Genomic DNA, 115343 nt, shown 5'->3' with positions numbered 1-115343 from the left:
GGTTTCTACGATAGCGTTAACCGCTTTTGCAGCTTGAGCTTTACTTAATTCAGCTTGGTCTGCCACAGCAGCAATCAATTCTGGTTTTTTCAAGGTGATTTCTCCCTGTTGTATAAAGGCTTCCTGCCCGGTTTCGCCGGGTCAAACAACCCGTCTGCTGTAAAGATAGATCGAACAAAATGAAATGCCAGAATATTTATAAGTAACATTGTCCTAATGAGCCGCTTGCATTGGACTTTTGCCAGTCTCTTTCAAAGTCATATCTCATTCTTTGCGCCATGGCAGGGCTCTCTGTAGTAATCCAATGTCCCGGTCTAATCATGGTTGCAAAGCCATTTTCACCAGTTATAAAAAAGCTTTCAGCACAGAATGGCCTTGATAGTCGGCGGACTCGAACCAAACTAGGTGCCTTGCGGCTTAATCGTGCCAAGTCTTTGCAGTTATGGACAAACATAGGCCCGTCACAAACCAAGATAGAAACGCGGCATTGATTTTTAATCAAGCGGGCTACGATATGCTCGTTGAGTGCTTTTTTGAGGCTTTGATCAGCTAGTTCGGGCCGGTAAATTTTTAATGAATTGCCGCAACGACCTAATAGGCTGTCTAGATAGTCCAGGCTACTGCGAAAATCTTCACTTTTATTAATTGGCTCGGAGCTGTATGTGGCTAGTTTAAATCTACTCATGACGCGCAACCTTTTTGCTGGCGTCCCTGTCCTGAAAATCCCTGTTTATTACGTTGAGGATAGACGGATTAGTGAGATTACGTTTATAGCGTTTGAGGTAGAGATGGTGCCGTTGAGCAGTGAGACGGCTAGTTGACTAGCCGTCTGTACTGGTTGAGCATTGAATGTTTTAAATTTTGGATGCTTGGTCGGACGCATTGCCGGTATAGGTGGCTGGTGTCATATCGATTAAACCTTGCTTAGCAGACTCTGGCATATTCAAAGTTGCAACAAATTCAGCAATGGTTTGTTTGTCGATATTTTTTCCGCGGGTGAGTGCCTTAAGTTTTTCGTAAGGCTTCTCGATACCATAACGGCGCATCACGGTTTGTATCGGTTCCGCTAATACTTCCCAACTGCTATCTAGATCATCAGCTAGTGCTTGGCTGTTGAGCTTCAGTTTGGAGATGCCTTTAAGCGTTGATTCAAAAGCAATCAAGCTATAAGCAAAACCACTGCCCAGATTTCTTAAAACAGTTGAATCAGTCAAGTCACGCTGCCAGCGGGAAATAGGTAACTTGGCAGACAGATGCCCCATGACGGCATTAGCCATGCCCAAGTTACCTTCTGAGTTTTCAAAGTCAATTGGATTGACCTTGTGCGGCATAGTAGACGAGCCTACTTCGCCTTCAATGGTTCTTTGCTTGAAATATCCCAGCGAAATATAACCCCAAATATCGCGGTTAAAATCGATCAGGATGGTATTAAAGCGCGCCATTGCATCAAACAATTCAGCAATATAATCGTGTGGCTCTATCTGAGTGGTGTAAGGATTAAACTGCAGCCCTAAGCCTTCGATAAATTGCTTGGCATGATTTTGCCAGTCAATCTCTGGGTAGCTTGCCAGGTGAGCGTTGTAGTTACCTACTGCGCCATTGGTTTTGCCCAGAAATTCAACTCGAATTAATTGTGCATGCTGACGCTTTAAACGATAAGCAACATTTGCCATTTCCTTACCCATGGTGGTGGGTGAGGCTGTTTGGCCATGGGTCCGTGACAACATGGGCGCGTTAGCAAATTCTTTGGCTAATTGCTCAATAGCACCAATTAGGCGCTCAATCAAAGGAAGTACGACCTGGTCCATCGCTTCTTTAAGCATTAAGCCATGTGACAGATTGTTAATATCTTCCGATGTGCAAGCGAAGTGAACAAATTCACTGACCGCATTGAGCTCTTGGCAATCAGCAATGTGTTCCTTGATCAAATACTCCACTGCTTTCACGTCGTGATTGGTGGTGCGTTCGATCTCTTTAACCCTTTGGGCCATCGACTCAGAAAATTCATTTTCCAATTGGTCGAGAACCTCTAAAGCATCCTGACTAAATGCAGGTACTTCTTCGATTGCAGGATTTTCTGCGAGAGACTTCAACCAGCGAGATTCGACTTTTACCCGATTACGTATCAGGCCAAATTCGCTCAGCATGGTTCTGAGTGCACTTGTTTTGCCGCCATAGCGACCATCGATTGGGGAAATTGCGGTGAGACTGGAGAGTTCCATCGGGTCCTGCCCTCGTACTGCCTGATAGGAGTTTTGGGGCGCCATACTACCCCAAGCTGTTGTTTAACGGCAGTCGTTTATGGTTTTATCTGAAAAAATTCTCAAGGCTCAGAGAACTGTCAAGTCGGTTGATCAAGCTTTTCATTAACTTTCACGCTCAATAAGGGTAAAATAGTCGCCCCCGGGTCGATATCAGTCAGTTTTTTGCTGCCAAACAAGAACAAACTACTGAATCGAGCCATTTTGGTTTCATGATCGACAGACAGCTGCCTAGTAGTGTGTCAATCATGTCTTTTGCTTGCTGGACGGGTCTCAAGACCCTGTAGATGAGGGGATAAAAGTCGTGCTAGAACAATATCGTCAACATGTAGAGGAACGTGCAGCGCAAGGTGTGCCACCAAAGCCACTGGATGCTGAACAAACAGCTGGCCTAGTTGAGTTACTGAATAATGCCCCGGCTGGCGAAGCGCCATTTTTGCTAGATCTTTTGGAAAATCGTATTCCTCCTGGGGTTGATGAAGCTGCTTATGTAAAAGCAGTCTTTTTATCCGCGATTGCAAAAAGTGAGCAAAGCTGCGCCCTAGTAAGCAAACAGAAAGCTGTTCAATTATTGGGAATGATGCAGGGTGGCTATAACGTTGCCACCATGGTTGAGTTGCTAGATGACGCTGAATTGTCTGAATTGGCTGCTAAAGAGCTCAAGCACACCTTATTAGTGTTTGATGCGTTCCATGACGTTAAAGAAAAAGCAGATGCCGGAAATGCCAATGCCCAAGCGGTATTGCAGTCATGGGCTGATGCGGAATGGTTCCTTAACAAATCTGAAGTACCAGAAAGCCTGAAAGTTGCGGTATTTAAAGTCACCGGTGAGACCAATACCGATGATCTTTCTCCTGCGCCTGATGCTTGGTCTCGTCCAGATATTCCTTTGCACGCTCGTGCTGCATATAAAATGGAGCGCGATGGCCTGACCCCGCAAGAGCAGGGTGTTACTGGACCGATGGCTCAGATAGAAGAGATTAAAGCCAAGGGTATCCAAGTTGCCTTTGTGGGAGATGTTGTTGGTACTGGCTCTTCGCGGAAATCTGCAACCAATTCTGTTTTGTGGTTCTTTGGCGAAGACTTACCTGGCGTGCCTAACAAGCGCGGTGGCGGTATTTGTATCGGTAACAAAGTTGCACCAATTTTCTTCAATACCATGGAAGATGCTGGAGCGCTGGTTTTTGAAGCGCCAGTTGATGATTTGAATATGGGCGACGTGATTGAAGTTCGCCCATATGACGGCAAAATTCTTTCAGAATCAGGTGCTGTGTTATCTGAATTTTCTCTGAAAACAGATGTGCTGTTAGATGAAGTTCGCGCCGGTGGCCGTATTCCGCTGATCATTGGTCGTGGTTTGACCGATCGTGCACGTGAAGCTTTAGGTCTGGGTACTTCTGAAGTGTTCCGTCGCCCAGCTGCAGTAGAAGCAAGCGATAAAGGCTTCTCACTGGCGCAAAAAATGGTGGGTAAGGCTTGCGGCGTAGAAGGTGTTCGTCCAGGTCAATACTGCGAACCAAAAATGACTACGGTTGGCTCGCAAGATACCACTGGTCCTATGACCCGTGATGAGCTGAAAGATTTGGCTTGCTTGGGCTTTAGTGCTGATTTAGTGATGCAGTCTTTCTGTCACACAGCAGCTTATCCAAAGCCAGTTGATGTACAGATGCAGCACACCTTGCCTGATTTCATCATGAACCGTAGCGGTGTTGCGCTACGTCCGGGTGATGGTGTTATTCACTCGTGGCTCAACCGCATGTTGTTGCCAGATACAGTGGGTACTGGTGGCGACTCGCACACCCGTTTCCCAATGGGTATCTCTTTCCCCGCAGGCTCTGGTTTAGTGGCGTTTGCTGCCGCTACCGGCGTTATGCCATTGGATATGCCAGAGTCAATTCTGGTTAAATTCAAAGGCGAAATGCAACCAGGTATTACCCTGCGTGACTTGGTTCATGCCATTCCTTACTACGGCATCAAGCAAGGTCTGCTGACAGTAGAGAAGAAAGGTAAGATCAACGAATTCTCAGGTCGAGTACTGGAAATCGAAGGTCTGAATAGCTTGAGCGTTGAACAAGCATTTGAATTGTCTGACGCCTCTGCAGAACGTTCTGCAGCAGGTTGTACCATCACGTTGTCTGAAGATTCAGTTGCTGAATACCTTAAATCAAACATCATCATGTTGCGTTGGATGATTGCTGAAGGTTACGGCGATGTCCGTACTCTGGAGCGTCGTGCCAAAGCAATGGAAGATTGGTTAGCTGATCCTAAATTGATGCGCAGCGATGCAGATGCAGAATATGCGCATGTGATTGAGATCGATCTGGCGGACATCAAAGAGCCAATCGTATGCTGCCCGAATGACCCGGATGACGCTCGCTTGTTATCTGATGTATCTGGTAACAAGGTTGATGAAGTATTCATCGGTTCTTGTATGACCAATATTGGCCACTTCCGTGCAGCAGGTAAAATGCTGGAGCAACATAGTGGTGGTTTGAGTACTCGTTTCTGGGTGGCACCGCCAACCAAGATGGACCAAGCGCAGCTGATGGAAGAGGGCTATTACAACATCTTCGGTCGTGCCGGTGTTCGTACTGAAATGCCAGGTTGTTCATTGTGCATGGGTAACCAGGCGCGAGTTGGTGACAATACCACGGTAATGTCGACTTCCACGCGTAACTTCCCTAACCGTTTAGGAACAGGTGCCAATGTTTACCTAGCATCTGCTGAGCTAGCTTCAGTCGGTGGTATTTTAGGTCGCATACCTACCCCTGCTGAATATCAGGAATATGCGGCTAGTCTGAACGGCATGGCCAGTGAGATTTACCAATACCTGAACTTCGATAAAATGGATCAATATACTTCCAAGGCTGCAAAAGCTGAAGAAATCACCCTGAAGAATCTGCCAGCATAGGCAGCTTTCTTTAGCGTTTTAATCAAGAGCATTTTGATTGAACGTATTTTGATCGAAAAAACCCGCAATGAGAATTGCGGGTTTTTTTTGCGCTAAATAATAATTAAGCAATAGCTTAATTATTATTTACTGATAGATGTTTTGAATTAGCGGCTTGAATTTTTTTGAGTTAATTTGTGTTGTCGAAATCTTTTCCAATTAGAGAATGGATCTTGACTGTGTTAGCTGCGATAGACAACTAGAAGTGCACATGGAGGTGCTCTAGATTTTACTCCTAACGAAAGCAGAGAAATAATTATGAAAAGCTTTTTATTATTGTGCACTGCAGCATTATTTATCGTGGCTTGCGGGCAGGCCGATCATTCTGTAGATCCCGACGAAATATCTGCCATTGATGACGCTGCGGAAATGCAGGAATCTGTTAACGCTTACCAAGCCAGTGGATTGTCATCTGATGGCACTGGTGGGTCGTCGTTTTATGGAGATTGGCGAGATGGAGCAATCGCCGTATCGTCTAGAGATGGATGGGGGACGCCGTGGAACATTCAAAGGTGGATGAGCGGTTACGGACTCCATTACAGGAATAACCCTTTTAATATCATTGCTCGCTATGGTCCGCTGGGAAGATCTGAGCATGTACTCAGACAACGGGCTTATTTGTTTGAGGAAGAAAATGGCGTGCGTTATGCGATCATCCCGCATGGCACCAAGAGATACCTTGTATATCCTTCAGGCCTGGAATACAGAGCTGGCGTGCAATATCTAGCCATGGTTGAAATTCCATATAGAGTGCTAGACGATACCAAACTGAAGAAGCTAATGACGTTCGGTTGGGAAACTGATTTAGCTGTGCCTGCCGACATTGAAGATTCGTTTATTTATAACGGAGAAGTTTATACCGTCACACAAAATGGCAACATTTATAAAATTAAAAAGTTTAACCCTCAAGGGCCCAGTGAAGATAAATATGTTGGCCTGGAATTAGACGAATCAGCAGGTGTAGTTCAGTTAACTTTATATAGAGATGCTTACAATTCTAGGTCTGTAGTTTTTGCTGATGATGAAATAATTGGTCGATTTAACCCTGTAGATGTGATGCTAGAAGTATTTGAAAATACTCGCAGAGAGATTAGTGCAGATTGGAATGTGAGTGATAACGGAACGCAAATGGAAAAAGAAGGGTTAACTTCAGCAGAAATAGCTAAAGAAGGCACTTTGTTTGGGCCCATTCGCAATCCTACCAGCACATTTGTATTTGCTAGTGCACCGGACGTTGAACTTACTATTATTGGCGGATCTCAAGCGTATGTATCGGGTGCGTATAACCTGACTCTGAATTCAGGGTGGGGGATTAATTTAGGGCATGCTGGTCAGACTGAAGATATTATAATTACATATCAACTTCCTCTTGCCCCTGCTCCTGAGTCTGTTCCAGAACCTGCAATCATATGTACAGAAAGCATAAATATATGGCAGGGAGATACTCGGCTTGGAATAACGTCTTTTTTCAGATACTACGATGAAGAAGATGAAGCTAACTTAATCGCATCGAAAATAAATTCTGTAAGAATTTTAAGATCATCTCCTGACTTAAGCAGAATCCACTTCGGTGCTGAAGCGGAAGTTTTTTATGATAACGCAGCTGACATATATGAAGTTCGCATTTTATTGAGACCTCATATTTATGAGTATGACGGAACCTACGAATTACATGTAGGAGTACTTTGCGGTTCAGATACTTACCTAGAGGTTGATGAAGAAGGAATAAAATCTATCTTAACTCAAGGGTTATATGCTTCAGCAGTATACAGGGCGTACCAAGGCAAGTTTATATTTAACGGGGTGAAGTACGCTCAAACAGATGGAAGTATCCATAAAGTTGCTGCTAATGGTATTTACGATCCTGCAGGACCAAGAATCGAATTGTACAACTACTCAAGCTATCGTACCCCCCTGGCTGGTGGCCTGTTCTATAGTCCAGGTTTTATTATCCCTTATGTCGTTCAATATGATGAGACGCATGGGTGGTACAAACAATTCACCTATTACGCCGCAGAATATCTTACGCTCAATGACGGCGATCTGACGGAACTTTTTAACGATACATTTAATTAATCGAGTGTTTGGCCGAGAATAATGCATTTTTAATACTGTTGTTCTCGGTCATCACTTACTAGTTTTTTAAAATTGTACCACTCAAAGCTTTAGTGGTACTCGCTACAATTAATTTCGATGAATTAACTATTTAACTTCAAGTTATCATATTCTTATCAATCATGGGTATATCAAAGATCTTTACCATGTTGATAAGGGAAACCTTTCTAAAAATAGGTGTCTCTCTAGAGATTAAATTCACTCATGCATCTGTAAGTGTTGGTGTTTTTTTTATTTAGTATTTAATTTATTAAACAATGGCTTAGTTCGTATTTACTGGTAGGTGTTTTGAGTCGGTGGATTGAATTTTTAGTTGATTTATGTTGTTGAAATCTTTTCCAATAGAGAATAGATCCTGACCGTGTTAGCTTCGATGGATAACTAGCGGTATACGTGGAGGGGTTCTAGGTTTTACTTCTGACGAAAGCAGAGAAATAATTATGAAAAGCTTTTTATTATTATGCACTGCAGCATTATTTATCGTGGCTTGCGGGCAGGCCGATCATTCTGTAGATCCCGACGAAATATCTGCCATTGATGACGCTGCGGAAATGCAGGAATCTGTTAACGCTTACCAAGCCAGTGGATTGTCATCTGATGGCACTGGTGGGTCGTCGTTTTATGGAGATTGGCGAGATGGAGCAATCGCCGTATCGTCTAGAGATGGATGGGGGACGCCGTGGAACATTCAAAGGTGGATGAGCGGTTACGGACTCCATTACAGGAATAACCCTTTTAATATCATTGCTCGCCATGGTCCGCTGGGAAGATCTGAGCATGTACTCAGACAACGGGCTTATTTGTTTGAGGAAGAAAATGGCGTGCGTTATGCGATCATCCCGCATGGCACCAAGAGATACCTTGTATATCCTTCAGGCCTGGAATACAGAGCTGGCGTGCAATATCTAGCCATGGTTGAAATTCCATATAGAGTGCTAGACGATACCAAACTGAAGAAGCTAATGACGTTCGGTTGGGAAACTGATTTAGCTGTGCCTGCCGACATTGAAGATTCGTTTATTTATAACGGAGAAGTTTATACCGTCACACAAAATGGCAACATTTATAAAATTAAAAAGTTTAACCCTCAAGGGCCCAGTGAAGATAAATATGTTGGCTTAGAATTAGACGAATCAGCAGGTGAAGTTCAAATAACTTTGCATAGGGGTATTTACAACTCTAGATCTGTAGTTTTTGCTGATGATGAAATAATTGGTCGATTAAACCCTGCAGATGTAATGCTAGAAGTATTTGAAAATATTCGCAGAGAGATTAGTGCTGGTTGGAGAATAACTTATTACGGAACGCAAATGGAAAAAAGCGGATTAACTTTGGCGCAATCTGGCCATGTGTTTGATTTGTTTGGAGAAAATCGCAACCGTACTAATGCCTTCGCTTTGGCTAGTTCACCCGAAGTTGAAATTGATATTGCTTACAATGGATCATCCTTTTTTTCATCAGGCGGGTATTATAGATCAACCCTGAGCTTAGGGAGTGGTGGTTTAGATCTTAATGGACGTACTGAAGATATTATCGTTACCTACGAGATTCCTCTCAATACTGGACCTGAAGAACTTAAATGTAGAGAGTCTTTAGGGATATGGGGTGTAGATTTCGGAAATTTCGGAAACGGACCTGATATAAGGGGATTCAGGTATTTCGACACTATAGAAAAAGCTAACATGGTGGCGGAGCAGGTGAATCGTCTTGGAAATATCGCCGTATATTCAGGAAGTGCATTTTTTCCAGCTAGCGCTATTGTTATTCCTCTAGGAGTAGCAAGTTATAAGATTGAGATTATTCCTTTAGGATTTAATCCTTTTATTTACAACCTTCCTGCCGAGGTAGATGCAATTGGTGCTTGCGAATTTTACTTGGAAGTTGATGAAGATGGGATAAAATCCATCTTAGCTCAAGGACTTTACAATCCAGAAGTACATAGTACTTACAACGGTAAGTTTATGTTCAACGGAGTACGATACGTTCAAACAGATGGAATCATCTACAAAGTTAATGCTAGTGGTGTTTACGATTCAGCAGGGCCAAGAATCGAATTATACAGCTACCCAAATCATCGCATTCCTTTTGCTGGTGGTCGGTTCTTCAGCCCAGACTTTGAAACTACCGCCAGCCTTCTTGATGGAAGCGATTATAACGTTCAATATGACGAGACATATGGATGGTACGATCAATACGTTAGCGAGTATATCAGGATCAATAGTGGTGATATGACTGAAATTTTTAACGACATATTTAACTAACTAAAATAGTGGTTGACCGAGAATAGCAATTTGTTCCGGTGCTATTCTCGGTCACAATTTATTCATCAATCCTTTCAAATATCAATCGCACTAAACTGAAGTTGGGGTTCTTGTGAGTTTTTCATGGGAATTTTGCGCTGAGCGTTTGCCAGGAACAAGCTGTATAAGGGCCTTGGAATTAAATAATACACCGGTTGCTAATTATTCAGCTTTACCTGTGAACATATGAGGGAATTCTATAGTTTTGCTCTCCCTGCCTATGGATACCCGCCTTCCATGGCGAGCATGACGGAGTGGCTAATGAAGCGCTGTAGTTTACAACATACTCCGAGCCGTCATTCCGGAATCTATGTGCCAGGGATGGTAGCTCCGCTCCAGAAAAATCATTTCAAAAACTGAAACCGTTTAGGGTAATTTAAAATTTCTGCGGCCCTAAATACGATTTTATCGATTCAAAGAAGAATCAAAAAAAACATCTGTTTAAAGTGTCTGTCGATTTTTTTATTGCAAGTGAACGAAGTATTTTGGCTTGATTCTTTTTAGATAGAATGTTTTGTCAAATATAGTGCAGAAAATTATTTTTTAGAGTAGTTAAAGAATGGAAATAAATCATAGGCTCGTGTCGAAATAGCATTGCTGCCCAATCTCTCAGGCAGCAATAATAATCAACTATTAAGAAAACACTCGATTCTCTTGTTCCATCACTCGAATAAATGTGGTTCGACGTGATAGCTCTTTTAATTTCGCTGCACCAACATAGGTGCAGGTTGAGCGAACGCCGCCGAGAATATCTTTAATGGTTTCTTCAACTGGCCCGCGGTAGGGCACCTTGACGGTTTTACCTTCTGAGGCCCGATAATTAGCAACGCCGCCAGCGTGTTTGCTCATCGCAGTGGTTGAGCTCATGCCATAAAACAGTTTGAATTGCTTGCCATCTTGCTCGACCAGTTCGCCATCGGATTCATCGTGGCCGGCTAACATGCCGCCGAGCATTACGAAGTCTGCACCGGCGCCAAAGGCTTTTGCCACATCACCCGGGCAAGAGCAGCCGCCATCAGAAATAATCTGTCCGCCTAAGCCGTGGGCTGCATCGGCACATTCGATAACGGCTGATAACTGCGGATAGCCAACACCGGTTTTCATCCGTGTGGTACAAACCGAGCCAGGGCCAATACCCACTTTTACAATATCAGCACCAGACAAAATGAGTTCTTCAACCATTTCTCCGGTGACAACATTGCCAGCAACAATGATTTTGTCGGGAAAGTGTTGCCTGGCTTTACGAACGTAATCGACAAAGTGCTGGGAGTAGCCGTTAGCGACATCGATGCAGATGAAGCGCAGCTTGGGCAAGGCAGTGAGGACTTGTTGCAGTTTTTCAAAGTCGCTGTCAGAAGTGCCAGAACTGACCATCAAATAGTTATAGATCTCAGGTGATAAGCCCTTGGCAAAACTCTGCCACTGCTCAAGAGAATAGTGTTTGTGAACGGCGGTAAGCATTTGTTCGCTGGCCAGCGCTAGGGCCATTTCGAAGGTGCCAACGGTATCCATATTGGCAGCGACTACCGGCACGCCGGTCCAGTCTCCGCCTGCATGGCGCAGTAAGAAGGTTCGTTCTAGCGAGACTTGTGAGCGGCTCTTGAGAGTGGAGCGCTTAGGGCGAATTAAAACGTCTTTAAAGCCGAGTTTGATTTCAGTTTCTACGTGCATGCCAGTTTCCATTTTAAACAGAAGAAAAAAATAGGTAGCACGTATAGAGGTGATTTCGTGGAGGTAAGCTGGCAGCTAAGACTATGGATAATAAAGTGCCATTAACAACCTGTTTTTTAGTTATCAGTAAATATACCAATAACTAAGCCGCAGAACCGCTTCTATACGGCATCATTATAGGGAGAAAGTCCTTTGATGCAACAGAAAAAAGTTACAGTTGAAGGGTTTTTATTTAGGGCTGATTTTAGTTGAGTGATCCATTGGTTGCATTGCAGTTTGTAATGTTTGATCGCAATTCGAGCCAGTGGTAGGTGCTCGCTAGCGGCTAATAGATCATGGGCCGCTGGGGCTAAATAGTGGTGAATTGAAAACTGATTGTGATTCTTTTGTCCCGAGCGGTTTTTTATCTTGGCAGGTAACCGTTAAAATGGCCGCCTTTTGCAGTTGATCGCGGCACAGCTTGTTTGCTAGGTGATTCGCCGGGTCCAATCCGTCTGGAGTAATGGTATGAGTGATAGGCAAGATGATATCTACGCCCATCAGCATGATGTAGTCGAAGCTTTTCGGTTTGATGAGCAAGTTGTTAATGTCTTTCCGGATATGATTCGTCGTTCGGTGCCCGGTTATCCCACCATTATTTCGATGATTGGTTATCTGGCAGAGCGGTATGCTCAGCCGGGTAGTCACTGTTATGACTTAGGGTGTTCTCTAGGTGCTGCCAGTTTGTCGATGCGAGATAATATTCCCCATGCCGATTGTAAAATTATTGCGCTAGATAATTCCCAAGCAATGGTCGAAAAGTGTCGAGTGCTATTGCTTGATCAAGCAGGGAAATCGAAAGTTGACGTAAAACTGGGTGATATTCGCCAGCAGGAAATCAAAAATGCATCAGTGGTGGTGCTGAACTTCACGCTGCAATTTATTGACCGAATTGATCGTGATCTATTAATTCAGAAAATTTATGATGGATTGAAACCCGGTGGCATTTTAATTCTGTCAGAAAAATTAGCATTTTCTGATGGCCGTGTGCACGACATGCAAACCGATATGTATTACAACTTCAAACGTTTGAATGGTTATTCTGAAATGGAAATTAGCCAAAAGAGAAATGCGCTAGAAAATGTATTAACGCCAGATACATTAGAAGTGCATCAACAACGGTTGCGCCAATCTGGTTTTGCCAGTTGTGATGTGTGGTTCCAATGTTTTAACTTTTGTTCGATGGTCGCTATTAAAGTTTAATCTGCGTTTGCCATTGCTGTTAAATAAAACCTTTTATTGAGAAAATTTGATGATCGTAGATTATAGCGAGTTGTATCGTCAGTTTGATGGGCCATTAGAAGCCTGGAAAGAAATTTTACCTGCCCAGTTAGCTGACGCTTGGGATGAAAAGAAGAACGGTAATTTAAAGCGTTGGTTGCCCGTATTCGATACGATCCCGCAAATAGTGGCTAAAAATGTCGATTTGAATGCGGATTGGTTAAAGGTAGGCGATGAGTCTGAAGTTTCAGCAGAGCAACGACAGCAGTTATTTGATGGTTTAAAGCAGCTTATGCCTTGGCGGAAAGGCCCATACGAATTGTTTGGCGTGCCGTTAGACACTGAATGGCGTTCTGACTGGAAATGGCAGCGGGTATTGCCACACCTTGACGATCTGCAGGGGCGGAGGATTCTTGATGTAGGTTGCGGTAGTGGTTATCACTGCTGGCGAATGCGTGGTGCTGGTGCTTCGATGGTTGTGGGCATCGATCCGAGTATGTTGTTTGCTTGTCAGTTTGAATTATTTAAAAAATATATTGATGATTCGTCGGTGCATTTTTTACCTTTAGGTATCGAAGCAGTACCTCAAAGCTTGCAAGCATTTGATACTGTATTTTCGATGGGGGTTTTATATCATCGGCGCGCTCCAATTGATCATATTTTGGAATTAAAAAGCTGCTTGCGCCCGGGTGGTCAATTAGTCTTAGAAACCTTGGTTGTTGATGGAGATCAGTGTCAAATTCTGATGCCAGAAGATCGTTACGGAAAGATGAGAAATGTTTGGTTTATCCCTTCAGTAGATATGTTGATTTTGTGGCTTAATCGGTGTGGTTTTTCTAATGTCCGTGCTGTCGATCTTTCACAGACAAGTATTCAAGAGCAGCGCGCTACAGAATGGATGCAATACGAGTCGTTATCTGATTATTTGGATCCTGAAGATCCAAGTAAAACAGTTGAAGGTTATCCTGCACCATTACGTGTAGTTATACTGGCTGATAAAAAATAGAAACATCGTTTGAAAACTCATCATTTAATGGTTGATCCTTGTCAAGGTTGTAAGGCAGGTGACAGGGTATTGTTAATTCAACGCTGCTGCCGTCATATATTTTTTGTTGCAGTCAATCAGTTATGTTTAGGTCAGCCTGCTGACCGCACCAGTTGCTCTCCGGTGTAAACCTTTGCCCAGCTTTGCTGGGCTTTTTTTATTCCAATATTTAATATTCCTCATATTTAGATTTTCATATATTTGTTTTCCCATATATTCGTCATTGGAAATAATAAATTCCTCAGGCGACTGACTGGTATTTAATATTTGAAAATTTATTGTCGACATAAAAAAAGCCCTGAATTAAACAAGGCTTTTAGTGGTTTTGTTTGGTCTGAATTTAGTGGCTAAACTGGCCAAGCAATTTTTGCTGTTGCTGGGATTGATCTAGTAGCGACTGGCTGATTCGATCAACGTCTGAAGCGCTTTGTGTGAATGCTGAAGAAGCATCGCGAATTGCAACCGCATTTTGATTAATCTCTTCTGTTACCGACGATTGCTGTTCAGCAGCGCTAGCGATTTGTATATTCATGCCGGAGATTTGCTCAATAGTGCCACTAATTTGTTCCAGCGCATTCCTAGCTTGTTCGGCTTTTTTGACGCTTTCATAGGCGCTAGTACCACTGGATTCAATTACTAGAACGGTCTGTTCGGTTTTTTCGCGCAGCTCACCAATCATGGTTTTAATTTCACGAGTAGCATCCTGGGTTCTGGAGGCCAGGCTGCGAACTTCATCGGCAACGACTGCAAAACCACGTCCTTGCTCACCGGCTCTGGCAGCTTCAATAGCAGCATTCAATGCCAGTAAATTGGTTTGTTCGGCAATCGAGCTAATTACGCTGGTAATCGACTCGATACCTTCGCTGTGTTCAGCCAGTAAATTAACCGAATGATGCGCCTGTTCCAGTTGCTTAGCGAGTTGATCGATTGTTGCTGAAGTATCTGCGACTACTTCACGACCAACAACGGTGTTTTGACTTGCTTCAGCTGTATGCTGCGCGGCCAGTTGTGCATTTTGAGCAACTTCTGCCGCAGAGGCGGCCATTTCATTCATCGCCGTTGCTAGCTGATCGGTTTCCTGTTGCTGCTGATTAATATGGCCAGCGGCATCGCCAGCGATTTGCTGTGCCTGGCTGCTACTGGTTAATAATGAGCCGCCCATATCTTGTATTTGATGCACGAGATTTTGTAGTGAACTCATAAAATGATTAAAGTCTTCAGCCAGTTCTTGAAATTCATCGCCGCTATTGGCTGGAATTCTTTGGCTCAAATCAGCTTGTCCGCTACCAATTTGTTTCATTGCGTTGCCAATGGTTTTCATTGGAAGCAGTAGGCGGCTAATAATTAACTGGTAAATAAACAGGCAAGTCAGCGCAGTACCAATGGTAAAGAAAATTGCCATGTTACGAAGCTGGTAGACACCTGCGTAAGCCTTGTCATGGTTAATGACGACACCCACTTTCCAATCAATTCCTTCAACCGAAACTGAAGAAAAGGTCAGTGCCTGTTCTTCGGTTGTTGTCATGGTTTTTTGAATTGTACTGGAAAGAGTTGGGCGATTAGTAAATAGATCTGCAACCGTTTTACCATTAAAAGAGGTATCTGGGTGGCTGATTATCTTTCCTTGACCAGTAATTAAAAATGCATACCCGGCATCACCTAATGGGTGCTTATCAAGGATGTCTAATAGCGAATCTAGTTCGATTTTTCCATTTACCACGCCATTAATGCCTCGGCTATCAGTTAATGGTGTGCCAATTGCTAGCATCAGCTTGCCAGTTTTGGTATCGAGATATGGATTTTTAACATTAATGCCGCCTTTTGCTCTGGCTTCTTTGTACCAAGAGCGTTTCCTGGCGTCATAGCCTTTTTTATTAAAGGGGTAATTAATAATCAGGTTTGGTCGATCTTCTAATCCTAGGTAAGCAACAGAAAATTCTTGTTTTAAAATAGGTAAGTCGATTAGTTTTTGTATTTGTTGGTCATTAGTGGATTGGCTAATGCCTTGCTGAAGGGTCAGAATCAGTGTTTCTTTCCCTGATACCCATGTGCCAATATGATCGGCCATGCTAGTTGCTGTGCTTTGTAGTCTTTTTTCAACAGTAGTGGTGGTTTCGTTATAACTGTTGATATAGAGAACGGTAGATAATGCCGCAATAGCACCGGTTGCGATTAACGTGCTGGTTAATACCAGTTTGTGAGAGAATTTCATCGCACGAAGTCCAGAGGTTGATTTCTTGCTGGTTGTATCGGCGGGTAACAGAAAAGCTTTAGTGTTTTAGATAAAGAAACAAAGAAATGTCATGTTGCTAACAAGCCTTTGCTTACCAACATAAATCGACCGTACCAGCTGCCGCTGTTTTAACGCCTAGATAGTTATAAGTCAAAGCGCCACATTCAGCGTCACCATTAGCAGGTGTTGCGGTGATAGTGTATTCAGTAGCATTAGTTGTGGCGGTGGCATTGGTTGAAACTGTAATTTTATGTTGGCCACTTGGGGATATGCCTTCTTTAGGGCCGTTGGGAAGAGCAGTATCGACAGGACGAATAGCATTATGTAACGCAGTGATATCATCGGTGTAGCTTTGTTGCTTGAGCAATCGCGCTTCTTGTTTTTGAGCAACAATGGACAGAATGCTAACTGCTTCCTTGCGATAGCTCTTTCGTAATGATTGTTGGTATGAGGGCCAAGCGATACTGGCTAAAATACCCACCACAGCAACAACTATCATCAGCTCGATTAAAGTAAATCCATTTTTTTTCATGTCAGCTGATTCCGGGTTTGTATGATTTACGAGCACGAACTAGAGCTAGGGGTAGTGATAATAATTAGCCCGCTATTTTCTATAGTGATCTGTCGTATTTGATCGTTGTTCTTGAGGCAAAACCAATTGGTGCCAGTATTGGCAACATAACCATCAGGATGAAAGCTAATGATGTTAGCTGAATTTGGGCTCAAACTTGATGTGATTATAAGGTTGTCAAATTCCGATTGCTGGCGAATTAATTCGTGAGTAGATGCAACATAAGAAGAGCCATCTCGGGTGGTATCTTGATAGACACGAGTGCCATCGACCCAATCGGTTGAACTACCTGACTTTCCTAGGGTGACGGTAGTGTTGCGCCGCACTGCTTCATTTCTGGCCAGTCGAAGTTGAGCTACAAAAAGGTCAACGCCACCATCAACAGAGTTTCGCTGGATCAGATTGTTATAAGAAGGGGCTGCAATCGTAGTCAGAATCGCTAATAGAGCGATCACGATCATCAGCTCTATTAGAGTGACCCCTTTCTGAGAAAAATGTAAGTAACGAATCATCATAAAATTTACTTATATATTTGTTATATGAATTAATTAATGCAATAGCAGTGCTTTGGCAAGCCAATGCAATATGACCGCCAAACATACCGTGATCGGCGGTCAGGCAATTGCTAATTTAGAATAAACGCAGCCAATTTTGCCGACCGGTTCTATTGCCAGGAAAACCAATCAACATAGTGGCAATATCATCAGTTTGATTAAGATACGCAATGTCACCAATCAAAGTAATTAATGCTGGAGTGGTTAATTGCAAAGCAGTAATCGATTTTGATAGGTACTTATCTTTTTCATCAATTTTTTGATCATTATTCAGGTCAAAAACAGATTGTTGCGATCTACCGCCAGTGGCGGCATTGATCACGTATAAGTAACGAGTCAAACCAGAGGCCTGGCATGGATCTGCATTGGGCGTACTGACAGGGAAAAAGGCAAGTTCGGTTCGATAAACCGGATCATGTGCCATTAAATCACCCGCAGGAAGGTGCATATACCAACCGAGGTTTGCTTCAGTGCCATACCAAGTTGGTTTTTTTTGGCTAGATTGATAAACATTATGCTGTGTTTGCTGACTATTTTGGCCACTGAATGTTGCTGACGTTTTACTAAGGAGTTCTTGTTTAAGCAACTGAATGAAGTTGATCGTGGCAAGTTCAGTTTTGCCATCGGTTGTCTGGTCCCAAATCCCGTATAAGGTGTTTTCGTTTTGATCCTTTTTGGCGGCATCAGAGGTTTCAAAGTATTTGCCGGTACCGAAAATAATCAAATGGCCTTTGGTTGTTGGGTGGCGCATTAACCGTGGTGGGGTAGTGATTGGCTGTGGTACAGCGTTTTTAGAGGCAGCAAACAAAGGTTCGCCCAAATTACTTCCTGCGACCTTCCATTGGTTTTTATTGCTAATGTTTTTTAGTGGCTCGCTTGAATCATGGTTGATCAAATCAAAACGCCATAAATTACCCTTTAAATCACCGGCATATAAAAAGTCGGTAATCAAATCGCCATTAATATCAGCTGCGACCGGTGAAGATAGTCCATTGTCGGTTTCATTTCCGATGCTGAAGGTTTTTTCAATAGCACCAGTTTCAATATTCAATAAAAACAAGTGGGCTGATTGGTTTGAGCTTGCAGTGCTTTCATAACCATTGGCTAGTGCAACATACCAGTTGCCATCGTGTGCCCGAATAACCCTTGGTTGTGCCAGTGTGTATCCAAGTCGAGAGTCATCTTTGGCGGTAAGCTCCCATAACAGTTTTGGCGTTTCGGGAGTGGTAATATCTAACGCATAAATACCCTTGCCACCAGCACCTAATCCGCCGATTAAAACACTATGCCATTTATCATCAAACCAGACATCGGCAGCAACCGGCGTCGCATCGACATAATATTGGTGGCTGTAATTTTGCTCCGGCAGCAGATGGATCTTTTTTAATGCGGGTGTTGGAATAAATGCAAACACTTCGTTGCCATTTTCGGCATCAAGCCCATGCAGCATTCCATCATTAGCGCCGAAATAAACCATATGCTTTCGGTTGGCATTTAATGCAGCAAAATCGGCGTAGCTAGCACTATGTAAATTTTGATAGCCGTACCGATCAGGTTTGCCGACATAAACCGGTGAAGAGTGAACGATATCGCCAAGCACTGAAATATTCCCGCTTGGCAGTGTTTTTCTTATCCGCAACTGGTCAGCTGCTGTACCTTCATCTTTGTGATTTCCCTTAACCCATTGCAGCCGTTTTTTACCATAAACTTTCTTTTTTGAATCACCGTTGCCGAAATTGCTTTGAATGTTTTCTGGTAAAAAATTCCACTTAAATTCTTCTAAATTATTAGTTGCACCTTTTTTTGCAAATAAATATTTTCTATCGCCAATTTTCATTGCAGCAATTGTTTCTGCGGCACTCCATACCGTAGCTCCTGGTGTGGCATTGGCTGTTAAATCTCTCTTTCGGACGTCGCCGCTCCAGAATTCACTTTCAAACTGAACATGAAACAAGCTACTTAATACATCGCTAGTAAAACCGTTAACGCCAGTCGCAGCTGCGGATGCAGAGTCTTGTTTGATAGCACTAACGAATTCTTTAAATGCTGCAGTTAATGATGCTGAATTTTCAGCACTAAAAAACAGCCCTCTTGAATTGATTGCGGCCTGCCATAAATCATAGGCAGCATTTGTGCCATTTTTAATAATAGTTGGCCACTGGATCTGCTCATCGCCGTTTCCAATATTTAAAAAACCACCACCAAACGTAGTGCCGTCGTATTGGGGGTTTGTTAAATAGTTTTTCATCGCCAATCCAACCGTAAAATTCACCATATGTTGCCAGCTGGCAGGATTGTTCCTAGGATTCCAATACTCCTGATTCTCGGTATTCCACTGTGCTGAAAGATTATTGTCAATCGCATCGTCATCGGTATCTTTCAGGTCATTAGACCAAAAATGAAAGGCAATATCTGCTAGAGAGGTAATTTGATCTCCGTTGGCAGATGCTCGAGTATCTGAAGAAAAAATTGTACTGGGAGCGTATGAAGTTCCATCGGGTAAAATTGTTGAAGTGTCGCTGGCATCGGTATGACTTTCAGCAGGGCTACCGCTCCAAAACCCATCAGTCATTGCAATATGATAATTTCTTCGGCAGCTATAGCTAGTACTGTCTGAAGCGAGAGGATCTTCCTGATAAGAGGATGCTTGTGAGAATAGATTGCCAGCACGAATAAAAGCATTTCTTAACGGTGTGCCTGCGGATCTTACTGGTGCTTTAGCTAGCCAATTAAAAAAATTATCTCTATGGGTAGATGAAAAAGTTTGTAGCCGACTATCTATAAGGTCACCAAAGTTGTTTGCGCAATTTCCTTCGCCTTCATTATTGTCACTAAAGCTATTGCAAGTATTTAATGCTTGCCAGGAAAATCGAGTATTTTTGGGTAGCTCCCGAAATGAAAGGGTTGCGGCGGACATGGTTAATAGTGCACGTGTTCGATAAAAAGAATACCAAATAGCAAAGTTTTGTTTTTCTTCTGCTGTTGTTGGATATATTAAAGTAAAGCAGTCGCTATCACCCAAAGAATTATTGCAAGCAGCATTGTTTTGATTATATTGGTGGTAGTAACCTTTACTTGCACCCTTGTGCTCTTCTATGTGGCGTGGGCGGGCTACAGGGTGATCACCGGACCCACCATTACGCCACTTTTTAGCATCACCTTTGTTAAAATAATAAATAGTGGGGTTGAAACCAGTGGTTAGGTCAACCCAGCCTTCATTTTCCTGAATAAATCCATTTAGCCACGCTTTTTCCCAACTAGTGCTATAGGTCGTGCCATCATTTTTTAATGGTAATTGATAGCTGGTTTCAGGGTTGTAATAATATGGATTGCTAGTAGGCGAAGTGTATCTTGGTTCGGCAATAGCATAATCATTAGCACTTCCAGATGGGTTGTAATAAGTCAGACCAACGCTGCTAGGCCAATACGCATCACCGCCATGAGCAAAACCCATGCTACCCGAATCGTCCAATGAAAAAACAATATTAGGCGCAGCGCCTTGCGTCAAAAACAGTGGTGATTGGCTAACACTGTCAGCTGCTGCAGAAACAGTCATTAATAAGCTGGTTAAACCCAGTATTATTATTTTATTATTTTTCATGACTACTTCCTTTTAATCATAGTGGTTCGAACAACACTTAATGATTGCCCGCTATTGCCAGTGCTGGCTGTATTTATTTGATAATAATGCGGGCCGATGTGGCGGCTTCTTTCTTCTGGGTCGGTAATCTCGCCGCGGCCACGGCTATCAGCTAAATCGTATCCCATGTAACCGGTAACCGATCGGGGTGATTCTGAATAGGAAGAAAAACTATTGGTAGTGTTAATAACGCCAGTGGCTGGCATTTGGTCAATTGCCAGTCCTTTGGTTTCCCAAAACTGTGCCCAATTAGTGATGGTTTGCATGTCTCGCGCCATAGGTTTAACAATGCCGATACACGGAATTGGGCATGAGGCAATGGTGTAATTCAACGGGGTCAGAGCAGTGTTGGTAGTTTCTAGCCAGCGTTCAATCTGTCTAGCTGCGGCATTGGCTGCTCGAGTGGCTGCGGCCTGGTCTTTGATGTTGCTGATTTCACGGCTGCTGATCAGGTTGTCTTGCTGAACCCCATTAATAATAAATGCAATTACTAATAGCAGAACCATGGCTAAAACCAGCGTGAAGCCTTGTTGTTTTTTTATGTTATTCATTTTTTTCCATCACAAGCTGACATTATTCAGGCTAAATGTTGTCGAGGTTGAGCTGTAGTAGTGTTTATCAGGCGGCGTGATTTTAGTTTCTGTATCAGGAGGGAAATTATAATCTGGTGCAGAAGGATGGGAGTTAGCACTTCGTCCTAGCAATGCGATTTCGATTGCTTTAATTCGGGAGTAATCGGCGCTAGCTATATTACTAATGGATATTTTTTGAGTGATATGCTTATTAGAAGTGTCGGATAGTAAAAATAAAAAATTTAAATCACTAATGTTTTCTGCAATAACACCCGTTTGATCTTGGCTAGTGCATTTTATTTGAAAATTAGCCGGATCCAAAAATAGTCGATTGACTACTGAGGCAGTTGTTATGCTGCTTCCCAAGCAATCTCGTTGTTCGTTGAAGGTCCGTTGAAAGCGAATGCAAATGCCTGGTGTTGCTGCGGATTTTGCTAAATCTGCGGTGATAACAACCCCTGCGGGCATTGCAGGGCAATTCGTGGTGGCAGCTAATGCAGGAAATGCCAAGGCGCGACTGTTCTGTGGTAATGCAGAATAACCGATTAACGAAAGCCAGCGTTTTAACTCTTGATTAGCAAAACGTAATTCCTGATTTAATCGATTTTCGCGAGATAATTCTGTTGCGGTAACTTTTTGCTTGGCATATAGCTGAACCAATGCAATGCCGAGAATGGTGCTCAGTGCAAGGGCAATCATGAGCTCAACCAGAGTGACGCCTTTTGTATTGTTCATGGGATTAGCACCAATTGAGCGCTGAAATGATTTTTTACTTGTGTAGCAGGATCTGTTCCTGGAGCAAGTTCAGGTGTTACAGCTGAGGTATCTTGCCAGGATAAAAAAATATGAAAGCTATCGCCTAACCCATCGCAGTTAATATTGTCGGTTGGGTCGCTATCGCGGCATATAAAAGTGTCGTCCTTTAAGATACCGCCAGTCACTGGCAGCTTTGATTTAATCCGTGTTTGCCAAGTTGCCAGCGACGCTTTTGAAAATTCAAGCTTGCTACAAGGCTCGCTGTGACAGGTCTGCTTATAGGGTTGGTTGTTAGCGTCGTCTAAAATGGTATAAGCAGGGAAGTCATCGCCTGGCTTTTTTTGAAACAAATCATCGTTGCCGAGTAGGCTACGGTTGGCGACCAAAGTATTTGCAATTTCTTCCATTAATAATTCAGCTTCAGAAAACTGCTTGCTTTGATAGCTGATAGTCATTGATTCCAGTTGTACATAGCCAAGAGATAAAGACCCAAGTGAAAGCAATACCAAAGTAATCATCACTTCTAATAGAGAAAATCCAGCCGGTTGTTTTGAGTAAATTTGTTTCACCGAATAATCCTTCAGGCAATAGGGTTTATCTAGCAGCTGGAAAGCTTTCCGCTATTAACTAGTCCGCTACGAGATACGTTGAGTTGACGGTGTTTTTCTTTACCACACACTTTGAATACCAATGCTTGTTGGCTGTTTACCAGCATTCCACTGGGTGCAAAACTGATAATTAAATTGTTGTTATTGGTAGTGATTGATACATCGGAGATTCGATCGGCTGCGTGTTGACGAAGAATGGTTTGGCCGTTGCTATATAAGCCAGCGCCAGTTCGATCATCATTTACAAATACCACTAATTCTTTTTCCCAGTCAGCGCTGGTGGCTGTGGCACTAATAGGTTGGACTGAGACAGCTTCATTACGTCGAACCGCTTCAGTGCGTGCATAATTTAATAGGCGAACCAGTTCTCGTGTTTGCTCTTCACTGGCGGAAGAATCGAGAATGCTGCTAAAGGAAGGAATAGCGATGGCTGATAATATTGATAGAACGGCAATCGTCACCATCAGTTCCACCAGTGTGACCCCAGTCTGCTTTTTATCTCTGTAATAAAAAGACAGCGATGATCTAACCATTTCAAATCCTTTGTTTTCTTTTTATATCCAGAATATATAGCTGTTATAAGGCAATTCTGGAAAGTGCTTAATCCTATGCAATTATCGGGGTTTGTTACTTGCTTTCCCGAGACTGCTCCGTGGATTGCTTATTGCGGATTATTTTATATTGGTTATACCATTGCTGTACATAGACTTTCGTCGAATGTTGTAACGAAAATGCAAACAGAAGTTAGCTTGAGTGAAGCTTTGGCTGGAGGTTGTTTAAATATTCTTATTAAATATCAAGCTGATATGTGGCGAGAGATACAAAGATAGAAGTCGGTCTGCGAGGATTTTCAGGCAATCAGAGCAGCGCTACTCGTAGATTTTAATGAAATTAGCTACCGATTCTTTCATTTAATTGCCGATGTTGCGCTATATCGCCAATGCTCAACACTGGGTAATTATACTGCTTAGCGAAAATGATAACTTTTGCCAGTTTCGCCATAGTACCGTCCTCATTGGTGAGTTTGTAGCGCACTCTGATCGTTAATGTTCAAAGCAAAAGCTAATTACCGCCGGTGTTTTTTCTTGCACTCCGCCCTTAGAATATAAAAAAACGCCGGACCCATTATGGGTCCGGCGTTTTCTATTTCTAGCAAAGAATGCATTTCACAACAAAGCAGACAATGTTGTTACGTTTTAAAATGCCCGATTTCGTTGCAACGCGACCAACCTACAAATTAAGCATCAATTCGCTTGTATTTAACACGATGTGGCTGTGTTGCTTTCTCACCTAAGCGCCGCTTTCTATCTTCTTCATATTCGCTGTAGTTGCCGGGGAAGAATTCAACATGACTGTCGTCTTCGTAGGCCAGAATATGCGTTGCGATGCGGTCAAGGAACCAGCGATCGTGGGAGATACACATGACGCAGCCCGGGAAAGCCAAAATGGCTTCTTCCAGTGCTCGCAAGGTTTCAATATCCAAGTCGTTTGAAGGTTCGTCCAGCAGCAACATATTGCCGCCTTGCTTCAAGGTAGATGCCAATTGCAAACGACCGCGCTCACCACCCGATAATTCACCAACGCGCTTTTGCTGATCGCCACCGCGGAAGTTGAATCGACTGACATAAGCACGCGATGACGTTTCAAAGCCGCCAATGGTTAACATGTCATGGCCATCAGACACTGCTTCCCATACCGTCTTTTTGTCGTCTAGCTCGTCACGCAGCTGTTCAACATAAGCGATTTTTACCGTTTCACCGATGGCAACCGAGCCAGAATCAGGCTGTTCCATACCGGAAATCATTCTAAATAGTGTTGATTTACCAGCGCCGTTACCACCGATAATCCCCACCACTGAGCCGCGAGGAATACTAATGCTTAGGTCGTCAATCAATACCCGGCCATCGTAACTTTTGTTGACGTTTTGCAAGTCGACTACGTTATCACCCAGACGCTGTCCTGGTGGAATGTAAATCTCATTGGTTTCGTTACGTTTCTGGAATTCGCGGCTGCTTAATTCTTCAAAGCGATTTAAACGAGCCTTGCCTTTGGACTGGCGGCCCTTGGCACCTTTACGAACCCATTCCAGTTCCGCCTGCATGCTCTTGCAGTGAGCCGCTTCTTCGCGGGCTTCTTGAGCAAGACGGTTTGATTTCTGTTCCAGCCATGAGGAATAGTTGCCTTCCCATGGAATGCCGTGGCCACGGTCTAATTCAAGAATCCAGCCCGCAACGTTATCAAGGAAATAACGATCGTGGGTGATCGCCACAACGGTACCGGCGAAATCGTGCAGGAATCTTTCCAACCAAGCGACAGAATCTGCATCCAAATGGTTGGTAGGTTCATCAAGCAGCAACATATCTGGCTTAGATAACAGCAGACGACACAGCGCGACTCGGCGACGTTCACCACCGGAAAGCTTGCTGACGTCGGCATCCCATGCTGGCAGGCGCAGTGCATCGGCGGCAACTTCTAACTGACGGTCCAAATTATGACCATCAGCAGCGTTAATCAGGTTTTCCAACTCTGCTTGTTCAGCGGCCAGTGCATCGAAATCAGCTTCTGGCTCGGCGTAGGCAGTGTAAACCTGATCTAAGCGAGTCAGTGCGTCTTTGATTTCACGCACGCCATCTTCAACATTGCCGCGAACATCTTTTGCCGGATCCAGTTGTGGTTCCTGTGACAAATAGCCAATGCGAATGCCAGCTTGTGGGCGGGCTTCACCTTCGAAGTCCTTATCAACGCCTGCCATGATTTTCAGCAGGGTCGACTTACCGGCACCGTTCAGGCCCAAAACACCAATTTTGGCGCCCGGGAAGAAGGAAAGTGAGATGTCTTTTAAAATTTGACGCTTCGGTGGAACAATCTTGCCCACTCGATGCATGGTAAAAACGTATTCAGCCATTACCGAATCCATAGTTCAGGAGATGGCGGCATCTTAGCAGAAGTGTCCCGCTTGTTAGAAATTCCCGACCAATGAATTTTCCCGGTCAGACCAATTGAGCTCTAATGACTAACGGCGTATGATCCCGGCCAAATTCAAACCGGTGGAGAGTGGGCGAATGTTTGATAAAACAATGACTATTGCGGGTTATGACGATGAATTGTTTCAGTCGATGGAAGCGGAAGCAAGGCGTCAAGAAGAGCATATTGAACTGATCGCCTCTGAAAACTATGCCAGTCCTCGGGTGATGGAAGCGCAAGGTAGTGTGCTGACCAATAAATATGCCGAGGGATATCCGGGAAAACGTTACTACGGCGGCTGTGAATTTGTCGATATTGCAGAAGCACTGGCCATCGACCGGGCAAAAACGCTGTTTGATGCCGACTATGCCAATGTGCAACCGCATTCTGGCTCGCAAGCTAACGGTGCGGTCTATCAGGCACTCATGCTGCCGGGCGAAACGGTGCTGGGAATGTCTTTATCTGAAGGCGGCCATTTAACCCATGGTTCCCATGTAAATTTCTCCGGCAAAATCTACAACGCGGTTCAGTATGGCCTGAACAGTGAAACCGGTTTGATCGATTATGATCAGGTAGAAGCTTTGGCAGTCGAGCATCAACCAAAAATGATTGTGGCGGGCTTTTCGGCCTACTCACAAATCATCGACTGGCAAAAATTCCGCGATATCGCCGATAAAGTCGGTGCTTATTTATTTGCCGACATGGCGCATGTTGCCGGTTTAGTTGCTGCAGGCATTTATCCGAGCCCGGTCAATATTGCCGATGTCACCACGACCACTACCCATAAAACCTTACGCGGCCCACGCGGTGGTTTGATTCTGGCCAAGCCAAACCCAGAAATTCAAAAAAAACTTAATTCTGTAGTTTTCCCCGGCATTCAGGGCGGCCCTTTAATGCATGTGATTGCCGCAAAAGCGGTCGCATTTAAAGAAGCCATGCAGCCAGATTTTGTTGATTACCAAAAGCAGGTGGTGGTTAACGCTCAGGCAATGGCCGAAGTAATGATTCAACGCGGTTATGACATTGTGTCTGGCGGAACTAAAGACCATTTGTTTTTGGTGTCATTAATCAGCAAAAACATGACCGGTAAAGATGCCGATGCCTCGCTGGGCCGCTCTAATATTACGGTGAATAAAAACTCAGTGCCGAATGACCCACGCTCGCCATTTGTAACCTCGGGCTTGCGACTGGGAACCCCAGCAATTACTACCCGTGGTTTCAAACAAGAAGAATGTCGCCAATTAACCGGTTGGATCTGTGATGTATTGGATTCTCTAGTGGATAACGGTGAAGGTAATTCAGAAGTTGAAGCGCAGGTGCGTGGCAAGGTGCTGGAGTTATGTAACAGATTTCCGGTTTATGCCTGATTTCAGGTATTAGCACGGCGCGTTAAAACAGAGCGCTAATACTCAGCGTTTAAACGCATTACAAAAAAATGCCGGCCAGTGTAATTGGTCGGCATTTTTTGTGGTTGTGCTGGGCTGAGTGTGCTGGGCTGGGCTGGGTTGTTAAGGGTTAAGGGTTAAGGGTTAAGGGTTAAGGGTTAAGGGTTAAGGGTTAAGGGTTATGGATTAGGCGTAGCAGGCCTGCTCTGTATTTTTATCAATAGCCAACGCCGCATATGTCGTTTGATCGCCTCAAATTAGAAGCTAAAAATCAATTGGTTATAGACACTATGAAATGGGTGTTACTTATAAGGAATTTTGCCGTTAGATCAGTCAATTGACATGTGCGGATTCAGATTATAGGCTCGCTTGCTCAAGTGAAAGCGGGGCAAAGCTAGTTAGCTAGCGGGTTTCGGTAACTTTAAAGTGGAATCCTGTTTTCATATTTATATCAACCTTTAAGGAATTAGATCCGGGTAGGTTGCTGTTAGGGCTCAAGTGTCAACCCACAAATTGCCTGTAAACTTAAAGGATTAAATTGAAAGATCCACTCAAAGACATTCGAGACTCGCTAGAATTACTCTCAAATCCTCTTATTGAGCATCAAAAAATGATGGCTGCTCTTACTGATCCTATGAAGCAACATCGAGAAATGATGGCTTCTCTTGTTGATCCTATGAAACAGCACCGAGAAATGCTTACTTCCATCACTGACCCTATGAAGGGTTTGAGGGCTTCACTGACTTTTGACCCATTAAAAGAACTTAGAGCAACACTTGCACACATATCCGAGCCATTTTCTGAAGTACAGAAAATGATAAACCATAATATGTCCCTAAAATACATAAGAGACATAGCGTTAGAAGTAGAAGATGACATACAAGTAAGTGCTGATGGGTTGGTATCTCTTTCTTCTAAGCAAATAGCAGCTTCGGAATTAGAAGGGTTAGCTGAAACGATATTTCAGAGTCAATTTTTTGGAAATACCAATTCATTAGAAAACTCAATAAATGAGTTGGCTAATGAAATTAAGTTACTAAAAGATCCTTTAACGCAGAAAATATTCATCAGTTATATTTATCCATTACTCATGGTGATTTTGGCTGCACTGATAACTCCAGTAGTGAATAATAAAATCAATTCGTATATAAAAACAGAAAAAATAGTAATCACAAAAGAACTCAAGATGACTGTTAATTCTGAAGTTGAGAATAAGCAACTATTATCTTCTTTTAGATATGTTTCAGCTGATATCCTAAATGTTAGATCTTCAGCATCAACCAAATCAGAAGTAATCGGCTATTTGCATTTCTCATATACAGTGATGATTATAGAAAAACAAAAGAATTGGTCACTAATTGAATGGCGTAATCTAGAAACAGGCGCCCGGATTACTGGTTGGGTTTTTACAGAAAAATAATGCCACCAAAAAAAATGGCTATGCAAGGTAAAAAATAATTTATGAGTAAACTGGTTGGATGTTGTATTGGTTTGCTATTTATAAAAATATCTTATTCTTGGCCAAGTGCGATTGTGGGTGGCAAGTGTTCGTTCGTATTCGTTCTCTCGTAGAAAAAAATAGAACTTGGAGGTTTCTGTGTATAGATTGTTGATATGTTTTCTTTGCTTATTTTTAGCTCAAAATGTTTATGCAAAAGATTGTTCTGAAGAGTGGGCTGGTCTACGTTCACAATATTCTAAGAAAGAGTTGTCTTTGGAAGAAGCTGGACAAAAATGGGAGGGTACTAGCCAATGCAAGAATGCTAGTATTTATTATGAAAAGCTTATAGCTATTTATATTGAATCAGGCCAGCATAAGTTGGCTGAAAATGTTTTGAAAGAGTTTCTTTTAAGATTTCCAAAAAAAAGAGTCTTATCAAAAAAAATGGGCTTAGATATACAATATAGTTTGTTGGTTGAATCTGATTCAAAAGAGTGGGAAGCATACCGAGAAGTTGCATTAGGTTATAAAAAAATTTGGAATGAATATGATGACGGCAGATCGTATGTAAAATATATATCTGTTCTGTACTCTGCAAATCTGAAAGGGTTGATAGATGATAGTTTTATTCGCCCGGCAATAAGCAGTTTGGAAATGTTAAAGTCCAATGGTTATTTAGAGTTTGAAGTGTTCTACAATTTGGTGTTTTTATATGCTGATATTGGTGACTATAACTCGGCAAAAAAAAATATTGATTATTTGTACGGGTTTGATGAGTCTGTTTTTTTGATTTATGGTTTGCTAGCAAAAAAATCTGCGCATGTTTATCGTAAACTTGGCAATGAAAAGATTGCGAATTATCTAGAATCCTTGTAGGAAAAAAACAGAGCGGGTTGGCGGCGTTAAATTTCTCCGGGACAAGTTTCATGGATTTAAATAAAAAAGAAAAAGCTTTAATGGCTATTAAAGCATCCTCCGGAACAGGCATTGGCGAATGTGGTGTAGATTTATTTATTCAGCACCATCTTGAGGAATTAAATGATTCTGACTGGGTAAAGGCTATTGGGTTTAAAAAGCCTACAAATAACCAAGTGCTTGAATCTTTAGTATTCAAATCATGCTGGGATGAAGGGCTAGCTTATGATTTTTCATTACCACATGAAATCACTGATTATGTTGTCAGTGTAAGGTTCGATGAAAGTGGTGGCATTGAAGAAATCTCAATGGAAGGCTAGATCAAAATTTAACAAGGCATTCGTGATCTTACCTACGGCACTGGGATGCTTACGCGCCCCACAATATTGGCGTTATCATCTAAATGGAAGCTGCCATGCAGATACACCTCATAGAAAAAGAGCTGCGGTTTACTCGTACAGACAAAACGTCTCAAAATTGGGAAAGTGGTTATTGGAAGGTTTCAATCGAAGTGGCAGAAGGTCTTATTGGTGGTGACATATTTCTCCACAAAGCTCAAATAAAGCCTTCATATTTTGGTGGTAAAATTACTGGTTACCATATTCAAACAACTGGAGAGTGGCAAGGTCGGGTAATATTTCATTTTACTGCAACTAGCGAGCATAAAGGCGTAAAAACCTCTCAGCCTGGCTGGGGCATGGAGAAAAAAATCGTAAGGTAGGTGCGTGAAAAAAAACAGAAAAACAGTGCCACCCAAAGGAATGGCTATGCAAGGTAAAAAATAATTTATGAGTAAACTGGTTGGATGTTGTATTGGTTTGCTCTTTATAAAAATATCTTGTTTTTAACCAGATTCTGTTATGGGTGGCAAGTGTTTCTTTAGCAAGTGTTTCTTTTGCAAATGTTTCTTTTTTTTCTGCCTGTAAATATCATTATATCTATGATCAAGAGCGCATGTAATTTCGCGTTGCGTTAGGTGAGGGCGGTTGTGTGGTGAAGATCTAGTCTTGCTCAAAAGGCGCCGTAAAGAAAAATAGTGCCACCCAAAAGAATGGCTATGCAAGGTAAAAAATAATTTATGAGTAAACTGGTTGGATGTTGTATTGGTTTGCTCTTTATAAAAATATCTTGTTTTTAACCAGATTCTGTTATGGGTGCAAGTGTTTCTTAAGGCAAATATACTAGTGGCCGGTGAATTAATCAGGATGTAAAGATGAAGTGGTTTATATGGATATTGTTGTTCGTGATGCCCGTAGCGCATGCGGCTGATCTGGATTGCGCTAAAGATGATGTGAAGTGCATCCTTGAGCCATTGGCTGAACAAGGAGATGCCAGCGCTCAATACAACCTTGGGATCGATTATGCTACCGGTAAAGGCGTTAAACAGGATGGTTTTAAGGCAGCACAGTGGTTCAGAAAAGCGGCCAAGCAAGGGCATTCCGACGCTCAATATTTCACAGGACTGATGTACAACGAAGGCATAGGAGTTAAGCAGGATCGTTTTGAGGCAGCACAGTGGTTCAGAAAAGCGGCCGAACAAGGGCATACCAACGCTCAATACAACCTCGGGATCGCTTATGCCAACGGTGAAGGCGTTAAGCAGGATGATTTTAAGGCAGCACAGTGGTTCAGAAAAGCGGCCAAGCAAGGGGATGCCGACGCTCAATACACTCTCGGGATCGCTTATGCCAACGGTGAAGGCGTTAAGCAGGATGATTTTAAGGCAGCACAGTGGTTCAGAAAAGCGGCCGAACAAGGGCATGTCGAAGCTCAGACCCTCCTCGGAGCTTTGTACGATTCAGGTGAAGGTGTCAAACAGGATCGCTTTGAGGCAGTACAGTGGTTCAGAAAAGCGGCCGAACAAGGATACGCAGAAGCTCAGTTTTTTATTGGGACGGCGTACGATTCAGGTGAAGGCGTTAAACAGGATCGCTTTGAGGCAGTACAGTGGTTCAGAAAAGCGGCCGAACAAGGGCATGCTGGAGCTCAGTTTTTTATTGGGTTGGCGTACGACTCAGGTGAAGGCGTTAAACAGGATCGCTTTGAAGCCGTAAAATGGTTTCAGAAAGCAGCCAAGCAAGGATATGCCGATGCCCAATACAATCTCGGAGTCTCGGAGTGATGGACAGCTTCGGCAGAGGCGTTAAGCAAGATAAAAAAATAACAAAACAGAAGAAAAACCACAAAAAACCATGCCACCCAAAGGGATAGCGATACAAAGTGAAAAATAATTTATGAGTAAACTAGTCGATCGATTTATTGGTTTGCTCTTTATAAAAATAACTTGTTTTTGGCTAAGTACGATTATGGGTGGCAAGTGTTCGTTTTGATTTCCGGTATTAGCACGGCGGGTTAAAACGGAGCGCTAACACTCAGCTTTTAAACGCATTACAAAAAATGCCGACCAGTTAAACTGATCGGCATTTTTTGTGGTTGTGCTGGGCTGAGTGTGCTGGGCTGGGTTGTTAAGGGTTAAGGGTTATGGATTAGGCGTAGCAGACCTACTTTGTATTTTTATCAATAGTCAACGCCGCATATGTCATTTGAGAACATCAAATTAGAAGCTAAAAATCAATTGGTTACTGGCATTATGCGATGGGCGCTACTTATAAGGAATTTTGCTGTTAGATCAGTCAATTGACATATACGGATTCAGATTATAGGCTCGCTTGCATCAAGTGAAAGCGGGGCAAAGCCAGTCAGCTAGCGGGTTTCGGTAACTTTAAAGTGGAATCCTGTTTTCATATTTATAGGTTGTTGTTAGGTTTACAGGAAGTATCGAGAACATGCCCAAGTTTGGCCGAAGTATTAAAATATTTTTAGCGGATGGAAGTCCTGCAGGACTGCGCCATGTTGAAATTGCAAATTGGTCAGGTCAAGCGCTTGCCTGTCCCCGCAGTAGATTTTCTGAATTAGGTTCGTGGGATGAATGTAGAAGACCTGGAATTTATTTTTTATTTGAAAATTCAAATGGAGACGACAACGTCGCATATATTGGCGAGTCTGAAGATGTTTTCAAGCGTCTAGCAGACCACGATAGAAAGAAAGAGTTCTGGAATGAAGTTATCATTTTTACAAGTAAAGACGAAAGCTTAACAAAAGGACATATCAAATATCTCGAGGCGCGACTGGTAGAAATCAGCAAGCATGCAGATAGGTATGAATTAGAAAATAGTAATATTCCTACGAAATCAAGTTTGCCGCGAGCAGAAGCTGCGGCAATGGAAGAGTTTATTGATAATATCCGAATTGTACTGGGCAGTTTAAGCCATAGGATTTTAGAATCAATATCCTCTAGTGTGACGTTAGAAAGCGCCAGCCAAAATGATTTAATCATGAATTATGAATTTAGTTTTCAAACAAATGGCTTAATCGCCAACGGAAGAGTTACTGACGATGGTTTTATTCTTTTAAGTAATTCACAATTAAGTCGTGCAGCATCAACGAGCCTATCAAACAAAAATTTAATTATTAAAACTCAAATGCTTGATGACGGGATGCTTGAAGATAAAGGAGGCTACTATCTTTTGTTAAAAGATAAGCTTTTTAGTTCATCATCTTCTGCCGCTGATTTAGTTGCTGGTAATAGCCGGAGCGGGCCGCAAAGTTGGAAAACCACTGATGGTGAACTTTTGAAAACTATAGAAAATCGACTGGTTAACAAAACCTAACAAGCACTTGAGCCAGGCAGCTAACACTGTCACATTTTTAGCACAAGAAACAGTGCCACCAAAAAAAATGACTATGCAAGGTGAAAAATAACTTATGAGTAAGCTGGTTGAATGATTTATTGGTTTTCTTTTTATAAAAATATCTTATTCTTGGTCAGATATAATTGTGGGTGGCAAGTGTTTCTGTGACCAGATCCTGTTATGGGTGGCAAGTGTTCGTAAGTATTCGTTGCCAAGTGTGGTTGTGGGTGGCAAGTTTTTGTGTATTTGAAGCAGAGAAGCCACATAAGTTATCTTCTTAAATTCACCCCCCCATAATATAGAATTTAATCTACTAGAACAGCAAGGAAATAAAATGGAATGCGATACATTAGTAAAAACATATCAGGGCACTGAGGCCAACGCAACAATCACCTTTGAAAATGACTCCAAAGAATTGAAAAGAAAAGGGTATTCAGTCATATCTCAAAATTATCAGCAAGGGCAGTGGGGTGCGGTAGCTTTCATCATCGCACTTCTATTATGTTTTATATTAGTAGGGATCGCCGCTCTTATATACATGACGGTTGTTAAACCAGATGGCACTCTAACAGTAAGATATAAAATAATTAATAAAGAAGAGCTTGATGAGTTTGTATCTCTTTATCTTGAAAATGAAAAAGTTGTCGGAAATAAAAAGAATTTAAAAAAACTATTTGAAAAAACAGCGCATAATAATTTAGATGTTTCTAGTGAAGATATAGCAGAAGGGATCAAAAAAATTAATCAATTGATTAAAATAAATTCAGTAAGAGAGGTTGAGATTTTAGTACGAAAGCAAGATTTACAAAACAATCCTGTAGATATGTTAGTAAAAACATATCAAGGCACTGAGGCTAGTGCAATAATCGCCTTTGAAAATGATTCCAAAGAATTGAAAAGAAAAGGGTATTCAGTCATATCTCAAAATTATCAGCAAGGGCAGTGGGGTGCGATAGCTTTTGTCGTCGCACTTCTGTTATGTTTTATATTAATAGGCATTGTTGCTCTTATATACATGATGGTTGTTAAGCCAGCTGGTACTCTAACAGTAAGATATGAAATGATTGACAAAGATGAGCTTAATGAGTTTTCATCTCTTTATCTTGAAAATGAAAAAGTTGCCAGCAACGAAAGAAATTTAAAAAAAATATTTGAAAAAATAGCGAGCAACAACTTAGATATTTCTAGTGAAGATGTAACGAGAGGAATCGAAAAAATTGATCAATTAATTAAAATTAATTCAGCGGGAGAGGTAGGGGTTTTCGCACCAAGACAAAGTTTACAAAAGAATTCTACTAATGATGTTGCAGATCGAATCAGGCAATTGAATATATTAAAAAATGAAGGGTTGATTGATGATGGTGAATTTGGTTTAAAGAAAAAAGAAATGCTAGATTTACTTTAATTTAACCTAATCGAGTAGCCGAAAACGAGAAAAGCCATGCCACCCAAAAGAATGACTATGCAAGGTAAAAAATAATTTATGAGTAAACTGGTTAGGTGTTTTATTGGTTTGCTCTTTATAAAAATATCTTGTTTTTAACCAGATTCTGTTATGGGTGGCAAGTGTTCGTTCCAAAAGCTAGCTTGAAAATTGAGATGGGATTCGATGTTGCCCCCTTTATACCGATAAGAAAAAAAACAGTGCCACCCAAAAGAATGACTATGCAAGGTAAGAAATAATTTATGAGTAAACTGGTTGTGAAAAAATAGTGCCACCCAAAAAAATGACTATGTAAGATGAAAAATAATTTATGGGTAAACTGGTTGAATAATTTATTGGTTTGCTTTTTATAAAAATATCTTGTTTTTAACCAGATTCTGTTATGGGTGGCAAGTGTTTCTCCACAACCTACCGCCGTGTGAATCGGGACGCCCAATCGAATCAGACTTCTTACTTTGGTTCGTGGTTTACGCCACTGTCGCCAATAAGCCATTCGTACACGTCGTCGGATCCAGTGATCCAACTCCACACACTTTTGATAGCCGCTGGCAATTCCATAGTAATTAATCCAGCCTCGTAAATACTGACTGATTTTAAACAGTTGGTATTTCATTGAGACACCCCAATTTCGGTTAGTTAATTTTCTGACTTGTCGCTTGAATTTAATCAAAGATTTATCATGCCAATTAATTCGGCCAGCTTTAAGAAAGACAGTGCCACCCAAAAGAATGGCTATGCAAGGTAAAAAATAATTTTTGAGTAAACTGGTTGGATGTTGTATTGGTTTGCTCTTTATAAAAATATCTTGTTTTTAACCAGATTCTGTTATGGGTGGCAAGTGTTTCTTTTGCAAATGTTTCTTTTTTTTCTGCCTGTAAATATCATTATATCTATGATCAAGAACGCATGTAATTTCGCGTTGCGTTAGGTGAGGGCGGTTGTGTGGTGAAGATCTAGTCTTGCTCAAAAGGCGCCGTAAAAATTACGATCATCGCCGCCAGTGGAATGTCAGTCATTGATTTGTTGGCTCGTGAATTTTGAATGGTGCGGCAGTTTTGTTGATTATCAGTTGGCCAGAGAGCGATGCTCTCTGGCCAACAAGATTAAAACAACAAGAAAGTCTTATGTCTTGAGATAAACGTTTATTCTGTTATTGGCAATAAAGGCTTGCATCGACTCCCGAACGATTGCCGAGTCGAGTAATTGCAGAAACGGCTTTCGGCGTTAAATCATTACTGCGTAATAACGCAAGCTCATTAAAACTATAGTTTATGCCTTTATATTCAATGCGATGACATAAAAGCGGCACCCAGTCTTGGTGGGTGATGTAGCCGTTATGGCTGATGCTAATTGGCTCATAAGAATAGGCTTTACCAATCCAGTCAATGTATTCAACGTGTTGATCGCTGATAGAGTCTTGGTTGAGCAGTTTATCGAGGCTATTGTCACCTTGGGCATCGTCAATAAAGATATCGCTACTTGCATCGGTAAACAATAACTTAAAGATTGATAAATCAACGCCTTGGTTGATCGCAACATGCAATGGTGTGTCTCCAGCACTATTAATCATTGTGCGGCTGATCGATTCAAAATCAAAATCAGTAGTATTTAACCAAAGCGCTTCTATTATTTTAACGTTATTGGTTCTAACTGCATAATGGAGCACGCTATCGCCTGCTTTTATGTTCATATTTTTGGTTGGTTTGCTAACCGTTAGGCGCGGATCAGCACCACCAAGCATTAATGTTTTGATGGCATTTACGTGTGCTTCATAGCGTTGCTGATTGTCGTGATTATTGCGTCTTAATAGTTTGTTGTGAGCAGCAACTGCAAAATCAATGGCTCGAGCCAATAACCAGCCATCTTTTTCTCCATCAGCGTTTAAATTAATATTAACGCCTGAATCAATGATGTTGGTTAAATGTTGATTATCTGCTTTCGCTAATGCCCGACGCAGATCGCGATAATTAAACATATCGCCGTTATTGCTGGCGTTATCGAGACGACGTTGTAAGCCTTTTGCACGCGAGTGCGCTAAAGCTTGACGGGTGACGCGGCCGTGATTCCAAACGGATGACCATGAACCGCCGCCGCGAACGGCACCAATAACACCGTAAGTATCGAGGTTAGCATCGTAAGCCCATAAGGCTGAACCCGATTCGCCACCGACGGTATCGACAACAACGTACTGAACGGCATTGCCACCAGGAGGTAAGTGAGTATGAATGGCTCCGCCTCGCCAGCCAGACATTGGGGAGTTTTCATGTGAGCCGTGGCCTCGAAATTCTCCAGGTGTTAAATGGATATCGCTGGGGTAGGTGTACACGAGTGGCTGAGCGTAGTTTAGGGTCGTGGTATCTCCGTTATACGGAGTTGCCATGTCGCGTAATGCGAAATCAGAAAAGGTTCGCTCTGCTGTATCTCTAGGACCGAAATAAGGGCTGATGTAGGTTCTAAAATCGCTGACTACATATTTAGAGTATAAATCAATTGTTTGCTTGAGGTCTGCTCTTAATTGCTCGCGTTGAGCTGCTTTTGCATCAGCATCTTCTTCGATATTATCAAGGTAGTTAGTAATTAAATCAGCTCTTGTTGTTTCGTAAATACTATTGGCTTGTTCATCTTGCGCGAGTATGTACGAAGTACGGCGAACTGATTGCCCCCAAGTACCATTGGTTGGATGAAAAAATGGTGCCTGGCAGTGGCCTGCGGTTAATGCTAGATCTGTTGACAGTAAAACACCCCGACAGCCGATATTATTTAATGTCGAGTTTTGCAGTTTTTCAGGAATTGAAAGGTTGGTCGGGTAAGGTGTTGATGGGTAGCGTGCTTGTGTATTGTGTACGACTTCAATGCCGTCACGAAGATTTATCTTATGATCACTGAGCCAAGCGGTGACTCCGCCTTTGCCATTATTAGCGGTCAAGCACACGTAATGATCGTGCAATGATGGTTCTGATAAAACAAAATCAAAACCGTCGGTATTTAATGGAATACCGCTATCGATTGTTTGGCATTTTTCTAAGATTCTTTCTCGAGTCAAATAACCTTCATCGCTGATATAATTTAATGCTAGCGTTTCAGTGCCGATGGAATAACCACTGAATTGATCAAAATATTGCTCAGTAACAGCAATGTCATCACTAATGATGATTTCAGCTGCAGCTTGCTTTCTTACCCAACCAATATCCGTTGTGAATAAATGACCATCTTTATCTTCTAATTGCAGGCAGGCGTATTTTCCATGCGTCGCTGGATTGGTTAAAAAGTCATAATTGTCGCGCTCAATGACAATGCTCAATTCAGCCGTTGGATTATTGCTTTGACATTGATTAGCTTCTGATAACAGTAATATGCGCTGCTTTACAATGTCGACTGGTGTTCTAATACTCCAGCGCGATGTTGCTGAGGCGCTAACGGCTTCATTGATGGGGTCTTGGGGTTTTTGATACACATCGATATTTAAGTTACGACCTATCAGTGTTAAAGGTTGGCTGAACAATACGGCATCTGGCGCAAGCGGATGTGTTCCGCTGATAGTAAATCGATGATCGGTAAATCGACTGTCAGCAGACACGCTAATGGGAATATCGTTCAACTGCCAATGACCATTGCGGCTAGTTACCTTAAAAGAGTCAGCGCTGGCGCTTGATCCGTTGGCGGGCGTTAGAGTTAATTCAACATCGCTATTAAGCTGACCCGATAAGTCGAATAATATTGGAGCGTTGGCATTATTCGGCTGATAAATATACTCTACTTTAAAGCTGGTCAGTGACTGACTACCACTGGTGTTGAGATCGCTCACGACGCTTTCTGTTATTACCTGATTCAGGCTAAAATCAGGCTTCGCCAATGAAATCGAATCTTGGCTAGCGAAAGCGTATTGTTTGCCATTCTCGTCTTCAATGCGTACACAAAGGTTGCTGCCATTGGCCCATTTGTGGTTTTTATAGTTGTATATTTTTTGAAATGAGAAGTGCTTGTCGTTAACTGTTTCAGGTGAGAATAAAAAGAAATATTGATTGCAAAATTCAACCGAATCTTCGAGTGCTTCAACGTACTTCAATGGAACATCAGAATTGATCGATACATTGAATTGTTGAACCGGACTTGATTCCGAATTCGCTGATGTTGTGATACTAACATCAACTGCGGCGTAACTGGTTAATGAGTAACAGGAAAGAAATAGAGCAAGAGCGGTCTTTTTTCTTGATGGCATTTTTTACCTCTTTATATATTAAATAAATAGGTAGGTGGTTTTGTAATGCTAAATAATAGTTCGGTAAGAGAAGGTGTTCTTATTAATAACTTGTATAAGTTCATCTTATCAAACATGCATTAATTACCTAGCATATTAATTGCTGGTAGATGTACCTATGAAAAATAAATATTCCATCAGGCCCCAGTAGCTCCGCTGTCGTAGTGATACATTACCTTAGACCGGTAGCTTTGCGTCCCTATCTTTCGAAAGGTTTGCCTTTATTTACCTACATATTATATCGTCATTAAGTTTAGTGTAATTTTTTCTATGTAATAATTCGCACAATAAATGTAAATGTATCATTAGTGTTTTTCAAGATAATTATTCTTTTTGTTTGTTTGTTTATTTATGATCAATGCTGCAGTTTTTTGTTTTGACACTAGGAAAACAAATCAGAACAGTTCAAGCTGCTGATGCAATACAGCTTCGAATCATTCTAAAGCCGCTGCTTTTGACTTGCGGCCAGAGTGAGTAGAAGAAAATAAAGTAAATAGTAGCTAGCGCTACCCATAAATTTATTTGTACTAGTTCTGGGTTAATCTAGCGCTGCTCTTGAAAAAAGAAAAAGTTACCGGCTTTTATTGGCTGTGATTAGGTACTCAAAAAATAGATAGCCCTTGAAAAACATCGACACCCTGCTATCTAGCAAGAGCCAAAGCGTTTTTAACCCGTTTCGAATGGTTTTTGATGCATTCACAACTGGATAAGCAGTTATCGACAGCCAAAAGATTCACCGAAGCAAGCTTATAAACGATTCAAGTTGCTAGTGCATTGATTGCCAGCCTGTAAGCTCATTTTCATCTGGTGCACCTTTAACGATATTATACTGATCATAAAACACGCGACCGGGCATATATTCAATAATCGCACTCGCTAAAATTCCGCCCAGTTTGGCCCACTCTCGCTGCGTTGCATAAGGTCGATGCAATCCTGACTTGTCAAAATGGCTATTTACATCCTGAAATGGTCCAGTGACTAGCGCCTGCTGTGTATTAACTCGATATAAATAGCTATTAAATATCTGCTGTGCAAACGTCGGGTCAATCTTCTTTAACATACCGTAGGTGCCTGTGGACACCCACTGGCTATCATGTTGAGTGATCTGTCGTGCACGCGGATGATTAAAACCATATGAATTCTTGACATGCTCTACCAATGTCACATTTCCCTCAATATTCCAAGGGAAAAAACCTTCTGAGCTAATTACTTCCGGCAGCCGTTTATCCCAGCGATAGGTATACTCGGGGAGGTGCTTGCGCTGGATAACTCTAGCTATAATACGCTTTTTTCTTGAAATAAATTCAAACATTTAACCGCTCTTGCGACCTGAATATCGTATAAGGAAAAATAAAAAATAAAGGCAGCAGATTCAGGCCATTTGAAAATACGAGCACGCCTCGTCAAAACAGGGCGAATGCTACTTCAAATCAATAGCTCTTATTTATTTATTTATCATTTGGTATTGTTTCTGTGCAGCTCAGCACACTTTATTCAACAAAGCATCACGAACCAATAAGCCACGCGACACAAAAACAGTAGGTTAGCGTGAATTTAATTCAAAAAATATATTGCAGAAAGAGGGGTTAGTAGAAAATTAGATAACTTCAATATAAACAATCATGCACATATTGATTAGATCATGTCTACTGTCCGAAGTTACCATTAGTTGACAAGAAAAAGCTGATGTAGAAAAAAACTAGTGCCAGCCAAGAGAATGACTGTGCAAGGTGAAAAATAATTTATGATCGAGTGAGTAAACTAGTTGAATGTTGTATTGGTTTGTTTTTTATAAAAGTATCTTGTTCTTGGTTAAGTAAGATTGTGTGTGGGGGAGGTAAGTGTTCCGTTAGCTGCTGCTACGATGGGGTTTTTCGTCATTCTAAAGCTGCTGTTTTTGACTTGCAGTGAGAGTAAGTAGGAGAAAATAAAGTAAATGATGCTAAAGTAAATGGCGCTAAAGTAAATGGCGCTAAAGTAAATGGCGCTAAAGTAAATGGCAGCTAGCGCTACCCATAAATTTATTTGTACTAGTTCTGGATTAATCTGGCGCTGCTCTTGAAAAAGAAAAAGTTACCGACTTTTATTGGCTGTGATTAAATATTCAAAAAAGAGGTGGCTTTCATGGCTTAAAAAGAAGACGGTGTCAGCCAAAGAAATGAATATGCAAAGTTAAGAATAGTAAACTAGTTGAGTGTTGTATTGGTTTTATTTTTATAAAAATATCTTGTTGTTAGCCAAGTGTGATTGTGGATGGCAAGTCTTCGATTTTTTTTTCGAGGGTTGCTTGATGATATTGAACGATCGTTTAGAGAAGTCTATGGGTAAGGTAAGAAGAAATAGGTACTGCTGATGAAAATAAGTATGTGGATAAGAAATGCTTTATTTTCTGAGTTGTTTTGTTTGTCTGGTTGCGCCGTAGGCTTGCCAAACCTACAGCGCAGAAAATTGAGCTAGCTTACAAAATACTGCTTCCGATACTCAGCAATACACAGCTGACCACCACCCATAATGCTGAACGTTTTAATACGCTTAAAATCACCAGCCCAATCAGTACTGTTGCCATGTCGATGGGTGATTGAACGCCAGAAATGAAAATCGGGTCATAAAGGGCTGCGGCAAGTAGCCCAACTACCACTGCGTTCACGCCAGCGACTGCACTGGCGGCATACTTAAGTGTGGTGAAACTTTTCCAGAAGGGCAGTATTGCACTGACCAGCAAAAAACCCGGTAGAAACATAAAAATAACTGCGATGAATGCGGCGAAAAGGTTAGAGTGTTCTCCTGGAATTAATGCACCGAGATAAGCTGAAAAGGCAAACATCGGCCCGGGAATTGCCTGAGATGCGCCGTAGCCTGCGAGGAATTGTGATTGATCCAGCCATTGGTTTCCAACGACGGATTCTTCCAGCAGCGGCAATACAACATGGCCGCCACCAAATACCAGTGCACCTGCGCGATAAAATGCATCGGCTATGGCAAGCAGGCTGTTGTTGTCGGCAAATAACGGCAGTGCAATAAATATTCCAGCGAAAATGATAATAAAAATGCTCGCCAGCTTTTTGCTGTAATTTATCTGAATTTTTTCTGAGCCAGTGGTTAATGCCTGTTGGCAATAGCGAGCGCCTAATACCGCACCAGCCAAAACCAGCCCAATTTGTAGCCAGACGTTACCCGAGACAATTAAAATAGCGGCACTGAAAATAGCCATTAATTTGCGAGGTGTGTCTGGGCAAAGTTTTTGGCTCATGCCAAGTAATGCATCAATGACCACTACACATGCCACTAGTTTTAGACCGTGAATGGCAGCGTTGGCAAAATCGCCAGTAACTGCGGGCAGTAAAAGTGCAAAGCCGATTAACAGTAATACCGAAGGTAGAGTGAAAGCGATAAATGCCGCCAATGCGCCTAACCAACCTGCGCGTAGCAGGCCGATGCTAAAGCCCAGCTGACTGCTAGCCGGGCCGGGCAGAAACTGGCAAATCGCTAATAGTTGTGAAAATTGACTGTCGCTGAGCCATTGTTGTTTTTTCACAAATTCTTTATGGAAATAACCAATGTGTGCCACTGGCCCGCCAAAAGCGCTTAACCCTAATTTTAAGAAGGTAATGAAAACTGAAAAAACCGAATGCCTTTGATCGGGTTGGCTGGCCGAGTGATTGGTCATGCTGATAGTGCTCTAGGTTATTATGAGAATGTTTTTGGCAGGATATTAATAGAAATAGATGACAAAGCAATGTCTAGCGCCCCAGTTTTGTTCTACTTGGCTTATCATTGCTCAATTACAATATTTTTAGCATCAAGATCTTCTAGGTAATTTTGTTGCTATTACTGTTATATGAATGAAACAGTAAGGACGCCTACCCATGAAAGCCAACTCCCGATTATTCTTGCTGTTAATTTTATTGTTTCTTTTCGGTTGCACCGCCTTGCCAAAGGGTATTGCTCCAGTGCAGCCTTTTCAAATCGAAAGTTATCTTGGCACTTGGTATGAAATCGCTCGGCTCGATCATTCGTTTGAGCGTGGCCTTGAGCAAGTCTCGGCTAATTATTCAATGCGTGATGACGGTGGCGTTCGGGTGGTTAATCGAGGCTATTCATCTGCGTCGGGTGAATGGAGTCAAGCTGAAGGTAAGGCTTACTTTGTAAAGTCCGACAACCAAGGGCATCTTAAAGTGTCGTTCTTCGGCCCATTTTACGGTGCGTATGTGGTGTTTGAATTGGGCTCGGACTATCAGTATGCATTTGTCAGTGGACCGAACCGAAATTACCTCTGGTTGTTGGCACGCCAGCCTGAAGTTTCCGATAATTTGAAGTCGAAATTTATTCGTAGTATTCAACAATTAGGTTTTGATGATAAAGCGTTAATTTTTCCTCGGCAGGTATCTCATGAATAAACATAAACATCGTCAGCTAATATTCTGGCTGCTGTTCGTTAATGGCTTTGCGTTTGTTGCTACGGCGATGATGGCTTTTGTTCAACCTTTGTATTTAGCAGAAATCGCAGGATTAATACTACAAAAAGGTATTGGCACTAGTGAATTTCTTGCCAATTACGGCGGGCTATATTTATTGATTGGTATTGCGTTATCGCTGTCGGCATTCAAAGCTTCATGGCAAGTACAAGGCCTGTTGCTGTTGGTTTTAGTCTGTGGTGGTTTGTTTATTGGAAGGGCCGTTGCGGTGTTTCAGTTTGGTTTTCCGGCGCTGGCGCAAATGAGTTTTGCGGTTTGGGAGGGTTTGAGCGCTGCTTTGGCTGTTTGGTTGTGGTCAGAAAGATAAAAACAACTTTTATTCTATCTAGAATACTCCGTTGTTTTAATATTTCTGATGATTTACGACGGTTTTTTCGTGGTGGATTGTTGATGAGTGAATGCGCTAATTAAACCGCCACATGAGAATGTTTGCTTATCCTAAAGTCGAATAGACCTTTTTCGCCTGAACTTGCAGTCTTTGACCGATAGACGTCTCACTGCATCCAAGAAAACACAGGGGAAGGTTATGGCTGACCAGAAAGTATCCAATAGTAAATCTGGACAAGGTCTCGATTATCAAACAGTTCATCAGCAATCGCTGGATAATCCCGCAGAATTTTGGTCGGAACAAGCTAAAAACCTTCCTTGGTACACCGCTCCGAAGACTACCTTAGAAAAAGATGAACAAGGCAGCTGGCGCTGGTTTCCTGACGGTGAAATGAACACCTGCTACATGGCGGTTGATCACCATGTGGAGCAAGGGCGAGGTGATCAGGTTGCGATCTATTACGACTCTCCTGTCACCATGACCAAGCGCTCGATTACTTATAAAGAACTGCAAAATGATGTAGCAACTTTTGCTGGTGTGTTAGCGGACCATGGCGTGGTGAAGGGCGATACCGTAGTCATTTATATGCCGATGTCACCGCAATCAGTGATTGCTATGTTGGCTTGTGCTCGGTTAGGTGCAGTGCATTCGGTAGTGTTTGGTGGTTTTGCACCCCGTGAGTTAGCGGTGCGAATTGATGATGCTAAACCAAAAGTGATTTTAACTGCGTCCTGCGGCATCGAATTACATAATATTCTTCCCTACAAGCCATTGCTCGATGAAGCGTTATTCCAAGCGAATCACCAACCAGATTATTGCATTGTTTTCCAGCGTTCCCATTTCAATGCGGCGGATATGAAAGAGGGGCGTGATGTTGACTGGAAAGAGGCTTTGCTGCGGACGACGCCAGCACCTTGTACGCCGGTAAAAGCAACCGACCCTTTATATATTCTTTACACTTCTGGCACCACAGGCACACCAAAAGGTGTTGTTCGAGATAACGGCGGCCATGCCGTGGCGATGAAATATTCGATGGATGCGATTTATGACCAGCAACCAGGCGATGTTTTTTGGGCTGCTTCAGATGTTGGTTGGGTAGTCGGCCATTCTTATATTGTTTATGCGCCGCTTATTGCAGGTTTAAGCACGATTCTTTATGAAGGAAAGCCAGTAAAAACGCCTGATGCAGGTGCGTTTTGGCGAGTGTGTAGTGAGTATGGGGTAAAGGCTTTATTTGCTGCGCCCACTGCATTTCGTGCGATTCGTAAGGAAGATCCAGAATGCGAAATGGCACAAAAATATGATTTAAGTAAATTGCAGTATTTATTTGCTGCCGGTGAGCGGCTCGATCCTGCGACTTGGGATTGGCTCAATCATAGCTTGGGCTTACCAGTGATTGATCATTGGTGGCAGACTGAAACCGGTTGGGCGATCGCGGCGAACCCGATGGGTATTGAACCGATGACGACTAAGCCCGGTTCATCTAGTAAGCCATCAGCCGGATTTAATGTGAAAATTTTTGATGCCGATGGCAATCAACAGCCAGCGGGTGAGCAAGGCTCAATCGTCATTCAAGAACCGCTACCGCCAGGGTGTTTGTATTCCATTTGGGGTAATCATCAGCGCTTCCGTGCTGGTTATATGGATCCTTTCCCAGGTTACTACTTGTCTGGTGATGGCGGTTATATCGATGAAGAAGGTTATTTGTTTGTAATGGGCCGAACCGACGACATTATCAATATTGCTGGCCATCGATTGTCGACGGGTGAAATGGAAGAGGTGGTGGCGTCTCATCCTGCGGTGGCCGAATGTGCAGTCATTGGCATTCATGACGAGTTACGCGGGCAGTTGCCGGTGGGCTTTGTATTGCTAAAAGATGGACATTTGTTGGATCCTACGGTGATGGAAGAGGCCATGGTAAGGCTCGTTCGCAAAAAAATTGGCCCAGTTGCGTGTTTTAAGAAGGTGATGGTGGTCAACCGATTGCCGAAAACCCGCTCGGGGAAAATCCTGAGAAAACTGCTGCGACAAATTGCCGATGGCGAGAGCTACACTATTCCTTCAACCATCGATGATCCTGAATGTATTGATGAAATTTCAATGATTATGGCGGAACGCGGTTTAATTGAACGCCAGCCAGTCAAAGAAGATGACGCACCACTTCAATAGCCTTCATTATTAAGAACACCCTATTGGCCGCATAGGTATTACCTTTGCGGCCAGAGTCTATAGTTCAAACCCATGCAAAGCGCTGGCCATGGTGTTAATATGCCGACCCTGTTTATTGAATGTACCCCTAAGGGTTAACGGCTAGCGAGCTCTATGCATTGTCCTTTTTGCCATGCCGATGACACCAAGGTCATCGACTCTCGACTGGTAGGGGGTGGATCCCAGATTCGCCGACGCCGCCAGTGTCAAACCTGTCAGGAACGCTTCACTACCTATGAAGTTGCCGAATTAGTGATGCCACGCATTATTAAGCGTGACGGCAATCGGGTGCCTTTTGACGAAGAAAAACTTCGCAGCGGAATTTTACGTGCGCTAGAAAAGCGTCCAGTCGCGGCAGAAGAAGTCGAAAAATCCATTACCCGCATCATGCATTCTTTGCGTGCCACCGGTGAGCGGGAAGTCCATTCTGATAAGCTCGGCGAGAAAGTAATGATCGAATTACGAGCACTCGATGAAGTAGCCTATGTTCGATTTGCTTCGGTTTACCGCAGCTTTCAAGATATCGAAGAATTCCGTGATGAACTAGACCGCATGGCCAGTGAAAAAACAGTCGATTAAGCCGGTTTTTTAATCGACTCATGACGATTGATATCTGCAGCTGGTTATTTTTAAAGCGTAGTGATGAGAGAAGTAAATGATCGCTGATGATCGCTGGATGAGCCTAGCTTTACAGCTGGCTGAAAAAGGCCGCTTTACCACACACCCTAACCCTCGGGTGGGCTGTGTATTGGTGAAAGATGATCAAGTGATTGGCCAGGGCTGGCATCATCAGGCAGGCCAACCCCACGCCGAAATCAATGCGCTGGCCGATGCCAAAGCACAAGGCAATGCAACTGAAGGTGCCACCGCCTATGTAACACTTGAGCCGTGTTCTCACCATGGGCGAACAGGCCCTTGTTGCCAAGCATTGGCTAAGGCCAAAGTGGTTCGAGTGGTTGCAGCGATGCAAGATCCTAACCCACAGGTTGCAGGTAAAGGCCTTGGCTACTTGCAAAATCAAGGCATCATCACCACATCTGGCGTGCAACAAGCAGCGGCGCGCGCCTTGAATGTTGGATTTCTATCTCGAATGGAAAAAGGTCGGCCGTGGATTCGCCTGAAATTGGCAATGAGTCTAGATGGTCGTACCGCCATGGATAATGGCCAAAGCAAGTGGATTACCTCCGCTGCCGCTAGGGCCGATGTGCAGCGAATGCGCGCTGAAGCTGACGCTATTTTAACCGCAACCGGCACTTTGCTGGCAGATGATCCAAAGCTGGATGTTCGAGATGAAGGCGCATTTCAGCTGCCTGAATTACACCGCCAACCTTTGCGAGTGATTGTTGATTCTAAATTGCAAACGCCGCATCAGGCACGCATTTTTGAATCGAATGGTCAGGTATTAATCGCTTCAGCAATTAAAGGCGAACATCCGCAGGCTGAAGTGGTTCAGTTGCCACAGCAAAATTCACAACGGGTCGATTTAATTCGATTGATGGATTTGCTGGGGCAGCGAGAAATTAACCAGATTCATGTTGAAGCAGGTCCGGTTTTAGCTGCGAGTTTGCTTAAAGCAGGATTGGTTGATGAGCTGGTGGTTTATATGGCAGCCAAATTAATGGGAAATACTGCCAGAGGTTTATTTGATTTACCTGAATTACAGCAAATGGCCGATGCTATTGATCTGCAAATTCAGGATATTCGCGCCATCGGCAAAGATTGGCGAATTACTGCAACGGTTTTATAGCCGAGCTTAAAGTTGAATCAGGATAGAAGATGTTTACCGGAATTGTTGAAGCGATAGGTAAAATCCGCGCAGTTACCCCAAAGGGTGAAGATTTTGTTGTCTCAGTAGATTCAGCCAGTCTTGATCTGTCCGATGTTCAATTGGGTGATTCGATTGCAGTCAATGGCGTTTGTTTAACCGCCACAAAATTACCCTCACAAGGGAAAGGTTTCGAAGCCGATGTTTCAGGCGAAACCTTGAGTTTGACTACATTAGGCAAACTCAACTCTGGTGATTCGGTTAATCTGGAAAAAGCGCTAACACCAACCACCCGCTTGGGCGGTCACTTGGTGAGTGGCCATGTCGACGGCATCGGCCAATTACTTAAGCGTTATACTTCCGGGCGCAGCGAAAGATTTTTAATCCGTCCTCCAAAAAGTTTGGCGCACTACATTGCCCGCAAAGGCTCAATCACGATTGATGGTGTCAGTTTGACGGTCAATAAATTGATCGGTGATGACTTTGAGCTCAATCTGGTGCCGCACACGCTTCAAAGAACAACCCTTCAGTGGTTAAAAGCCGGTGACAGCATCAACCTAGAAGTTGATTTGTTGGCGCGTTATCTGGAGCGATTGCTTCAGCGCAATACAACCACTGATGATAATGACGAGAATGGCGACACATCAGCAGCCACTGGTTTATCACTGGAACATTTGGCCAAATGCGGTTTTCTCGGCTAATCCGAGCAAACCAGTAATAGTGAGTAGGTTAGATAGGGTTTAGCACCATCTGATTTACTCAATTTGGTTAAGTGATGTGTTTGGGTAAGCGTTCTATCCAACACAGCTTTTAGTAAAACCAGTTTGAAGATAACAGTCCAAGACGAGTAGATATGATGGCAGAGCAGCAAGGTCTGAACACCACAGAAGAAATAATCGAGGACATTCGCCAGGGGAAAATGGTCATCGTAATGGATGACGAAGATCGGGAGAACGAAGGTGACCTGTTAATGGCCGCCGAATCCGTTCGTCCTGAAGACATTAACTTTATGGCGACCCATGGCCGAGGTCTGATCTGTCTGACCTTGACCCGCGAACACTGTAAAAAGCTGCAACTGCCACTAATGGTGCAGGACAATTACTCTCAATATTCGACCAACTTCACCGTTTCTATTGAAGCAGCTGAAGGGGTGACAACCGGTATTTCAGCAGCGGACCGTGCGGTAACTGTGCAAGCAGCGGTTAAACCCGATGCAGTGGCCAGCGATATTGTTCAGCCTGGACATATCTTTCCATTAAGTGCTCAGCCAGGTGGTGTTTTGTCCCGCGCAGGGCACACAGAAGCCGGTTGTGATCTGGCTCGTCTGGCAGGAAGAACGCCTGCGGCTGTGATCGTTGAAATTCTCAACGAAGATGGCACTATGGCGCGCCGGCCGGATCTGGAAATATTTGCCAAAAAGCATGGTTTGAAAATTGGTACTATTGCCGATCTGATTCATTATCGTAATCGCCATGAGCAAACTATTGAGCGCCAACCAACGCGCAAAATGGAAACTCGCTGGGGCGATTTTGATCTGATTCCATACCGCGACAGCATCGATGACCACGTGCACTTTGCATTGGTTAAAGGTCAGCTGGATCCGGAAAAAGCTGTGCCAGTTCGGGTGCACGTACCGGAAGTGATTGAAGATTTACTCGGTGGCGAGCGTGTTAATGGCGGTTGGCCATTGCAAGAAGCAATTCGCTATGTGGGCGAACAAGGCGAAGGCGTGGTGGTGGTGCTGGGCAAGCAAGAGTCAGCAGATGAGTTGATGGAAAAAGTCGCTCAGCTAGACTTGGCAGCCAAGCCACATGATGCCAACAATAAAAAAATCCAGGGTTATAAAACCGTGGGTGCAGGATCGCAAATCTTGGCCGATTTGGGGGTTCACAGAATGAAGCTGTTAAGTGCGCCGAAAAAATTCAGTGCCTTATCAGGTTTTGATCTGCAGATTGAAGAATATATTGCCTACGAAGGATCGTCTGATAAGTAACCTTCAAGGCTGGACGGAGATATAACCGGTAGCGGTAGGCGTACCGCGCTGGTTTTATCTCGGCAACCAGACGCAGTAAAAATGCGTTAATCAGAATACGTTAACCAGGAATAGATAATGAGCAATATCCAAGTAATTGAGGGCGACTTCATTCAGCCTACAGGTAAAAAAATTGCCTTGCTGGTTGCCCGTTTTAATAGCTTCATCGTTGACAGTCTGCAGTCGGGTGCTATTGATGCGCTGCGTCGTCAAGGCGTTAAAGATGAGCAAATCGTTGTTATAAAAGTACCAGGCGCATATGAAATGCCTCTGGCGGCGCAAAAATTGGCAGAAAGCGGCGAATACGCTGCGGTAGTCACTTTAGGCGCAGTAATTCGTGGTGGTACCGCGCACTTTGATTTCGTAGCAGGTGAAGCTGCTAAAGGTATGGGCCAGGTTAGCTTGAAAACTGGCGTACCGGTAATCTTCGGTGTGTTAACTACTGATTCTATCGAGCAGGCGATTGAGCGTGCCGGTACTAAAGCTGGTAACAAGGGTGCGGAAGCAGCCATGACCGCTTTGGAAATGATTAATTTGTTAGAAAGAGTTTAAGATGAATCCTGCAGCAAGACGTAAAGCCCGTAAATTGGCTGTACAAGCGCTTTACCAATGGCAAATGACCGGTCATAGCATTGTTGGCATTGAAGGCCAGTTTTTGGCAGACAATGATTTCAAACGCACCGACTCGGATTATTTTAAAGAGTTGTTTTGCCGTGCCGCCAGTACTGCTGAACAGTTAGACGCTATTTTTAGTGAATTCTCCAGCCGTCCGCTGAAAGAAATCACCCCCGTTGAGCTGTCTATCTTACGTTTGGCAACTTATGAGTTGTCAGTACGGGTTGATGTGCCAGTAGCCGTTGCGATTAACGAAGCTTTGGATTTAACTAACGCTTTTGGCGCTGATGACTCCAATAAGTTTGTTAACAGCATTTTAGATAAAACTGCTGCCAAACTTCGTCCAAACGAGGCTCGGCCTGCTGAATAAGCATTAATCCGCTTGGTTTAGCTGCAGTGTTCGATTTGCTTTAAAAACAAATCAAAAAAAATCCCCGATCAGAAATGGTTGGGGATTTTTTTTGTTCTGATTTTTTGTTGTTTTGTGACTAGAGCGAGCGGAGGTATAGCCATCGTGATATTTAAAACAATAAAATTAAAACTGTATTGTCATTAAATTCATTTTAAAAACTGATATTGGTCAGGGTCGGCTGCACGCCTATATCCATGTAACTACAAAGGTTATGGTAAAGTCCCAGCTGCGTGCCGAGCAGAACATATAACAAAAAGTGATTAAACGTTGGTGATGTGTTGTCGCTTTTCTTGGTGTGATGTCTTTATAAAAATGGGTGCTTACATTCGATGTTGAAAAAAGAAATTAAAAAGTTCGATATATTATCTTTGGCTGTCGGAGCAATTATTGGTACAGGTGCATTTGTCTTGCCCGGAAGTATGTTTTTGAGTGCCGGTATGTTGAATTCGATTATTGCCATTTTGATTGGTGGTGTGATTATTGTTGGTGTGGAAAAAAACTACGGCTATTTATTGAAAAAGTTTCCAGTGGCCGGTGGTGAATATGCATTTACCTACGATGCATTTGGCTGGAAGCATGCGCTAGTGTGTGGCTGGTTTTTGACCTTGGCCTATGTCAGTTTAATTCCGTTTAACGCCACAGGGCTGGCTTTTGTTGCCAAATTTGTTATGCCTAGTCTATTGAAAGTTGGCTATTTGTATACGATAGCGGGCTCGAGTATTTATTTGGGCGAAGTTGCGCTGGCGATCTTTGCACTATGCCTTTTTGCCTGGATCAATATAAAAGGGATAAAGCTAGCGTCCAACTTTCAAAATATCATGGTTCTGATGTTGGTCGGCATAGTCTTTCTGTTTTTAAGCTTGATCATTGCAAAAACGGGTCTAGATAATCCATTTACTGCGACTTTCCTTGATGGGCAAAATATTGAGCTGTCGAATATTTTAAGAGTGCTGGCCATCGCGCCGATGCTTTATGTCGGCTTTGACTGTATTCCACAAGTTGCCGAAGAACTGGATTTTGACGCGAAGGAAGCTTCTAGGCTAGCGATATTCTCAATTTTCATTGGTGCAATGATTTATTGTTCGATTCTGTTTTTTACCAGTTTCGGGGTGACGCTGGAAGAAATTACTAGTGGCAAAATTGCATGGGCAACCGGCCATACCGTTGAATATTATTTCGGAAAAATTGGTTTGTGGGCGCTGGTACTTGCACTGCTGTCGGCAATTGTTGGTGGAATTAACGGTTTTTACATGGCAGCCAGCAGACTGTTGTTTGCAATGTCTCGTGGAAAAATCCTGCCGGAATTCTTCGGTGTATTAGATTCGAAATATCAAACACCTAAAAATGCGATCTTATTTATTTTAGGCATCTCATTAATTGCGCCGTGGTTTGGTAGAAACGTATTGGGCTGGATTGTTGGTACTTCCAGCGTTGGCGCCTCTGTCGGCTATTTATATGCAAGCTTGTCGGCTTATAAGCTGTATAAGGCTGAACATAGCAAGGTCTTCTTGCCAGCAGTATTTGGTTCAATCGCCTCGATGATGTTTTTAGTTCTGCTATTGGTGCCGGGGCTGAGCAGTACATTGTCGATGCCGTCAGCGATTATTGTATTGCTGTGGGCTGTTATGGGTTACTGCTTTTACCGGTTTTATGATTTGCAGGTAGTTCACCACACCAAACAAGAATTGAATCGATTGATTTTGAATCAAGGTGCTGTTTCTATAGGAAAATAACAGAATAGTTGCCAAGCTTCGCAGAAGTTCGGGTTGCTGAATAAGCGCGGACTGACTGAATTTAGCTGCAATTATCGGTGGGATTTAAAAAAACCTCGATCAGAAATGGTCGAGGTTTTTTATGTTTAATTTATAGTGTTTTTCTTAATAAGTAGGTAATGACACCTCTGTCAATTGACATGTTTGGTAGTGAGTTATAACTTGTTTTCGAACGGTGAAGAAATTGTTGCTTGCTAGTCAAAGTGGGGTTTGGATGTCATGTTTTTGTGGTGCTATGAAATAATAGTTTTGCATAAGCTGTTGTATCGCATAATACGATGCAATAAGCCGACATACTTGATGATTTAAGCTAATTGGGTTAGATGATGTTGTAGATATAGATATTACATAAAATAAATTGACTTCTGTTATATCTAAAATAAAGGTGAGAGCTGTTCTAGTTGCTATTGAATTAATGGAGAAAATATGGCTAGAGGAAGTGGGTTTAGAACGGTAATAAAAGTCGTCAAAGCCATTGATAGAGCACAAAAGCAAGCGGCTAGGGAGGCAGAGCGGAGGCATAAGCAAGGGGAGAGAGAAAGAGCTAAGAAGCAACGTGAGCATGATAAGCAAACTCGTCAGAAAGATAAGGAGGTGGCTGCTAAAGAAAAAGCCAAAATTCTTGCACATGAAAAAGAACAAACGGCTAGAGAGAAGGCGCGAATTGCTAATGAAAAAGCTCAGGTTGCTAGAGAAAAATCCCAAATTATAGAGGAAAGAAAAAGGTTTAAGAAAACGATTGAAAATGCCAAGGCTGCTTATGAAAAAAGGTGTGAGGGTAGAGAGAGCCTTCGAAATGAGTTCGTAAATTTGGAGTTAAGGTAAACCTATGGATGTTAATATAATACTGGTAGTTGCAGCTGCAATCGTTGTTTCGATTACCCTAACTTATTTTTTAACAAAAAGAAAGTTTGATCGCCAGCTAGAAAGTTATAAATCCATATCTGATGCAATTTCTGAATCAAAGACAACCTTGTCTAAAATAGAACATTCCATTAATCAAGAAAAAAATTATTTTCTGAATTAAGTGATGAAGTCAAGGGGCGTCAAGAGACACTTAAATCTGAATTGTCTAAAATAAGATCTGAAGTAATCAATTCCAAAGAGGAATTGTCAAAAACAAATATCGAAACAAGATCGCTGCAATTATTAAAGTCTAATGCAGAGGAGTTGCTTTCCAAGGTAAAAGAAAACGAGACGATTCTAAAATCTATTGAAGGTGAAATACGACGTAGAAGTGAAGATATAGCAAATAAAGACAATCAATTGCATAAGCTTGTTGGGAGTATTGACCTTTATTCAAGAATGAATGAGTACGTCGCGAATGGTTTTTTCGAAATGCCAGAGTATTTGCATGAAACATCAGCTAGATTCTCGGAAGAAATAAAAAGGGTTCGTCAAAAACAGAAAAATCTTATTAAAGACAAAGAAGCCATTAAATACCCAATATCAACTATTGTAATGTCTGATAAGTCGTACAATAAAAAAATCCTTGATGGTCAAGTTAAGCTGATGCTTAATTCATTCAATATAGAATGTGACTTTTTGATTGGGAAGGTGAGTCCAGGTAGCTTTGCAAGAACTCTTGAGCGAATTGAAAAAATAGCAAATTCTTTAGAAAGTTCGGCAGTAACGCTCCATTGCGGTTTTAATATTGAATATGTAAAGCTGAAATATGAAGAATGTAAGCTCCAATATCAATACACGCTGAAAAAACAAGAAGAGCAAGATGAGCAGCGTCTTATTAGAGAGCAAATTAGAGAGGAACAAAAAGCGATAAAAGAATATGAAAGAGCAATCCTTCAAGCAGAAAAAGAAGAAAAAATGTATCGCCATATGCTTGAGAAAGCACGAGAAGAACTAAGCAAAGTATCTGATGAAGGAAGGATTGTTGCAGAGCAACGTATTGCAGATCTAGAGCAGCAGCTAGCTGACGCAGAAGCGAAGGAAGAAAGAGCGAAAAGCATGGCAGAACAGACTAGAAAAGGTCATGTCTATGTAATTAGTAATGTAGGGTCCTTTGGTGATGATGTTTACAAAATCGGGTTAACTCGGCGACTAGAACCAATGGATCGGGTTAAGGAGCTAGGTGGTGCCAGTGTACCTTTTTCATTTGATGTTCATGCAATGATTTATGTTGAAGATGCGCCAGCATTAGAATCTGCATTGCATAGAGAATTTACGCAATCACGAGTAAATGCGGTTAACTTGAGGAAAGAATTTTTTAGAACAGACCTGCATTCAATTAAAAAAGCAGTGGAGCGTATAGCAGGGGTAGACACTGAATTTAAAATGACAGCTCTTGCTGAAGATTATTACGAATCTCGTTGTTTGCAAGGCATAAAAACTTCAGTTGCGTAACAGAAAAATAGGTCGTCAATCGAATTTTTTTCAAGTTTATCGTAACTTTAGAATTCTTAGTCAAAGAATTCGTGCCATACAAAAGATAGATTGAGAGTAAGCTGGTGTTTGTTTATGCCAGTTTACTTAATATGAATGTTTTTGGCTGGTATGTAGCATGGGATAGTTAGAAGGGCGCCAAGCAGCAAAGCCGAGCAAGATAAGTCTTTCTTATTCAATGTAACATTTTGTATCGGATGAACAAATGAAAAACATACTATTTCTTTGCAGCAAAAATAAATTGAGAAGTCCAACTGCGGAATCAGTTTTTTGCGATGTGGAAGGTTGGGATGTTCGATCTGCGGGATTGAATTCGGGTGCGGAAATTTATGTTAGTACAGAAGATATTGACTGGGCAGACTACATTTTTGTGATGGAGCAAGCACACAAGAATAAACTAAAGGTAACCATTCAGCATGTCACACCAACCGATCCAATTTCTTCTGAATAAAGTCCGGCCATTTACCCGCAAATAATAACGACAAAGCCTCCCCAACACCGACCCCATGTTTTTGGCAGGTCGATATATAGCTCCGGATTCTGCAATACGCTTTCACGCCATCCCATGAGCGGAAGCAGCCTGATATCTTCTGCTGAACCTTGCTCATACGGAAGTCCCGTTCACCCTGATTATTGGTAAACGGTGCTCGGGTATTACTCATAAACCGCAGCACGTCTGCTTCAAAATCCCGCAGCCGTTCTAATAAATTTCTCGATTTACTTCGTGCTAATTTCCCTCGTTTTAATTGACCTTTTTTATCCGCTTTTTTTGGCTCAGGTGCCGGACATTCCCGATCACCTGCTTTTAATATTTTTCGATATCGCTTCACCCATTTTTGACACTGCTTTTCATCCAACTCACCCCCCGCCTCATTGACTGCTGTATTCATTTCATAAAGCAGATCTTCCATTGCCTTGGCCCACTGCTGGCCATCTTGCTCATGGGCTCGCGCCAATTCACGTACATGATGGGCGTTACACAATACATGCAAGCACAGCACAAATCGGTAGTAGCTTTTCCAGTGATCGTGTACCAATAAACCGGTAAATTTAGGCAAGATGTCGATCGCTTCCATTGCCTCGATACCTCTTGATTCATGCGCTTCAATCCACGTCCAGCGGTCATTGCTCGCGACATGTAGCCACTTTCGTTTACCATTGATATTGACGCCGGTTTCATCGGCATGAATCAAATCTCCAGCACGCAAAATAGCCGGTACTAACTGAGCAAATGGCTTCAGTCGATGAAAAGCTTCCTGATTAAAATTGGCAAGGCTACCGGTGCTGATTGGCGCATCCAATATCTCAGCGAAGTGCTTTTGAGTCCGTTCATAAGGAATCAGCTGGTAGCTCGACATATAAACCGCGTTGGCTTTAAACTCATTGCCATATTGTATTGGCCGAGTGACCCCTTGCGGAAACTCAGCAACAAACTGGTTACCCTGCTCGTCTTGTAGAATCTGCGCCCGATATTCGGTGACATATCGGGTAATACGAACATCAACTACTTGGCGGCTTTCACTGCCAACAACACGGTATTTTCCTTTCGGCAATTGGCTACGATCAATCGTAATATCCAGCACTTCATCTGGGTCTTTCACCGGTGATAAATTACTGCCTTTATGGCCAGGCTGCCCGCCTGGGTTTTTATTGCTTTTGGCGCGCGATTTCTTTTCTCGATTAGGATCTGCCGATGGCGGAATGCTGGAGTTTTTGCTGTTTAGCCCTTTGCTATCAAGCAATATCTTAACGACGAGCATCAGCATACGAACCATCGCCACCAGTTCGGGCGGTAAGCTTTTGCTTTTGGCTAACAATCGCTCGGTTTCAGCGATGGTTTTATTAATTTCGATTGAGTCCATGCGGTTATTATCGCACAGGTTTTCAGGGTGGTTTTTTTGTCTCTGAGGCTTACTGTGGCGACTTTTTAGAAGCGGAATGCTGATGCGCTATTCTGAGCAAAAAACATTGATAATCAGGTGTGTTAATAGCAGTTTAATGCGGCGTTTAAGTGGTATTCTGAAAGAGGTGCTTAAATTCGGGAAAATATCAAAAAAACCTGTCAAGCGATTTTTATATTAAATTGTGCTGAATGGTTACAACTAAAGAAAAAATTCCGAGATCAAATAAAAAATCAATGCGTAGTTTGTCTTGATATTCCTGATAATTATGATTATATGGACAATGGGCTTATAAATATTTTAAAAAGCAAGATTCCTCGATTTGTTAGGTAGGTAATCAAGATACAGCGTTCTGAAAACTTCCCATTTAAATTCAAATTAAACTAAACATCATTTGATCGGTGTATCTAGTTCCACATCTTAAATAGAACCTTGTGGCCGGTATGCTGAGCACGTAAAGTGGCCATCAGCATTGCTGATGGCTAGTAGAGCGGTCAATGCCTGTAGGTGCGCCGGCAGTAAGATCGGCCCAAAGCGAGCTGACAAAGCAAGTGCTTTTGTCATGTTTCTCTCAGCTTTGCATCCGTCATCAACCAATGACTATTTGAATGCCATTGTTGTAAATAGACCAATATGAAATTTATCAGAATTGAGTGTGAGTAAGATGGAACTACTGAATATAGAGTGTTTAGGTAAAAAACTAAGATTAGAAGCCTCAATGGCAGGGTGGCAGCAGCTTTTTTGGGACAATCAATGTGTCTCACAACGAACCGCCAGTACTGAATATGAAGGTGAGTTTAGCCATGAGTTCGAGCTGTCTGTGGCGAATGAGCCGCTGCAAAGTGAGCTTGAAGCAGAACCATCTTCTGGCAAAAATACTGCAACGCCTCAAACCATCCAGGTAAAACTAAACATTAATTTGCAGTGGCAGCCATTTACCGTGAGCTACCAATTGCTGGTTGATGGCCAAGAGCAATTGCAAGGCGAAAGAAACACTCAAGATATTGAAAAACAGCAGCCGGTAGAGACAGTGAAGGAAGTGCGTAAGCCCGGCTTGATGGGGTTGGCTTCTTTAGGTTTTAAGCTATTAAAAAGTGCCAAAGTAATTAAGGTGGTGCTGGCGGGCGCAAGTTTAGCTGCTTATTCATGGCTGTTTTCATTCCAATTTGCTTTAGCTCTAATTGCTTGTTTGGTGGTGCATGAGTATGGCCATGTCAGGGCAATGAAATATTTTGGTATGAAAACCAAGGGCTTTTATTTGATTCCATTCGTTGGTGGCGCGGCGCTGACCGATGAAAAAATTAATACTCGCTGGCAAGATATTGTTATTTCAATTATGGGGCCAACCTTTGGTTTGATCATGTCTTTAGCATGCTTAATTGGATACTGGGTGACAGGCAACGTATTTTTTGCTGCGTTAGCTTCATTAAGTGCGCTGCTTAATTTATTTAACATGCTGCCAATTCTGCCCCTTGATGGTGGCCATGTAATTAAAAGTATTAGCTTTTCTATGAATAGCTTGGCTGGCTTGCTGTTTTGTATCGGCGGGGCAGCACTGGGTGTTGTGATTTGTTATTACTTTGGCCTCACGCTATTCGGTTTTTTGTTGGCAATTGGCTCAATCGAAATTGTCATGGAATGGAAGCGCCGTCATCAAAGTCATTTATTGCCATTGGATACTTACGGCCAAATTTTTTCAGCAGTTTGGTATGTGCTAACCGTGGCAGGGTTTATGGCGATCATTTGGTTGACCGCTGACAGTGGTGATCAGCTGCTGTCGTTGCCGCTGAAAATATTACAAAGTTAGAATGCTTGGCATGCATTAGAAAAACAATATAGATCAGGGTTCGTATCCATAATAAATTCATGAAAAATCCGATGACTTTTCAGTCATCGGCTTTTGTGTATATTGCTTTTTTATAACCTACCAGTTCCAACCGGTTTCTAACCAGCCCCAATAAACGGGGGGCCATGGTGCTTTCAGGAGTCTTTTATCTGCCAGGCATAATTTTCTTTATTCTTAGCAGAACTTATCAATTACATGATGCTCGAAAAGTCTTTAAAGGCGTTCGTATATATTTCATTCAAGAATAGGCTTTTAGTAAAAAAAGCAAGCGGTCAAGAAACATTTTCAAGTCAAAAAACTGAAATTTGTATCATAAAAACATAAGTTTGAAGAGAAATTAAAAGAAAAAAATAAACTAAATATGATTTTTTTTGTAGTTTGCTACTAGAGGTATGATCAGCATTTAGCTAGTTAGCTCTTTGAGCTTTTCAATTATTTAAATAGCGGGTGATCTCCAGGGCCATTAACCCAAAACTGTTTAATAAGCTCAGCATACCTATTTAAGGAACTTTGAGTTCCAACTACACAGTGGAACTTGTTGCCACCACGGCACATGGTTTGTACCCAGCCATGTTTATCAATGTCAAGCCGGTCAATAATTGGCGGTAGCGTTGGATCGATTGACGCTTTGCCTTGACGGATAATACGAGCTGTTCGATCAACTAGATCGAGATAATCTTTATAAGAAAATGGGATTTTTTCTTGTAGGGGATCTTTGCTATGAAATGGCTTTAATTTTGGTTTGATGCAAGCTTTATAATTTGATTTGTTTTTCGATTTACATTGCCGCTGGATTCGTTGATGAATCGAAGTATATTCAGACTGCTCAGGTGTTTTTGCGATACCAGCCCGTAGCGGGTTTAAATCGACATAGGCCATGCAGGTTAAAATAGCTTGTTGGTCTAGCAGTGCTTGCGCTTTAAAACGACCTTCCCAGAAGTGCCCTGTACATTCATCTTCGGCATTGGCCATTCTTGCCAAAGGTTCATTTAGGCTGCGCATAAACCAGCTAAGATCGATTAGTCTCGTTCGATATTCTTCAACAAAACTTTCGACATATTTCATTTCAGATGGCATTAAATTATCGCCAGCTAAATAGCGCTGGACAATTTCTGGGCCTTTATACACCTTGCACCAACGGTGAAGTACTTCATCGCCTTGCCAGCTGTTGGCTTTTTCCAGATTGACACATAATACCAGATGGTAGTGATTACTCATGACGGCATAACTGGCAATTTCAATTGAAAATGCATCGGCTAATAATGCCAGTCGTTTTACAACCCAGTCACGGCGGTGTTCAAAGCTTTCACCGGTATCCGGGTCTACGCCACATAACCACGCTTTACGACATACCCTGCTAAGGCAGTGAAACCAATGGCAGTGCTTGGTATTCATATTTGCACGCCGTGGGCCAACCCGAGCAATTTCGACGGTATCGCTTTTGGAGTGGGCAGAAGAAGATTGGAAGCTAAAGTTATGACCGGTCATAGCACTGCAAACCTACGCTATTGGATTTAAATACAATAATCCCGTTAAGCACTTGTGTGAAATGAAAAGAATTAATGGAAGAGCCCAGGCATAACTTAAATTATGCCTGGCAGGTTTTGTAGTGTGAAATGAAAAGAATTAATGGAAGAGCCCAAGCATAACTTAAATTATGCCTGGCAGGTTTTGTATGGCATGGCAGGTTTTGTATATGGCAAGTTTTGTATGGCAGGTTTTGTAGGCAGGCTTTGTATGTTAAGCATACAAGCAGTTGTCAGTTGATGTATGACGCTTTGGTTGTATACTATCCGGCAGAAAAATCACAGCGGACCAATTGGCTTGCTGTGTGTGAGATTGCCGTAATGAATGTTCTTCGGCAGAGAAAATAAGATGAAATAGGTATGCATAATGAAAAAGACAGTCCTAGTTTTACTTTTGATGACACTTAGCGCATGTGCGTCATCAACTCATTACAACATAAAGAATACAGCGGTTGCCCAAGCGAATGATAATGCGCTCGGTACATATTCTGATTACGATAATAAGATTGAATATAATAAGGACTTAGATCTACATCAACTGAGAGTTTATGTTGGTGGTACAGCAAACTGTGATGGTGGTGTACTAGTATATGCAAGGGAGAAGATGAATAAATTCATGGAAAATAATGAATTTAAATCTTATGTTGTCACGCGGGGAGAGTATTCAATGCTTCCATTCAGCAAGTGTGATCTGTATATCAAATATAAATAATGCTATTCATTGCTGTGATTGAGCTTACCTGGAAATGGATTTTCAGCTCGATCTTGCGGTATATATGCAACTTATTTGCTATTTAAAAAGCCGATGACTTTTCAGTCATCGGCTTTTGTGTATATTGCTTTTTTATAACCTACCAGTTCCAACCGGTTTCTAACCAGCCCCAATAAACCGGTGGCCATGGTGCTTTCAGTGGTGGTGGGCCAACCAGTGCAAATGACAGTACTAGGTTGGCAACAACCAGCAGTAGCGTCAGCCAGAGTGCGCTTTTTTGTAGCCAGTTAAGTGCTCGGCCTGCAGCTGGTACTAGTGCGCAAAAATCAAATACTTTTGGCAAGGCAGTCAGTAATACACCGATCATGGTGATGACGCCCATCTGCATAAAAATGCCCCAAACATACATATGAATGCCCATGATGCGACCTTCAGTGCCTTCGTAGGCGAACCAGTGGAAGGTTGAGTGGCGCAAGCCAACATACATATCGATTACTGCAATAATTAATAGCAGGCCGACAAACTTCGGCTGAGGGCCGTAGCGCAATACCATGCAAGCAACCATGGTAACCAATAAAATTAATTGGCGAGTAATTAGGCAGCTGGCACAAGGCATGTCGCCTAAAAACAGTTGCTCGACAAATGTTGCGGTAAATACACCGCCGCCTAACACCAAAATGGCAAGGGCGATGACATTGTAAAAATGGTTTTCAGAAATTTTAATCATGATAATCGCCTCCTTAAAGTGGGCCATACAGCATTGGGTGCTTCCAGAAGTAAGCAACGATGTAGCCAACCAAAGTAATTAAAGAGATCAGCATCCAGCGCCAAGAGCGCTCCTGCTTTTGTGGTTGACGAATCAGCCACCAACAAACCAGTGTCATAAACGCATAGACCAGCGTATTCATACAGGCCTCCAGATCGATTGAAAATGAGTGGGTCGAGAATCTGGAAACCATTTGACACCTAAAAAGAGGTATCTCGAATGATGCAAGGCAGAAAGAAAGAGTTAGATATTAAATTCAAACAACTAACGCCGAAAATCAATTATTTATGGTCGTTGTTTGGTTTTTGTAGGCGAAGGTTTAGATTAAAAAGTTCGCCGCCAGCGCTCTTTTTTAGGGCGGAGAAGCGATGGTAGTAGTATTCAGCACCGCGGGGATTATTTGATTGTTGGTCGGCAACACTCAGCAGGTAAAAGTTTAGTGGGTTGGGTGAGCTTTCTGCGGCATAAAACAAATGGGGATAGGCTTGTTCGCTTCGATGGTCTAGTAATAAAGCCAGGCCGAGCGTTGCATTGGCAATGGTGCAACGAGGATTTTTTTCAAAGGCGCTGGCAGCCTGATCGAGCGCTTGCTGTTGATCTTGTGGATTACCAGAATCCAGAAAGCGCATGGATGCCAAATAGGAGTCCATTGCATCGAGCAGATAATAGTCGCGGCCTTGCTGCTTAAGCCCTTGCAGCTCGGCAGCATAATTACCCAAAGCTTGTTGGCCTTTTCCCTGGTAAAAATTAGAAATGCCACGTGCCAAAATATTCCAATCTTGCAGTTTGTTAATTGAGGTAATTTTATGCCGGGCAATATCATAATCGTCGCTGGCGACATTGAGCCGAGTTTTGACTTCAAGAATTAAATCACCAATCGCATCAAAAAAATCATCTTCAGAAAAGTGGCTGGTTAGCTCGATCGGTGGTTTGCTTTTGTCTGGTTGCTGCAATATTAATTTGACTAGGTACCCGTGGTCATCACGCTTGATCCAACTTCTTAGTTGCACCGCGGTTGGCTCAAGTTCAGGAACCGATTTAGGGTCCAGCTGTGAATGGCGATAATTAATCAGCTGCTTTGAAGAATTTAAACCAAAGAACAAGTATTCGTAGACGCTTCGAGCGACCTGAAAATCTTCTGCTCGATCTAGAACAACATCATGTAGTACCAAGGGGACTTGTCGTTGTTCAGAATTGCCATATTCAGCCTGCTCTGTTGGTCGCGAGATTTCATAGCCAAACAAGGCGACTGCGACGATCATTAAGCTAATCAACAATAGCAACAGCCCCGTGTTTAAGCGGTTAGCTGGGGTAGTCGTTGTAGTAATCTCAGGCTTTTCAGATTGAGTAGTGGCTGGTGTAGATTGCACTACTAGTGGTTGCTGTTGGTTGCTATCCAGCGAATGTTCAGTCACTGGTAGATCAAATAGATAACCCTGTTTGGGAATGGTTTTAATGATTGAGAAGGGGCGTTTTTGATCATTCAAGCTGGCTCTAAGATGGCTAATTGCTTGGCGAACTAGATTTTCAGAGACTTGGTTGCGTTGCCAAACTTCATCAGCAATTTGCTCGGCACTAATCACTTGGCCATTGTGTTGAATAAAAAACAATAGTAAGCGGGATTGCAAAGGCTCTAGATGATGTTGTTCACCAGACACTTGTAGCTGATGCTGCTGTGGGAAAAACAAGCAGTCAGTATTTTCACCAATCTGGAAGTGCTGTGTCATAAGATATCTGGCAACGGATAAGTTCTGGCATTTGCAAGGCTAATGGCTTTGCTTTAAAGCAGCAAGTATCTGTCATCTTTATCATGCTAGAACTTAACAGGGGTCAACGATTGAACGGAGTAACGGTCAAATGAAAATTACGATATGGCGATTTGTTTCTTCTCTGTGACAATTTGATTAGAGAATGCTAATGGCAGCTTTAGCGCAGCCTCTCGTTGATTCATTGTGCCAGCTGGCATTCTGGCACGTCGAATCTAACACCTTGAAAAAGAGTCGTGACAGAATTTATGAGCAGGAAGAACTATCTTCCGAAATCAAAGATGATATTCATGAAATGGAGGGGGGGGTTCGATTGCAGCAGCTATTTGTTTTATTAATGAAGTAATTTCACCTTTGTTATACCCCTTTTTAAGAAAGCATTCGGGGGTCGGCTCGATTTCCTGACAGAAAATGATAACTATTCTTCGCATGTTTTTTTATGAAGACTCAGTTGATGTGGCCTTCCGTTTTGGTGATCTAAAGGATTTTTCGCGGATAGCAAAAAGGCCTAAGGGTGTCGATATGATATTTTCTACAACGCCTGAATATATCGAACAAAAAGGAATGCCAAGGTACTCTGAAGATTTGATCAAGCACGATATGTTGGGCTATCGGGGTTGAAATGATCTGGAGTTGCACCACGAGAGTGGGGTGCAGACGAGGTTGATTACGATCGAACCAAAAATCTAGGGCTTTGATCCGGACATTCTTTTTCGCGCTGCAGCGGCGGGTTTTGGTATTTTTCTTATGCCTGACTAATGGTTTAATAAGGAGCTGACTTCGGGTGAGTTAGTGCGCATTTTGCCAGATATGGAAGCGACCTGTGTGTGACATCTATATGGTGTATACCAGTAATAATTATTTACCCGTCTATGTTAAGCGATGATTGATTATATTGGTGAACAGTGGGATCTACAGACCATGGCTCGGAATTCTGACAACAATCTGGCAACCCTGTTAAAGTAGCGCCTGTTGCAGAATTTGTGTCTGGTAGCTATGGCAGAGTTTTCATTAATTGAGAAATATTTAAGTCGGGTAACCGGCCAATGTGAAGGACTTGAACTGGGAATCGGTGATGATTGCGCGTTATGGCAGCCACCCGCTGGTAAGCAATTGGCCCTTTCGATGGACACCCTGAACCTTGATGTTCACTTTCTAGCTTGTAGTCCTGCACACTCGATTGGTCATAAAGCGCTAGCAGTAAATCTATCAGATCTCGCCGCGATGGGCGCTCAACCGGTTTGGTGTTCACTGGCGTTGAGTCTTCCCGACGCTGATGAGTTATGGTTAGCTGAGTTTTGCCGAGGCTTTGCTGAGCTGGCCAAGCAAAGCGGTATTGCCTTGATTGGCGGAGATACTACTTCTGGCCCGTTAAGTATTACGGTGCAAGTCGCAGGCTTAATTGAACCAGGAAAAGCTTTGCGTCGTAGCAATGCGTTGGCGGGCGATTTAATTTGTATTAGTGATCGCTTGGGTGAAGCGGCTTGTGGTTTGGATATGCTGCTGAAACCACTAGTGACTGATATCAAGCAAGCCAAACCATTTATTAAATGCCTAGAATATCCTAACCCTCAATTGCAGCTTGGTCAGTATTTGTCAGAACGTGCTGCAGGGCATGCTTGCTTGGATCTTTCGGATGGTTTGGCGAGTGATCTTGCCCATATTTGCCGTGCTAGTAAAGTAGTCGCGGAAGTCGATTTAGAGCATTTTTCTGGTGAACATTTGCCGAAAAATCTGACCCAACAGCAAGCATATCAAAAGCAATTGGCTGGCGGTGATGACTACCAACTGTGTTTCACTTTGAATGCGTCAGAGCTAGCAGCTGTACAGCGGCAGTTTCCTCAAGTGCAGGTGATAGGAAAAATGCGGCAATTAGCCAGCCATGAGGTTACCCCTCATATCGAGTGGTTGAAAAATGGCCAAGCTGTGGCGTTACAATTAAAAGGTTTTGAGCATTTTTCAAAATAAAATATTTGGTTTTTTATTTTAATAATGACTCGAAATATAATGTTTTAATAAAGGAATGGCGAATACCGGTATGCAAGATCAAAACATGTCACAACCGACTAAACCAGAAACAACATCAAACGATAAACCGAATAAAAAAACCAATAAGCAAACGCCAGATTCAATCTGGAAAAACCCGGTTCACTTTTTAGCATTTGGTTTTGGTTCTGGTGCAGCGCCGGTAGCGCCAGGAACTTTTGGCACGCTAGCAGCGGTGCCATTGTTCTTGTTGATGAGCCCGCTTTCGCTATGGGCATACGCAGTAATCACTTTGCTGATATGTCTGGTGGGTGTTTGGATTTGCGGTAAAACATCAAGTGACATTGGTGTTCATGACCATGGTGGTATTGTATGGGATGAGTTTGCCGGTTACTTGATTACTATGTTTGCCTTGCCGTTTTCTTGGCAATCGATTGTCGGCGGTTTTATTGTTTTTAGAATATTCGATATTTTCAAACCATGGCCAATTAAATGGTTAGATCAAAAGGTTCATGGTGGCTTGGGGATTATGCTGGATGATATTCTAGCGGGCGTGTTTTCCTGCTTAGTAATGCATTTGCTATTTTGGTTGATCTAGGGGGTATTATTAATTTATGGATTAGTAATTATTGCTAATCCAGATCAACAAGATTGTTCTCGATTGCGTATCGAGTTAAGCCTGCAGCAGTTTGAATGCCAAGTTTGGATTTTATATTTTGCCGATGGGTTTCAACTGTGCGCACGCTAATATTCAATTTTCGTGCAATTTCTTTATTGGTTTTCCCTTCGGATAAATTAGCTAAAACAGTTTTCTCTCGCGGCGTTAGAAGTTCTGCGTTCTGATTAGAAGAAGGGTCGAAGTGATTAAATAAGCTATCTGATGCACCTGGACTAAAATAACTACCGCCGCGGCAAACAGTTTCAATCGCTTGAATCATTTCAGTGGAAGAGACTTCTTTCAATAAATAGCCAGAAGCGCCGGCCTGTAAAATTTTGAGAATATATTCTTTGTGGTCGTGCATGCTTAGTATCAGTACTTTGATATCAGGAAATCTTTGACGAAATTCCTTTGTTGCTTCTAAGCCATTCATTACCGGCATACTAATATCCATCAGTACTAAATCTGGGCGAATTTCTTCAGCTAGTTCGAGTGCTTTTAGTCCATTTTCTGCTTCACCAATAACTTCCAGTCCAGGATTGGCTTCAAGGCGAGCTCGTATTCCATCGCGAACTAGTGGGTGATCATCAACCAATAATATTTTAGTCATAGGGTTGTCAGAATAAGTAGTTGTTGTAGCTTAGCAAACTATTTCTGTTGCCGTAGCCCATTCAATCGGGCTTTGTCTATAAATGCGACGGGGTTCTTGTCATAAAGTGAACTTGTTATGATTGCGCTCTACAGACATCATCAATAGATATTCATCATGACTGAAGAGTTTCACCAAGCAGTGTTGTTAACAATTAGCGACATCCCCCATGGAAGAGTCTCAAGCTATGGCGTGATTGCTGGTTTGGCAGGCTTTCCTGGATATGCAAGGCAAGTTGGTCGACTGCTGGCGCAACTCCCCCAAGGAAGTAGTATTCCTTGGCATCGAGTGATTAACGGTCAAGGGAAAATTTCCCGTCCATTGGACAGTGAAGCTTTTTTACGGCAAAAGAAACGCCTCCAAGATGAAGGTATTTCAGTTAATAATGGTCGTATTTCACTCAAGCAATATGGCTGGGGGCGCTAGCTGGATCGATTTAAAATTATCAAGCAGCTGATCTTTGAATGCTTAACATGTTCTAGGCTTTTTAAGAGATATTATCTTTTAGGCTGAGAGGCAGCGTGGCTATTATCAAAGTGCCAGCATTAGGAGAAGACTGTAAGCTAAACTGACCGCCTAGCAACTCAACACGCTCTTTCATATTGCGCAAGCCAATGCCGTTTTGTTTCTTTTCTAGGGTAAAACCACAGCCATTATCTCGCAATTTAAGTGTTGCCATGTCATCTTGTATAATCAGGCTCATTTTTACATGGCTGGCATCGGCATGGTTTGAAATATTGCCTAGCGCCTCCTGAACTACGCGATAAATGGTAATTTCCAACTCTTCATAAAGTTTTTTCCCGGCGAGCTCGATTGATAGTTCTGTATGAGCACCGGTACGTTCAGAAAACTCTTCCACCAAGTTTTTGACTGCCGGTGCTAGCCCTAAATCGTCAAGTACGATGGGCCGAAGATCGTGAGATATTTTTCTTACATCGCGAATCACCGAAGTCAGCCGCTCTAAAGGCTTTTCAATTTCATTTTTTTGTTTTTGATTGGCTTCACTTTGTATTTTTTCTAATTGATAGCGAATCGAAACCATTGTTTGGTTAATGCCGTCATGTAATTCTCGAGCAAATCGGCGTCGCTCAGTAATTTGAAATTGAATTGATTTGTAAGCTAAGCGTTGTAATTTTTTATCTGCTAAATGATGCTCATGTAAATTCACTGCTAACCCCAGTAGAAATACAACCATCATGGCTGCCAAGCTCATGGCCAACATAGTGAAAAAAGTATTTCGGATGTTTTTTTTCACAACACTACGAATTTTAGTCAGTTCTCGACTGACATCGTCAAGATATAAACCAGTACCGAACGTCCAGCCCCAAGGCTCAAAAAGCTCAACGTAGCTGAGCTTATCTTCAATTTCTAAGCTAGATGGTTTCTCCCATAAATATCGATGATAGCCACCGCCAGTTTTGGCTAGTTGCATGAGCCTGCTAATGATGTCGGCTGCTTTAGGATTTATTTGATCTATTTGTTGATTGTTATCAGAATTTACGGGTGCTGTTAGAAGTTTTTTGGAGTCGCTTTCAGCGTAAGCAAAGAAGTAGCCATCGTCTCCGTAACTTAAGCTATTTAATAGATAAATAGCGCGTTGCTGAGAAAGTGAGTCAGGGGTACTGTCTTTAGCTAGTGGTAGTAGGAGCGCCCGTGCTATTTCGGTGTAATGGCGGAGCTCACGCTCTCGTGACCGGAGTAGGCTTTCTTCAATTGTTTGAATTTCTATTTGGGATAGTTGGTTCGATTGATCGCGACTAAATAATGTAATGCTTAAAGAAAACAAAAGCATAGGTAATAGTGTAAGTAGCAGTATTTTAGATTTTAAAGACATGGTGATAGCCAATCAGGGCAGCTGATTAATTAAAAATAGTTGCTGTTCAGCAAAAAGTGGATATTCGTTCAACTATTGCTGATTGTATTTGCGCGAATGGCCGGAAAAAAACTGACAGAGAAGAGGGTTTGGAGGAAAGGATGCGAGCATAAATTGTGGCACCACTAACTAAGTTAGTGATGCCAATGGTTATTAGAAAATTTTATCTAAGCCATAAAAAGCAGGAAACAATAATATGGATATTAGTACGCCAGCTTGAATTGCAATAAATGGCATGACACCTTTATAGATATCGACTGTTCTAACGCCAGGCGGTGCAACACCTTTGAGATAAAACAACGAAAACCCAAACGGTGGTGTCAAGAACGATGTTTGTAAGTTCATGGCAATCAAAATAGCAAACCAGACCATTGGAATACCAAGCGCTTCTGCAACCGGCGCTATCATTGGCACGATGATAAATGATATTTCAACAAAATCGATGAAGAAACCTAGTACCATAATGACGAGCATCGACAGAATCAAAAATCCCCATTTTTCACCAGGTAATTGAAGCAATATTTCTTCTACAACTGCATCGCCACCCGTATAGGTAAATGCCATTGAAAAGGCGGTTGCGCCCAATAAAATACCAAAAACCATTGCAGTTACGCGCACTGTTTCAGTGGCACTGTCAAATACCATTTTCCAGCTAAATTGTCGGTAAGCTGCTGCTAATGCAATCGCACCAGCACCACCTAAAGCGGAAGATTCAGTGGGTGTTGCGATACCCTCAAAGATAGAGCCCAATACGATGAGTATCAGAGCTAATGGAGGGATAATTGCTTTTATTGCGATCCAATATTCTTGTTTTTTCGTGCCAGCATCCATGTCTACTGGCATCGCTGGAGCAGATTCTGGGTTGAGAAAGGTGTAAATCAGGATATAGGCAACGTAGAGTCCTACTAGCATCAACCCTGGGCCAATAGCGCCTTTAAATAAATCGCCAACGGGTATGCCTAATACATCGCCTAAAATAATTAAAACGATCGACGGAGGGATAATCTGCCCCAATGTTCCCGCTGCACAGATAGTGCCGCAACTCATTGGAACGTCATATTTATATTTCATCATGACTGGCAGAGAAATTAATCCCATCGCTACCACGCTAGCGCCAACTACGCCAGTGGATGCTGCAAGTAATGCGCCGACTAAAATAGTTGAAATAGCCAAGCCACCTCGAACTGAGCCAAAAAGTTTAGCCATTGATTCAAGGAGTTGCTCTGCTAGTTTGGTCTTTTGTAAAACGATACCCATAAAAACAAATAACGGAATTGCCATCAAAACTGTATTTTGCATGATGCTTTCTATGCGATATGGCATAAAAGCAAATAACTCTGGCCCTTCTACTATCAAGCCAAAAAAGACAGCGACGCCGCCGAAGGTGAATGCAACGGGAAAACCGAATAGCAACATCACCAAAGCGACAAAAAACATTATGATTCCAGCCATATTAATTCTCCTGGATCAACTATTCGGGTGATTGTATTCAATAAGTTCATCGGTGATACCGAGTAACACATTGATTGATTTTAACAACATACCTAACCCGCAAATTGCGATGCAGAAAAACGAAAAAGGAATCATTGATTTAATAATCCAGCGATGAGGTAAGCCTCCTGGGTCGCCGCTACTTTCACCTAGCTCATAAGATTCACGGGCAAAGTCAATTCCGTAATAAGCCACTAGGTAGGCAAAAGGCATTATAAAAAACATCACGCCAAGTAAATCAACCCATGCTCGTTTTTTATCAGAGAAACGTTCGTAAAATAAATCAACGCGGACGTGATCTCCCGATTTTAATGCATAGGGTACGCCTAATAAAAAGACTGCTGAATAGAGGTGCCACTCCAATTCTTGAAATCCGATAGACACATCGTTAAACAAATAACGAGTAACAACATCATAGAAAATGTTGATTAACATCAGAAGAAATAGCAGGGCGGAAACTTTGCCCAAGTATTCAGCGAAACGGTCAATAACGCGCTGAAGGCTGACCATAAAGCTCATATTATGCTCCGGGGAAAGGCAGATGTATTGCTACATCTGCCAATTACTACTACGAAAAGGGTCGATTAGAGGCTATCTAGATAAGCCTTATCTGAGATATTGGTCCAGACACGAACCTTATTTAGATACTCTTGTTGAGATTGGATAATCTCTTTAGCAAGAGGGCTCTTGCGAGCGTTGTCTTTCAAGAGCTCGTCGTTTGCACGACGAAGTGCTTGTAAAACTTCTTTAGGGAAAGTTCTGATTTTGATGTGAGGGAAATCGCTCTTCATTTTCTCCCAGTTCACTGCGCTGTCATTGTATGACTGGATGTACATGTCATATGCAGCAGTCTTCATTGCAACTTTCAGAATTTGCTGAAGATCTTTTGGTAAACGATCAAACTTACGTTTGTTGACCAAAAACTGAAGTTCGGTCGCTGGCTCATGCCAACCTGTGTAGTAGTAAGGCGCAATTTTGTGGAAACCCATCCGCAAGTCTAGCGAAGGACCAACCCATTCTAATGCATCGATGGTGCGACGCTCTAGAGCGGTATATAACTCACCAGGAGGAATGTTAGTTGGCTTGGCACCTAGTTTGGCCATAACTTCACCAGCAAAACCTGGGATACGCATTTTCAGACCTTTAAGATCATCCAATGAATTGATTTCTTTTTGGAACCAGCCACCCATTTGGTTACCGGTGTTACCACCAGGAAAGGACATCAAGCCATGCTTGCTGTAGACCTTGTCCATTAGTTCTTGGCCGCCACCGTGGTTGAACCAACCATATTGCTCAGGCGCTATCATGCCAAATGGCATGGTAGTGAAGTAGAGTGTTTCTGGAACCTTACCTTTCCAGTAATAAGAAGCAGAATGGCCCATGTCATATTGGCCACCTTTGACTAGATCAAAAATTCCTAATGGTGCTTTGTGCTTATTTTTTGAATCGATGCGGATTTTTAATCGACCATCGGACATTTCTTCAGCCATCTTGGCCATGTTGCGAACAGCATCGCCAAATACCGGAAAGTTGGATGGCCATGTTTCGGCCAGCTTTAAGCGATAAACTTTAGCGGCTTGAATGGGGGTACTGGCAACCATTAGCAAAGTTGCTATGGCTAGAGTTCGGGTAACAAATCCTGACTTGCTCATACGGCTTTTAACCTCTTGCAGCAGAGAATATTATTAATTTGTAGTGCTGGGTCACTTTTTTAACCCAGTCTGCAGAGCATGGCAACTACTGTTGAATGGTTAAATTGGTATAAATGCCCAAGATGTGATCAGAGAATGCTTACAAGTACTGGTAATTGCTACTTAGTTGCATCCGGTTAATTACTTAGGTAGAAGTAATGATTTACAGTAATTGTGGTGAAAGTGAACTGGTTGGAAAAATCGATCGATATCACTTGATATGTCGTTGGTAGTGAGAACCAATAGCTAAAAACAAATCTGATGCCCCCCCCCACTTGTCTAGCAATTAAGGGTTAAGGCAAGCTGAGCATGATGGCTAGGAATCCAGTTTCAGCAACAATACATGTATGGTTATCTTATGATCCATTCGGTAAAGGGCATAGTCTTTTGGGTAATATTGGCGCATATGGTCATGCTGCCATGCAGTTATCCGATAGTAGTTGTAAAGCATTTACCAACAATTATCTTAGCTGGTGGCCCGAAGGTTCAGCAGGACGCAGTAGTATTTTGCCAGGTAAAAAATTTTCTGCACAAAAAATTACTAGCATATGAATGATAATGCTGGCGAGAGAGTTGTGCTCGGACAAATGAGTTAATCAAAGTCATGGATGGCGATGGATCTGAATCAAAATAGACCTGATTTGATAGAAGGTATGATCCATGGTCAATATATTCATCGGTTTTTTGGCATTAGTGAATCTAAATAGCCTTACGAAGATAATAATGACGGTTTTACCGTGCATTCTTAAAGCTTCACGATCATCTTGCTGAGCTTGGCTTTGCCCAAATAAAGTGCCTGCATTGGTTCGCATATGTCGTAATATCAAAGCAAAAAGAATTTTTCATTAATTTAGGTAATAAATTTTTGTGCTGATTTTTTAAAATCAGGACTCAGTTTGCTGTCTGGCGCGATTTTTATAGAGGGGTATATTGATATTTTTACAGGGTGTGAACTTTATTAATTGAATAGATTGTATCGAAAAATGTCATTGAAATAGCTTGATCGTATGTTTTCGAATAACATCTTCAATTGCATTGTCTGTAGTTTCAATGGAATAACTTTACGTCCATAATTTACTGCCCTAGAAAAAATACTTTTCAACTTCCGGGTGAAGACGGGAAACTCTCTCGCCGGGATGCTTTTCACTATCTGCATGACATTTTCGGACAGTTTTTTAGGTTCTGTTCGAACAATCATGTGAATACGGTCTGATGGTATTTCTACGCACTGCGATAAACTGAACACCCCCACAATGGCTGTGTCATTGTGGGTTATTTGGTTCGGGGGGGCGACCCTCAAGATTTCCGCTTCGCTAGTTGAAAGGCATTAATTTTGAGAGTGCTAAGAAAGAGGCGCGAAAGAAGTAAGCAGAACGGAATAATACATTTCTATCAGCTAGGCTACAGATTGATTAGCATGTGCTTCTTTTTGAATTCTTGAACAAAATCATATTGCTACCTGTTTGAAATAAAAATAACTCAAATATGTCAACAAGTCCCGGTCAATGAAATTTATAACTAAGGCTTGCAATAAATTTAACAAATGAGCGTATGCCACTAACTCTATAATTTTAACCGAGTAAAATAAAAACACTCTACAGCTAAGAATCTCAGCTAGGGTTTACTTGATTTAAATGTTAAACGACTATTGTAAACAGATGCGAACTATCAAAATAGGCGCACTTAGGGTAGGTATTAATGAACAATAAACCATCTTCTGATAACAATAACCAAATAAAAAGAAGAGATTTTCTTCATATTTTGACAACAGCAACGGTTGGCTGTATTGCAGTACCAAAGGTTGCTGTGGCTCGGGCTTTTTCTATAGGTGAAAAAATTCTTGACAAAGAAGTTGTATCTTATGAAATTTATCCTCCTATCGGTGTAAGTAGGCTCGGCAATAGCCATGAATGGTTTTATGCACCAGAAGTACCAGGGATTCCTCAGGCGCAAGGTCGATTTAAAGAAGATGAGAATTCAATTAAAAAGCAAGTTCAGCGCTATCGAATATATGGTTTTAATGTTCACGGTGAAGCGGTTAGTGAATTTAATCTCTCTAATTGTAAAGACATCGATTGGCAAGTTAGAGTTGCTAATACAAAAGCGGCTTGGTATGGATTTTCTAATCCATTGGACTTAGGTGAGTTGGATCCGGGGATTGAGACTAAAAAACGCAATTCTTTTATCGAAAATAATAATGAGCGTAAAGAAAAACTGATTATTGACTCAGGTGAAGTTTCGATATCAGCCCGTAAAGCTGAAATAGCACAGCTCACAGGTAATTTTTGGGATAAAAAATTAGTAAAGCTCGGCGCCCTAGATACCGACTCTCACGGACGTTTATTAATTGTACCCGGTGATGGGGTTTCAGAGTCAATTCAGAAAAACGGTTCTATTGATAACTTCACTGATAATGATTATTGGCATGATGATTTATTTGATGGCTCGGTTCAAGCAACCATCACGCTAAATTCTGGAGAAATAGTTCAAGCAACTCCTGCCTGGGCCGTGAGTGTTGGTCCTGATTATTCTCCATACACTCAAACTTTTACCACGCTCTACGATACGATTCGTGAAGTGATGGTCAATAAGAATTTAGAGCAACCAATATTACCTCCACTCTCCTTTAGAGCCGATATTTATCCATTATTTCAACGACTAGGTCAGATGAAATGGTTGTCGCTTGCTGCATTGCAACGCAAAGCATGGCTTGATGTTGGTGATTTTAGTGATCCAGAGTTTATTGAAAAACTGGCTGATAATAGCAATTCATCAGAAGTTCGAGCGTTCCGATCTAAAGTTTTTGATTTGTTTCGCGAGCCAGGACAAGAGCAAGCCGACCCTTATAAGATGCCGTATATGCTTGGTGGTGGCGTCAATTATCCGGGGACGGGCAAGCATTGGTTTCAAATGCTAGATACTCAGTACCAAGTTCTTAAATACTGGGATGCTGGGTTATTTATTAATGATTTTAATGACCCAGAAATGGACCAGAGGCAAGCTATCGATGAATTCCCAATCGCCGATCAGCCAGAGATTCTAACCCGTGCGGCCTTAAATTCATGTTCTGGCGGCGCTTTCCATCCCGGGGTCGAATTAACTTGGGTTTTGCGGCATCCAGGCCTCTACAATGGGAAGTATCGCATTCAACTCGGTACTCGTGATAGTTTGCTGCAGGATTTTGGGAGCAAATTATCAGCTGCTGAAGCATTAGGTACAGTGAATCCATCAGACAAACATGTCGAATCTGCAGTCGGCCCTCAAATGCCTGGAGATCTTACTCGTTGGATGGGAGTGCCATGGCAGTCAGACGCATTTAGCTGCCAGACAGTTCGTTATGAAAATGATTTCCCTATCGTTTCTTGGTGGCCAGCCAAGATTCCAATTGATGTGCTGCCCCATAGTTATTATGAACAGTTACTTCGTTCCGATTTATCGGAAGCAGAGAGAATTGCTTTTGCCAACGCAAGGCAATCATGGTCACGAGGTGTGGCAGGAATTGGTTATCATGCTGAGGCAAGTTATACAGATGGTTTGAATAACATGGTCAAACTATGGAGCAAGATGGGCGTTCTTACACGAATTGAAGTACCGCACTCGATCCCTGGTATTAGTGATGAGCTGTATGTTGAAATGGCCAGAGGCTCAATGAGCTTGGGCGATAACAAAAAAAATAGTCGGTAAGCGGCTATGTCTCAAATTTACGATGTCATTATTCTTGGTCGAGGTGTAGCAGGTCTAGCAAGTGCTATCCATTTATTGTGTTCACAATCAGGGCTGACTATTGCTTTGATAGGTGCGCAACCAAAATTCCGCCAACCTCAAGGTGAAACATTGGCAGCGAGTGCTGAACAAGAGTTAAAGATGTTAGGTGTTTGGTCTGATTTCTGCAAAAAAAAATTCCCAATAATTAGCCAGACTTTTTCTAATTGGGGTACAAAGAAACTGATACCTACAACATATAACGCACTGTCAAAACTTGGCTGGCAAGTTGATCGAGATGTTTTCTATCATTGCTTTGAAAAAAAAATTAAAAAAATATCTGGTCAGTATTTATGTTCTATCATGGAGCCTATATTGCAATTAAAAAAAGATAATTCTTATTGGAATGTTATAACCAAAAACACTGCTGTTATGGGGCGAATTCTGATTGATTGTAGCGGGCGAAGACATGTTTCTTTTCGACAAACAAGTAAAAAAAATAATATAGACAAATTGTGCTGTTCATATGCGTATTTGTCACTCAACTCTGGGATTGTTACGCCAACTCCAGGTGTGCTGATTGAGCCAGTAAAAAATGGCTGGTGGTATTCTACGCTCTTACCAAATCAAACAATGGCATTGAGTTATTTTACTGATTCCAATCTTTTACCTAAAAAAATTGGCAGCGACATCCAAAGCATACAGAAAATCTTAGCCGCCTCTAATTATACGCGGCGGCGAATTGAGAGCGGCGGATTTGACTGGCTTAGTACACCTAAAATTTGTCAAGCATCAACAAGTCGTCTGCAACGTTTTGCTGGAAACAATTGGTTGGCTGTAGGGGATAGCGCCATGACGCTTGACCCACTATCGTCGCATGGCATTACAACTGCGCTGTGGAGTGCCAGAAAAGCTGCAGAAACAATCTTAAAGCAGAATATTCATCTCACACCTTTCTGTTCTGATTCATACCATCAGGAGATGGAATTAGCGTTTGAAAATTTTTTACTGCAAAAAAATGCTATCTATCAAATGGAAAATGAGTTTCCTGAAAATATTTTTTGGAAAAATAGACGGTTGTAATTTATTTTTAAGAGTTTTTTTATTTCGAGTTCAATGAGTATTAATAAAGTGTGTCGTATAAAAATACTTTTTATTAAATAAAATGTTAAGAATTTAATTGATATCTAAAAACAACAATGTCAGACGTGCCTACAGGTTTACCCAGCTTACGCTAGATGGTTTTGTTCACCGTGCAGGGCGAGGCTTAGGCGCATACGCACTCGGGTTGTGTGGGGTGTATATTCTAAGGCCCTAAAGCCCCATTGCTGGGGCTTTTTTTGTTCAAGCGGCATGTGTTTCTAATTTGGAACTGGATTCTTCTGGTTTGACATATTGATCGCTACCCTTGTCGCACTCAGGGTTATATAACTCTTTTTTCCATTTATCGATCAAATGCTGGTTGGCGTGTTGCCAAGGATGGAAGCCCGGTTGGAAATAATCTTTGTAAGGCTTTTTCAATGCCGTCATAAAGCCTTCTTCTTTACTAAAGAGAAATGAATAAAAGCTTTTTGCTTCAGACCAAGTGGGCCATTTTTTAGCCCACCACATCATCGCCATCATATAAATACTGATGCGCAAAGCAAAAAGGAAAAAGCCAATTCTTAGCGCTCTCCGCAAGTACTTTTGATCGCCTTCACACTGCATGTATACGTCAAAAGCAACAGCTTTGTGTTCAATTTCTTCTACTGAATGCCAGTAGAGCAGCTGTCGTGCAGCTGGCTCCATAGGTTCGATTTTGTATGGATTTTCAAGTACATGCTCTGCAAGTATTGCTGTGAGGTGTTCCATGCCAACTGTCATCGCCAAGCGAAAGCGGTTGCTGCGTCTATGAAAGTACTTCTCAATTTCTGCTTGGAGAGACACTTCGAGTCTTTTAGCATCCCAGCCTAACTTTGATATGGCGATATTTGCTTGCTTGTGCTGATGGCTATGGTGAGCTTCTTGTGTCACAAAACCACGAATCTGTTCTTTGAGCTTTGGATCGGTAATTTGATCTTGGTAATTTCGAACAGAGTTAATAAATTCACCTTCACCTGGAGGAAAGGTGGCAGACAACGCTGCTACAAAAGAAGATTTCAGCGAGTTGTCGTCAAAAAAATTGTGAGCCTTCATTTGTTGGAATGGAAAAGACATCCTGCGTGGTTTAATTGCAGGATCTTGGGTATGACCATCATTGTTATTATTGACCATATATTTGCCTCGTCACTCATGTAGAGAATATTAACGGTGACAAAAAGCATCATTCACCGGTGGTTCTTTAAATTATGGTCAGTTGCTGGCAATACAAACAGGTGATACGGTCTCATTATGATGGTGCTAAGAGGTCAAGCCATGCCCTTTAAGAGAGGCCAAGAAACAATAGTTGTTACGGATGATCATTCGCTGTCTGCAGATTATTTGGTAGCGAGTCGAGATTTTGCGCTATCTCGTGGTGTAAGTGCTGCAGCATTACTAAATGGGAGTGATCTTTCTCTGGGAGTGTTACTTAATCCTCCACCACGTATTAGCTATGAAAGCCTTCAGTGCATTAATGCCAACATGATGAATGCACTGGGCTCATATTATGAAACGGCGGTTGATTTTGGCCGATTTATGGAAGTGAGCACTCATGGATTACTCGGTATGGCAGTTCAGAGTACCGGGACATTGCTTGAGGCAAGTGGACTGATGCTGCAATACATGAAAATACGCACCAGTGTTAAATTTGCTGATATTTTACCCAGTGATGATATGTACTGGCTGCGTTTCACTCATGACCCTGCTATTCGTGAAAAATCTATAACTTGTTTGAAGGTGCTTTTTGAAGTGGCTATTTTAGTTAGTTTTGACGCCATTATTAAAAAGCTACTGGTGGGGCGAAATCTCTCAGGTTCTACTGAAATGAGAATGACGGTAGCTGCGCCAGAGCAACTCCCGGTTTATCTTAAAGAAGTCGATAGTTTGCTTTATTTTGATCAGCCTTTTGTAGAGCTTGGTGTTCCAGCAGCATGGATGGCCTTGCCGCTTGGAAAGGTAGATGAAGAGTTGGGGCTAGCCGCTACAGAATTATGTGAAAGTGCGCTTAGAGATTTAGAGCCGAAAGATATCGTAGCTCGACTGCGAGATAACATTCAGCACATCGAAGGCCAAAAGCCCTCGCTGAAAGAGATTTCCAGTCAGATGCATATGTCAGTTAGCACTTTGCAGCGGCGACTAAAAGAGCAAGGTGTCACTTTTCAGCAATTAAAAGCAGAAGCGCAGTTGCTTCAAGCTAAAGAGCTATTAATTAACGATGTTTGCTCTTTAGATGACATTTCATCACGACTAGGATTTAGTGATTCTTCTAATTTTTCCAAGTCATTTAAATCCTGGACAGGGCAAACGCCGACAGCGTTTCGCAATGCACATAGTAGTTTTGTCAAAAGCGATGAGCAGTAATGACGTCTAAGCACCGATTAGTTGACATCTGAGCACCTATAACTGCATTGTAATCTGAGCGAAAGTATTGAACCGGATAACAATAATAAGGGCCTGTCACGCACATCCGTAATATCGCTAATATCGTTCTTTTGCGGAGAATGTACACAGGTAAAACAGGCTGCTCATGTCCAAAAATCTAAAAAAATCAGTGGTTGCAATTACCGGTGCTGGCTCAGGTATCGGTCGTGCGCTTGCATTGCAGTGTGCACGAGAGGGGGCTTTTCTGGCACTAGCTGATGTTAATGAACAACAGCTGAAAGAAACCTCCGAGCAGTGCCAAAGTTTAGCTGCTGGTGTGATGTATGATCGTGTTGATGTCGCGCAGCGTGACGAAATTTACGCTTGGGCAAATAAAGTTTCAGAAAAATTTGGTTCGGCAAACGTCATTATTAATAATGCCGGTGTCAACCTAAGTGGAAGTGTTGGTGCCATGACGGATCAGGATTTTCAGTGGCAGATGGATATTAACTTTTGGGGTGTGACCCATGGCACTCGCGCATTTTTACCGCTACTGAAAAAGGCTGACTGGGGCCATGTAATTAACATATCTAGCCTTTTTGGTTTGATCAGCATGCCTAATCAGTCCGCTTATAATGCTTCAAAATATGCGGTGCGTGGTTTCAGTGAAAGCTTACGAATGGAGTTGGCTCTGGAAAACAGTTCGGTCAGTATCAGTTGCGTTCATCCGGGTGGTATTAAAACAAATATTGCTAATAGTTCCCGTATTTTGGAACAAGTCGGTCCCAAACTAACCGAAGAACAGCAAAAAAATGAATTTAATAACAAGCTAGCCAAAACCACGCCAGAGCAAGCGGCGGCAATTATTCTAAGTGGCATGAAAAAGAATAAATCTCGGATTTTGGTCGGTACTGATGCAAAAATAATCGATTTATTACAAAGATTACTGCCTGCTAAATATCAGGCGATCATTGTTCGTGTTCTGGGGTTACGTAGGGCGCAGCTAGAGCGAATGCAAACAGCGGAATAATTTAAAGCATTGTATTCGCTAAAATTGGCATCACAAATAAAAACAATAAAGGTGGGTGAAACAAGTGGCTAATCAACCTAAAGCAAGCTCGGAAAGTGTTGAACGTCTCGATGTTGTAATTATTGGGGCAGGTTTGTCGGGTATCGGTGCCGCTTGCCATCTGCAGAAAAAATGCCCCAATAAAAAATTCGCAATTCTGGAAGGGCGTGAAAAGCTCGGTGGCACGTGGGATTTGTTTCGTTATCCTGGTGTTCGATCTGATTCTGACATGTATACACTGGGCTACAATTTCAAGCCTTGGACTAATGCCAAAGGCATAGCCGATGCAAAGGATATTCGTAGCTACATTACCGAAGCATCGGTCGAGAACAATGTTGCGAAAAATATTCGTTATGGCCAAAAAGTTGTAGCGGCGAATTGGTGTTCCGATAGTGCACTTTGGATGCTGACAATCTCCGATTCGGCTACCGGTGGTATAAAAGAAATAGCGTGCAATTTCTTGTTGTGCTGCACCGGATATTACAGTTATGAAGCTGGCTATCGGCCAACTTTCACTGGTGAAGAAGACTTTTCTGGCGATATCATCCATCCACAGAAGTGGCCAGAGAATTATGATTACAGCGATAAAAAAGTAGTTGTAATTGGCAGTGGCGCAACAGCGGTTACTCTCGTTCCTGCGATGACTGACAAAGCCGCGCATGTGACCATGTTGCAGCGTTCGCCGACTTATGTGATGTCTTTGCCTCAGGATGACCCATTAGTAAACGGTTTGCGTAAAGTTTTGCCAGAATCTTGGGTTTACCGAATTACCCGCACCCGAAATATCAGCATTTCCTGGTTAATGTATAAATATTGTCGTGCTTTCCCTGAATCGGCGCGAAGACTAATAGTCGGTCTGGCGAAAAAACAGTTGCCTGAAGACTTCGACATGAAGCATTTTTCACCCAGCTATGCACCTTGGGATGAGCGATTATGTGCGGTGCCAGATGGCGACTTATTCGCATCTATTCGTAACGGCAAAGCATCTGTTGAGACTGATGTTATCGATACGTTCACTGAAAGCGGCATCAAGCTTAAATCTGGTAAAGAGTTAGCTGCAGATATTGTTATTTCAGCGACTGGCTTGAATGTTCAGCTATTTGGCAATATGAAACTGACTATCGATGGTGAAGCTGTCAATGTTGCAGACAAAATGTGTTATCGCGGCTTGATGTTTGAAGGCGTGCCAAATATGGGAATGGTATTCGGTTACACCAATGCTTCCTGGACATTAAAAGCGGATTTAATCCTTGAGCATACTTGCCGTTTGCTGAACTACATGAGCGATAACAGTTTGAGAATTTGCGAGCCTAAAAACGTCAATGGCGCCACCCACGAACCGTTTGTTGATATGAGTTCTGGCTATGTTCAGCGAGCTAAGGGGATTGTTCCTCATCAAGGCTCAAAGAAGCCGTGGAAACTGTATCAAAATTATTTAATGGATATGATTAGCTTACGGTTGGGCAAGGTAAATGATCCATCGCTGTCATTTTCATCGCCACCCTTGCAGCCAAGTGCTAGCGTTGAAGAAAAGGCTAAGTCAGAAGTAGAAACAGTAAATTAAGCTGAAGGTATTGAGATGATGCTCGATCTGGGATCTTTAGGTTAATTCCGACCAAAATTTTTTCAGGAAAAATACCCGGATTTATCCGGGTATTTTTTTGTTGGTTTCGGAATCAAATTATTTAATCAGAATCGACTGATTACCTTGTGAATCTGTAATTATTTTGCGCGCTTGTTCTTCAGCACTAACCGAATCGGTTTGTTTCGCTTTTCCCTGAACGATGACAATTTCGACTCGGCGATTGATTGCCCTATTCTCGCCATTGTCATTTGCAACTAGCGGGCGAGTATCGGCAAAGCCTTGCACGGCGATACGCTTTTTATCGATTAGATTATCTTTCATGAGTTGATGCGCAACCGACACTGCTCGGGCAGTCGATAAATCCCAATTGGAGCGAATTCGAAACGCTTCAATGGGTAAATCGTCAGTATGTCCGGCAACAGTGATTTCACCTTCAGTGCTGATCAAAACACTACGAATCGTTCGCAAAACAGGTAAGAAATTTTTGTTCAATTCATAAGCGCCAGAGCGAAAAGATCCTTTTTCCTTGATCCGGATAATGATTTGCCTGCCGGAAATGGATACTTGGATCTGCCCCTTTTTAATCTGAAAATCCAGTTTTTGCTTAAGCTCTTGAGCTTTTTCTTTGGCAGCTTTTTCTATGGCATCCTCTATTAACTTCTTTATTTTCTCTACTGCTTGTTGATCCGTTTTTTCGCCGCCAGAAGATTCGTCGGTATTATCTTCCTGCTTGAATTCTAATGTTTGCTCATTGGTATTGACCGTGAATTGACGAACTGTATTAATCGCTGTTGGGTCGGGTCGGCCTGGCGAAAATTCCTGGGCAATAATGCTGGTACCTTTCGGGATTTGTTTAACTTCAATCTCGCTTTGAACGCCAAACGCATTGCGCATAGATCCAGCTAACTGTTTGTATTTAAGGACATCCATTTCTGAAAAAGACAATAACAATATGAAAAAACACATAAGCAAAGACATTAAGTCAGCAAAGGTTGCCAACCAGCCACCGCCGCCAGCATCTTTTTTAGGGGGAGGTAATTCTTCTTCCATATGCGCCTCTTAGTTGCTGCTAGCGCGTTTGGAATTAGGAAGGTAATTTTTCAGACCCTCCTCAAGAACCCTAGGATTCATTCCCGCTTGAATGCCGACTAACGCATCGATAATTAATGCTTTACTTTGTCTTTCTTCATTTGCTCTTAACTCAAGCTTGTCTGCCAACGGCAGGGCAAACATGTTGGCCAGTACGGCACCATAAAGTGTTGTGAGCAGTGCCACTGCCATTGACGGGCCAATCGATTTAGGATCGTCCATTGCCGAAAGCATTTGCACCAAGCCCACTAGCGTGCCGATCATCCCCATTGCAGGTCCTACATCGCCCAGGGCGCGTAAAAGACCTTGACCGATTTCATGACGCTCAATATTTAAATTCATATCTTTAGCAAGTAGGGACCGGATTTCGTCAGCCTCCCGGCCATCGACTAGCATTTGGACTCCACGAGCCATAAATGGATTTTCAACTGTGGCATTTTCTAACGCCAATACGCCTTCCTTGCGTGATAAATCAGCTAGTTCTATTGCTTGAGTGATGAGTTCTAATGGTGCTTGTTGTTTATTGCTGAATGCTTTGCCGATCACCTTTGCAGTATTTACAAATTGACCGATGCTGTATTTCATCAGTACCACCATTAAACTACCGAGCAGTACGATCAGTATTGATGGGACATTGATAAAAATAGTGGCGCTTCCGCCAACAACAATTGCTGCGCCAACGATGCCAAATGCACCGATAAGACCGATGAGTGTAGCTAGATCCACCCGATACTCCTTTCTACTTCTTGTTTCTGAAATGAATTTAATGGTTCGCCAAGCCTTCGTTAGTTCATTGGCGCTTATTAATCACAGTGGACGAAGTTAGGGTTTGGTCTACTGGTTAACTAGTTCAATCAAAATTTGCTTAAAGCACCAAGCTGACCATTGAATTAGGAATTGGCGCTACAGCAGTAAACTCCAGCGTTAATCCTTTAAACTTTGACAAAATCGGTGCGGTATCTATTTTTTTATGCTGCCAATGCACTTGAAATTGTCAGTTGCACAGAACTTGATTCTGACAAAAACAGCGATCCATTAATGCGTTGGTACGTTATATGAGTGTCTGCTGCATTTTAAACACTTGTGAAAATTAGATCCTGACCTCAGACAAGCTGTTAAAAAAACCTTGCGCCGTTATAATTCATCGCAATCTGCCTATTAATGGCGCAAATGACGGAGAGCAGGATGGCTCGGCGCAAAAAATTTCATTATGAAGAATCGGTCCAAGAGCTGGAAACATTGGTTCAACAGCTTGAGCAGGGTGACCTAGAGCTGGAAGATGCGTTAAAGCAGTTTGAGCGAGGAGTAGAGCTAACTCGCTTGTGTCAGCAAGCACTGGATGAAGCAGAGCAAAAAGTCAGCGTGCTATCCACTCAAGGCCAGCAACAAGAAGAGCAGTTGATTCCATTTGATGCTGAAGATTAATCTGATCCAACTCCTAGGCTGATTAATTTGCTGCTTACGCAGCGTGAGCAAGAAGATCAGCTGATTCCGTTTGATGCTGAAGATGAGTGTCGAAGATCTTTATCTGGCATATGTGCTGGCAACCGGTGAAACAATTTAACTGTGTCTATTAAACAATACCTCGGCCAATCAGCTGATCAGGTTGATCAATTGATGAAGCAATATCTAAAATCTGCCAGCTGTGATGCGCAGCTTGAACAAGCAATGCATTACGCGTTGTTTAATGGTGGCAAGCGTATTCGACCAATGTTGGTTTATGCCGCGGCCCAAGCGTGTGGCTTATCGAAGATTAAAGTTGGTTTTGCCGCAGCTGCTTTGGAAATGATTCATTCCTATTCACTGGTTCATGATGATTTGCCAGCGATGGATGATGACGATTTGCGTCGAGGTAAGCCGACTTGCCATATTGCTTTTAACGAAGCGACCGCAATTTTGGTTGGCGATGCATTGCAGGCGTTAGCCTTTGATGTGTTGTCACAACCTCAGCTGGATATTTCTGGTTCGGCACAGTTGCAAATGATCAATGCCTTAGCGCGTGCAGCTGGTGGAATGGGAATGTGCGGCGGACAAGCATTAGATATAGCAGCCACAGGGCAATCACTGGATTTACTAGGTTTAGAGCAAGTGCATCAGCATAAAACCGGTGATTTAATTCGAGCGAGTGTTCGCGTTGGTGCCTTGGCTGCCCAAGCCAGCCAGCAACAGTTAGATGCACTCGATCAATATGCCAGCTGTATTGGACTGTCATTTCAGATTCAGGATGACATTTTAGATGTTGAGGGTGATACCGAAGTCATCGGTAAACCACAAGGTGCTGATCAGGCGCTGAACAAATCTACCTATCCTGCGCTGATGGGCCTTGATGCGGCGAAAAGTAAAGCACTCGATCTTCATAATCAGGCACTTGAAGCGTTGTCTGGCTTTGCCGATGAAGCTGAACCTTTGCGACAGCTGTCTGAATATATTATTGCGCGTGACCGTTAAACGGTTTTTAGTTACTCTGACGCTCTGGCAAGCCGATGATAGGTGTATTTGAAAGACTGAAGACACCTTGAATTCATCCGCTGTCATCGCCTGATTAGAACTGTGATCAGATGAAAACCGTCCCTAAGTTACCAACGATAATTGTTTGGTAGCTGGCAGCCACCATGCAGGAAAACAACTTGGCTAGCGAATACCCACTTCTTGAACAGATAGATTCACCCAGCGATCTTCGTAAATTGTCGATGGAACAGCTGCCGACTTTATGTAGTGAGCTGCGCCGTTTTTTACTGCACAGTCTGGATGAAACTGGCGGACATTTTGGTTCCAACCTCGGTGTTGTTGAGCTTACTGTGGCACTTCATTACGCATTCAATACGCCAGATGACCGTTTGGTGTGGGATGTGGGGCACCAATGTTATCCGCATAAAATACTGACTGGCCGCCGACAGCAAATGGCAGGTTTAAGGCAGGCTGCTGGTATTGCTGGCTTTCCTAAGCGTAGTGAAAGCGAGCATGACACCTTCGGCGTTGGCCACTCTTCAACGTCGATTAGTGCTGCATTAGGTATGTCGGTTGCGGCAAAAGCACAAGGCTTAACACGCAGGGTTGCTGCAATTATTGGCGACGGTGCATTGACCGCTGGAATGGCGTTTGAAGCATTAAACCATGCAGGTCATCTTAAGGCCGATATGATGGTGGTTTTGAATGACAACGACATGTCGATTTCAGAAAACGTCGGTGGTTTGAATAGTTATTTAGCGCGTTTACTTAATTCGACGCTTTATAGCTCGGTTCGTGAAGGTGGTAAAAAAGTATTGGAAGTCGCGCCGCCAATTCGTGAGCTAGTCAAGCGCACCGAAGAGCATATGAAAGGTATGCTGACACCTGGCACTTTGTTTGAAGAGTTAGGCTTTTATTACGTAGGGCCAGTTGATGGGCATGATGTCATCGAACTGGTTAAACATATTAAGCAGCTAGAAAAGCGCCACGGCCCGAGCTTTTTGCATATTGTGACTAAAAAAGGCAAAGGTTTTCAGCCAGCAGAAAAAAATCCAACCAAATACCATGCAGTCTCGCCCGGTTACTTAACCCAAAGTACTGTTGCGGTAGAGCCAGTAAAAAAATCGCCAGCCAAAAAAAGTTTTTCTAATATTTTTGGTGATTGGTTGTGCGACATGGCTGAGCAAGAGCCGCAATTATTTGCGGTAACCCCAGCGATGTGTGAAGGCTCTGGAATGGTTGAGTTTTCCCAGAAATTCTCTGATCGATATATCGACGTAGCAATCGCTGAACAGCATGCGGTTACTTTGGCCGCTGGCATGGCTTGTGATGGATTAAAGCCGGTGGTGGCAATTTATTCGACATTTTTGCAGCGCGGTTATGATCAATTAGTGCATGACGTTGCCTTGCAAAACCTCGATGTATTGTTTGCGATTGACCGAGCTGGTTTAGTGGGTGCCGATGGGCCAACTCATGCCGGTGCTTATGATGTCAGCTTTATGCGCTGTATTCCGAAAATGGTCATTATGTGCCCATCCAATGAAGACCAATGCCGCAAAATGTTATCTACTGGTTACCATTATCCCGGTCCAGCCGCGGTTCGTTACCCCCGGGGTAGCGGGAGTGGTATTACGGTTGATCTGGCGTTAAATACTTTGGAAGTCGGTAAAGGGCATATTTGCCGCCAGCATTCTGCTGCGGCCAATCAAAAAATTGCGATTCTCGCTTTTGGCCCTTTATTACATCAAGCGCTGATAGTTGCTGAAAACCTCGATGCCACAGTAGTGGATATGCGATTTGCCAAACCATTGGACAGTCAATTGTTGGCGGAAGTTGCAACCGATCATCAATTGATCGTTACATTGGAAGACAGTTGTATCGCAGGTGGAGCGGGCAGTGCGGTTAACGAAACCTTGCAACAATTAAAGCTGTTGAAGCCGGTACTGAATCTTGGTTTGCCTGATCGGTTTATCGACCAAGGAAATCAACAGAAGCTATATGCAGATTTAGGGTTGGATGCTAAAGGTATCGAACAATCTATTCGAGACTATCTCGGTTAAATTTTCAGCGGTAATTACTCAACATTAAAAAGCCGCGATCATTTAAAAATGATCGCGGCTTTTTAATCTCAGCAATTTAAAGGCAGATTTGCTTGAAATGCTAAAGCATATCTTTCTTCATTTGCTCAACATATTGCAGCATTTTCTTTTTCTTAAATATTAGATTTAAACTGCTGCCGCCCATTTGTCGCCAAAGCATAATGGAGCGAATGCCTGACAATAGTAAGGCGCGAACCTTGTTTACATGGCCGGCAGATTGCAGATAAAGCGGGTTGCCAGTTACCTGAATTTTTGGGCCAAGACTACTTATTGTATCAGCATATAAATCGGCTTCAGCGGCGATGACATTTTCATGGGTCGGGTTGAAGTGCTGCGCCTGTTTTTGTATCTGAGTTAATCGCTCACTGAGCATTTGCATCATCTGTGGGTTTTTCGCCAGACGCTTTTGCAATGCAACAAGTGAGATTAAGTAGCGCGTGATTTCTTGGTGCTCTAAACCGCGCTCACCTTTTAATTGTGGCTCAAGCACTTCAATGCCATGACGTAGGCCGCTAAGGCCGCCATAAATATCTTCAGGGTTATCGCAATCGATCACTAGCAGGCTGCTGACGGTGGCTTTATATGCATCATCGTCATATCGCCCCTGGTGCGCCAATGAGCGAACTAGGTTGCAGGCTTGTGCTGCGCCAGCCAACGCCATGGTGGCGTAATACTGCTTATCCACGACTTGTTGTAACTCCTTGGTTTTGCCTAGAAATTAATCTTGTAAATGTTGTGCGATTACCGAGCCGCCGAGGCATTGGTCGTCCAGATAAAAGACAACCGATTGGCCAGGTGTTACCGCACGCTGTTGTTCGTCAAAAACCACTCGTAAATTGTCACCTTCTAGCTCAACTGTGCAAGCTTGGTCTGGTTGGCGGTAACGGGTTTTCGCAGTACAACGAAGGGGGTAGCTGATTTGCTCAACATTAACCCAGCTGATTTTACTGGCGATCAATCCTTTCGACATCAGTAGAGGGTGATTGTGCCCTTGTACTGCGGTCAAGCGGTTATTTTCTAAATCTTTAGTTGCGGCAAACCAAGGCTCATCTGACGAATCTTTCATACCGCCAATGCCGAGCCCTTGACGTTGGCCGAGGGTGTAGTACATCAGGCCTTCGTGCTTGCCGATAACATCGCCTTCAGGTGTGATAATTTCACCTGGTTGGGCGGGAATAAACTTTTTCAAAAAGTCAGTGAAGCGACGCTCGCCGATAAAGCAAATGCCAGTACTGTCTTTCTTGTTGTGGGTGATTAGATCGTGTTCAAGTGCTAATTCGCGCACTTTGGGCTTTTCTAATTCACCGACAGGGAATAAAACTTTTTCCAATTGATCGCTGCTTAAAGCGTGTAGGAAATAGCTTTGATCCTTGTTGTTATCTAGGCCGCGAAGCAAGCAAGCTTTGCCTTGAGCATCGTTGCCACGACGAACATAGTGGCCGGTGGCAATGTAATCTGCGCCTAATGCATCAATTGCATGATCAAGAAAGGCACGGAATTTGATTTCTTTGTTACACAGAATATCTGGGTTTGGCGTTCTGCCTGCCCGATACTCATCGAGGAAATGATCAAAAACATTGTCCCAGTATTCCGCTGCAAAGTTGATGGTATGCAGTGGGATATCGATCTTTTCACACACTGCTCGCGCGTCGGAAAGATCGGTAGTTGCAGAGCAATACTCGTCAGTATCGTCTTCTTCCCAGTTTTTCATGAACAGGCCGTGCACTTCATAGCCGGCCTGTTTCAGTAACAGGGCCGAGACTGATGAATCAACACCGCCGGACATTCCAATGATGACTTTTTTCCGGCTCATTTCGATACAAATAAATAAAAAAAACGATTATGCCAGATTGGCGGAAAGACAGATACGCTTGTTACGTTTTGTGCCGACGAGGCCGGTTGTTGTGGCGGGTTTCTTTTGCTCTAGGGCTAGCGGAATTATCTTTTTTTGGTGATGCTTGAGTCCGCTGGTTCCTGCAGTTGTTGCGTGTGTCGGCTGTTACAAGATTCTCACCTTGGGTTGTTGGAAGCTCCGACCACGGATTCTGAATGAGTCTGGTTTCGCCTGGAGCAACATTAGATAGTGACCAAGGTCCTATATGAGTTCGGATTAGGCGTAATGTTGGATGACCTATTGCTGCAGTCATTCGACGAACTTGACGGTTTTTGCCTTCGGTAATTGATATTTCTAACCAGCGGGTTGGAATGTTTGCGCGAAACCTGACCGGTGGCGTTCTTGGCCATAGCCAGTCGGGTGTATTGCAAAGTTTTACTTTTGCCGGCTTGGTTTTACCGTCTTTGAGTTTGACGCCTTTTCTTAATGTTTCGATTGCATTATCGTCTGGAATGCCCTCGACCTGAACTATATAAGTTTTTTGTAACTTGTTGGCGGGATGGCTAATACGACTTTGCAGTTTTCCATCATTGGTTAACAGCAAAAGACCTTCGCTATCTCGATCGAGGCGGCCAGCGGGATAAATCTGGGGTTGCTGGACATAATCAGCCAGCGTGGGTCGGTTTTCGGAATCCGTAAACTGACATAAAACGTTAAATGGTTTGTTGAGCAACAGAAGCATCAGAAATAACTACAATGTATCTGCAATTCGCCAAAAGCGAGGTTGCAGAGAAGTAAAACTACTAAAACAGCCATTTTACCTGTTTTTTTGAGATTTTGCTGCATAACTGGTAGTTTACCCCTTCATTTAGGGTTGGTCACAAAACCAGAAAATACTTAAATTTAACCTACTCAATGGCTTTACCTTGAGGGAGCTAGAATGTCATATCAGAAAATCAAAGCCCCTGCGTCCGGTGACAAAATCACCGTAAATTCCGATCTAAGTCTCAATATTCCAAACAATCCGATCATTCCTTTTATCGAAGGTGATGGCATAGGTGTTGATGTTACTCCACCAATGCTCAAGGTTGTGGATGCTGCAGTTGAAAAAGCTTATGGCGGATCACGCAAAATTTCCTGGATGGAAGTTTATGCAGGTGAGAAGTCGACCCAGGTTTATGGCCAGGATGTATGGCTGCCAGAGGAAACTCTGGGAGCGATTCGTGACTACGTAGTTTCTATCAAAGGTCCGTTAACTACTCCAGTGGGTGGCGGTATTCGTTCTTTGAACGTTGCGTTGCGTCAAGAGCTAGATTTATACGTTTGTCAGCGTCCGGTTCAGTACTTTAAGGGTGTTCCTAGCCCAGTACGTGAGCCAGAAAAGACTGATATGGTGATCTTCCGTGAAAATTCGGAAGACATCTATGCAGGTATCGAATATGAAGCGGGCACAGCAGATGCTGACAAGCTGATTAAATTCCTGCGCGAAGAAATGGGCGCCACGAAAATTCGTTTCCCTGAGAATTGTGGTATCGGTGTTAAGCCGGTTTCTGAAGCAGGTACCAAACGCCTAGTCAAGCAAGCCATTCAATATGCCATCGATAATGATCTGCCTTCTGTGACTTTGGTTCATAAGGGCAACATCATGAAGTTTACTGAAGGTGCTTTCAAAGACTGGGGCTATCAGTTGGCACGTGAAGAATTCGGTGCTGAATTGTTAGATGGCGGCCCATGGTGTTCACTGAAAAATCCGAATACTGGCAATCCAATTATCATTAAAGACGTGATTGCTGATGCATTCTTGCAGCAAATCTTGTTACGTCCATCTGAATATAGTGTTATCGCTACTTTGAACCTGAACGGCGATTATATTTCTGATGCATTGGCAGCACAGGTTGGTGGTATCGGTATCGCTCCAGGCGCAAACCTGGGTGATGGTATTGCAATGTTTGAAGCTACTCATGGTACTGCACCTAAGTATGCTGGTCAGGATAAAGTAAATCCTGGCTCGTTGATTCTTTCTGCTGAGATGATGTTGCGTCATATGGGCTGGAAAGAAGCGGCAGACCTGATTATTAAGGGCACCAATGGTGCAATCCAAGCCAAGACCGTTACTTACGATTTTGAGCGCTTAATGGATGATGCACAGTTGGTGAGCTGCTCTCAGTTTGGCGATGAAATTATCAGTCAAATGTAATTGCAGAATGAATATCCGGCTTTAGTCGGATATTCAGGCATAAAAAAGGTCGGCTAATTAGCCGACCTTTTTAGTTTTTGGGCATTTTATTGAGTTGTAGTCTCAGCTTCTTCGCCAGATGCAATATTGATGGCATGTAAGCCTTTTGGGCCTTCATGTACATCAAATGTCACTGCTTGTCCGGCCTTGAGGGTTTTGTATCCCTCCATCGTGACCGATGAGTAGTGAGCAAACAGATCTTCGCCCCCTTCCTCGGGACAAATAAAGCCATATCCTTTAGCATTGTTGAACCACTTCACTGTGCCGGTTGCCATACTCCAAACTTCCTTTGCTTTGTAGTTATATCCATGCAAACGCGCTTGCGTTTGTTGACGTACGTCAGGATTAACTTTTGTTTATGGTGAGCTATAAGTCAAGCTTATTTTCCTACTACAGTAGTGAATGTATCTGCTATATGTTTACTGAACGCAACGTGGTTTTATTAAGTAAAGTTATGGAACCTTTTGAGTGGTACTGTTTCTCATAAATATGACAGCGGGAGAAAAGCGTTGTTTTGTCAGCTAGACTTGGAAATCAAGAGCGGTGGAGTTCAAACCGGGTACGAAAATGACTTTGAAGTTGAAGTCGCTCCCCCCGAGCTACAGCCGCCTGCCATGTATCAGGTTATTCTAATGAATGATGATTTCACCCCGATGGATTTCGTTATTCAGGTGCTTGGGCAGTTTTTTTCTCACAGCCAAGAGTCGGCTACCGAGGTAATGCTTCAAGTTCACCATCAAGGGCGTGGCGTGTGTGGGATATACACGCGCGACATTGCAGAAACCAAGGTAGCCTGTGTGAATGAATTCTCACGACGTAACCAGCACCCCTTGCTTTGCACCATGGAAAAGGTCGAAGGCTAGGCGAGTTTCGCTTTCGGTCCGTTTAAACCCAGGAGTCCTTTCTTCATGCTGAGTAAAGAACTTGAACAAACGTTAAATGCCGCATTCCGACAAGCTAGGGAAAAGCGGCATGAGTTTATGACAGTTGAGCATTTATTACTGTCCTTGCTAGATAACCAAGCTGCTGTAAGTGTATTGAAAGCGTGCGGTGTCAATATCGAGAAAATCCGCGCTGATTTGACCAATTTTGTTGATGAAACCACACCGTTAATTCCTAGTGATGATAACGACAGAGAAACCCAGCCCACCTTGGGTTTTCAGCGAGTACTGCAGCGAGCGGTATTTCATGTTCAATCTTCTGGTAAGAAAGAAGTAACGGGTGCCAATGTATTGGTGGCCATTTTTAGTGAACAGGAAAGCCAGGCTATTTACTTCTTACGCCAACAGCAGGTAAGCCGTTTAGATGTTGTTAATTGTATCTCGCATGGCATCTCGAAAATCGAAGATGACTCGTCAACTGCTGATACTGATTCTTTGTTAGATGAAGAGTCGGAGCCAAGTAATAAAGGTTCTTTGGAAAATTTTGCGGTTAATTTGAATCAGAAGGCGCGAAATGGCGTTATTGATCCATTAATCGGTCGGGATAAAGAAGTCGAAAGAACTATTCGTGTGTTATGTCGTCGCCGTAAAAACAATCCTTTGCTAGTGGGTGAAGCAGGCGTTGGTAAAACAGCGATTGCTGAAGGCTTGGCAAAGCGAATTGTTGATGGGCAGGTTCCTGAAGTAATTGCTTCTGCAGAAATTTACTCACTCGATATGGGTGCCTTATTGGCAGGCACTAAATATCGCGGTGATTTTGAAAAACGTCTGAAGAGCATTTTATCTCAACTGAAGAAACATCCCGGTGCGATTTTATTTATTGATGAAATCCATACCATTATCGGTGCCGGTGCTGCGTCAGGTGGTGTGATGGATGCATCTAACTTGATTAAGCCCGTATTGGCTTCGGGCGATTTGAAATGTATTGGTTCAACTACTTTTCAAGAATATCGCGGCATATTTGAAAAAGATCATGCGTTGGCGCGACGCTTTCAGAAAATTGATGTCAATGAGCCAGATGTTTTTGACACAATCGCTATTCTCAAGGGTCTCAAAGAACGTTACGAAGAGCACCATGGGATTAAGTATGCCAATGTTGCCATTAAAGCTGCAGCAGAGCTTTCGGAAAGGTTTATTCGTGACCGACGTCTGCCGGATAAAGCGATCGACGTTCTAGACGAAGCGGGTGCCCGACAACAGCTATTGCCAGTATCTAAACGACGTAAAACAATTGGTTTGGCCGAGATTGAATCGATCGTTGCTGATATTGCTCGAATCCCGCCAAAAACTGTATCTGCCAATGATCGTGAAAACCTTAGAAATCTCGAAAGAGATCTCCGTTTGGTTGTCTTTGGTCAGGATGAAGCGATCGACCAACTGGGTTCATCCATCAAGATGGTGAGAAGTGGCCTAGGCGGTGATGATAAACCGATTGGTTCTTTCCTTTTTGCGGGTCCTACGGGCGTTGGTAAAACCGAAGTGACGCGTCAGTTATCAATTCATCTAGGGATTGAGCTAGTTCGCTTTGATATGTCTGAATATATGGAAGCCCATACGGTCTCTCGTTTGATTGGCGCGCCTCCAGGTTACGTTGGCTACGACCAAGGTGGTTTGTTAACTGAGGCGATCGTTAAGAACCCTCACTGCGTATTGTTATTTGATGAATTAGAAAAAGCGCATCCAGATGTATTCAATCTGCTGTTGCAGGTAATGGATCACGGTACGCTGACCGATAACAATGGTCGTCAGGCTGATTTCCGAAACGTTATCATTGTCATGACAACCAATGCTGGTGCTGAAGAAATGACGCGCAAGGGTATTGGCTTTACTTCGCTAGAAGCATCAGGTGATGGCTCGGCTGCATTAAAGCGGACTTTCTCGCCAGAATTTAGAAACCGTCTTGATGGTGTGATTCAATTTTCTCACTTGCCGTTGGAAGTCATCCATAATGTGGTCGACAAATTTATTATTGAATTGGAAGTGCTGCTGGAAGGTAAGAACGTAACGCTAGATGTCAGTGCGGAAGCTCGTGCTTGGTTAGCAGAAAAAGGATATGACCGGGCCATGGGAGCTCGCCCCATGGCTCGTGTCATTCGTGACAAGCTGAAAAAACCTTTGGCAGAAGAGCTGTTATTCGGAGAGTTAGCAGGCGGTGGCCATGTCAAAATTGACATGGATGAAAATGCCCAGTCTCTGGTATTCAGATATTCAGCCTTGGCCGAAGCTTAATACTAGCGGCTTCGGAAGGTGATTCTTCCTTTGCTCAGATCGTAAGGGGTCAATGCCACAGTGACCTTGTCTCCGGTTAGGATGCGGATGTAGTTCTTACGCATCTTGCCGGAGATGTGAGCGGTGACCACATGCCCGTTTTCAAGTTCTACTCGAAAGGTGGTATTAGGCAGGGTGTCGATCACCGTTCCCTGCATTTCAATGCTGTCTTCTTTTGCCATATCAGGTCTGTTGAATCCTGCAAGGGGTTAAAATTCAGGTCGCAATAATGCACCAACTGCAAGGGGATTTCAAAGATCCATATCGGCATTGTGATTCACTGGCTCTGAGATCCACTGCTTTCTGTTAAAAAATTCCATTGGTGGGTAGTTTTTTTTGTATGCCATTTTGCGGCAATTTTCGATCCAATATCCTAAGTAAACATAAGCTAGTTGGCTGCTTTGGCAGTGCTCGATCAATCTTAATATGATGAGCTTGCCAAGGCTTAACTGGCTGAAATCTGGATCGAAATATGAATAGACTGCCGAAAATCCATCGTCGAGGCAATCGACGGCTGCACCACAAATCAGTAGGCCTTCCGAAGTACGAATTTCTAGCAGCAATTGAGGGATATCGCCGCAAATTAAAAAGCTTTGATACTGCTGTTCTGACGCTGGGTACATATCACCATCAATGTGACGAGCTTCGATATATTTCTGATAGAGGTAGTAGTGTTCTTGGGTGAATTTCATTGGAACTAGCTTCCAATCAAGCAATTTAGCCTTCCTGAGAATTTTTTTCTGACTATTGCTGGGTTTGAAATCTCGACAGATCACACGACATGACATGCACTTGTTACAATGATTGCAATGTGGTCGATAAAGCAAAGAGCCGTTACGACGAAAACCATTTTGGCTTAATTGGCTGATTAACGAGCTGTTAATTTTAATCGCTGGGTCGACAAACAAAGATCGAGATTCTTCTTGTTCCAAATAGTTGCAGGTTTGCTCGCTAGAAAGATAAAGACGAATGTTCATTCGGACCAACTCCATTGCAAGTTCCATTTTCCAGTGCGATCAGGTTGCTGGCGATTATCAGCTAGCATGCCTAAAAACTGATCGCGATTAATTTCAATTGCGCCCATGCTGGCTAAGTGTGCCGTTGGTAGCTGACAATCGATCAAATCAAATTGCCAGCTTTGCAATTGGCCCGATAAATAGACCAGTGCGATTTTTGAAGCATCGCTCACTCTGGAAAACATCGACTCGCCAAAAAACATCCTGCCCAGTGAAACACCGTAAAGACCACCGACTAATTGCTGATCTTGCCAAACCTCTAACGAATGAGCGTAACCTAGCTGATGAAGATTTTGATAAGCTTCGATCATTTCCGGACTTAGCCAAGTGCCAGGTTGATCATCTCGAGGGGCAGAGCAGGCTTCGATGACTCGATCAAATTCTTGATCCATGGTGACATGAAGTTTTTTTTGTCGAAGACGTTTTGCCAAAGAGCGAGAGACTTTCACTTGCCCCGGATAAAAAACGCATCTGGGGGCAGGGCTCCACCAAAGAATTGGATCATCTTCACCATACCAAGGGAAAATACCGTTGCTATAGGCGCTAATTAATCTTTTTGGTGACAAATCACCGCCAGCGGCGAGTAATCCATTGGGCTCATTCATCGCCATTTCCGGGCTGGGAAATAGAGCGCTATGCTCGTCAAGCCAGAGAAGTCGGTTCATTGAATCCTTAGTGTTTGGGGAGTGATATTGGTTAAACGGTTAAGTTGCGAACTTACAAACAAAATAGATTTACCTGTTAATCGCTAGATTTGCTAAAAATAGCCGATCTAGCGCGATAGATAAAAGACCGCTGAATCGGTTTGTTAGCCCAGAAAGACAATTGATGTCCCACTGATGTGTTCCAGTTGTTTCATAAAGCCGTATAGATTTATACAATGATTATCAGCATGCGGAAACAAGGACGCCTCAGCTATTGTTTGGTAAAACCACAACACCTACTGTGAAAACAGCAAATAGCCCACCATCAGCAGCAATGCGATTGACTGAAGCTTTGGTCATTCTCCTGTTGGCTTTGGGGTGCTTTCTTTTCCTAGCATTGATCAGCTATTCATCCCAAGACCCCGGATGGTCTCATACTGGCTTTAATGCTCAAATAACAAACTGGGCCGGATCTAGCGGCGCTTGGTTTGCAGACTTAGCATTCTTCCTGTTTGGTTTTTGCGCCTATGGTTTGCCATTAGCGGTTGCCTTGTTGGCCTGGAAATTAGGCCGGCATAAGTTACAAAGTTTGTCAGAGGACGATTATTTTTTATTGTCGATTCGTTTAGCTGGCGCTTGCTTGGTATTACTCACGGCACCGGCAATCGAGTTTATCTATTTCCAAAATATGCTGTCATGGCTGCCAAATGGCCCAGGCGGCGTGTTGGGTACTGGTTCAACTCATTGGTTGATGGATAGTCTAAATTTGGCTGGCGCATCAATTTTATTGTGGGCGGTGTTATTGACAGGCGTGACGCTTTTAACCGGGTTTTCTTGGTTGGGCTTTGTCGATAATTTGGGCAGTAAAGCGATTGAGTTGCTAGAAAAGCTAAAACAGTTTCAGCGTGATCGTACTGAAAAGCTGCAGTTGGAAAAAACTGAAGCGGAAAAGTTACAAGCAGAAGATCTTAGTATCGGCAAAATTATCAGCGATCCGTTGCGGGTAAATAATCCGTTGGTAGAAAAGCAGTCGCTGCGGCAAAAGCGAAAAGAAATGTTTCCCCGTCAGCCGTCAGGAGATGTACCGCTAGAAACTGCTTCCCCAGAAATCATTCCGCCTGCAAAACCAGTTGAGAAAAGTAAAAGAGCCATCAAGGAGCAGCAGAAAGATTTGTTCCCAGAAGATCAGTCTGGCAATCCACTTCCGCCGCTATCTTTGTTAGACATCGCTGGAACGACCGATCGCAAACAGATTGCTCCTGAAGCATTGGATGCCATGTCGCGGCTGGTGGAGTGCAAGCTGTTAGAATTCAACATTGAAGCACGGGTCATTGAAGTTCACCCAGGCCCGGTGATTACCCGTTTTGAAATGGAGCTAGCGCCGGGGATCAAAGTTAGTAAGGTTTCTAATTTGTCTAAAGACTTGGCGCGTTCACTATCTGTAACCAGTGTGCGAATTGTCGAAGTGATTCCGGGCAAACCATATGTAGGTTTGGAAATTCCAAACGAACAGCGCGAAATTGTTCGTCTATCAGAAATCCTGTCATCTGATGTATTTGAAAAAGCCAGTTCACCGCTTTCTATGGGCTTAGGTAAAGATATTTCTGGTGAATCGATCGTGGTTGATTTGGCAAAAATGCCTCATTTGTTAGTAGCTGGAACTACCGGTTCCGGTAAGTCGGTCGGTCTGAATGCCATGTTGCTGAGCTTGCTTTATAAAGCCGGGCCAGATGAAGTTCGCCTAATAATGATTGACCCTAAAATGCTCGAATTAGCCGTTTATGACGGCATCCCACACTTACTTTGCCCAGTAGTGACCGATATGAAAGAAGCAGCCAGTGCCTTGCGATGGTGTGTCGGTGAAATGGAGCGCCGTTATAAATTAATGGCCACACTGGGTGTTCGAAATATTAATGGTTTTAATCGTAAAGTTACCGATGCGCAAGAAGCTGGTCAGCCATTGTTTGATCCACTATGGAACCCGGAGCAAGGTGGTGACAGTGCGCCTGAGTTAGAGGCGTTGCCGTATATTGTGGTGGTGGTCGATGAGTTTGCCGATATGATGATGATTGTCGGTAAAAAAGTTGAAGAATTAATTGCTCGCATTGCCCAAAAAGCCCGTGCTGCCGGTATTCATTTAATCTTGGCAACTCAAAGGCCGTCGGTGGATGTGATTACTGGTTTGATTAAAGCCAATGTGCCAACTCGAATGGCTTTTCAGGTGTCGTCGAGAATTGATTCTCGAACCATTCTTGATCAGCAAGGTGCAGAGCAACTGTTAGGTATGGGCGATATGTTGTACTTGCCACCAGGAACCAGTCACACCCTGCGAGTGCATGGTGCGTTTGTTGCTGATGATGAAGTGCACAAAGTGGTTCAAGATTGGAAATCTCGTGGAGAACCTGATTACCTTGAGGACATTCTCGACGAATCAGCGTCTAATGCGGTATTCCTACCAGGTGAGCAATCAAGTGAATCAGGTGGGGAAATGGATCCACTGTATGATGAAGCAGTGCAAATTGTACTTGATAGCCGTCGGGCTTCAATTTCCAGCGTTCAACGCAGATTGAAAATTGGCTATAACCGGGCGGCACGATTAATTGAAGATATGGAAGCTGCGGGTCTGGTCTCGCAAATGCAAACGAATGGCCAGCGAGAAGTGTTGGTTCCATCCCGTAAGGAGTAGTTAATGAGAAGTAAGTTATGGATCTGTCTGCTGGCGTTTTGGTTGCCGGTAACAGCCTTTGCGGGTGATGCCGATCAACTGAAAGCATGGTTGGCTAAAGTCGACCAGTTGCAAGCTAGTTTTGATCAGCAAACACGATTAGAAAATGGCCAGTTAGCTGGTAGTCAGCAAGGCCGTTTCTGGTTGCGTCAGCCATCTAAATTCCGTTGGCAAGTAGACGTACCTGACGAGCAAGTGATTATTGCTGATGGCCGTAAATTATGGAATTACGATCCGCTGCTAGAACAAGTAATCGTTCAAGATCAATTTGCGGTATTAAGTCAAACGCCAGCAATGATTTTATCTAATCGGGGTACTCAGTTAGAGCAGCATTTCAAGGTAGAAGCTGAAGCAGATGATTGGCTTAAGTTAACCCCGCTAAAAGAAAATAGTCCTTTTGAAATTATCCGTTTACGGCTGGATAGTAAAAAAGGTTTAACCGACATGGTGTTGTTTGATCAACTCGGTAGCGAAACCCGTATTCGTTTTGTTGATCTGGAAATCAACCCATCGATTGACCCAGCAAAATTCCGCTTTACTGCACCAGAAGGTGTGGATTTAATCGAACAATGAGCCTGTTTCATTCGCAACCTGTCTATCAGCCGCTCGCGGCGAGAATGCGCCCCAAATCTTTAAATGATTATTTCGGCCAGCAACATTTGCTGGCTGAGGGCAAGCCATTGCGCCGAGCGTTAGATAGCGGCCGGCTTTATTCAATGTTGCTATGGGGGCCACCAGGCACTGGTAAAACTACCTTGGCGAGGATGTTGGCAGAAGCTGCAGGTTGTCACTGGATTACTTTATCGGCGGTTTTATCCGGCGTGAAAGAAATTCGTATCGCCATTGAAGAAGCAAAAATGCAGCAAGCGGCTGGCCGAACTACGGTTTTGTTTGTTGATGAAGTGCATCGCTTTAATAAAGCCCAGCAAGATGCTTTTTTACCGCATGTTGAAGACGGCACTTTGCTGTTTATTGGCGCGACCACTGAAAATCCATCGTTTGAAGTCAATAACGCGCTGTTATCTCGCGCCCGAGTGCATTTGCTAAAACAGCTTGCGCCAGATGAATTGCTGGAATTAATTGATCGATGCATGACCACTGAACAAGGTTTGGTTGAGCGCCAAGTTGAGTTTCCACTGCCGATGCGCCAATTGTTGGCCAATGCGGCGGATGGTGATGGTCGCCGCTGTTTAAATTTGCTAGAAATTATTTTTGATCTGGTGGATGACGGCCAGTCAATCAGTGAAGTTGAATTAGCTGAAGTGCTCGGTGAGCACGCTTTGAGATTCGATCGTAAAGGTGATGGTTGGTACGATCAAATTTCTGCGCTGCACAAATCAGTTCGAGGCTCATCTCCCGATGGCGCTTTATATTGGTTTAGTAGAATGCTGGAAGCTGGCTGCGACCCGCTGTATATTGCCCGTCGTCTGGTTGCAATTGCCTCGGAAGATATTGGAAATGCAGACCCACGAGCAATGAGCGTAGCGCTCAATGCTTGGGATGCTTTTTTGAGAGTCGGTACAGCCGAAGGTGAACGGGCGATTGCCCAAGCGGTCATTTATCTGGCGTGCGCACCGAAAAGTAATGCGGTGTATACCGCATTTAAAGCGGCTAGAGTCGATGCTCGAGAAAATGGCTCGCTAGATGTACCGGTTCATTTGCGCAATGCGCCAACCAAAATGATGCAGGAAATGGGCTTTGGTGCCGAATATCGCTATGCCCATGATGAGCCAAACGCTTATGCTGCTGGGCAACGTTACTTCCCTGAGCAATTGGGCGAACAACGTTATTACTATCCAGAACCGAGAGGGCTGGAAGTAAAAATTGCTGAGAAAATATCCTGGTTGCAAGCGCAAGATGCTGCTGCAGGCAAGGATCAATACTAATAACCTTGTGCTCTTTGCTATAAGACAGCTCGATCTGTCCTTTGGCCGTGCTAATCTGGGTTCAATTTGTTTTAGGCCATTGCCTGCTGGATAAATTGAAATAGCAGGCAGTAAAGAGCCCAATTACGATAACCGGTCTGTTTGCTGGATGCGCCAAGCGTATCGAGCCAGAACCAGAAATTGATTTTAAGTTGCCGGAAATATACTGATGCTGGATATCAAACTACTAAGAAGTGATATTGACCAAGTCGCCAAGCGACTTGCCGTTCGAGGATTTGTGCTGGATACCGAGCGTTTTAGTTCGCTGGAAGATCAACGTAAGCATCTGCAAATTGAAGTGCAGGAATTACAAGCGCTGAGAAATACCAAGTCCAAGAATATCGGTAAGGCGGTTGCGGCGGGTGAAGATATTCAGCCTTTAAAAGCCGAAGTAAGTGAGTTAGGCGATCGTCTGGATGCAGCGAAGGAAAGCCTAGATACTATCCAACAGCGTATCAACGCTTTAATGGCCACCATTCCAAACATACCCCATGAATCTGTGCCTGAAGGCGCCAATGAAGACGATAATGTTGAGCTGCGCAAATGGGGCACGCCAACAGAGTTTTCCTTTGAGCCAAAAGACCAAGTTGATTTGGGCATGCCAATTGGCATGGACTTCGAAGTCGCAACCAAAATTACTGGTTCGCGCTTTGTGGTACTAAAAGGCCAGGTTGCTCGTTTACATCGTGCTTTGGCGCAATTCATGCTGAACACTCATGTCGACCAACATGGCTATCAGGAAGCTTACGTTCCTTATCTGGTTAACCCAGATTCGTTACGTGGCACTGGCCAGTTGCCGAAGTTTGAAGAAGACCTGTTTAAAATGCAGGGCGATAAGAATTTGTACATGATTCCTACCGCAGAAGTTCCAGTAACCAACCTAGTGCGTGATGAGATTGTTCCAGCTGAAGATCTGCCATTACGATATGTTGCCCATACGCCTTGTTTCCGTAGCGAAGCAGGTTCTGCCGGTCGTGATACCCGCGGCATGATTCGCCAACATCAGTTCGACAAAGTTGAATTGGTGCAAATGGTCCATCCAGAAACATCTTTCGAAGCATTAGATCAATTGCTAAGTCACGCCGAAGCTATTTTGAAAGCGTTGGAACTGCCATACCGCGTGGTCACTTTATGTGGTGGCGATATTGGTTTCTCTGCAGCAAAAACCTATGACATCGAAGTATGGTTGCCAGGTCAGCAGCAGTATCGTGAGATTTCTTCTTGCAGTAATACTGAGTCTTTCCAAGCCCGTCGAATGCAAGCGCGTTTCCGTAGTCCAGAAACCGGCAAACCTGAATTACTCCATACATTGAATGGTTCTGGTTTAGCGGTTGGCCGTACCTTGGTTGCTGTTTTGGAAAACTATCAGCAAGAAGACGGTTCTATCCGAGTACCGGAAGTTCTGCTGCCATACATGGGTGGCCTAAAAGTATTGAAAGGCTAATCTAAATGGATTTCCTTCCAGCATTCCTGGATTTGAAAACCCGCACCTGCCTAGTGGCAGGTGGTGGAGAGGTGGCCAGCAGAAAGCTGGCCCTTCTTTTAAGGGCAGGTGCAAAAGTAATTGTGGTGTCTCCAGATATTAATTCGGAGATACAACAATTTATTGATTCGGGTGAAAAACTTTACTGGCACAAGAAGAAATTTGCTGCTGGCGACATTACAGCCAAAACATTGGTGGTTGCTGCAACCAGTGATTCGGCTGTTAACCAAGAAATTTCCAAGCTATGCCAGCAAAATAATATTCCGGTTAATGTGGTTGATGCACCAAAGCTATGTAGTTTTATTATGCCAGCTATTGTCGATCGATCGCCTATTTTGGTGGCGGTTGCCAGTGGCGGTAGTGCGCCGGTGTTGGCAAGGTTAATCCGCTCTCGCATCGAAGCTTTATTACCTTCCTCAACGGGTGCAATGGCCAGCCTAGCAGACAAATACCGCTCACGGGTTAAATTGGCATACAAGTCATTGGCCCTGAGAAGGCGGTTTTGGGAAAATGCTTTTGAAGGAAAATTCGCCGAATTAAATGAGAAAAACCTTGTAAAAGATGCGGAAGAGTTATTGGTCGATCAGATCGGTATGCCGATTTCGCAGCAAGGTAATTTGGTTTTAGTCAAAGTATTTGGTCAACAGGCCGATCTTTTTTGTTTTCGAGCGCTGCGTTTAATGCAGCAAGCCGACCATGTTTTCTACAGTGAAAACTTCCCCCCTGAATTGCTTGATCTAGTACGCAGAGATGCTGGTCGCGAAGCATGGTCTGACGATAGCTTAGCGAATGTTTTTCAAAGAGTTGATTCAAACGAACGAGTGGTTTGCTTAATAGATGGCTATTCACAAGTTGCTGGAGAAATCGCGCTAGAAACAGAGAAAAGACCGATTGATTTTTCATTAATCAATGGCAGTACGGAAACAACTGTCAATTAGAAATGTGTGATGTAACGCCCAGAAAAGTGACAAGTGACAGTGTTTTTGATTGACACGGTCGTGTAACAAAATAAAGTAGCTACTGAAAATAATTACAAAAAGAATTGCAGTACTCATGTCTTATTCCCTGACGTGTAGGGTGCAGTACCCCGCTAATAAAAAGAATGATGTTCCCTTGGAGCTGTGCAGATGAAAAAGAAGGTTCTTCCTGCACTGATCGCTTCTCTTATTGCTTCTCCGGTTTTCGCCACGGAACTGCCATTGCAGTTAAATGGTTTTTTAACTGTCGGCGCGGCAAAAAGTGACAACGATGCAGTCAGCTATTCCACATCTATTAACGATAAAGTTAGTTTTGAAAATGATACCCGTGCCGGTTTTCAAATAACCTTTGATGCCAGCAATGATTTATCTTTTGTAGCGCAGTTTATTGCCGAGGCAGAATCCCTGGGAGGGGAAGAAAGCTGGGATAACCGCGCCGATTGGGTTTATGGTCAATTTCAATTAACCGATGATGTGCTTGTTCGTGGCGGCCGCTTGCGGATGCCAATTTTCTTAATGTCTGATTATCTGGAAGTAGGTTACGGCCTACCTTGGATACGCCCCCCCGCCGAAGTTTATAGCCAGATCCCTTGGGAAGCCTATGAAGGTGTTGACCTTTTATGGTTTAGCCAATTGGGTAATCTGGATATTTTATTCCAGCCATTGGTTGGAACGGTTAAACAAGACATTCCAATTGCAGGTTTACCAGCTAAATTTCGGGTTGATGACGCTTACGGCATGAACTTCAGTATTGCCAGTGAACACTTAACGCTGCGTGCCGGTTATGTACAAGGTGATATCACTCTAGAAGCCCGTGCGTTTGGCGCGCTAAATACAGTGATTGGTTATGAAGAGCTTTACTGGCTTGGTGAAGGCACTCCTCAGAATAGTGAAAATAGAATTGCTTTAGGTTTGCTTGCGAATGGTGCTACTCCTAGCGACTTGGTTGATAGTTCTGGAACTACACCTAGACCTTCAGCTTTATTAAAAGCCGCACTCCCATACCAAGCCTCAATAGAAGGCACTGGTAAATTCCTTGGTTTGGGTGCGCAGTATGATGATGGTCATTGGTTGGTTCTAGGCGAATGGACGCAGCGTAAAGTATCGAATTCACCGCAAATTGCCGATACCACTGGCTGGTATACCACTTTGGGTTATCGCTTCGGTAATTTAATGCCGCATATTACTTATGCCAAGTTAACAACCGATGAAAAAGATGCGCCAACACTGATAGCTAATGATCAGAAATCCATTACAGCCGGCATCCGCTATGAACTAGATGACGCGGTATCGCTCAAGTTTGAATGGCAAAGAACTGAGGCCAGTAATGATTCAATCGGTCGCTTCTACGATTCAGGATATTCCTATCAAGTTGTGACCGATGTCCAATCGGGTAACAATCCAGCGGATACCGATAATCGTGCAGTAAATGCCAAAGCAGACCTAATCAGTATTGCACTGGATGTAGTTTTCTAAACCGGGCAAAGACCTGAGAGAAGGATAAAAAGATGTACAAGAGGATTCTCGCATTGGCGCTGTTGGGCGCAGCTACCACTAGTGCTATGGCTGAAGTAGCTTTGATTGCTCATCCAGGTATGGCAACTTCCTATGTCACGCAACAAGAAGTTGCACGTCTGTACATGGGGAAGTTACGCACTTTGCCTGGTTCTGGGCGTTTAAAGCTGATTAATTTACCGGCAGAAAACCCAACTTATAAAGAATTTTATTCCAAGGTGGTTGGCGTTACCCCAAGTCAGGCTAAGTCAGCTTGGTCACGGTTAATTTTTACTGGCAAGGCCAGAGCTCCGAAAGAAATGGTGAATGCCAAATCGGTGGTGGACCAGGTTGCCGAATACCCAGGATATATTGGTTATGTTGATGCCAGTATGGTTGATTCCCGGGTTAAGGTTCTGTTGAAGGTGGAGTAGTCCTAAATGAAACAGAAACTTTGTAAATTATCTTTAGCAGTGTTGTTGGCAACCGCTTTGCCTGCTTCAGCTTACGAGCTGAATGGCTTTGCTTCGTTAGTTGCTTCAAAGACCAATAATCAAAAATATACCTTTGACGATATTTCTAATGATCTGAATACCGATCAAGATACCGCTTTAGGTTTGCAGTTTGGTTTTGATCTCACCAATAAATCCAGTGCAACAATTCAATTAGTTGCCCGTGGTGATGACAATTTTGATGTACGCACTGAATGGGCGTTTTTAGCGCACCGATTCAATGACAACCTGACCTTAAAAGGCGGTCGCTTAAAGTTACCGATCTTTTTAATTTCAGATTATCGTGATGTTGGCTACGCCTATCCATGGATTCGTCCGCCATCTTCGATTTATGACACTTTTGTTGTACCTTTTGCCAACTTCAATGGTTTAGATCTGGTCTATCGAATGCCTGTCGGTTCGATGGATTTATCACTACAGGCTTTTGGCGGTAGTGAAGAATTCACCGGAACCACAGGTACTACGCCAATTCGCTTGAAAACAGAAAAGCTTTATGGTTCATCGATTAATCTTTCTGGCGATATATTTCAATTGCGAGCCAATGTTGGCCGATTAGAAGGTCCATTGAAAGATGATGCAGGTAGGCAAGTACCTGTGCTAGAAGCCGATGTAAAAACGGATTTTTTTGGTGTTGCACTGTCGATTGATACCGGTAGTTGGCTTTGGATGAGCGAATATGTCCAGCTCGATCATAAGCCCGGTGATGGTCGAATTTTTGATACTTCAAACAATACATACGAAAACATATCGAGTCTTTATGAAGATTTTGAAGGCTGGTATGCCACGTTAGGTTATCGAATTACCAACAACACCATGCTGCACTATACCCATTCAGCTTATTCCAGTGATGATGTAGCTGGGACTACTGCCAGTGGTATTAAATTTCCGATTGGCTTTGAAGGGCGAAACAGAACCCTTGGGTTACGCCAAGAACTAGATAATGGTGTGGCATTAAAAATGGAAGCTGAATATGCCGAAGCAGTTAACAATAAAAGTGCCTTTTTTACCGATAGCAATAATGACACGCTATTGCCCAACTCTGGTGATGTAAATGTTTGGATTTACAGCATTGGCCTGGATTTAACTTTCTGAGAAATAAGTTATGCAGCACAAGATAAAAAACGCACCTTTGAAAATAGCCGCGCTTGCGTTGTCATTATTTTCAATTCAAGCGGTGGCGGATATTTCAGTAATTGTGCATCCGGGCAACGCGGTCTATTTAAATAAAGACGATGTTGCCAGGCTGTTTTTAGGCAAACAGCATAGCTTTAAAGATGGTTCAGTTGCTGTGCCGGTTGACCAAAATGAAGGTTCTGAGATTCGAGATCAGTTTTATGTGGAACTGGTAAATAAAAATGCCAGCCAGCTGAAGTCCTGGTGGGCACGATTAATTTTTACTGGTAAAGGTTCGCCTCCAAGAGCAGTTGGAACCAATGATAATGTGGTTCTTTTGGTAGGCTCCAATCCAAACATGATTGGTTATGTCGATTCCGAAAAGGTAGATAAATCAGTCCGTGTAGTACTGACGTTGGATTGATTGGGGATGTCATGAAACAACCAATAATTAAAAAAATACGCATTCAAAAAAGTTTGTTAGCAGTGGCAATTGCAGCTAGCTTACCTTTTTCAGCTCAGGCGTTAGATGGGCTAACCTATAACGGTTTTGGCACCATCGGTGCCGCCGTTATCGGTGATTCAGAGACCAGTTATATCGGCGCTGATGCTATTCGCCAAGAAGAAGGTTTTGTTGACGATAAATTTTCTTTCGAAGCCGATTCAAAAGTCGGTATTCAGTTTGATTTTGCCATCAGCGAAAAAGCCGCATTCACCGCGCAGGTTTTAGCGCGCGGTCAAGACGATTATGACTTGTCTGCAGAATGGGCCTATTTAACCTGGAGCTTTTCTCCCGATACTGATTTACGTTTAGGGCGTACTCGATTACCGCTATTTCTGTACTCAGATACGTTAGATGTTTCTTATTCGTATCACTGGATTCGCCCGCCTTTAGAGGTCTATACCCATCCACTGATTAATAACAGCAATGGTTTTGATTTATTAAGCCGTTGGCAAATTGGTGGTATGGAATTAGGTGTTCAATTAATTGGCGGTCAGGCATCGGAAGATGTCAGCTTTGGTGAGCTTGATTACAATAACGTTATCGGATCAGCCCTTTCGCTAGAGGGTAATGGTTGGTTGTTGCGTGGTCTTATTGGACAAGTCGACCTAGATTATTCAGTGGAATCCATTTCGCCTTCAATTGCCTCAGCTATTGTAGCTAATGGCGGTGGTAATCAAGCAATGCAAGATGCGGCTGCCGCTGGCGCAAAGGGCCCTGAAGTAGTGTTTGATGATTCTGCCAAATTTTTCAATTTGGGCTTTCGCGGCGAATGGGGAAACTTTTTGCTGAGTGCTGAGCATGTTTGGCTGGAGTTTGATGGCAGGGTTGATGTTGATGCAGGCTCGCTGGATTTGTTATTAGCGAGTGGTCAAGCTTCTCCAGAACAAACACTGCAGTTGAATTTGCTTAAAGCAGCGAATGGTCAGCCATTAAGTCCTGATATTAGAGCGTGGTATGTATCTGCTGGTTATCGTTTTGGGAAATGGACTCCGCATCTGACATACGCAGAGACTGATGATAAAGGTGCACCACCTTCAGCACCACGATCTCCTTTTGGTGAGTATTCTAAACAAAACACAACAACTGCTGGTGTTCGTTATGATGCCGATGGTGGTTATGCAATTAAGTTTGAATATGCACACATTAAAGCGACTGAAAATAGTCGTGGCTTGTTTGGGCCAGGCGCAGAAGAGAATCAAAGTGACAATATGATCAGCATCGCGGTAGATACCGTATTCTGATTATTATCAAAAGCTAAAAACCAGCATTTATAATGCTGGTTTTTTTTGCTTAAAATCGCTCTAAATTGAATCTTTTGTGATTGATTGCTGGTAGACATAGATCATCAAGGCTAGTGGGTTGGTTAAATAAACTTGAGTGATAGATTTTAAGTTTATTGGAATTAAACCATGCAACAAGCAAGCTCATCGGCTGGTTTTTCATTTGATACCCCGTTACCAGAAAGGCTTAAATCGCTTAAGCAGCGTTATTTAACGGTAAAGCCGAGTATTACGATTGAACGCGCGCTTGCTTATACCGAAATTGTTGCGAAACACCCGGATCTTTCAAAAAATCTTCAACGAGCAAAAGGCTTTAAGCGTGCTTGTGAAATAGCGCCGATGATAATTCAGCCCGATGAATTAGTGGTTGGTCATCCTTGCGGTAAGCCAAGAGCGGGCGCTTTCTCGCCGGATACGGCATGGCGCTGGCTAGAAGATGAGTTAGAGACCATCAGCACTCGCTCCCAAGATCCTTACTTGATTGCTGAAGCGGATAAAAAAATCCTCAAAGATAAAATCTTCCCTTTCTGGAAAGGCCGCTCAATTGATGAAGCCTGTGAAAGTAAATTCAGGGCGGCAGGCTTGTGGGAGTTTTCTTCAGAAGCTTATGTGAGCGATCTTTCTTATCACCACACAAGTGGTGGTGGTGATACTAGCCCGGGTTACGATATTTTATTATTTACCAAGGGTGTAAGCGGATTAAAAGCTGAAGCTAAAGAATATTTAGCTAAGGCTTGCGAAGTACCATTAACCGACCGGTCTGATGCTACCCAGGAAAAAATAGTTTTTTACCAAGCAGCAATTGAAACTTGTAACGGTATTTTAATTTATGCCCAGCGGGTTGCCCAACATGCACGAGAATTGGCGCTGCAAGAGCAAAATTCTGTTCGAAAGGCAGAGTTGCTGAAAATTGCTGAAATCAATGAACGAGTGCCGGCGAATCCACCGAAAAGTTTCCATGAAGCCTTGCAAAGCATCTGGACTATTCAGTCGTTATTCTTATTAGAAGAAAATCAGTGCAGTACTTCACTAGGGCGCTTTGATCAGTATGTTTTGCCTTGTTTTATGGCAGATATTGAATCTGGTGCTTTAACGCTTGAGCAAGCGCTGGAATTAATGGGCTGTTTTATTCTTAAATGCTCAGAAATGGTTTGGTACACCCCGGAAGCAACTGCCACTTATTTTGCTGGCTACATGCCGTTTATTAATATCTGTGTCGGCGGACAAATGCGTGACGGTGGTGATGCGACAAATCCACTGACTTATTTAGTTATGGATGCGGTCAGGCTAACCAATGTTTACCAACCTTCCTTGGCTTGCCGGATTCACAATCAATCGCCGATCGAATATTTAAAGAAAATTAGCGATGTTGTGAAGGCGGGTGGTGGTATGCCTGCCTGCCATTTTGACGATGCCCATATCAAAATGATGTTGCGAAAAGGGTTTGATTTCGATGATGCGCGAGATTACTGCTTAATGGGTTGTGTCGAACCGCAAAAATCAGGTCGACTGCACCAGTGGACTGTGGGCGGTTTTACCCAGTGGCCGGTGGCAATCGAGTTTGTATTTAATCGCGGTAAAATTCTCTCTTACGATGGCTTGCCAGAAAACAATTTAAATGGTGATAGTCGTCAAGGGCTGGATAGCGGGCCATTATCTTCATTTACCTCCTATGACCAGTTTGATGCAGCGGTTAAGCAGCAGATCGAGCATGTTCTTCGACTAACTGCCAAAGGCACCATTATTAATCAGGAGTTAGTGCGAGATACTATGCCAACGCCTTACATGTCGCTATTTGTTAATGGTTGCATGGAAAAAGGTAAAGACGTAACTAACGGTGGGGCGGTGCTTTACGATGGTCCGGGTACTATTTTTGCTGGATTAGGCACTTATGTTGATAGTATGGCGGCGATTAAAAAACTGGTTTTTGATGATCAGAAATACAGTCTTGAACAAATCAAATTAGCAATGGACGCTAACTGGCAGGGCGCTGAGTTTGAAGAAATTCAAAGAGATTGCTTGGCTGCGCCAAAATATGGCAACGATGATGATTATGCCGATCTCATTGCAAAAGATATTACTGATTTTACTGAAAAAAGAATTAACCAGCATAAAACGTTATTTGCCCGAATGATTCACGGTACCTTGTCGCAATCATTCAACACCCCATTGGGTGAAATGATTGCTGCAACGCCTAACGGCCGAGCTGCCGGTGCGCCGCTTTCTGATGGAATGAGTCCATCGCAGGGTGCAGACAAATTTGGTCCCACGGCAGTGATTAAATCGGTCAGTAAAATTAATGTGGAATCTATGAGCCTAGGTATGGCGCATAACTTCAAATTACTTAAAGGCTCGCTGGATACGCCGCAGGGAGAGGCTGGCTTAGTGAATTTGCTAAGAACAGCGTCTGTATTGGGTAATGCGCAAATGCAGTTTAATTATCTGGACAATGAAACCTTGGTAAAAGCACAGAAAAATCCAGAGCAATATCGAGATTTAATGGTACGAGTTGCTGGCTACAGTGCTTTTTTTGTTGAGCTGTGCAAAGAAGTGCAAGATGAAGTGATTAGTCGGACCATGTTGTAGGGAGGTTGGTTTGTAGGTTTGATAAGCGCTAGCGAAATCAGACATCTAGCGGTAAATTCCAAAAGTGTCTGATTACGCCTTCGGCTTATCAAACCTACTTCATGCAATCATTTCCATTTAACTTGTTTTACAAACAACGAGCCGGTTTAGGCAATCCTGCCAATTTACTCGCCTGCTTGGCTGGCCCTTCCGGAAATAATTTAAACAGGTAGCTGGAGCTGCCTTTTTCCGGGCCATATTTTTCTTTGACTGCTTTTACCAGTGCGCGCACTGCTGGCGTAGTATCGTAAGTCTGATAAAAATCACGCATAAAATGAATGATTTCCCAGTGATTTTCAGTCAGTGCAATGCCTTCTTGCTCGGCAATGGCTGTAGCAACCTGCTGATCCCAGATCTTTAGATCTAATAAATATCCTTCTGGATCCGTTTCGATAGTCTGTTGATTTACCAATAAAGTCATTTTATTTCCAACTAACCGATTTTGAGTGTGTTTCGGTTAATTCAACCAGTTGCATCATATCGATCAATTGAATTTGATCCGATGTTAAAAGTGATTGATCAAAGCCACGGGCAATAAATTCATCGGCAATGACAAAACACTGGCTGGGTAGGTTTTGCTGGTGATCAATCGCAGCAGCCACGCCATTGCCGATTAATACCAAACTGTCTTGTTGATCAAAGCACCGCAGGCTGTTTTCCAATGCCTGGGGTTCAAAAACCAAATGCAAGCAATTAGCCAAGGTGCAGTACCTCCTGGTATTGCGTCAAAAAGGTGCTGAGTTGGTTTTGATCGAGAAGCTTCACTGGCAACAATAAATCTTGCTCAGTCAAACCAAAGCGCAGTAAATCTTGGCTAGCGACGTAGATTTCTTCGACATCGTAGAAGGGTAGGGTTTTTAATGCGCCATCAATGGCTTTGCTATCAATTAACTTGGCATTTTGCTGTTTTTTTAGCTGCAACAAACCTTGGCCCAGAAATAGCAAACTACAGTCTTGATCAAAAGCAGCAGCGACCATTAGCGCATCAAGACCTTCTCGGGATTCGATCGATTGCTGTGGTTGGCTATGAATAAATAAGAATTTTTTCATTAGCCAAAGCTCACTGTGCGATCAGATTCAACGCTGGCTTCAATCAACTGACCTAAACCAGTTAATGCCCAAGGTAACTGCACATTGCTGGAAGGCAGAGCATTGCGCTGGGCTTCTTTTGCATCGGTAATGCCGCGACGCAATGAGCCGGTAATACAAAGTGCCAATTCTAGCTGGTGTTTTAAGGCGAATTCGCGCCACTGAGACTCGATGCTGTTTTCATCAGCAGGTCGCCATTGTAAGGCTGAGGCGTTGAGAACACCGTCTTGATAAAAGAACACTCGAGCCAAATGATGGCCCTTTTCCAATAGTGCTTGGCAGAACTTCAATGCCTGAAGGCTTTGCTGTCCTTGCCAAGGAGCTTCTTTAATGACGATGGTATAGCTTAATGAAGTATTCATAGGATGCTTTGTAAACCAAAAAAGGCGCAACCGGAAGTCGATTACGCCTTTTGGACTAAATTAATTGACTAGCACGAAGGGGCTAGCGATTAATCGTCGTTGCCACTCAATGCCATCAAGATGCTCATCAGGCTAACGAAGATGTTGTAGATAGAGACAAACAAAGTCACCGTTGCCAAAATGTAGTTACGCTCGCCGCCATTGATGATCTCACCCGTTTGATAGAGGATTGCAGCGGAAGAGAACAGAATGAAACCAGCAGAAATAGCTAATTGCAGCGCTGGAATGTTCAAGAAGATATTGGCAACCATACCCAGAATCAGTACGAAGAAACCAACCATCATGAACTTGCCAAGGAAGCTAAAATCTTTCTTGGTGGTCAGTGCAATTGCCGACAACACAACAAAAATTGCACCGGTACCAGCCATTGCAGTCATGACGATTTCACTGCCGCCAGCCTGAATCACCATGTTGATCATTGGGCCTAGGGTGTAACCCATAAAGCCTGTCAGAGCAAAAACACTGGCAATGCCGGCTGCTGATTCGGCCGTTTTATGAGTTAAATACAGCAAACCATAAAAGCCTACCAGGGTGATGATAAAGCCAGGGTGAGGCAGGTTAAGTGCCATAGCCACGCCAGCTACCATGCCACTAAACAGCAGGGTTAAACCGAGTAAAAAGTAAGTGTTACGTAAAACGCGGTTGGTAGCGAGTGCTGAACCACCGGCATGAGAGATAGCTTGCTCTTGCATGATCACTCCTTGTGTTAATTTCAAAAAGAAGGATATTCGTTCACCTTTAGACAAATCAAGCGCTAGTTGTTCCGTTGTCACGATTTTTGCTTATTAATTGTGTGTCGCACCATTTGTTAATGGCGAGTCACTTAATTTCAGCAAGGTTAATCAAAGGAAATGCACGGTTAATATTTTCTAATGTGAATCGAAATAAGCCCTATTTAAGTCATGTATTTTATACGGCTTATATTGTAGCAGAATCACGTGATTCAAGGGTTGAGCGGAAAGAGTTTGCAATTTGTTTTTGCTTGGGTATGATACGCCGCATCGCTGGAGGGATGGCTGAGCGGTTGAAAGCACCGGTCTTGAAAACCGGCAAGGTTTAACGACCTTCTAGGGTTCAAATCCCTATCCCTCCGCCACATTTGAAACCCGTTGAAGCTTATGGCTTCAGCGGGTTTTTTTATGCCTGCGATTTGATGGCAGTTCTAAATTGGCTATATCAGAAGTTTCGCATATCATATGGAACCAATTAGCCTTGGGGCTAGTCGGACTGTTCATTATAAAATAGTTTTATCGCCTTATATGTTTTTGGAGAAACCCTTGTCTGAAGAAATCAATTACTCAGATTTGCAAACCATGTTGAAAGGTTTGCTGAGCGGGCATCGTGATTTTTTGATCAACAGTTCTCAGTTGACTGCTTTTCTATTTGATCAGTTACCTAATTTAAATTGGGCAGGGTTTTATTGGATGCGAGATCAGCAATTACTGCTCGGTCAGTTTCAGGGCAAACCAGCTTGTGTTGAAATTCCAATCGGTAAAGGTGTGTGCGGAACTTGCGCCGAAACCCGTCAAATTCAGATGATTGAAGATGTTCATGCTTTTCCAGGTCACATTGCCTGTGATGCCGCCAGTAATTCTGAGTTGGTGGTTCCAGTCATCGTTGATGATCAGTTGCTCGGCGTGCTGGATTTAGATAGCCCGAATATCGGTCGGTTCAATCAGCAAGATGCCGAAGGTATTGCTGGTTTGTTAGATATTTACCTTCAAGCAACACAGGTTGATCAAATCAAGTCCATTGCATTGAATTAATTGCCGCATAGATTCTGACATACTAAAAACGGGCTGGGTTTTATTAACTCAGCCCGTTTTTTATTGCAGTGTAATGTTGAAATTTCATGCTTAGCTTTTGGTTGTGTAGCTTGACAAGATACGTTGTCAAAGCGCTGCGTCGACAACCAGCCTCCTATCACCTCATGCTGCTAGCGCTTACCTTCTATTGCTGCCACAGGACAAAACTGTGTTTTATGCAGCCAACCATCTCAGAAAACCAATAATTTCACCTAAGAACTCTACAGGGACAGATTGCTCACCAACTGGGGTCGAGTTCTTTTGGTTAAATCTGCGTCACTCCGAACTGTATTGTTAGTATTAGTACGAAATAATAAGAAACGTCCCGATACTCAAATAAACATGACTGCGTAAATGATCTTTTTATAATTTTTTTTGTGAGGGAATAAAATACGGGTAGTTTTCGGACATAAAAAATCGTTTTGCTGGCTAGTTTTTGTAGAAAGGTATCTGTTAAAAGATCGCTTTAAATCTATTTTAAAATAGGCTGAAGTAAACAAGGTTTTTATTAGGATTCTCTTCAAAATTAACGATAAAAAGTATATCGTCAAATTATTGACTCAAGTGAGGCAGGCGTATATGCAACGATTAATTGCTATTTTACTGCTGTGTTCATTTTCTACGCTAGGGTTTGCTTTGCCAGTCAAAACTTGGAGCTTGGCTCCTGATCAATTGTCACTCGGTTATGGTCAGAATGTGGGTGATAAGCGCCTTACTGCACAAGATCTTCGGCTAGCATTGCAGTGGCAAGTAGTTGAGTGGCCAATTGCACATTCGGGTTGGCAGCTGGAAGGGCATTTGGTGACTAGTCTAAATCAATGGAACAGTTCACTTGATCCTGATAAAGCTTCCAGTTATGGCAGTAATTCAATTGCCGCCTTAATGTTACTGCCTAGCGTACGGCTAGCCAAAGCCTTCGGCCCATCGAATAATTTTATCGAAGCAGGTGTTGGTGGCGGTTTTATGTCGGGCAAGGCATTGAAAAAAAATGCTAATTCCCCAGTAGATAAAAGTTCGTCATTCAACTTTGAATTAATGGCAGGTGCGGGTAGCCGCTTTGGTAGTAGGCAGCAGTATGAAATTAATTTTAAATGGCTGCACTATTCTAATGCCAATATGAAAACACCTAACGAAAGCTTGAATTTCCAGGTGCTGAGTTTTGGCTATTGGTATTAAATGTTAGTAATTAACTGATTGGTTGATTTGATAGGCTGTTTTTTATTGCAAACAAAAACCTTTGATTAAAGATATATCTTGTCGCAAAGGCTGCTGTAGCTGGTTATTGACAATTAAAACAATTGATTGGGGTGGCTTCGTTTTGTAAGTATATATATCTTTTTCTAAGAACCTGTTTAGAATCTCTATGCTGTGAGATAATTACAATCAAAGTACTTATGTAGCAGCCTTTGATGTCCGAAAGACAGCCTTATCCCAGCGATGTAACCCGTGAAAAATTTGCCTTGATTTCTC

Annotated in this window: 101 protein-coding genes, 1 tRNA gene and 1 riboswitch (1 of these 103 running past the window's edge); of the genes, 59 read left to right on the top strand and 43 right to left on the bottom strand. The window is 42.9% G+C overall.

Going from position 1 to position 115343, the window contains the following annotated elements; genetic code table 11:
- The 4 genes from DC094_RS00530 to DC094_RS22660 form a co-directional block, all read right to left on the bottom strand.
- A protein-coding gene (locus DC094_RS00530) for an HU family DNA-binding protein (protein ID WP_369406194.1) crosses the window boundary here: on the bottom strand, nucleotides 1-114 show its 5' portion. 183 nt of this gene lie to the left of the window's left edge; 114 of the gene's 297 nt are visible here — the first part of the coding sequence; it begins with the start codon at nucleotides 112-114; the stop codon falls past the left edge of the window.
- 82 nt (nucleotides 115-196) lie between these two features.
- Nucleotides 197-685: a DUF7931 domain-containing protein gene (locus DC094_RS00525; RefSeq protein WP_116685151.1), complete on the bottom strand. Its 489-nt coding sequence runs from the start codon at nucleotides 683-685 to the stop codon at nucleotides 197-199.
- 169 nt (nucleotides 686-854) lie between these two features.
- Nucleotides 855-2222, bottom strand: coding sequence for an adenylosuccinate lyase (purB, locus tag DC094_RS00520; protein WP_116685150.1), 1368 nt, complete (start codon nucleotides 2220-2222; stop codon nucleotides 855-857).
- Between the two features lie 119 nt (nucleotides 2223-2341).
- Nucleotides 2342-2464: a hypothetical protein gene (locus tag DC094_RS22660; RefSeq protein WP_255420849.1), complete on the bottom strand. Its 123-nt coding sequence runs from the start codon at nucleotides 2462-2464 to the stop codon at nucleotides 2342-2344.
- A 101-nt stretch (nucleotides 2465-2565) separates the two neighbouring features.
- Here DC094_RS22660 and acnB point away from each other — a divergent pair, with 101 nt between their 5' ends.
- From acnB to DC094_RS00505, 3 genes are all read left to right on the top strand, one after another.
- Nucleotides 2566-5172: a bifunctional aconitate hydratase 2/2-methylisocitrate dehydratase gene (acnB, locus tag DC094_RS00515; protein ID WP_116685149.1), complete on the top strand. Its 2607-nt coding sequence runs from the start codon at nucleotides 2566-2568 to the stop codon at nucleotides 5170-5172.
- A 297-nt stretch (nucleotides 5173-5469) separates the two neighbouring features.
- The gene (locus tag DC094_RS00510) at nucleotides 5470-7287 is read left to right on the top strand and encodes a hypothetical protein (RefSeq protein WP_116685148.1); all 1818 of its coding nucleotides are present in this window, start codon (nucleotides 5470-5472) and stop codon (nucleotides 7285-7287) included.
- A 479-nt stretch (nucleotides 7288-7766) separates the two neighbouring features.
- Nucleotides 7767-9587 carry a hypothetical protein gene (locus DC094_RS00505; RefSeq protein ID WP_116685147.1) on the top strand — a complete coding sequence of 607 codons (1821 nt, stop codon included), beginning with the start codon at nucleotides 7767-7769 and terminating at the stop codon, nucleotides 9585-9587.
- A gap of 672 nt (nucleotides 9588-10259) precedes the next feature.
- Here the strand turns inward: DC094_RS00505 and guaC are convergent.
- Nucleotides 10260-11297, bottom strand: coding sequence for a GMP reductase (gene guaC / locus DC094_RS00500; protein ID WP_116686146.1), 1038 nt, complete (start codon nucleotides 11295-11297; stop codon nucleotides 10260-10262).
- A 507-nt stretch (nucleotides 11298-11804) separates the two neighbouring features.
- Between guaC and cmoA the strand changes: the two genes are divergently transcribed.
- Both cmoA and cmoB read left to right on the top strand, forming a co-directional pair.
- Entirely contained in the window at nucleotides 11805-12539 is a 735-nt protein-coding gene (gene cmoA / locus DC094_RS00490; RefSeq protein ID WP_116685145.1) for a carboxy-S-adenosyl-L-methionine synthase CmoA, read from the top strand.
- A 49-nt stretch (nucleotides 12540-12588) separates the two neighbouring features.
- A complete protein-coding gene (gene cmoB, locus DC094_RS00485) occupies nucleotides 12589-13563 on the top strand; it encodes a tRNA 5-methoxyuridine(34)/uridine 5-oxyacetic acid(34) synthase CmoB (RefSeq protein WP_116685144.1) in 975 nt (324 codons plus the stop codon).
- A gap of 379 nt (nucleotides 13564-13942) precedes the next feature.
- On the opposite strand, the gene DC094_RS00475 is transcribed toward cmoB, so the two are convergent.
- From DC094_RS00475 to ettA, 9 genes are all read right to left on the bottom strand, one after another.
- The gene (locus DC094_RS00475; RefSeq protein WP_116685142.1) at nucleotides 13943-15814 is read right to left on the bottom strand and encodes a methyl-accepting chemotaxis protein; all 1872 of its coding nucleotides are present in this window, start codon (nucleotides 15812-15814) and stop codon (nucleotides 13943-13945) included.
- A gap of 112 nt (nucleotides 15815-15926) precedes the next feature.
- The gene (locus tag DC094_RS00470; RefSeq protein WP_116686145.1) at nucleotides 15927-16367 is read right to left on the bottom strand and encodes a type IV pilin protein; all 441 of its coding nucleotides are present in this window, start codon (nucleotides 16365-16367) and stop codon (nucleotides 15927-15929) included.
- Nucleotides 16368-16393: 26 nt separating this feature from the next.
- On the bottom strand, nucleotides 16394-16921 hold the full coding sequence (locus DC094_RS00465) for a GspH/FimT family pseudopilin (RefSeq protein ID WP_116686144.1): 528 nt from the start codon (nucleotides 16919-16921) through the stop codon (nucleotides 16394-16396).
- Nucleotides 16922-17036: 115 nt separating this feature from the next.
- A complete protein-coding gene (locus DC094_RS00460; protein ID WP_116685141.1) occupies nucleotides 17037-20561 on the bottom strand; it encodes a pilus assembly protein in 3525 nt (1174 codons plus the stop codon).
- Between the two features lie 2 nt (nucleotides 20562-20563).
- The gene (locus DC094_RS00455; protein ID WP_116685140.1) at nucleotides 20564-21151 is read right to left on the bottom strand and encodes a hypothetical protein; all 588 of its coding nucleotides are present in this window, start codon (nucleotides 21149-21151) and stop codon (nucleotides 20564-20566) included.
- Nucleotides 21152-21160: 9 nt separating this feature from the next.
- Nucleotides 21161-21907: a PilW family protein gene (locus tag DC094_RS00450; RefSeq protein WP_116686143.1), complete on the bottom strand. Its 747-nt coding sequence runs from the start codon at nucleotides 21905-21907 to the stop codon at nucleotides 21161-21163.
- Nucleotides 21904-22497: a prepilin-type N-terminal cleavage/methylation domain-containing protein gene (locus DC094_RS00445; protein ID WP_158527184.1), complete on the bottom strand. Its 594-nt coding sequence runs from the start codon at nucleotides 22495-22497 to the stop codon at nucleotides 21904-21906. Before DC094_RS00445 ends, DC094_RS00450 begins: the two co-directional genes overlap by 4 nt.
- A 29-nt stretch (nucleotides 22498-22526) precedes the next feature.
- On the bottom strand, nucleotides 22527-23069 hold the full coding sequence (locus DC094_RS00440) for a GspH/FimT family pseudopilin (RefSeq protein ID WP_116686142.1): 543 nt from the start codon (nucleotides 23067-23069) through the stop codon (nucleotides 22527-22529).
- Nucleotides 23070-23773: 704 nt separating this feature from the next.
- Nucleotides 23774-25441: an energy-dependent translational throttle protein EttA gene (gene ettA / locus DC094_RS00430; protein ID WP_116686141.1), complete on the bottom strand. Its 1668-nt coding sequence runs from the start codon at nucleotides 25439-25441 to the stop codon at nucleotides 23774-23776.
- 157 nt (nucleotides 25442-25598) lie between these two features.
- Between ettA and glyA the strand changes: the two genes are divergently transcribed.
- The 8 genes from glyA to DC094_RS00390 all read left to right on the top strand — a co-directional run bounded on the left by glyA (nucleotide 25599) and on the right by DC094_RS00390 (nucleotide 34338).
- Nucleotides 25599-26867, top strand: coding sequence for a serine hydroxymethyltransferase (glyA, locus tag DC094_RS00425; RefSeq protein ID WP_116685137.1), 1269 nt, complete (start codon nucleotides 25599-25601; stop codon nucleotides 26865-26867).
- A 556-nt stretch (nucleotides 26868-27423) separates the two neighbouring features.
- A complete protein-coding gene (locus DC094_RS00420; RefSeq protein ID WP_133245417.1) occupies nucleotides 27424-28305 on the top strand; it encodes an SH3 domain-containing protein in 882 nt (293 codons plus the stop codon).
- Nucleotides 28306-28482: 177 nt separating this feature from the next.
- Nucleotides 28483-29202, top strand: a complete 720-nt coding sequence (locus tag DC094_RS00415) for a hypothetical protein (RefSeq protein WP_116685135.1) — start codon at nucleotides 28483-28485, stop codon at nucleotides 29200-29202.
- A gap of 50 nt (nucleotides 29203-29252) precedes the next feature.
- Nucleotides 29253-29561, top strand: a complete 309-nt coding sequence (locus DC094_RS00410) for a DUF2004 domain-containing protein (RefSeq protein WP_116685134.1) — start codon at nucleotides 29253-29255, stop codon at nucleotides 29559-29561.
- Nucleotides 29562-29644: 83 nt separating this feature from the next.
- Nucleotides 29645-29962, top strand: coding sequence for a hypothetical protein (locus DC094_RS00405; protein WP_116685133.1), 318 nt, complete (start codon nucleotides 29645-29647; stop codon nucleotides 29960-29962).
- Between the two features lie 492 nt (nucleotides 29963-30454).
- Nucleotides 30455-31363 (top strand): SEL1-like repeat protein, encoded by a 909-nt coding sequence (locus DC094_RS00400; protein ID WP_206605540.1) that lies wholly within the window; start codon nucleotides 30455-30457, stop codon nucleotides 31361-31363.
- A gap of 664 nt (nucleotides 31364-32027) precedes the next feature.
- Nucleotides 32028-32912: a GIY-YIG nuclease family protein gene (locus DC094_RS00395; protein WP_116685132.1), complete on the top strand. Its 885-nt coding sequence runs from the start codon at nucleotides 32028-32030 to the stop codon at nucleotides 32910-32912.
- A gap of 355 nt (nucleotides 32913-33267) precedes the next feature.
- Nucleotides 33268-34338 carry a hypothetical protein gene (locus DC094_RS00390; protein WP_116685131.1) on the top strand — a complete coding sequence of 357 codons (1071 nt, stop codon included), beginning with the start codon at nucleotides 33268-33270 and terminating at the stop codon, nucleotides 34336-34338.
- Between the two features lie 148 nt (nucleotides 34339-34486).
- Here DC094_RS00390 and DC094_RS22330 read toward each other — a convergent pair whose 3' ends face one another.
- The 4 genes from DC094_RS22330 to chrA form a co-directional block, all read right to left on the bottom strand.
- Entirely contained in the window at nucleotides 34487-35047 is a 561-nt protein-coding gene (locus DC094_RS22330) for a group II intron maturase-specific domain-containing protein (protein ID WP_255420848.1), read from the bottom strand.
- A gap of 480 nt (nucleotides 35048-35527) precedes the next feature.
- Nucleotides 35528-38596 carry an ankyrin repeat domain-containing protein gene (locus tag DC094_RS00380; protein WP_116685130.1) on the bottom strand — a complete coding sequence of 1023 codons (3069 nt, stop codon included), beginning with the start codon at nucleotides 38594-38596 and terminating at the stop codon, nucleotides 35528-35530.
- A gap of 182 nt (nucleotides 38597-38778) precedes the next feature.
- A riboswitch (cyclic di-GMP riboswitch) is annotated at nucleotides 38779-38865 on the bottom strand.
- A 536-nt stretch (nucleotides 38866-39401) separates the two neighbouring features.
- Nucleotides 39402-39947: a scabin-related ADP-ribosyltransferase gene (locus tag DC094_RS00375; protein WP_116685129.1), complete on the bottom strand. Its 546-nt coding sequence runs from the start codon at nucleotides 39945-39947 to the stop codon at nucleotides 39402-39404.
- 1146 nt (nucleotides 39948-41093) lie between these two features.
- Nucleotides 41094-42302: a chromate efflux transporter gene (gene chrA, locus DC094_RS00370; protein WP_116685128.1), complete on the bottom strand. Its 1209-nt coding sequence runs from the start codon at nucleotides 42300-42302 to the stop codon at nucleotides 41094-41096.
- Nucleotides 42303-42501: 199 nt separating this feature from the next.
- On the opposite strand from chrA, the gene DC094_RS00365 reads away from it, so the two are divergent.
- The 14 genes from DC094_RS00365 to DC094_RS00300 all read left to right on the top strand — a co-directional run bounded on the left by DC094_RS00365 (nucleotide 42502) and on the right by DC094_RS00300 (nucleotide 55093).
- The gene (locus tag DC094_RS00365; protein WP_116685127.1) at nucleotides 42502-43032 is read left to right on the top strand and encodes a lipocalin family protein; all 531 of its coding nucleotides are present in this window, start codon (nucleotides 42502-42504) and stop codon (nucleotides 43030-43032) included.
- On the top strand, nucleotides 43025-43417 hold the full coding sequence (locus tag DC094_RS00360) for a DUF4345 family protein (RefSeq protein WP_116685126.1): 393 nt from the start codon (nucleotides 43025-43027) through the stop codon (nucleotides 43415-43417). Before DC094_RS00365 ends, DC094_RS00360 begins: the two co-directional genes overlap by 8 nt.
- 219 nt (nucleotides 43418-43636) lie before the next feature.
- On the top strand, nucleotides 43637-45607 hold the full coding sequence (locus tag DC094_RS00355; RefSeq protein WP_116685125.1) for a propionyl-CoA synthetase: 1971 nt from the start codon (nucleotides 43637-43639) through the stop codon (nucleotides 45605-45607).
- A gap of 153 nt (nucleotides 45608-45760) precedes the next feature.
- Nucleotides 45761-46225, top strand: a complete 465-nt coding sequence (gene nrdR / locus DC094_RS00350) for a transcriptional regulator NrdR (protein WP_116685124.1) — start codon at nucleotides 45761-45763, stop codon at nucleotides 46223-46225.
- Between the two features lie 76 nt (nucleotides 46226-46301).
- On the top strand, nucleotides 46302-47393 hold the full coding sequence (gene ribD / locus DC094_RS00345; protein ID WP_206605539.1) for a bifunctional diaminohydroxyphosphoribosylaminopyrimidine deaminase/5-amino-6-(5-phosphoribosylamino)uracil reductase RibD: 1092 nt from the start codon (nucleotides 46302-46304) through the stop codon (nucleotides 47391-47393).
- Between the two features lie 29 nt (nucleotides 47394-47422).
- Complete coding sequence (locus DC094_RS00340) at nucleotides 47423-48112, top strand: riboflavin synthase (protein WP_116685123.1); 690 nt, start codon at nucleotides 47423-47425, stop codon at nucleotides 48110-48112.
- A gap of 155 nt (nucleotides 48113-48267) precedes the next feature.
- Nucleotides 48268-49404 (top strand): bifunctional 3,4-dihydroxy-2-butanone-4-phosphate synthase/GTP cyclohydrolase II, encoded by a 1137-nt coding sequence (ribBA, locus tag DC094_RS00335; RefSeq protein ID WP_116686138.1) that lies wholly within the window; start codon nucleotides 48268-48270, stop codon nucleotides 49402-49404.
- Nucleotides 49405-49521: 117 nt separating this feature from the next.
- Nucleotides 49522-49995, top strand: a complete 474-nt coding sequence (gene ribH / locus DC094_RS00330) for a 6,7-dimethyl-8-ribityllumazine synthase (protein ID WP_116685122.1) — start codon at nucleotides 49522-49524, stop codon at nucleotides 49993-49995.
- Between the two features lies 1 nt (nucleotide 49996).
- Entirely contained in the window at nucleotides 49997-50428 is a 432-nt protein-coding gene (gene nusB, locus DC094_RS00325) for a transcription antitermination factor NusB (RefSeq protein ID WP_116685121.1), read from the top strand.
- A gap of 371 nt (nucleotides 50429-50799) precedes the next feature.
- Nucleotides 50800-52203, top strand: coding sequence for an APC family permease (locus DC094_RS00320; RefSeq protein WP_116685120.1), 1404 nt, complete (start codon nucleotides 50800-50802; stop codon nucleotides 52201-52203).
- Between the two features lie 465 nt (nucleotides 52204-52668).
- Nucleotides 52669-53067 carry a hypothetical protein gene (locus DC094_RS00315; protein WP_116685119.1) on the top strand — a complete coding sequence of 133 codons (399 nt, stop codon included), beginning with the start codon at nucleotides 52669-52671 and terminating at the stop codon, nucleotides 53065-53067.
- Between the two features lie 4 nt (nucleotides 53068-53071).
- Nucleotides 53072-53269, top strand: coding sequence for a hypothetical protein (locus DC094_RS00310; protein WP_116685118.1), 198 nt, complete (start codon nucleotides 53072-53074; stop codon nucleotides 53267-53269).
- A 41-nt stretch (nucleotides 53270-53310) separates the two neighbouring features.
- Nucleotides 53311-54603, top strand: coding sequence for an SNIPE associated domain-containing protein (locus DC094_RS00305; RefSeq protein ID WP_116685117.1), 1293 nt, complete (start codon nucleotides 53311-53313; stop codon nucleotides 54601-54603).
- 244 nt (nucleotides 54604-54847) lie between these two features.
- Complete coding sequence (locus DC094_RS00300; protein ID WP_206605538.1) at nucleotides 54848-55093, top strand: hypothetical protein; 246 nt, start codon at nucleotides 54848-54850, stop codon at nucleotides 55091-55093.
- On the opposite strand, the gene tnpC is transcribed toward DC094_RS00300, so the two are convergent.
- Nucleotides 55062-56504, bottom strand: coding sequence for an IS66 family transposase (gene tnpC, locus DC094_RS00295; RefSeq protein WP_116685116.1), 1443 nt, complete (start codon nucleotides 56502-56504; stop codon nucleotides 55062-55064). The genes DC094_RS00300 and tnpC overlap by 32 nt on opposite strands.
- A 703-nt stretch (nucleotides 56505-57207) precedes the next feature.
- Here tnpC and DC094_RS00290 point away from each other — a divergent pair.
- Nucleotides 57208-58350, top strand: coding sequence for a site-2 protease family protein (locus DC094_RS00290; protein WP_116685115.1), 1143 nt, complete (start codon nucleotides 57208-57210; stop codon nucleotides 58348-58350).
- Nucleotides 58351-58821: 471 nt separating this feature from the next.
- Here DC094_RS00290 and DC094_RS00285 read toward each other — a convergent pair whose 3' ends face one another.
- Nucleotides 58822-59877: a transposase gene (locus tag DC094_RS00285; RefSeq protein ID WP_116685114.1), complete on the bottom strand. Its 1056-nt coding sequence runs from the start codon at nucleotides 59875-59877 to the stop codon at nucleotides 58822-58824.
- 405 nt (nucleotides 59878-60282) lie between these two features.
- On the opposite strand from DC094_RS00285, the gene DC094_RS00280 reads away from it, so the two are divergent.
- Nucleotides 60283-60627 carry a hypothetical protein gene (locus DC094_RS00280; RefSeq protein WP_116685113.1) on the top strand — a complete coding sequence of 115 codons (345 nt, stop codon included), beginning with the start codon at nucleotides 60283-60285 and terminating at the stop codon, nucleotides 60625-60627.
- A gap of 139 nt (nucleotides 60628-60766) precedes the next feature.
- Here DC094_RS00280 and DC094_RS00275 read toward each other — a convergent pair whose 3' ends face one another.
- The 3 genes from DC094_RS00275 to DC094_RS00270 form a co-directional block, all read right to left on the bottom strand.
- A complete protein-coding gene (locus tag DC094_RS00275; protein WP_158527183.1) occupies nucleotides 60767-61354 on the bottom strand; it encodes a disulfide bond formation protein B in 588 nt (195 codons plus the stop codon).
- Nucleotides 61355-61367: 13 nt separating this feature from the next.
- Nucleotides 61368-61535: a hypothetical protein gene (locus DC094_RS21970; protein WP_158527182.1), complete on the bottom strand. Its 168-nt coding sequence runs from the start codon at nucleotides 61533-61535 to the stop codon at nucleotides 61368-61370.
- 139 nt (nucleotides 61536-61674) lie between these two features.
- Nucleotides 61675-63120, bottom strand: coding sequence for a winged helix-turn-helix domain-containing protein (locus DC094_RS00270; RefSeq protein ID WP_116685111.1), 1446 nt, complete (start codon nucleotides 63118-63120; stop codon nucleotides 61675-61677).
- A gap of 190 nt (nucleotides 63121-63310) precedes the next feature.
- Between DC094_RS00270 and DC094_RS00265 the strand changes: the two genes are divergently transcribed.
- The 3 genes from DC094_RS00265 to DC094_RS00250 all read left to right on the top strand — a co-directional run bounded on the left by DC094_RS00265 (nucleotide 63311) and on the right by DC094_RS00250 (nucleotide 65743).
- Nucleotides 63311-63505: a hypothetical protein gene (locus tag DC094_RS00265; RefSeq protein WP_133245416.1), complete on the top strand. Its 195-nt coding sequence runs from the start codon at nucleotides 63311-63313 to the stop codon at nucleotides 63503-63505.
- Nucleotides 63506-64155: 650 nt separating this feature from the next.
- Entirely contained in the window at nucleotides 64156-65127 is a 972-nt protein-coding gene (thiL, locus tag DC094_RS00255) for a thiamine-phosphate kinase (RefSeq protein WP_116685108.1), read from the top strand.
- An 85-nt stretch (nucleotides 65128-65212) separates the two neighbouring features.
- Nucleotides 65213-65743 (top strand): phosphatidylglycerophosphatase A family protein, encoded by a 531-nt coding sequence (locus DC094_RS00250; RefSeq protein WP_116686137.1) that lies wholly within the window; start codon nucleotides 65213-65215, stop codon nucleotides 65741-65743.
- A 34-nt stretch (nucleotides 65744-65777) separates the two neighbouring features.
- On the opposite strand, the gene DC094_RS00245 is transcribed toward DC094_RS00250, so the two are convergent.
- Nucleotides 65778-66413 (bottom strand): response regulator transcription factor, encoded by a 636-nt coding sequence (locus tag DC094_RS00245; protein WP_116685107.1) that lies wholly within the window; start codon nucleotides 66411-66413, stop codon nucleotides 65778-65780.
- A 156-nt stretch (nucleotides 66414-66569) separates the two neighbouring features.
- On the opposite strand from DC094_RS00245, the gene DC094_RS00240 reads away from it, so the two are divergent.
- The gene (locus tag DC094_RS00240; protein ID WP_116685106.1) at nucleotides 66570-66878 is read left to right on the top strand and encodes an MGMT family protein; all 309 of its coding nucleotides are present in this window, start codon (nucleotides 66570-66572) and stop codon (nucleotides 66876-66878) included.
- 61 nt (nucleotides 66879-66939) lie between these two features.
- On the opposite strand, the gene DC094_RS00235 is transcribed toward DC094_RS00240, so the two are convergent.
- From DC094_RS00235 to DC094_RS00220, 4 genes are all read right to left on the bottom strand, one after another.
- Nucleotides 66940-68286, bottom strand: coding sequence for a cache domain-containing protein (locus tag DC094_RS00235; RefSeq protein WP_116685105.1), 1347 nt, complete (start codon nucleotides 68284-68286; stop codon nucleotides 66940-66942).
- Between the two features lie 192 nt (nucleotides 68287-68478).
- Complete coding sequence (locus DC094_RS00230; RefSeq protein WP_116685104.1) at nucleotides 68479-69777, bottom strand: TRAP transporter large permease; 1299 nt, start codon at nucleotides 69775-69777, stop codon at nucleotides 68479-68481.
- Nucleotides 69778-69792: 15 nt separating this feature from the next.
- On the bottom strand, nucleotides 69793-70335 hold the full coding sequence (locus tag DC094_RS00225; RefSeq protein WP_116685103.1) for a TRAP transporter small permease subunit: 543 nt from the start codon (nucleotides 70333-70335) through the stop codon (nucleotides 69793-69795).
- 65 nt (nucleotides 70336-70400) lie between these two features.
- Entirely contained in the window at nucleotides 70401-71468 is a 1068-nt protein-coding gene (locus DC094_RS00220) for a TRAP transporter substrate-binding protein (protein WP_116685102.1), read from the bottom strand.
- A 351-nt stretch (nucleotides 71469-71819) separates the two neighbouring features.
- Between DC094_RS00220 and DC094_RS00215 the strand changes: the two genes are divergently transcribed.
- The 3 genes from DC094_RS00215 to DC094_RS00195 all read left to right on the top strand — a co-directional run bounded on the left by DC094_RS00215 (nucleotide 71820) and on the right by DC094_RS00195 (nucleotide 76292).
- Nucleotides 71820-72059, top strand: coding sequence for a hypothetical protein (locus DC094_RS00215; RefSeq protein ID WP_116685101.1), 240 nt, complete (start codon nucleotides 71820-71822; stop codon nucleotides 72057-72059).
- 1146 nt (nucleotides 72060-73205) lie between these two features.
- Nucleotides 73206-75191: a CTQ-dependent glycine oxidase GoxA gene (goxA, locus tag DC094_RS00200; RefSeq protein WP_116685098.1), complete on the top strand. Its 1986-nt coding sequence runs from the start codon at nucleotides 73206-73208 to the stop codon at nucleotides 75189-75191.
- 6 nt (nucleotides 75192-75197) lie between these two features.
- Nucleotides 75198-76292: an NAD(P)/FAD-dependent oxidoreductase gene (locus DC094_RS00195; protein ID WP_116685097.1), complete on the top strand. Its 1095-nt coding sequence runs from the start codon at nucleotides 75198-75200 to the stop codon at nucleotides 76290-76292.
- Nucleotides 76293-76553: 261 nt separating this feature from the next.
- Here DC094_RS00195 and DC094_RS00190 read toward each other — a convergent pair whose 3' ends face one another.
- A complete protein-coding gene (locus DC094_RS00190) occupies nucleotides 76554-77462 on the bottom strand; it encodes a metal-dependent hydrolase (protein WP_116685096.1) in 909 nt (302 codons plus the stop codon).
- Nucleotides 77463-77603: 141 nt separating this feature from the next.
- Between DC094_RS00190 and DC094_RS00185 the strand changes: the two genes are divergently transcribed.
- From DC094_RS00185 to DC094_RS00175, 3 genes are all read left to right on the top strand, one after another.
- A complete protein-coding gene (locus DC094_RS00185) occupies nucleotides 77604-78689 on the top strand; it encodes an AraC family transcriptional regulator (RefSeq protein WP_158527181.1) in 1086 nt (361 codons plus the stop codon).
- Between the two features lie 166 nt (nucleotides 78690-78855).
- Entirely contained in the window at nucleotides 78856-79719 is an 864-nt protein-coding gene (locus DC094_RS00180) for an SDR family NAD(P)-dependent oxidoreductase (RefSeq protein WP_116685094.1), read from the top strand.
- A 64-nt stretch (nucleotides 79720-79783) separates the two neighbouring features.
- On the top strand, nucleotides 79784-81322 hold the full coding sequence (locus DC094_RS00175; RefSeq protein ID WP_116685093.1) for a flavin-containing monooxygenase: 1539 nt from the start codon (nucleotides 79784-79786) through the stop codon (nucleotides 81320-81322).
- 117 nt (nucleotides 81323-81439) lie between these two features.
- On the opposite strand, the gene DC094_RS00170 is transcribed toward DC094_RS00175, so the two are convergent.
- Both DC094_RS00170 and pomA read right to left on the bottom strand, forming a co-directional pair.
- Entirely contained in the window at nucleotides 81440-82393 is a 954-nt protein-coding gene (locus DC094_RS00170) for a flagellar motor protein MotB (RefSeq protein WP_116685092.1), read from the bottom strand.
- Nucleotides 82394-82402: 9 nt separating this feature from the next.
- Nucleotides 82403-83158 (bottom strand): flagellar motor protein PomA, encoded by a 756-nt coding sequence (pomA, locus tag DC094_RS00165; RefSeq protein WP_116685091.1) that lies wholly within the window; start codon nucleotides 83156-83158, stop codon nucleotides 82403-82405.
- A 459-nt stretch (nucleotides 83159-83617) separates the two neighbouring features.
- Between pomA and DC094_RS00160 the strand changes: the two genes are divergently transcribed.
- The 3 genes from DC094_RS00160 (at nucleotide 83618) to dxs (ending at nucleotide 86940) form a co-directional block, all read left to right on the top strand.
- The gene (locus DC094_RS00160) at nucleotides 83618-83857 is read left to right on the top strand and encodes an exodeoxyribonuclease VII small subunit (RefSeq protein ID WP_116685090.1); all 240 of its coding nucleotides are present in this window, start codon (nucleotides 83618-83620) and stop codon (nucleotides 83855-83857) included.
- Nucleotides 83858-83998: 141 nt separating this feature from the next.
- Nucleotides 83999-84880 carry a (2E,6E)-farnesyl diphosphate synthase gene (gene ispA / locus DC094_RS00155; RefSeq protein ID WP_206605537.1) on the top strand — a complete coding sequence of 294 codons (882 nt, stop codon included), beginning with the start codon at nucleotides 83999-84001 and terminating at the stop codon, nucleotides 84878-84880.
- A gap of 164 nt (nucleotides 84881-85044) precedes the next feature.
- A complete protein-coding gene (gene dxs, locus DC094_RS00150) occupies nucleotides 85045-86940 on the top strand; it encodes a 1-deoxy-D-xylulose-5-phosphate synthase (RefSeq protein ID WP_116685089.1) in 1896 nt (631 codons plus the stop codon).
- A gap of 100 nt (nucleotides 86941-87040) precedes the next feature.
- Here the strand turns inward: dxs and hflD are convergent, their stop codons facing one another.
- The 3 genes from hflD to DC094_RS00135 form a co-directional block, all read right to left on the bottom strand.
- On the bottom strand, nucleotides 87041-87664 hold the full coding sequence (hflD, locus tag DC094_RS00145; protein ID WP_133245414.1) for a high frequency lysogenization protein HflD: 624 nt from the start codon (nucleotides 87662-87664) through the stop codon (nucleotides 87041-87043).
- A gap of 33 nt (nucleotides 87665-87697) precedes the next feature.
- Entirely contained in the window at nucleotides 87698-88792 is a 1095-nt protein-coding gene (gene mnmA / locus DC094_RS00140) for a tRNA 2-thiouridine(34) synthase MnmA (RefSeq protein ID WP_116685087.1), read from the bottom strand.
- A gap of 61 nt (nucleotides 88793-88853) precedes the next feature.
- On the bottom strand, nucleotides 88854-89555 hold the full coding sequence (locus tag DC094_RS00135) for a pseudouridine synthase (protein WP_116685086.1): 702 nt from the start codon (nucleotides 89553-89555) through the stop codon (nucleotides 88854-88856).
- 198 nt (nucleotides 89556-89753) lie between these two features.
- On the opposite strand from DC094_RS00135, the gene icd reads away from it, so the two are divergent.
- Entirely contained in the window at nucleotides 89754-91010 is a 1257-nt protein-coding gene (gene icd, locus DC094_RS00130; RefSeq protein ID WP_116685085.1) for an NADP-dependent isocitrate dehydrogenase, read from the top strand.
- An 86-nt stretch (nucleotides 91011-91096) separates the two neighbouring features.
- On the opposite strand, the gene cspD is transcribed toward icd, so the two are convergent.
- Nucleotides 91097-91324 (bottom strand): cold shock domain-containing protein CspD, encoded by a 228-nt coding sequence (cspD, locus tag DC094_RS00125; RefSeq protein WP_116685084.1) that lies wholly within the window; start codon nucleotides 91322-91324, stop codon nucleotides 91097-91099.
- A gap of 234 nt (nucleotides 91325-91558) precedes the next feature.
- Between cspD and clpS the strand changes: the two genes are divergently transcribed.
- The gene (gene clpS, locus DC094_RS00120; protein WP_206605536.1) at nucleotides 91559-91912 is read left to right on the top strand and encodes an ATP-dependent Clp protease adapter ClpS; all 354 of its coding nucleotides are present in this window, start codon (nucleotides 91559-91561) and stop codon (nucleotides 91910-91912) included.
- A 45-nt stretch (nucleotides 91913-91957) separates the two neighbouring features.
- Nucleotides 91958-94219 (top strand): ATP-dependent Clp protease ATP-binding subunit ClpA, encoded by a 2262-nt coding sequence (clpA, locus tag DC094_RS00115; protein WP_116685083.1) that lies wholly within the window; start codon nucleotides 91958-91960, stop codon nucleotides 94217-94219.
- A 2-nt stretch (nucleotides 94220-94221) separates the two neighbouring features.
- Here clpA and infA read toward each other — a convergent pair whose 3' ends face one another.
- The 3 genes from infA to aat form a co-directional block, all read right to left on the bottom strand.
- A complete protein-coding gene (infA, locus tag DC094_RS00110; protein WP_116685082.1) occupies nucleotides 94222-94440 on the bottom strand; it encodes a translation initiation factor IF-1 in 219 nt (72 codons plus the stop codon).
- Nucleotides 94441-94509: 69 nt separating this feature from the next.
- The gene (locus DC094_RS00105; RefSeq protein WP_158527180.1) at nucleotides 94510-95235 is read right to left on the bottom strand and encodes an arginyltransferase; all 726 of its coding nucleotides are present in this window, start codon (nucleotides 95233-95235) and stop codon (nucleotides 94510-94512) included.
- Nucleotides 95232-95939 (bottom strand): leucyl/phenylalanyl-tRNA--protein transferase, encoded by a 708-nt coding sequence (aat, locus tag DC094_RS00100; protein ID WP_116685080.1) that lies wholly within the window; start codon nucleotides 95937-95939, stop codon nucleotides 95232-95234. Before aat ends, DC094_RS00105 begins: the two co-directional genes overlap by 4 nt.
- A 319-nt stretch (nucleotides 95940-96258) precedes the next feature.
- Here aat and DC094_RS00095 point away from each other — a divergent pair, with 319 nt between their 5' ends.
- The 11 genes from DC094_RS00095 (at nucleotide 96259) to cutC (ending at nucleotide 110518) form a co-directional block, all read left to right on the top strand.
- On the top strand, nucleotides 96259-98604 hold the full coding sequence (locus DC094_RS00095; RefSeq protein WP_422615572.1) for a DNA translocase FtsK: 2346 nt from the start codon (nucleotides 96259-96261) through the stop codon (nucleotides 98602-98604).
- A gap of 3 nt (nucleotides 98605-98607) precedes the next feature.
- Complete coding sequence (gene lolA / locus DC094_RS00090; RefSeq protein ID WP_116685078.1) at nucleotides 98608-99216, top strand: outer membrane lipoprotein periplasmic chaperone LolA; 609 nt, start codon at nucleotides 98608-98610, stop codon at nucleotides 99214-99216.
- A complete protein-coding gene (locus DC094_RS00085) occupies nucleotides 99213-100529 on the top strand; it encodes a replication-associated recombination protein A (RefSeq protein WP_116685077.1) in 1317 nt (438 codons plus the stop codon). Before lolA ends, DC094_RS00085 begins: the two co-directional genes overlap by 4 nt.
- Before the next feature lie 208 nt (nucleotides 100530-100737).
- Nucleotides 100738-102012, top strand: a complete 1275-nt coding sequence (gene serS, locus DC094_RS00080) for a serine--tRNA ligase (protein ID WP_116685076.1) — start codon at nucleotides 100738-100740, stop codon at nucleotides 102010-102012.
- A 5-nt stretch (nucleotides 102013-102017) separates the two neighbouring features.
- Nucleotides 102018-102989 carry a precorrin-2 dehydrogenase/sirohydrochlorin ferrochelatase family protein gene (locus DC094_RS00075; RefSeq protein ID WP_116685075.1) on the top strand — a complete coding sequence of 324 codons (972 nt, stop codon included), beginning with the start codon at nucleotides 102018-102020 and terminating at the stop codon, nucleotides 102987-102989.
- A 189-nt stretch (nucleotides 102990-103178) separates the two neighbouring features.
- Nucleotides 103179-104504 carry a porin gene (locus tag DC094_RS00070; RefSeq protein ID WP_116685074.1) on the top strand — a complete coding sequence of 442 codons (1326 nt, stop codon included), beginning with the start codon at nucleotides 103179-103181 and terminating at the stop codon, nucleotides 104502-104504.
- A 32-nt stretch (nucleotides 104505-104536) separates the two neighbouring features.
- Entirely contained in the window at nucleotides 104537-104956 is a 420-nt protein-coding gene (locus tag DC094_RS00065; protein WP_116685073.1) for a phosphate ABC transporter substrate-binding protein, read from the top strand.
- 6 nt (nucleotides 104957-104962) lie between these two features.
- Nucleotides 104963-106126 carry a hypothetical protein gene (locus DC094_RS00060; protein ID WP_116685072.1) on the top strand — a complete coding sequence of 388 codons (1164 nt, stop codon included), beginning with the start codon at nucleotides 104963-104965 and terminating at the stop codon, nucleotides 106124-106126.
- Nucleotides 106127-106136: 10 nt separating this feature from the next.
- On the top strand, nucleotides 106137-106571 hold the full coding sequence (locus DC094_RS00055; protein ID WP_116685071.1) for a type 2 periplasmic-binding domain-containing protein: 435 nt from the start codon (nucleotides 106137-106139) through the stop codon (nucleotides 106569-106571).
- An 11-nt stretch (nucleotides 106572-106582) separates the two neighbouring features.
- The gene (locus DC094_RS00050) at nucleotides 106583-107893 is read left to right on the top strand and encodes a hypothetical protein (protein WP_116685070.1); all 1311 of its coding nucleotides are present in this window, start codon (nucleotides 106583-106585) and stop codon (nucleotides 107891-107893) included.
- A 168-nt stretch (nucleotides 107894-108061) separates the two neighbouring features.
- Nucleotides 108062-110518 carry a choline trimethylamine-lyase gene (cutC, locus tag DC094_RS00045; RefSeq protein ID WP_116685069.1) on the top strand — a complete coding sequence of 819 codons (2457 nt, stop codon included), beginning with the start codon at nucleotides 108062-108064 and terminating at the stop codon, nucleotides 110516-110518.
- A 127-nt stretch (nucleotides 110519-110645) separates the two neighbouring features.
- Here cutC and DC094_RS00040 read toward each other — a convergent pair whose 3' ends face one another.
- The 5 genes from DC094_RS00040 to DC094_RS00020 form a co-directional block, all read right to left on the bottom strand.
- A complete protein-coding gene (locus DC094_RS00040) occupies nucleotides 110646-110978 on the bottom strand; it encodes a TusE/DsrC/DsvC family sulfur relay protein (RefSeq protein WP_116685068.1) in 333 nt (110 codons plus the stop codon).
- Between the two features lies 1 nt (nucleotide 110979).
- Entirely contained in the window at nucleotides 110980-111258 is a 279-nt protein-coding gene (gene tusB, locus DC094_RS00035; protein ID WP_116685067.1) for a sulfurtransferase complex subunit TusB, read from the bottom strand.
- Nucleotides 111251-111607, bottom strand: coding sequence for a sulfurtransferase complex subunit TusC (gene tusC / locus DC094_RS00030; protein ID WP_116685066.1), 357 nt, complete (start codon nucleotides 111605-111607; stop codon nucleotides 111251-111253). Before tusC ends, tusB begins: the two co-directional genes overlap by 8 nt.
- On the bottom strand, nucleotides 111607-112008 hold the full coding sequence (gene tusD, locus DC094_RS00025) for a sulfurtransferase complex subunit TusD (protein ID WP_116685065.1): 402 nt from the start codon (nucleotides 112006-112008) through the stop codon (nucleotides 111607-111609). The genes tusC and tusD overlap by 1 nt, the downstream gene beginning before the upstream one ends.
- An 89-nt stretch (nucleotides 112009-112097) precedes the next feature.
- Complete coding sequence (locus tag DC094_RS00020) at nucleotides 112098-112760, bottom strand: Bax inhibitor-1/YccA family protein (protein ID WP_116685064.1); 663 nt, start codon at nucleotides 112758-112760, stop codon at nucleotides 112098-112100.
- 314 nt (nucleotides 112761-113074) lie between these two features.
- Here DC094_RS00020 and DC094_RS00015 point away from each other — a divergent pair.
- From DC094_RS00015 to DC094_RS00005, 3 genes are all read left to right on the top strand, one after another.
- A tRNA-Ser gene (locus DC094_RS00015) sits at nucleotides 113075-113164 on the top strand.
- 181 nt (nucleotides 113165-113345) lie between these two features.
- Nucleotides 113346-113834, top strand: coding sequence for a free L-methionine (R)-S-oxide reductase MsrC (locus tag DC094_RS00010; protein ID WP_241503932.1), 489 nt, complete (start codon nucleotides 113346-113348; stop codon nucleotides 113832-113834).
- Between the two features lie 618 nt (nucleotides 113835-114452).
- Nucleotides 114453-115049: an acyloxyacyl hydrolase gene (locus tag DC094_RS00005; protein WP_116685063.1), complete on the top strand. Its 597-nt coding sequence runs from the start codon at nucleotides 114453-114455 to the stop codon at nucleotides 115047-115049.
- The last annotated feature ends 294 nt before the right edge of the window (nucleotides 115050-115343 follow it).

Origin of the sequence: Pelagibaculum spongiae (assembly GCF_003097315.1) — a bacterium.
GTDB lineage: Bacteria > Pseudomonadota > Gammaproteobacteria > Enterobacterales > Pelagibaculaceae > Pelagibaculum > Pelagibaculum spongiae.
The sequence above is the reverse complement of the archived record's forward strand: the minus strand, read 5'-3'. Positions and strand labels throughout refer to the sequence as shown.

Excerpts from the sequence above, each read along its gene's own strand:
- DC094_RS00225 (WP_116685103.1), bottom strand. The coding sequence starts at position 70,335 with ATGAGCTTTATGGTCAGCCTTCAGCGCGTTATTGACCGTTTCGCTGAA.
- DC094_RS00070 (WP_116685074.1), top strand. The coding sequence starts at position 103,179 with ATGAAAAAGAAGGTTCTTCCTGCACTGATCGCTTCTCTTATTGCTTCT.
- DC094_RS00135 (WP_116685086.1), bottom strand. The coding sequence starts at position 89,555 with ATGCTTCTGTTGCTCAACAAACCATTTAACGTTTTATGTCAGTTTACG.
- DC094_RS00275 (WP_158527183.1), bottom strand. The coding sequence starts at position 61,354 with ATGATTAAAATTTCTGAAAACCATTTTTACAATGTCATCGCCCTTGCC.
- tusD (WP_116685065.1), bottom strand. The coding sequence starts at position 112,008 with ATGAATACTTCATTAAGCTATACCATCGTCATTAAAGAAGCTCCTTGG.
- DC094_RS00020 (WP_116685064.1), bottom strand. The coding sequence starts at position 112,760 with ATGCAAGAGCAAGCTATCTCTCATGCCGGTGGTTCAGCACTCGCTACC.
- DC094_RS00440 (WP_116686142.1), bottom strand. The coding sequence starts at position 23,069 with ATGGTTAGATCATCGCTGTCTTTTTATTACAGAGATAAAAAGCAGACT.
- DC094_RS00380 (WP_116685130.1), bottom strand. The coding sequence starts at position 38,596 with ATGCCATCAAGAAAAAAGACCGCTCTTGCTCTATTTCTTTCCTGTTAC.
- cmoA (WP_116685145.1), top strand. The coding sequence starts at position 11,805 with ATGAGTGATAGGCAAGATGATATCTACGCCCATCAGCATGATGTAGTC.
- DC094_RS00055 (WP_116685071.1), top strand. The coding sequence starts at position 106,137 with ATGCAGCACAAGATAAAAAACGCACCTTTGAAAATAGCCGCGCTTGCG.
- ribBA (WP_116686138.1), top strand. The coding sequence starts at position 48,268 with ATGGCAGAGCAGCAAGGTCTGAACACCACAGAAGAAATAATCGAGGAC.
- DC094_RS00285 (WP_116685114.1), bottom strand. The coding sequence starts at position 59,877 with ATGACCGGTCATAACTTTAGCTTCCAATCTTCTTCTGCCCACTCCAAA.
- DC094_RS00240 (WP_116685106.1), top strand. The coding sequence starts at position 66,570 with ATGACTGAAGAGTTTCACCAAGCAGTGTTGTTAACAATTAGCGACATC.
- DC094_RS00375 (WP_116685129.1), bottom strand. The coding sequence starts at position 39,947 with ATGTTTGAATTTATTTCAAGAAAAAAGCGTATTATAGCTAGAGTTATC.
- glyA (WP_116685137.1), top strand. The coding sequence starts at position 25,599 with ATGTTTGATAAAACAATGACTATTGCGGGTTATGACGATGAATTGTTT.
- DC094_RS00190 (WP_116685096.1), bottom strand. The coding sequence starts at position 77,462 with ATGGTCAATAATAACAATGATGGTCATACCCAAGATCCTGCAATTAAA.
- nusB (WP_116685121.1), top strand. The coding sequence starts at position 49,997 with ATGAATCCTGCAGCAAGACGTAAAGCCCGTAAATTGGCTGTACAAGCG.
- DC094_RS00505 (WP_116685147.1), top strand. The coding sequence starts at position 7,767 with ATGAAAAGCTTTTTATTATTATGCACTGCAGCATTATTTATCGTGGCT.
- DC094_RS00395 (WP_116685132.1), top strand. The coding sequence starts at position 32,028 with ATGCCCAAGTTTGGCCGAAGTATTAAAATATTTTTAGCGGATGGAAGT.
- DC094_RS00390 (WP_116685131.1), top strand. The coding sequence starts at position 33,268 with ATGGAATGCGATACATTAGTAAAAACATATCAGGGCACTGAGGCCAAC.
- DC094_RS00405 (WP_116685133.1), top strand. The coding sequence starts at position 29,645 with ATGGAAGCTGCCATGCAGATACACCTCATAGAAAAAGAGCTGCGGTTT.
- cutC (WP_116685069.1), top strand. The coding sequence starts at position 108,062 with ATGCAACAAGCAAGCTCATCGGCTGGTTTTTCATTTGATACCCCGTTA.
- DC094_RS00220 (WP_116685102.1), bottom strand. The coding sequence starts at position 71,468 with ATGAGCAAGTCAGGATTTGTTACCCGAACTCTAGCCATAGCAACTTTG.
- DC094_RS00465 (WP_116686144.1), bottom strand. The coding sequence starts at position 16,921 with ATGATGATTCGTTACTTACATTTTTCTCAGAAAGGGGTCACTCTAATA.
- cmoB (WP_116685144.1), top strand. The coding sequence starts at position 12,589 with ATGATCGTAGATTATAGCGAGTTGTATCGTCAGTTTGATGGGCCATTA.
- DC094_RS00300 (WP_206605538.1), top strand. The coding sequence starts at position 54,848 with ATGAAAAACATACTATTTCTTTGCAGCAAAAATAAATTGAGAAGTCCA.
- DC094_RS00215 (WP_116685101.1), top strand. The coding sequence starts at position 71,820 with ATGGCTAGGAATCCAGTTTCAGCAACAATACATGTATGGTTATCTTAT.
- DC094_RS00170 (WP_116685092.1), bottom strand. The coding sequence starts at position 82,393 with ATGGAAGAAGAATTACCTCCCCCTAAAAAAGATGCTGGCGGCGGTGGC.
- tnpC (WP_116685116.1), bottom strand. The coding sequence starts at position 56,504 with ATGGACTCAATCGAAATTAATAAAACCATCGCTGAAACCGAGCGATTG.
- DC094_RS00460 (WP_116685141.1), bottom strand. The coding sequence starts at position 20,561 with ATGAAAAATAATAAAATAATAATACTGGGTTTAACCAGCTTATTAATG.
- icd (WP_116685085.1), top strand. The coding sequence starts at position 89,754 with ATGTCATATCAGAAAATCAAAGCCCCTGCGTCCGGTGACAAAATCACC.
- DC094_RS00365 (WP_116685127.1), top strand. The coding sequence starts at position 42,502 with ATGAAAGCCAACTCCCGATTATTCTTGCTGTTAATTTTATTGTTTCTT.
- DC094_RS00470 (WP_116686145.1), bottom strand. The coding sequence starts at position 16,367 with ATGAAAAAAAATGGATTTACTTTAATCGAGCTGATGATAGTTGTTGCT.
- aat (WP_116685080.1), bottom strand. The coding sequence starts at position 95,939 with ATGAACCGACTTCTCTGGCTTGACGAGCATAGCGCTCTATTTCCCAGC.
- DC094_RS00270 (WP_116685111.1), bottom strand. The coding sequence starts at position 63,120 with ATGACACAGCACTTCCAGATTGGTGAAAATACTGACTGCTTGTTTTTC.
- DC094_RS00105 (WP_158527180.1), bottom strand. The coding sequence starts at position 95,235 with ATGAACATTCGTCTTTATCTTTCTAGCGAGCAAACCTGCAACTATTTG.
- DC094_RS00180 (WP_116685094.1), top strand. The coding sequence starts at position 78,856 with ATGTCCAAAAATCTAAAAAAATCAGTGGTTGCAATTACCGGTGCTGGC.
- DC094_RS00195 (WP_116685097.1), top strand. The coding sequence starts at position 75,198 with ATGTCTCAAATTTACGATGTCATTATTCTTGGTCGAGGTGTAGCAGGT.
- DC094_RS00160 (WP_116685090.1), top strand. The coding sequence starts at position 83,618 with ATGGCTCGGCGCAAAAAATTTCATTATGAAGAATCGGTCCAAGAGCTG.
- DC094_RS22660 (WP_255420849.1), bottom strand. The coding sequence starts at position 2,464 with ATGGCTCGATTCAGTAGTTTGTTCTTGTTTGGCAGCAAAAAACTGACT.
- DC094_RS00085 (WP_116685077.1), top strand. The coding sequence starts at position 99,213 with ATGAGCCTGTTTCATTCGCAACCTGTCTATCAGCCGCTCGCGGCGAGA.
- cspD (WP_116685084.1), bottom strand. The coding sequence starts at position 91,324 with ATGGCAACCGGCACAGTGAAGTGGTTCAACAATGCTAAAGGATATGGC.
- DC094_RS00310 (WP_116685118.1), top strand. The coding sequence starts at position 53,072 with ATGGATGTTAATATAATACTGGTAGTTGCAGCTGCAATCGTTGTTTCG.
- mnmA (WP_116685087.1), bottom strand. The coding sequence starts at position 88,792 with ATGAGCCGGAAAAAAGTCATCATTGGAATGTCCGGCGGTGTTGATTCA.
- lolA (WP_116685078.1), top strand. The coding sequence starts at position 98,608 with ATGAGAAGTAAGTTATGGATCTGTCTGCTGGCGTTTTGGTTGCCGGTA.
- DC094_RS00475 (WP_116685142.1), bottom strand. The coding sequence starts at position 15,814 with ATGAAATTCTCTCACAAACTGGTATTAACCAGCACGTTAATCGCAACC.
- DC094_RS00450 (WP_116686143.1), bottom strand. The coding sequence starts at position 21,907 with ATGAACAATACAAAAGGCGTCACTCTGGTTGAGCTCATGATTGCCCTT.
- DC094_RS00400 (WP_206605540.1), top strand. The coding sequence starts at position 30,455 with ATGAAGTGGTTTATATGGATATTGTTGTTCGTGATGCCCGTAGCGCAT.
- nrdR (WP_116685124.1), top strand. The coding sequence starts at position 45,761 with ATGCATTGTCCTTTTTGCCATGCCGATGACACCAAGGTCATCGACTCT.
- DC094_RS00320 (WP_116685120.1), top strand. The coding sequence starts at position 50,800 with ATGTTGAAAAAAGAAATTAAAAAGTTCGATATATTATCTTTGGCTGTC.
- DC094_RS00005 (WP_116685063.1), top strand. The coding sequence starts at position 114,453 with ATGCAACGATTAATTGCTATTTTACTGCTGTGTTCATTTTCTACGCTA.
- DC094_RS00410 (WP_116685134.1), top strand. The coding sequence starts at position 29,253 with ATGGATTTAAATAAAAAAGAAAAAGCTTTAATGGCTATTAAAGCATCC.
- DC094_RS00060 (WP_116685072.1), top strand. The coding sequence starts at position 104,963 with ATGAAACAGAAACTTTGTAAATTATCTTTAGCAGTGTTGTTGGCAACC.
- DC094_RS00280 (WP_116685113.1), top strand. The coding sequence starts at position 60,283 with ATGAAAAAGACAGTCCTAGTTTTACTTTTGATGACACTTAGCGCATGT.
- DC094_RS00360 (WP_116685126.1), top strand. The coding sequence starts at position 43,025 with ATGAATAAACATAAACATCGTCAGCTAATATTCTGGCTGCTGTTCGTT.
- DC094_RS00340 (WP_116685123.1), top strand. The coding sequence starts at position 47,423 with ATGTTTACCGGAATTGTTGAAGCGATAGGTAAAATCCGCGCAGTTACC.
- DC094_RS00185 (WP_158527181.1), top strand. The coding sequence starts at position 77,604 with ATGCCCTTTAAGAGAGGCCAAGAAACAATAGTTGTTACGGATGATCAT.
- chrA (WP_116685128.1), bottom strand. The coding sequence starts at position 42,302 with ATGACCAATCACTCGGCCAGCCAACCCGATCAAAGGCATTCGGTTTTT.
- guaC (WP_116686146.1), bottom strand. The coding sequence starts at position 11,297 with ATGCACGTAGAAACTGAAATCAAACTCGGCTTTAAAGACGTTTTAATT.
- DC094_RS00315 (WP_116685119.1), top strand. The coding sequence starts at position 52,669 with ATGGCTAGAGGAAGTGGGTTTAGAACGGTAATAAAAGTCGTCAAAGCC.
- tusC (WP_116685066.1), bottom strand. The coding sequence starts at position 111,607 with ATGAAAAAATTCTTATTTATTCATAGCCAACCACAGCAATCGATCGAA.
- dxs (WP_116685089.1), top strand. The coding sequence starts at position 85,045 with ATGCAGGAAAACAACTTGGCTAGCGAATACCCACTTCTTGAACAGATA.
- ettA (WP_116686141.1), bottom strand. The coding sequence starts at position 25,441 with ATGGCTGAATACGTTTTTACCATGCATCGAGTGGGCAAGATTGTTCCA.
- clpA (WP_116685083.1), top strand. The coding sequence starts at position 91,958 with ATGCTGAGTAAAGAACTTGAACAAACGTTAAATGCCGCATTCCGACAA.
- DC094_RS00265 (WP_133245416.1), top strand. The coding sequence starts at position 63,311 with ATGGCAGCTTTAGCGCAGCCTCTCGTTGATTCATTGTGCCAGCTGGCA.
- DC094_RS00230 (WP_116685104.1), bottom strand. The coding sequence starts at position 69,777 with ATGGCTGGAATCATAATGTTTTTTGTCGCTTTGGTGATGTTGCTATTC.
- serS (WP_116685076.1), top strand. The coding sequence starts at position 100,738 with ATGCTGGATATCAAACTACTAAGAAGTGATATTGACCAAGTCGCCAAG.
- DC094_RS00250 (WP_116686137.1), top strand. The coding sequence starts at position 65,213 with ATGTCACAACCGACTAAACCAGAAACAACATCAAACGATAAACCGAAT.
- DC094_RS00065 (WP_116685073.1), top strand. The coding sequence starts at position 104,537 with ATGTACAAGAGGATTCTCGCATTGGCGCTGTTGGGCGCAGCTACCACT.
- DC094_RS00040 (WP_116685068.1), bottom strand. The coding sequence starts at position 110,978 with ATGACTTTATTGGTAAATCAACAGACTATCGAAACGGATCCAGAAGGA.
- DC094_RS00245 (WP_116685107.1), bottom strand. The coding sequence starts at position 66,413 with ATGACTAAAATATTATTGGTTGATGATCACCCACTAGTTCGCGATGGA.
- thiL (WP_116685108.1), top strand. The coding sequence starts at position 64,156 with ATGGCAGAGTTTTCATTAATTGAGAAATATTTAAGTCGGGTAACCGGC.
- DC094_RS00290 (WP_116685115.1), top strand. The coding sequence starts at position 57,208 with ATGGAACTACTGAATATAGAGTGTTTAGGTAAAAAACTAAGATTAGAA.
- purB (WP_116685150.1), bottom strand. The coding sequence starts at position 2,222 with ATGGAACTCTCCAGTCTCACCGCAATTTCCCCAATCGATGGTCGCTAT.
- DC094_RS00075 (WP_116685075.1), top strand. The coding sequence starts at position 102,018 with ATGGATTTCCTTCCAGCATTCCTGGATTTGAAAACCCGCACCTGCCTA.
- DC094_RS00235 (WP_116685105.1), bottom strand. The coding sequence starts at position 68,286 with ATGTCTTTAAAATCTAAAATACTGCTACTTACACTATTACCTATGCTT.
- DC094_RS21970 (WP_158527182.1), bottom strand. The coding sequence starts at position 61,535 with ATGAATACGCTGGTCTATGCGTTTATGACACTGGTTTGTTGGTGGCTG.
- ribD (WP_206605539.1), top strand. The coding sequence starts at position 46,302 with ATGATCGCTGATGATCGCTGGATGAGCCTAGCTTTACAGCTGGCTGAA.
- ribH (WP_116685122.1), top strand. The coding sequence starts at position 49,522 with ATGAGCAATATCCAAGTAATTGAGGGCGACTTCATTCAGCCTACAGGT.
- DC094_RS00355 (WP_116685125.1), top strand. The coding sequence starts at position 43,637 with ATGGCTGACCAGAAAGTATCCAATAGTAAATCTGGACAAGGTCTCGAT.
- DC094_RS00510 (WP_116685148.1), top strand. The coding sequence starts at position 5,470 with ATGAAAAGCTTTTTATTATTGTGCACTGCAGCATTATTTATCGTGGCT.
- DC094_RS00050 (WP_116685070.1), top strand. The coding sequence starts at position 106,583 with ATGAAACAACCAATAATTAAAAAAATACGCATTCAAAAAAGTTTGTTA.
- goxA (WP_116685098.1), top strand. The coding sequence starts at position 73,206 with ATGAACAATAAACCATCTTCTGATAACAATAACCAAATAAAAAGAAGA.
- DC094_RS00525 (WP_116685151.1), bottom strand. The coding sequence starts at position 685 with ATGAGTAGATTTAAACTAGCCACATACAGCTCCGAGCCAATTAATAAA.
- DC094_RS00455 (WP_116685140.1), bottom strand. The coding sequence starts at position 21,151 with ATGAATAACATAAAAAAACAACAAGGCTTCACGCTGGTTTTAGCCATG.
- infA (WP_116685082.1), bottom strand. The coding sequence starts at position 94,440 with ATGGCAAAAGAAGACAGCATTGAAATGCAGGGAACGGTGATCGACACC.